The following is an 84,191-nucleotide window of genomic DNA, read 5'->3' as shown; positions in this document are numbered from 1 at the left end:
TTTATGGAAGCGGAAGTTTTTTCGGCTCCGCAGGAAGGAAACGGCGAAGCCGCGCGGGCGCTCCCTGAAAAAGGGCCGGAGAAGCCGGAACGGCCTGCGGCTTCTGTGGCGGAAAATATGGAAATATTAGGCAGGAAGCATCGGAAGGAGACTGAAAAACGTCGGGAAAATTGATTTGAAGTATGGTTTTCGACAAAATTTGTCTTTAAATCTGAAGAACCATTTTACAAGAAATGCTTTCTACTTATAAAACTAGTCGAAACGCATGGCTTTTACAGGAGAAATCTTTGTTACTATATAGGAAGGAATCAAAAGAACCGCCAAACAAATAACAAGAGTTCCTATATTTAATAGAAGAATATAAAGCCAGTCCAAATATGCAGGCGCTACGTTTACATAATAACTGTCTGGATTCAACTTTACAATACCGAATTGCTGCTGGATAACAATTAAACCAATTCCGATAACATTACCCCAAAGCAGGCCGCGGATTATTAAATAGAAGGCATTATACAAAAATATTTTACGGACTGTCCAATTGCTCGCACCAATTGCTTTAAGGATTCCGATCATCTGTGTCCTTTCCAGAATCAAGACCAGCAACGCAACAACCATATTAATTGTTGCTACGATAACCATAATTACAAGAATGACTATTATATTGAAATCGAACAGCTGCAGCCATTCAAATATATTATAGTATTTTTCAGAAATCGTTTGGGTATCGAGAGTCTTCGAAGCATCTTCCTTATTTTGGGTATTGTCATACACTTCTTGTCCTTTCTGCTCGATCTTATCAAAATCATCAATAAAGACTTCAAAAGCGCCAACTTGATCTGGTTTCCATTTATTGATTCGTTGCAGGTGGCGAATGTCTCCTATTATATAGGTAGCATCAAATTCTTGAAATCCGGAATTATAAATTCCTGCCACGACAAAAACTCTAAGGTTAGGCAACTGGTTGCTATTTTCTTTCATGAAGAAAGTATTGAACTTGTCTCCAACTTTTAGGTCAAGTCTATCCGCAAGGTATTTTGAAATCAAAACATCAGGATTGAGCTTTTTTGAAACATCGGGAAGTTTTCCTTGGATTAGGTATTCTTCCAGATTCTTCCATTGGTAATCTTTCCCTACTCCTTTATATATGATTCCTTCGAAAGAAGTTTCTGTCCTGATGATTCCTGCCTTTGTAGCTACAGCTTGGATATGGCTGATTCCTTCAACGTTTTTAAATTTAGGGTAGAAATCTTGATTGGTAGAAATCGGATTGATGCTTACTTCAGATTGGTTGTCATCATAATTGGTTATAATAATATGTCCATTAAAAGCCGCAACCTTTTCTCGTATCTTTTGCTGAAGTCCAATTCCTGTGGCTACAGATACAATCATCATAATCATTCCTATTGCAATAGCGGCAATGGCAATTTTTATAATTGGCGCAGATATACTACTTTTATGATTTTTAGCAGCAATCAGTCTTTTGGCTATGAAATATTCTAAATTCAAATTTTTATGATATCAAATTCGGTTTTCAAAAATACAGTTTTATTCTTGGTTTTGTCAATTCTTTCCTGTGGAAATTCATTTGATGCAAAAGGAAAAAGGGAAAAACCGAAAGCTCATGATACGGCTAACAAGCCTGGACAAACTACAATTGCGGAAATAAAAACTGGAGCAGACAATTATGAAAAATACCTTCCTATACTAAAGGACAAAAAAGTAGGCGTAGTCACCAACCAAACCGGAATTTTATCGAACAAGACACATCTTGTCGATTTCTTACTAGAAAAGAAAATCAACCTCCAAAAAATCTATGCTCCTGAGCATGGTTTCCGAGGCACTGCCGATGCAGGTGAATTGGTCAAAGATGGAAAAGATACCAAAACTGGAATTGCAATCATTTCTCTTTATGGAGACAACAAAAAACCAAAACCGGAACAATTAGCCGGTATTGATATCCTAATTTTTGACTTGCAGGATGTGGGCGCTCGATTCTACACTTACATCTCTTCGCTACATTATGTAATGGAAGCTTGTGCCGAAAATAAAATTCCGCTCTTGATTTTAGACCGACCGAATCCGAATGGAAATACCATTGACGGGCCAATCTTAGAAAAAGAAAATGCAAGCTTTATAGGAATGCATCCTATTCCTGTCTTGCATGGACTAACAATCGGCGAATATGGAAAAATGATCAACGGAGAAAAGTGGCTGAAAAATGGCGTCCAATGTGACTTGACCGTAATTCCGTGCTTGAATTACAACAAAGAGATGAATTACCCTCTTCCTGTAAAGCCTTCTCCTAATCTTCCGAACGATCAAGCGATAAATCTTTACGCCAGCTTGTGCTTTTTTGAAGGCACAAATGTCAGCTTGGGAAGAGGAACGGAGCAACAATTCCAAATCTATGGTTCTCCTTTCTTGCCAAAAACTAATTTCAGCTTTACGCCAAAACCTAATTTTGGGTCGAAAGATCCATTGCACAACGGAAAGGTTTGTTATGGAGAAGATCTTTCTAAGGCTCCAAGAGTAAAAGGTATCGAATTGAAATGGCTTTTAAAAGCGTATGCGACAACATCGGATAAAACCAAATTCTTTATTCCTTTCTTTACAAAACTGGCTGGAACAAAGAAACTGCAAGAACAGATTGAAACCGGAATGACGGAAACTGAGATTAAAAAAAGCTGGGAAAAAGGATTAGAGGATTTCAGAAAAATAAGAAAAAAATATGAAATTTATTAATGGAGATATTCCTAAAAATGTGTATTTTTAGATGTGGCTATTTAACATGCCGACGCTAAACCTATAAAATTTACCACCATGAATACATCGCAATTACTTTTAGATTATATGGACAAGCTGCAGGAATTTTTCGAAATGATTGATTATTACGTAGACAAAGCCATCGAATTATTCCACAAAGCAAAAGAATGGGTCGAGAAAATATTGGAATACATAAAACAAGGAATTGATTATGTAGTTGATGCAATCGGCGGCCGATTTAGCGAAACGATAGAACTTCCCGAAGATTATATTTTTGTATAAAAGAAGAGACCTTATTTAGTAAGGTCTTTTTTTTGCTTCTTTGTTATCTTGCTGGCGCCAGATTTGGTTATAAATAGCAAAAAGTAAATCACAACAAAAATGATAAAAAACAATCCGACCATTATCGTGACTTCCATTATCTTATCGAAAAGACTTGTTACGACTATTCCTTGGTTGACAAAAACTAGCAAAATTGAAATTGCTACTGAGGCAAAAAAGATATAAAACAGGTTTCTTTTGTGTTTCATAAAGTGATATTTTATAGTGGCATTCTTTTTTTCATTTCTTCAACAATGTTATAGGCCGCAGGACAGATGGCAACATTTTGCAATGTCAGGTTTGAAATCTGCTGAAACTTCTTTCTGTCGGTATGCGGAAATTCCCGGCAAGCTTTTGGACGTACATCATAAATCATGCAATAATTTTCCGAATCTAAAAAAGTACACGGAACACTTTGCAGCACATAATCATTATCTTCATCGATTCGCAAATACTGGTCAATGAACTGTTGTGGCTTTTGGCGAAAATGTTTTGAAATTCTTTCTATATCGGCAATCGTAAAAAGTGGCCCTGTTGTCTTGCAGCAATTAGCACATTTTAGGCAATCCGTTTTCTTGAATTCCCTATCGTGCAATTCCTGCATTACATAATCGATATTCTTGGGCGCCTTCTTTTTAAGCTTATCGAAATACTTCTTGTTTTCGTTATGCTTATCTTTGGCCTGCTTAGGAAGATTTTTGATTATTTGTTCCAACGTAATTTATTTGCGGACAAAGTTACACTTTCTGCTTTATCTTTAAACATAAACCTTAAATCGATGAAAGACCTTTTTGGAAAAGCCATATTAGATTACCAGACCAATAATGCTCCGGAAAATCTGATTACTGAAACTTCTATATCTGAAGCCGACGAAATGAGCGTTGCTTATTTGTTTCGGGACTTTTCAGCCATGCCAAAAATTGAAAAGCAAGCTATGAAGATGGCCAAAGGAAAGGTACTGGATGTGGGATGTGGCGCTGGAAGCCATAGCCTGTATCTTCGAAATGACAAAAAACTTGAAGTTCTTCCTATTGATATTTCTGCAAATGCGATTGAAGCGTGTCGTTTGAGAGGATTGGAAAATGCAACGATTCAAGATGTAATGAAGATGGATTCGAACGATCCTGGCAACAAATTTGACACTATTTTGCTTTTGATGAATGGCACAGGAATATGTGGGAAATTGCAAAATATTTCTGACTTCTTGCGTCAGCTGAAATCATTGCTTTCTCCAAACGGACAAATACTCATTGATTCATCGGATATCATCTATATGTTTGACGAGGATGAGGACGGCGGCAAATGGATTCCGACCGACAGAGACTATTATGGGGAAATTACATTTACTGTATTCTACAAAAACGAAAAAGAAGAACCTTTCGATTGGCTCTATGTCGACTACAACACTTTGCAGAACGCCGCTTTCGCTAATGGCTTACAATGTGAATTAGCCTTGGAAGGCGACCATTATGATTACTTGGCAAGGCTAACTCTTTAGTTTTTAAATCTGGATTAAGTCAGTTGTAGCAATAATTTCTTTTAAAGCGTCATAAAGCCTATCCAAATCTTCTTGGGAATTGTAAGCATTTATAGAATATCGGATATAAAAATTGCCATTGAGAGGCATGACAGGTATTTCAATCTTATATTTCTCAAAAAGCAACTCTTTTAGTTGTAAAGGTTCCTTCGTTTTGACGGGAATGCTTGCCATCTGTCCTAAAAATTCTTTTGAAACTGGACACAAAGGCTGGGTATGTAGCAGATCGCAGAAACGTTGGTAATTCTCTAGAACCGTATTTTTACATTTTTCGGACACTTCTTTCCAATTATTGTCTTCAAGAAAATCAATTACTTTAGGCGTACACAAAAAGGCAGAAATATCTCTTGTCCCTTGATACTCGTGGTAATCTAAAAATTGAGTATCATTAATCATTTCATTATCATAACCCCAACTTACAACTAATGGATCGATATCGTCTTGAAATTCTTTCTTTACATATAAAAACGAGCTCCCTTTTGGAGCAAGCATCCATTTGTGTAATGTCCCAGTATAAAAGTCAGGATCCATTTCTTGTATGTTCAAATTGATATGTCCAGGAACATGAGCTCCATCAACAATTGTTATCAGTCCGAGTTCTTGTGCTTTTTTGCAGATTTCCTTGACAGGGAATACTAAGGCTGTTGCACTAGAGATTTCATTGATAAAAACCACTTTTGTATTTGCGTTATAGCCTTTCCAAAAGTCTTCTAAGATTTGCTCTTTTGAAATGATCGGCAAAGAGATTTCTTGTCGGACGTATTTGGCTCCTGATTTTCGACAGAAAAAAGTCCATGTTCTGTCCATAGCGCCGTATTCATGGTTTGTTGAAAGAATTTCATCACCAGGCTGCAGGTTCAGGCTTCTCATTATTGTATTTATTCCAATTGTCGGATTAGGCGTAAAAAAGAAATCTTCTGGCTGGCATCCGACGTATTTGGACAGTTTTTCTTTTGCTTTTTTCAAATAGCCGCCTGCTTTTTTTTGTATAAACTGGACGGGCTCGTTTTCTAGCTCTGATTGAAATCTTTGATATTCTTCAAATATGGGTTTTGGGCAAGCTCCGAAAGAACCGTGATTTAGAAAAGTTATAGAGGAATCTAATAAAAAATGCTGTTTCATAATTTTTAGGGTATAAAAAAACCCAAATTTACGATTTGGGTTTTGATTTTTTAAAGAAGAAATTATTACTGCATGTATTTCATCATGATAGCTTGCAATTCTACACCCCATGCCTGAGCTGCTTCCATTGTTTTTTCTGTCAAGACTCCAGCTTTTGCCGTAATTTTTTTACCTACTGGAGACTCATAGAATTTTATCATCTCTTTGACGTCTGCATGTGTGTATTCTTTCATGTAGGCGTCTGCAATCTTATCAAAATAAGCTGGCATCGTTGCTTCAAAGTCTTTTAGGAATGCTGCTTGTTTTGCTTCAGGAATCATTCCGAGAATTTGCTTTTTTGCTACATCAATTTGAGCTGTAGCGCCAGTCATCTCGATTACTTTTTTTACATCGCTTTTAAAAGCCGCATCTTGTGCAAATCCAATTTGAGTTGCTAAAACAAAAGCAAATGTTACTACTAATTTTTTCATGGTTTATTGTTTTTATGTTGGTTTGATTTATTGACGGGATGTAAATACGATCGGAATTTTCATTTCAACGCTAACTGCCTTGCCATTCTTCATTGCTGGTTTCCATTTTGGCGACATTTTCATAACCCTTATGATTTCTACGGCAGTTTCAGCATCTGAAAACTGTAAAAGTTTAATTTTTTTTATGCTTCCATCTGGCTCTACATTAAATGATACTAGGTTTTTACTTTCTGTTTTTGAATTCTGAGCTTTAAATTCGGTATTGAAAAAATCAAAGAACTCTTTCATTCCTCCCGGAAACTCAGGATATGCTGAAATCTCGGCTCCATATACATCTTCTGTATCCATTAATAATTCTTGAGACTGAGCATCATCAAATGATAAAAATACCAAAATTAAAAGAATACATGCCTTTTTTATGATATTGCTCATGGCTTAAGGAATATTTAAATATTTATGAGTCTGCAACGAAACTCTCCATTTCGGATTGTTCATCACATAATCCACAATCAGCGGCGTCATCGCTTCTTTTTTGCTCCATTCTGGCTGCAGGAAAAGAATCGCATTTTTATTTACTTTTTCTGCTTGTTCTTCAGCAAAAATAAAGTCATGCTTATTGTAGATAATTACTTTAAGCTCACTTGCATTGTCATAGACAGTCTGAGTAGGAAGCTTGTTTTTCTTTGGAGAAAGCGTAATCCAGTCCCAGTCTCCGGATAGCGGATAAGCACCGGAAGTCTCTATATGGATCCTAAGATTTTTCTCTTTAAGTTTTTGCGTCAGCGGCCCCATATCCCATGTCAATGGCTCTCCTCCTGTCACAACGACGGTATCGGCATATTTCTTTGCATTCTCTACAATTGCATCTATTGCTGTTGGCGGATGTACTTCGGCATTCCAGCTTTCTTTGACATCGCACCAATGACATCCAACATCACAGCCTCCAATACGGACAAAGTAAGCGGCAGTTCCTGTATGATATCCTTCGCCTTGAATAGTATAAAATTCTTCCATCAAGGGAAGCATTTCTCCTTTTTCAACGGCGGTCTGTAATTCTTTCTTCAACATCATCTTTAAAATAGTCTGCAAAGATAGGGATTTGATTTTGGATTGCCGATTTTTGAAACAAGGGTTTAGGCAAAGTTTAAGATTCAGCTACCTTAAGCCAAAAGAAGGCATAAAAAAAACCGGCAGATTAATCTGCCGGTTTTATAAAATCATTCTATTATTTTTTCAAGACATCAAGAGATTCTTTGATGTATTGGCTGTTTGGATCTAAAACCAAAGCTTTTTCAAAATATTCTTTTGCTTTTGCTTTGTCAGAGATAGCATAGTGAGAACCGATGTAAGAGTAAGCTCCGATCAATCCTGCTTTTACGCTTTCTTTAGCTAATTCAGCTTCACCTTTTGCATGCACAACTTCAATGTATTTTTGGTAGTGAGCAACGGCGCTATCTTTCGCTTCTTGTCCAACAATGAATCTGTTGATTTTAGCTCTGTTCAAGTGAGCATCTTGTGTTGTTGGAGAACCAGCTACTACATTTCCGTAGGCTGTGTCTGCTTTTTTAAGCAATTCTTGTACTTCAGGTTTGTTTCTTTCTGCATCTGTTTTCAAGTCATTTGCAACATAGAACAATACTGCATTTCCAAGGTAGAAATTATCAAGAAGTGCATTTTTAGAATTTGGTGCTTTTGTAGCAGGCTCAAATACTTTAACAGATTCTAGATATAATTTTTGCTTGTATAATGATACCCCTAAGTCACTGAATTCAGCTCCAATCGCAGGATCAATTTCTGTAGCTTTAGCCAAATCTATCATTGCGCTATCGAATTGTGCTTTGTCAGCTATAGTTCCTTCGGCAGTAATTGCTTTTCCTAATTTAGCTTTTGCCAAGAAAAGATAATCTCTACCGCTTACTCTTTTCGGATCCGCCTTTGCAATGAAATCGTTTAAAGCTTTGATACTTTCATCATAGTTTTTGTTTTCGTATGCAGCATATCCTAAATATCTGTAGATTCTAGGATTTACTTTATCCAATTGTTGCATCGCTTGTGCTTCTTTTTGCAATGCTTGATAATCTTTTGCCAAAATCAAGAAATCTGCATGACGCATTCTTGAGTCAAGAGAATAATCAGTCAAGCTCATGTATTTTTCATAATACTCTAATGCTTTTTTGATGTATTCTTCACGCTTAGATGTATCACTAGTACTCCAGAAATAATACGTCTCAGCTAATTCACGATACACAGGGCCGTAATTTGCATTTAATTTTATTACTTCATTAAAAGCAGTAATCGCCTCTGGGAATGCTTTTGCATTTTTAGTAATAACACCCAATTGCATTTTTGCACGTACTAATGAATTGTCTAAATCATAAGCAGTTCTGTAAGAGCTGTAAGCACTGTTTACGTCAGCATCACCAAACTGAGCATCTCCTAAACTCAAGAAAGCTTGAGCATATTTTGAATCCACAGCAATCGCTTTTTTCAATGAAGTTATTGCTTTTTTATAATCGTGATTTTCAGAGTTGATATAGGCTTTACCAATATATAAAAACTCTTCAGCATCTTTCTTTTTTAGGTTTGCAGTCGCTTTATTGAAATTGGCATCAGCTTCAGCAGCATTGCCTTTATCAAGACTGATTTCTCCAAGTCCTATATAGTTAAAATTGCCATTATCTTTAGCAACAATACCCTTGTCAAAATAAATTTTCGCAGAGTCAGCATTATCTAACGCAAGATATACTTCTCCTAAATGAAAATAATTCTTTCCTTTATCAGGGCTAGAAGCGATTAATGATTTCAGGATTGTTTTGGCTTTTTGATATTGTTCAGCATCAATTGCTTTTTTGGCTTGGTCTAAATCCTGAGCAAAAGCTGCAGTTCCAAAAAAGAATAGCGACAAACTGATAAACTTAATTTTTTTCATTTCTCTGTTCTTTATAATTTTTATTTATTTTCCACATCTTTTCTAACTTTAACTTCTCGTAAAGCTAGTCTAACCGGAGCTAGTCCAGATTTCAAAACTATCCTCTGTCCCACGTCTCCTGCAACAAAAGTTGCAAAACCCATACCCAAACCTACGGCACCTTCATAATTTAACATATAAATCTTGCGTGATAAGGGATATAATCCCTCTGCCAGATTGGACTGACTAGGCTTATAATACTCCGAAGAGTTGGGCTCACTTTTAACATTTTTGACTGCCAAAACCTTGACGTTGGTTGTAGAATTCAACATATCTGGCATGGGCTGTGTTATCCAATTGACCCCAATCACGCCAATATATCCGTCATTCTCGCTTATGTATTTGATAACGTCATTGTTTGATTTTAAAGCAAAAATATTTTTGTTGTCTACTTTTGCTACGGATGCTTTTTTGCTCAAGACATCAATAGTACTAGAATTTGCATTGTCAAATACCAATCCTTTGATGGAAGCGACGGGCTTGCCATTCATAAAATCGATTACGTCTTGTAAATCAATTACTGAGTCTTTTGCTTTTTTGTTTGCAATCAGGGCAATGCCATCAATTGCAATTTGTGTTATTCTAGGTGTTATGCCTTTATCAGCAAAAATTCTTTCTTCGCCTTTTGTCAATGTTCTAGACATGACCACCAATTGTGTAGAGTCTTTCTTCAAAAGATCTAAAATAGCTCCTTCTGTAGTCGATACCAAGTTTACCTTTTCGGGTCTTTGGCTATGAAAAACTGAAACTTGGTCTTCCATTATTGGCATGACAGTTTCATCGACATAGAAAGTTACTGTATCGTTTCCTTTTGCTTTCTTATCTGCACAAGAATCAATAAAAAAAATCGCGATTATAAATGCGAAAGAAAAGAATAGGAATCTTAGATATTTTGGCATATCAGAATTAATTAGAAATTCATTTTTATTATTGGTTCTTCCTGAAGAAGCGTACGAATCTAAAAAAAGAGTATACGATCAGCAGCAGTCCGAAGGCTACTCTATAAGATTGAGGCATATCAATAGGCATGTTTTGCCAAAAAATAATGGCGATGCCTAAAACGAAATACATCAAAAAAAACAGGATTCCTAAAATGAGAAGAAATCGCTCAATGAGCGATTTCTGATCTTTATTGGCCATATTCCTACTGACGTTCATTAGTTAGATTTAATCACTAACTTAATCGGAAGGTTATAGGAAACACGTACTGCTTTACCATTTTGGATACCAGGCTTCCATTTTGGAGCTGATTTCAACATTCTGATTGCTTCTTTACCTGTTCCGTAGCCTAAGTCTCTTACAACTTTAATATCGGTAAGACTTCCATCTTTTTCAACAACGAAGTTTACGATTACGTTACCGCTAACATCGTCATCTACTTCAGGAACTCTATAGTTCTTTTTTACGTAAGCATAGAAACCTGCGATACCTCCAGGAAACTCTGGCAAAACTTGTACAGATGTATAAATTTTGTTTGGATCTTCCTCAATAACTTCAGCGTCTACTTTGATTTCGCTTGCTGTACCATCAAGAACTACTTCTCCACCTTCTTTTGCTTTAACTGTTTCTGAACCTGTTTTTTTAAGTTCATCAACAACAGCAACTTCTTCTTTTACGACCTGCTTGTCTACAACAACTGGCGGTACATATTTTTGAATATCTACGTTACTTTGAGTCTGTTTTTGAACAACCGGCTCAACAATAATCTCTTCTTTTTTTACAGGCTCTTGAATATTTACTAAAACTACTTGTTCGTCTAAAACTTCGTCTTTTTTAGCAATATTGTCAGAGATAAATTTAGAAATAATTGGAATGCATACCAAAAACAAGAAGATAAGACCTCCAATAAGCAATGCTTTTAAGGTTCTCTTTCCGCTATTTGTACGTAACTCATACGCTCCATAGCTTTTATTTCTGCCTTCAAAGACATTCTCAATCCAGCTTTGTTCGAATAAGTCTAATTTTGAATTTGACATATTTTAATTTTTTAATAGATTAATGAATCAGACTAATAAATTTTATTGTCTTCCAAAAACTTAATGTCTGCATCTGTTATGTCAACAATCGCATATTTTTTCACCTTAGTGATTGCCATCTCGTCAAGAATATCAACCAAATTTTTATAATTTGATTTTTTACTTGGTTTTATGATAATGGTAATACCACTTTTTTCAAGATCTGCGCCATCTGCTTTATTTTTTGCATCAACGCCAGCTTTTTTGTTCAAGATCAAATCTCTAACACCTGTTTTTCCGTATCCAGATACAACAGGTCCGTCAAGAGGTGGTCCGTCTGTTCTTCCACTATACCAAACCAATTTATCTCCAGATCCTAACACCAAAGTTAAAGTTCTCCAAGCTGGAGTTTCTGGTGGAACTGGATCATCAATTTTAGGTTCATCCGGCATAGCCAAATTCATCGATTGAGGCTTTGACAACGTAGTCGTTAATATAAAGAAGGTAATCAATAAGAATGCCAAATCCACCATGGCCGTTAAGTCAACCGAAGGATTTGATTTTTTACTTCTTACTTTGCCACCGCCTTTTTTACCACCGCCGTCGCCCGTATTTAATTCTGCCATTTCTTACGAATATATTATTTTATTAAAAATCATCACTTCTTAGACCAGTAACCAAGAAAAAGTTATTCTTATTTTGTTTTTGCAAAATGTCTAAAACTTTTTTTACCGTCGGATATTCTTCCTTAGCATCACCTTTAATAGCGATATCTAAATCTTTACCATCTAAATCTTTAGTTACTTCTCTTGAAATCTTTACCCAGTCAGCTAGCTGATTGTTGATAGAATCATAAGGCACTCCTGGTTGAGTTCCTTCTCTCATCCTATCCTCATTTTTCATATCAATCAACTGCTTCATTTGTCTGATATCAACTCCAAAACCATCAAGAAGTGCAAATTTCTTTTTGTCTGCTTCTGAGAATTTAACACCGTATTTCTCTCCCATTCTTCCTAGAGTCTCCGATCTCACTTCTCTTCCTGTCACACCAAAGAAAACTTTCTCTTTACCGATAGTCAAGGTAGCAAGGTTTTCTTCTGGCAATTTAGTCTGAACCGTTGAGGCTGGAGTATCTACTGGCAAAGCTTCTGGGACTTTTGCTGTAGCTGTCATAATGAAAAAGGACAGAAGAAGGAATGCCATGTCACACATCGCAGTCATGTCAATTCTTGAACTTTTCTTTGACAATTTTATTTTAGCCATTGTTTATTTATTTTTTAATCAAAGCCAAGAAGGAGAAACTTCCTTCTCGTGCTTTAATATATTATGAAACTTATTTTAATTAGTCACGGTTTGTAGCTCTTCTGTAAGCTTGAGTGATTGTAAAACCAGCCTCATCGATAAAGTAAGTCAATGTATCAATTTTAGAGGTAAAGTAGTTGTAAACAACAACTGCAAGAGCTGAAGTCGTAATACCTGTCAATGTATTGATAAGTGCTTCAGAGATACCATTTGCCAATTCAGCTTGGTCTGGAGTTCCAGAGGTTGCCAATCCAGCGAACGCTTTAATCATCCCCGATACAGTTCCCATCAATCCTAATAATGTACCCAAAGATACCAATGTAGAAAGGATAGTCAAGTTTTTCTCAAGCATTGGCATTTCTAATGAAGTAGCCTGCTCTATTTCTTTTTGGATTACTTCTGATGCTTTTTCAGTATCAAAGTTCTCTCTTTTTACTTCTTGATATTTAATCAAACCTGCTTTTACAACGTTTGCAACAGAACCTTGTTGTTTGTCACAAGCATCTAATGCACCTTGGATATCTCCAGCTGCGATTTGACCTTGAACGCTTTTTACGAATTTTTCAACATCTCCTTTTCCAGCCGCTTTAGTGATAACAAAAAATCTTTCGAATGAGAATACGATTGTCATCAATAGTAATCCCATCAATACAGGAACGATAAAACCTCCTTTGTATACCATCCCTAGGTAGTTACCTTGTAAAGGCTGTCCATCTGGGTTACTATTTTGGAAGTTTGAAGGAGAACCCATTACAAATTCCCATACCAAATATCCGATAAGAATACAAATTACGATAGTCAATCCTGCAAATACGTTAGAGCTTTTGCTGCCTGCGTTGTTTTGAACCTTTGCGTTTGATGCCTGTGCCATTTTTTTTAATTTTAGTTTTTTAATTTTTAGAATTTAATTTTGGTAATAGATAAAATTATTTACCTGATTATTTTATAAGAACGACAAATTTATATTTTTAGTGGATAAAAAAAAATAAAATGCAGTTTTTTATTCCGTCTTAACTATATATTATTACAATCTTAACGAATAAATAATAAGAAATTTAAAATAATTTGTTTGAAAAATAAGGATAGAGCACTGGTTTAAAACTACTTATCTGCTTTTATCACCAAAAACGCCTAAGTTTTATACTTAACAAACCTAGATTTATTGCGCTGAATTATAACTCAATAATGATAATTTTATTACACTCAATGATATTAAAGCTATATCCTAATTATTTAAGGCTTAATTTGTGGCAATAATTAAAAACAATCCTAAATTTGTAACATTCGTTCATTTTTACTCACCATAAACATTTTTTTGCTCATGGCTTCAAAAGAAGATTTCATCAGTCATATTAACACAGGATATGCTACAAAAGGCGAAAGCATTATACTCGGAGGCGCAATGCTCAATGGAGAAGCGCTGCCAGATGCCCATATAAAAATCCCTTTAAAAACCTTAAACCGCCACGGCTTGATTGCCGGTGCTACAGGAACCGGAAAGACAAAAACCATTCAGGTACTTTCAGAACAACTGTCGCTTCTAGGCATACCGGTATTGATGATGGACATCAAAGGTGATTTCAGCGGTATCTCTAAACCAGGTATCGAGCAGTCTTTTATAACAGAACGCCACGCTAAAATAAACATACCTTACCAAGTTTCTGGATTTCCAGTAGAATTGTTGACATTATCCAAACAGAATGGCGTCCGCCTTCGCGCTACGGTTTCTGAATTCGGTCCTGTGCTTTTCTCTAGGATTTTAGACTTGAACGATACCCAGGCAGGTGTCGTAGCCGTGATTTTTAAATATTGCGACGATAACCAGATGCCCTTGCTTGACTTGAAAGACATCAAAAAGGTCATCAATTATATTACTGAAGAAGGAAAAGCCGAAATCGAAGAACACTACGGAAAAATTTCTACCTCAACCACAGGAACCATACTCAGAAAAATTATCGAATTAGAACAGCAAGGCGCCGATCTTTTCTTTGGCGAAATGTCGTTCGACATCAATGACTTGATGCGGATTGATGAAAACGGAAAAGGCTACGTGAACATCATCCGCTTGACGGACATACAGGATAAGCCGAAGCTTTTCTCCACCTTTATGCTGAGTCTTTTGGCTGAAATATACAATACTATGCCTGAACAAGGCGACTCTGGACAGCCTGAATTGGTTATTTTTATTGATGAAGCTCACTTGATTTTTAATCAAGCCAGCAAAGCACTTTTAGATCAGATCGAAAGCATTGTGAAATTAATCCGTTCTAAAGGAATCGGACTTTATTTCGTGACCCAGAATCCTATGGATGTGCCAAGTTCTGTCTTAGCACAATTAGGACTAAAAATCCAGCATGCGCTAAGAGCTTTTACTGCTAATGACAGAAAAGCCATCAAGATGACTTCGGAAAACTATCCAATTTCAGAATACTACAAAACTGACGAGGTACTAACATCGCTCGGAACTGGGGAAGCTTTGGTTACGGCCCTGAACGAAAAGGGAATACCAACACCTCTTGCCGCAACCATGATGCGAGCACCCATGAGCCGCATGGACGTGTTGACAGACAACGAAATCAGCGAAATCAACAACAGCTCTAAACTGGTAAGAAAATATAACGAAGTGATCGACCGTGAGAGCGCTTATGAAATGCTGAACAAAAAAGTTCAAGACATCCAGAAAGAAGCTGCCGAAGCCGAAGAAAAAGTGCAAGAACAGAAACAAGAAAAAAAGGAAGCGAGCGAGCCGATGAGCCAGACTACAAAAAGCATCATCAAGGTGTTTACGAGCGCGACTTTTATTCGAGGCGTATTTGGAGTACTGACGAAAATATTCAAAAAATAAGATGAAAGCCTTTATTACGATCGGACTGCTCATTTTATCAAATGTCTTTATGACGCTGGCATGGTATGGACATCTAAAGTTCAAGGAACTCAAATGGTTCGAAAATGCAGGGCTGATAACAATTGTGTTGATAAGCTGGGGACTGGCTCTTTTTGAATACTGTTTCCAAGTTCCGGCCAACAAGATCGGATTTAACGGAAACGGCGGTCCGTTCTCGCTCATGCAGCTCAAAGTCATCCAAGAAGTCATCACGCTTATTATTTTTGTAATCTTCTCCCTGCTCTTTTTCAAAAACGAAACTTTCAGATGGAATCATGCTATCGGTTTTATGTTTCTGATACTGGCTGTCTATTTTATATTTAAAAAATAATGAAAAAATATACCCTACAAAAAGCACCTTTTATCGTTCCGACAGACGATGGAAAATTAATCGAAGAACATTTTGGAAACGCCACCAATGGAAACTCCGAAGTATCCATCGCGCACATGGTAGCACCGCCAAAATGGAGCGAGCCTTTCCAAGTTCCAGAATTTGACGAATACACCTATATTATAAAAGGCAAAAAGCAATTTATCATTGAAGGCGAAACGGTAATCTTAGAAGCTGGACAATCGATTAAAATAGAAAAGAACGCAAGAGTGCAATATTCAAATCCTTTTGATGAGCCTTGCGAATACCTGTCTGTTTGCCTGCCCGCTTTTTCTTTAGAAAAAGTTAATAGAGAAGCGTAAGCCCTTATTATTTGGTAACTTTACGTGCAAATGAAACCCGTATGGAAACCAAAAAAAGAATCATAATCGTAGGTGCTGGATTTGCAGGACTGACCCTTGCCGAAGACCTTGAAAATACCGACTACGAAGTATACCTTATCGATAGAAATAACTACCATCAATTCCAGCCACTCATGTATCAAGTGGCTACGGCAAGACTAGAACCCGCAAGTATTTCCTTTCCGCTTCGGAAAGTTTTCCAGCGTTCCAAAAATGTAAAAATCCGAATCGCAGACGTCTTGAGCGTCGAGACTGAAAACAAGTGCCTGAAAACCTCCATCGGGGATTTTTCATATGACTACCTTGTCTTGGCTTATGGCTGCAAGACCAATTATTTCGGAAATAAGAATCTCGAAAATTGTGCCTTCCCAATGAAGTCTGTACCTGAGGCCATACAGTTGCGAAACCGCATACTCCAGACTTTTGAAGATGCCGTTGTTACAAAAAATCCGGAAGAGCTTCAGTATATTCTCAACTTCGTGATTGTCGGCGGCGGCCCTACCGGAGTAGAATTGGCCGGGGCTTTGTCTGAAATGAAAAAGAACATACTTCCGAAAGATTATCCAGACAAGGATTTCTCTAAACTCACCGTCTATCTTCTAGAAGGCTCTCCTAATGTCTTGAATGCGATGAGCGATGATTCAAAAAAAGCTTCTCGAAAATACCTTGAAGATCTTGGCGTTATCGTAAAAACAAGTACCGTTGTCGAAAATTACAACGGAAGAACCGTCAGTCTAAAAAACGGCGAGAGCATTGAGGCGAAAAACGTTATCTGGGCGGCCGGAGTTACCGGAAACCAGATTGAAGGCATTCCGGAAGCATCTATTACGAGAGGAAACCGACTCATCGTCAACCGATTTAACGAAGTAGAGCATTTAAAGGATGTCTTTGCGATTGGAGACATTGCTTACATGACTACTCCTAAATATGTAAACGGGCATCCTCAGCTGGCTGCAGTTGCCAACGAACAGGCAAAGGTTTTGGCGAAGAACTTTAAGCTTCAGACCAAAAATAAACCACGAAAGGAATACGAATATCACGATAAAGGCTCTATGGCAACTATAGGAAAACGAAAAGCGGTAGTCGATCTGCCCAATTTCAGCTTCCAGGGGCGATTTGCTTGGTTCACTTGGATGTTTGTGCATCTGATGCTGATCTTGAGCGTCAAGAACAAGCTGACCATTTTCGTAAACTGGGCTTTCAGTTATTTCAGCAACGATTCTACGCTTCGTGTCTTGATAAAGCCTGTGACCAAAAAAGTAGAAAACTAGTCGAAATAGGATATAAAAAAATTGGGATTAAAGGTTATCATAACTTTTAATCCCAATTCTATTTTATAGCGATATTTATTTCTTTTCCAGCAATTCTAGTATCTTTTCTTCTACTTCGATGCTGTTCCATTTCTCTTCGATATGGTCCATTTTCAGGACTTCTTCCATCAAACGGTTCTGGAAATCTCCTACTTCTAACGCTTGTGAATAGGGATCTAAGCTAAAGGTCACGCGGCTGTACATCGGCAGCCATTTATCGGGATGCTTTTCTGAAAACCATTTTTCTATTTTTTTCTGCAATAGGAATTTTTCATCAGCGGTCTTGGAACTCATTTCCATAAAATTCCTGTAAGACAGTTCGGCTATGGCATCGGTATTAGGCTTTCTGCTTTTTTCATATTCTTTAAAGATTCGCTCCCAATCGTTGCCGAATTCTTCCATGAATTCATACAATACGGTAATATCTTCAAAGCCAGCATTCATGCCTTGTCCGTAAAACGGAACGATAGCATGGCAAGCGTCGCCGATTAAAGCTACTTTATCACTATACGTCCACGGAAAGCATTTCATGGTCACTAAAGTACTGGTCGGGTTCTTAAAGAAATCTTCGGCCAGGTTTGGAATTACGTCTATAGTATCCGGAAGGTTTTTTTCAAAAAAGTCTTCCACTTGTTTTCTGTCTTTGAGCGATGCAAACGAATTTTCGCCTTCAAAAGGCATAAACAGCGTGCATGTAAAACTTCCGTCAAGATTAGGAAGCGCAATAAGCATATAGTCGCCTTTTGGCCAAATGTGGAAGGAATTTTTATCAAGCCTGTGCGTTCCGTCTGGATTTGACGGAATATTAAGTTCTTTATATCCTGTCTGAAGAAATTCTTGCGAATAGTCAAACATGCTCTGGCGCTGCATTCTGTGGCGAACCCTAGAAAAAGCTCCGTCGGAACCAAAAACCATATCATATTTTACGGACTCCCACTCTCCTCTTTCTGTCTCTCCAATATGCAAAGTGGCATCTGCCAACGTGACGTCCCAAATTTTCTTTTCGAAGAAAAATACGGCACCCGCTTCTTCGGCCAAGTCAATCATTTTTCGATTCAGGGTTCCTCTAGAAATAGAATAGATGCTCTCGCCTTCTTTGCCGTAGGGCTGAAAATTCAGCTTATCCTTTAAATGGATTGCTCTTTTGTCCATAGGGATTGAAATGGCCCGGACCGCATCCCCAACCCCGACACCGTCTAATGCTTTCCAGCCTCGATGCGACATTGCAAGATTTATGGAACGTCCGGAAAATTGGATTTTTCTGATATCAGGACTTCTATCATATACATGAACGGAATGGCCTGCTTTTTTAAGGTATATTGCCAACAGCGAACCCACCAGACCGGAGCCTACAATTGCAATATTTAAAGGATTTTGCATTAAGAGTAGAATGTAATTATAAGATATCAAATTTAGGGAAATATGATAACAATTGTTATAAAAATAATTTTTTATTTAATCTTTAGACATCTTTATTGAAAACAATACCACTAAATAACAAATAAACAGAATTTAATTCATGTAATTTGTTAATTTTAAATTAATTACATTATCTTTATCGTAATTTCTTAAAATAAATATTTAGTTGCAGAAGAGCCACAATTCTGTATAATATAAAATCACCCCAATTAGAGAACTATCACGGTATGAGTTTTATTATTAATTTTAAATATTCTATTTATGAAAACAAAACTACCTTTATTGTTTTTATTATTCTGCGGTATTGCAAATGCGCAGACGTACACGTTTAACACGGTAACGCCGATTCCGGATGGAACAGGAACTAGCTGCGGCTCAGGAAATTCCGCAGGAAGCGTCTCAGTCTCTCTTAATGTTCCTATTACGGCAACAATTACAGATCCTACAAAGGTTACAATTAATCTCGATCTAGTTCATACGTGGCTAGGTGATGTGGTGGCCGAGCTCGGAACTCCCGCCGGAGGATCGTGTGCCTTAATCAAAAGACTTGGAGCCGCTACCGATACCAGCTGTGGTGACAGTTCTGATTTTGCTACAGGAAACGTATTGAGCTTTAACGCCGCCAATACGACAGCCATCAATGTGGTTACGCCTGGCGCAGCACAAAGTATTCCAGCCGGCGCTTATGCTCCTACCGGAGGGACTTCAACGTATCCAACAGATATTCCGCTGTGCAACCTGACTACCTTTTTGAATGGCGTGGCTGTCAATGGCGACTGGACGATGACCTTGTATGATAATGGTGAAGAAGATACCGGAAGCCTTAATGCTTGGCAGATTATTTTCACTACAGGATTTGACCTGAATACTCAAGATTTTCTTTTTACAAAGAGAATTTCGGTCTTAGGAAATCCCTTCAATGAGGCATTGACTTTAAAGCTAAACGAAGCCGGAAATACGAGCACCGTATTGCGCATCTTTTCTATAGACGGAAGAGAAGTCTTCAACAAAAGCTATGCTTCAAATGATGCCGGACAAACGATCAGCATCGAAACTGGGGCATGGCAGCAAGGTATCTACATGCTGGTTCCTGAAATTGACGGAAGAAGGCTAAATGCTATCAAACTGGCAAAAAAATAAGCAATCTGATCTCCCAAACTTAAAAGCCTGCAGCACAAGTGCTGCAGGCTTTTTATTTTTTAACTTCTATTTGTTCGGATTCGGTTTCTTCTTCTTTCGAATCTATCATTTCTATTTTTATATCATAACGTTCTTCTTTCCTGCCTTGCCTCGGAAGCGGAGCTCCGCCGATACCTGCCGCCATAGAAGCCAAAAGAATCAGCATGGCATAGGCCAGAAGCCGCAGCTTTTTTTTGAAACTTTTCATAATTTACGCGTGTCTTTGAGCAATTGCAATAGCAGCAACAGCTTTGTCAATTAAAAAATTTAAAGAGGATTGGACCTAGAGAGGTCTAGCGAATTATGAAATAGGAGTATCTTCTCCTGAATTTCTAGAAATGGCTTGCGGACTAAAGAATTGCATCTTTGATTTGAAAGAACAATAGTGTCTGTGTTTTTCGACCCATTTTTACTTTAGCTGCTGTATTGTGAGCGATAATGAAATGGAACGAATAAAGGGGCTTGCTTACCTTGAGATCGAAAGTACCGAGCTCAAGAGCTCTTTTATAAGAAATGGCTTTTTGCTTAGTACTGTTGCTTTTTAAAAAAGAGGTTTTGGAATGAAACGGTTGCTTTTCGAGATTTACAGAACCGGAACCATAGGAAACGCCAAGCAACAGGGTTAGTGCCAGTAGTGTTTTTAGCAGCAGGCTTTTGTAATATGCTGATTGTGATTTATTCATCCCGCCAAAGGTATGTTTTTATGGCAACGTATTATCTAAAAACAACGGGCTTTTTTGATTTTGGAATCTTGACGATATGAAAAGGCTGTGTCATTACCGATGTTCCTCCGCCCGTATTTAGATTCTGTAGGGTTACAACAATCGTGGCTTCATTTTCTGTAACTTGTGTAATGTCTATGGTATGCCCTCCGTTGCCTTTAATTTCATCAAAGACAGCGATGATTTGGAAAGCGTTAAAATCGATATTGGTTTCTGAAAAACTATTCGAGACAGGATTTCGAGCATCCATCTTTTGCATCAGAAGGTTCCAATCGGTTTGGTTGTAGATGACCACATTCTGTCTTGGGATATTTTCATCGCCATTGCCATAGAGATTGCCTTTTCCAATCAGCATCGCATCAATAACGCGCGACTCTTGGTTGCCATCGCTGCTGCAGCCTTGAAGCAGAACGGTTAGTAGTAGTGCAAACATTTTCATAGTCCTGATTTTTAAAATGATAGGTATAAATTTAATAAAAAAACCCGTGCTGGGCACGGGTTTTAAAATTCTTTATTTCTTAATCAGTTTCTTAGTATCGACTATCTTGCCATTGCATACCAAGGCTACCGTATACAGGCCGCTTGGGTAATTCGTGACATCGATATTAATTTCTGAATTTTTCACATCTAGGATGTAGTTGTTCGAGGCTCTGTTAGCACCATAGCTTCCAATAATGGTCAAGTAGGCTGAGCCGGCATCATTAAGCTTATAGGATACCGTAACATTATTTTTAGCAGGGTTAGGTGCGATACCTCCTAAAGAGCTTGGATTCATCGTTACCTGAACTTCGGCATAATCTTTAAGCCCGTCTGCCAATGCTACAACTTCTAGCTTGTATTTTTTAGCCATCTCAACAGATACTGTAAAGTCTTTTCCTTGGTAGATCATGTTGCCTTCGGTATCGTACCAGTTATAGACTACGGCTTCGTTCAGCTGTGCTGCGCTTAATGTAATGACTTCGTCTCTATCCGCTTTTTTATCGTTACCAGCATCGGCAACAAGTCTTCTGCCGCGGGTTTCGCCTTTGTTGACTAGATAGGTTTCGCCTCCTACAACATCGCCTGTTTCGGCATCTCGCTGCACAATATTGTAGACAAACTGCTGCGGAGTCATATCATCATTTAAGAAAGCAAACGTCAGGTTGAGCGTTCCTAATTCGTTAGGCTCAAAGACGATATTGTTCAGGGTAGCATTGTTTGCCCTGACAATTCTTGACATCCTGTCTCTTCCTTCCACTAATCCTCGACCTACAGCTCCTCCTCGTTCCCAGGCTCGGTACAGTCGTTCGTCCATTTTGACTGTTATTTGGGCTTGTTCAAAAATCGGCCTTACGTCTGGGATGTCTTCGGCTACAAATTCTAGGAAGTATTTCTTAGCAACTTTCACAGGGTTTCCTACTCCAACAACGCCTCCGACGCTTCCGTTAGCAAGTACATCGACAACCGTAACGTTTTTCCACGCAATATTGTTGTTGTTCTTGACATTGAGATTAAGGTCTGCTGTTTCTGGGAATGTCATCGAATCGCTGGCGGCTTCAATTCGGGTCAGCAGACAGAAATGCCACGGCTCTGGATTGATGGGCGCGTAATCGGCAGGATTTGGAACGTTCCATGCAAACGTCAGGATAACTTCTTGTCCCGGCTGGAGTACCGGAATCGTAATTCCTGCTAATGCTCCTATTTGTTTGCCCATGAGCACGCCGCCTACATAGTAGGTTCCGTTCCAGCTCATCGGCCAATTCAATGAAGTACCGGCTTTAGCCCAATAAAGTTTCAGCTTTTCGTTTCCTAAAGAAGCAACGCAGCTTTTGTTTCTTACGCGTACGCGTACGTAGTTAGGATTCGTAGGGCTGTAATCTGGATTTTGGTGCACCAGACCACTGTCATTATAGTTTCGTACCCAGATGTCTTCACTGGCCCACATGTATGGCGAAATAGTATTCGGCTCGATTCCTAGATCTGCAGGAGTGTCTTTCACATAGAGGTCTACGGTTGGCGAGTACATTTGTTGTGCACGCAATACAGCGGCATAAGCATCTATAAGTCCATAACCTGCTTGGTTGTTCCATGTTCCGTTGGTTCTTCCGGCTGTGGTAGAATAGCTAAAGCCTGGAATTTTTTGAGAAGTGCCTTCAATGATATCTCGTACTTGTTGCCCAGTAAGACATGGATTCACAGAAAGAATCAAGGCTACCAGTCCCGTTACGTGCGGACTTGCCATAGACGTACCGTTCATAGATCCTGTACTGTTGGTTGGGATGGTAGAAAGAATATTGCTTCCAGGCGCTACTACGTCAAGCTTGGTTCCGTAGCCCGAAAAGCTAGAACGCGCTCCTGTAGAGGTAATCGATCCTACGGTCAAGATATTATCTGTAAAAGTACCTGGGTAGTCCATTACCGGACCGCCGCTTCCAAAGTTTCCTGCGGCAAAAACAACTACAGTTCCTTTGCCTCCTCTTCCGTTTGCCAGCGCATTAAGGATCGCACTTTCTAGAGCCGCACTATACAGCTGTGCATAATAAGCTCCTCCTTGGTCGCCCCAAGAGTTATTGATAACATCAGCTCCGTTGGCTACAGCCCAGTTGATTCCAGAAGCAAGCTGTGCAGAGACATTAGGAACCAATCCTAACGAGTGGCTCACTGACATCAATTTCGATTGTGGCGCTACTCCAACTACCTGAAGATTGTTGTCTTTTACGGCTCCAACGGTTCCTGCTACGTGAGTACCGTGATTGTTGCCTGAGATAAAAACACTAGGGCTGGTACCACTCTGCGCATCAAAGCTCAAAGGCGAGATATTGGCAGCCAAGTCGTTGTGGGTCTTGTAGATTCCTTGGTCGAGGATGGCTACATTCACGCCGCTTCCTTGTGTAATCGTCCAAGCCTGGCAGGCATTGATATCGATGTTAGGATTGGCGCTGTTGCTAAGCCCCCAAAGGCTTCCAAAGTTGGTGTCATTGGTACAAACCGACCTGAAATTAAACATAAAGGCAGGATCGATGTCGGCAAACTGTCCGGTTTCATAAAACAGGTTGGACATTTGCAGCGAAGTGCTTTGGTTGTCTGGTTCTACTGCCAAGATATACCATAAAGGCATTCCTTGAATCTGCTCTACGATCTTCACTTTGTTTTCGGAAGCAGTCTTTTTGAGCAGTTCAAAACCTCTATCGTCTTTTAGCTTGACATAGAAAAGGCTGGATGTTCCGATAGACGCTGCCTGAGGTCTTTTAAAAAAGAGGGAAACGCTTTTGATGCCTTTGATCTTTCTTAGGTCGCTTATGGCCTTGTCAAAGTCGGCGCTTGATGGTTCCGACTGGAATTCCAGCTTTCCAAACTTTTGGCGCTCTCCGGTAGAACTGTCGTCTTGCAGCGTAACGTCTTTAAATTTTAATCCGTCGAGGGAGGATTTCTGAAAATCTTCTGAAGTATTTATGTTCAGGAATTTTCGGTCTAGATTGAGGGCAATTTTTTGGTCTTTATAATAATAAAAATAGCCGTTTTGGGCATTCATTCCAACAGCGCCCAAGAAAAATGCGAGTAGTAGTATGTAAATTTTATTATTCATGATTTCATAGTTTAGATTAATAATTGTTTAGGCATGCTAAATCGGGCCATAGTTCATGGCGGATGAATAGACTTTAAATTCATCTGTAGAAAAGTGGGTATGTTTAATAAGTGTGCCATACTGTTATGTGGAGGTGGTAGCTCCGTATATAACCGTTTAAAACATGCAACTATTTAAACTTCAATAGGTTTACCGAATTTACAATAGCTAAAAACCGTATCCTTACGATTTTCCCCATCGTGCTGTTTTTTTCTAAAAATAAGGGCTATTGGTGTTCTTTTTTTAGGCTTTAAAAGCAAAAAAAGACCGGCAGCAACGCCCGTCTTTCTTTAGATTTTTATCTTTTCTGCTGGTTCTTTTCTTGGGACTAAATTTTTTTTATTTTTTTTCGCAACGGTTCCAAAAAAAGGAGTGAATTACGTTTTTCCTCAAAGAAAAATACACACAACCCATTACTTTACAATAGGTTATAATACAAAAATAACACAACCAATTGCTGCTTTTTTAGTTTTAAAATAACGACGATGCTGCCCCAAGTGTAGTTTGCAACTGTTTTCGAAACCCTCCTATTAAAATCAAACAGGGACTTTCTACAAAAACAGCGACGAAATCCCAATAAGGCTTGCTGTTTATAAAAAAGCATCCCTAAAGCAGAGAACAAGAAAGCAAAATCAGGAAATTGGGAACGCTGAAAAGTTAAAGAGGGATACCAATAAGAACTTAAGATGTAGTAATAAGAACTTGAGCAGTGCCAATAAGAAGATAAGATGTGCCAATAAGAACTTGAGCAATGCCAATAAGAACATAAGATGTGCCAATAAGAACTTGAGCAGTGCCAATAAGAACTTAAGATGTGCCAATAAGAACTTGAGCAGTGCCAATAAGAACTTAAGATGTAGCAATAAGAACTTGAGCAGTGCCAATAAGAACTTAAGATGTGCCAATAAGAACTTGAGCAGCGCCAATAAGAAGATAAGATGTGCCAATAAGAACTTGAGCAGCGCCAATAAGAAGATAAGATGTGCCAATAAGAACTTAAGGGATATAATTATTGCACGCAGATGACACCGATTTTATTAAAACCAGCTTTATTTCGTCTCAATATTCACAATCGTTTCTCCTGATGTGCCAAGATAGTGTTTTACCAAAGCTTCGTATAAGCTGCCTCCTATATCGGAGTTCGTAAAAATCAGCAGGCCTTGTTTTGTTTTCGGCAAGATAAATACAATGGCCCTGACGCCTAGATCGGCTCCTCCATGCGCAAGAGCATAGTCGCCTTGGCCCAGATCGTAGATTTCGAATCCTAGGCCAAAGTGCTTGCCTTTTTCGCTTGCGATCTGCGAAATAACCATTTCTTTAAAAGTATTTTCAGGCAACAACGTTCCGTCCATTATAGCAGTAAGCAATTGGCCATATTCCTCGATAGTCGTCAACAGGTTATCGGCCGCGTTGGGTGTTGTATTCTTTTCTATCTCATACGGCTTTAGCTCTTTGTCATAGCCGGTGGCGTATCGTGACGCGTCGGTATTTTTAGTCCAAACGTAGCTGGTTTCGCTTATTTTTAGGGGCTGAAAAATCAATTCGGATGCTAATTGCTGCAAGGTTTTATGAAACTTGTTTTCTAAGGCTTTGCGCAGGTATTCGTATCCTTCCCCTGAATATTGGTATTGGGTTCCGGGGTCGGACAGAAAACTTAATTTTTTGTCGGCATTGGCCAAGCGCCAATTCGGGAAGCCGGCTTGATGGCTCAAGAGGAGTCGGGTGGTGATTTGTTTGTGTCTTGGGTCTTTGGCAATATCAGGATCAGTCCAGTAGTGGTAGACTGGCTTGTCTAAGTCCCATTTCCCTAGGCTGGCCAATCTCAATGCGACCATGGCCGTTACGGGCTTGGTTACAGAAGCCACATTAAAAATCGTATTGTAGGGTGCGGCAACGCCTGCCTTGATTTCGCCAAAGGCTTTTACCTGCTTGAGCTTTCCGTTTTCGATTATTCCTAGGCCAAGAGCGGGTACCTTATTTTCCTTGAGCCACTTTTCGATGGCGGCATCGTTGTCGAAGGCAGGTACTTCTGAGGTCTGCAATTGTTTGTTGACATGTTCGTAGCTGTAGGATCTGGACAGCTTCCATTCGCCGCTTTCTAAAAGCCAGAGGTGGCTGAATTTTGCCGAACTGCCAAACTTTTCGGGCTGTGAGGGTTGTTTTTCAAAAAACTGATGCACGCCTATCTGGAGCGCTCCGTATATCTTGCCTTGATTCTCTCTGTCATAAAGGGCATAGATTTCTGTGCTTTGGGGCAACAGTTCTCTTCGGGCCTGAAAGTTTTTGGGATCGGTGCATAGTCCGGACTCAAAGTCTTTTAGGAATTTCTTTTTGTCAGACCTGCCGCCTACGTCATGATAGAATTCTAAGTTTTCGCTCATCAAGTTTTCAAACTGGGAGATGTCGCAGGTATTGAAGCCAACGTTAAACAGCAGGCTGTCTTTTGATATAATCGTCTTATAGAGCTCGCTTGTTTTTTCGACCTGTGCATGGCTCTTTTGCGGCAAAGCGAATAGGAAAAGGAATAAAAAATAAAAGAATCGTATCATTGCTAAAGTTTTTGGCAAAGATTGGTTTTTACTGCTATAGGCGCCTAAAAATCAACCCGTCAAAAACCCGACAAAGACCCGAAAGGCTTACAACATATTGAATTTCAACTTAAAATAGAGTTTTTGGTGCCTGTCGATTTCGGCCGCATTACGCAGGATGATAAACAGGTTTGACAGTACGATGCAGATTATCAGCCCTAAAGTAAACTTGCCTCCGAGTTTTAGAAAGATACCGAGCATAAAAACAATAGGCGCTAAAATCGTCCAAAGAATCTGGACGGAAACGATCTGTTTTACCAGTGGGTTTTTCTGCTTTAGGATACTGGCCAAAAGAAGCGGCACCAAAATATTTAAGGGCGGCAACACAACAAACAGCAGAGAGGAAAGATTGACCAGCTTGATTTTTGAATAGTCGATTGCAACCGATTCTTGTTTGGCTTCTGCTTTTTCGCCGCCAATTGTTTCTGTTTTTGTGTTTTTATCCAGCAATTCGCTTTCTTGGATTTCTAGAACTTTTGCTAAGGTTTTGAGCGTATAGCCTTTGGGTAATGTTCCGGCTTCGATTCGCTGTATCGTCCTAACAGAAATTCCGGATTTTTCGGAAAGTTCTTCTTGGGTTAGGTTTTGCTGTTCTCTTATACGTTTTAGTGTTGGCATGTGTTATGTAATTGCGCCACTAAATATAATTAACTTTAGGTAAATGAGCATAAAATTTGTGAGGGCAGATTTTGGATTTGGGAAAGATGCAAATAAAAACCCTTTGTTGAGGAAAGGGTTTTGTTATTGTTTGTGGTTTGGTTTTTTATTTTTCTGCCAGCCTTTCGTTAATAAAGTTAGGCAATGTCTTTACTGCTATTGCTAGCTTATCATTGTTTTCTTTTTTTACTGTTTCGTCTTTTATGTGGTGGTTATAGTTACGGAATAGAAAATAAAACAATAGTCTGTTATAAGTATCTAATTCATTATCAGAAATTATCGACAACATAGATTGTTCAATTTCATTTCTGTTTTTGATTTCTGATAATGCACGTCCCACTCGTCCAATGCTTCCAAAATAATGATTATCCACAGGGTTTTCAATGCGATAGGAAATGCCCAATATAAGGTCTGAAACATTTATGTTTAGTTCTTCAAGTTCTTTGATATAGGTATTTCTTTCTCCCCAAGCATAGCTACCGTCAGACACTCTATCAAAGCGGTCATTCATTATGTCTAAATGTGCTTTTAGAAAAACTTCCCAATTATAGGTCTCAGCAGATAGCAAGGCAATATGTATAGCGTGTTCTCTTGGCCTGCTGTCCATACTGCAGCCTCCAACTACTCTTGTACCTCTCATCTCGTCAAGAAGCTTTGCTTTTTCTTTTCCTGACAATGAAGTCCAATTTTCGGGCAGCTCAACCCAGCCATCTTTTAAATTGTCTTTAAACTTTCTCGTTTTTGTGTCTATTAAACAATCGGAATATCCTATCATTTGGGAATATTTTTGAGGAATAGGATCTGAACTAAAGTTTTTAGGGAAATAAAAGGCGGATAAGGATTCGTCAGAATAGCTCGTTTTCTTTTCGTATTCAAATAACCATTTATTGGTAAAGTCTTTTTGGTAAAGCGAAGTATCATCAGATTCAATGCTAAATCCATAGTCGTTTTTTACATCAAAATGTTCAAACTCTACTCTATCATGATTTCTGTAGTCTTTGTATTTTCTTTTTATGACTAACACATTTCTTTCAACAGTCGCTTTTGGATATTTTTTAAGAAAGTCGTCTAAGGAAATTTGCTTTTCCATATCTTTCTTTGCTTCCTTAAGGTTGCCTCCATCAACTTTTACGAGATGTCCGATAGTCTGGCTTTTGGAATAAAAAACCGTATTGAAATTGCAGGTCTTGTATTTCAAGTTTAACGAGTCCACAATATGGCTCAACTTGGTCATTGTTTGTTGGTTATAAATTAAGCCGTTAGGGTAAACTTGAAATTCTCCGTCTTGGCAGTAGGTTGAAATGGTACAGAGCAGTCCAACTATTAGTGTAGTGATATTTTTCATTGCCATATCTTATAAATAATTTATACATAACGTGTTTATTTATGTATTTATGATAAAACTATACAAAGTTTTTAAAATGGTGAGTTTGTACACTTTGTGGACATGGAATGGGAATCTGCGCAATCTGAAAAAGAGATTTCACAATATATCATAATGATTCCAACTAATACTACGCTATAAAAAAATCTCCTATAACAACTTAGCGCCATAGGAGATCGTATTTTTTATTTTAAAGTCTATTAGTCTAAAGGCGCTTTTCCAAACATCAATACCAACTTGTTATCTTGATAAAAGTTCAACGTCTGGTCTGCTACATCATACGTAAACGTATTGTCCGTTAGCATCTTTAACAGAGTGCCTTCGAGCTTGTTTTTGTTCTCGTCTGCACAGGCCATCAACGTACTTGCAATTCCTTTAAACTTTATGGTGTTTTCTTTGAGTTCATAGCCACCGAAAATCCTGTTGCAGCCTCCAAAGCCGTTCATCGTTTTCATATCAGCCGGAAAAGTAACATAGGCTGAAGTGTCTGTCGGTTCTGCGCCGTTGATCTGAATGACTTTCCATTTGTGTTTGGTGATAAAGGTCCACGCATCTGCTCCTTTTTCGCCAATCTGTTTTTTTTCTACGACTCTTTTAAGCTTGTAGGTATAGCTGCTGGCATCGGCAGGAACATTTTTTCTTTTGGTTTGGATGATATCTATCACATACCTGTAACCTGGCGTATAATCGAATCCTTCAATCTGGCTGTAGAACAGTTCCCAGTCTTTGCTTTTTTTATATTTGACCTGAAAGCAGCTTTGCGGGGCTACTCCTGTGCAGCTGGCCAATTCTTCTTTGATTGTCATTCGGATGGTTTTTGCGTTCGCATGGGTTGCAAAAAAAACAAGCCCGATTAGCAAAACGGCTGTTTTTAGGTTGAAGATTGTTTTCATCTTTTCTGTGCTTTTAAAAGTATTCATATAGCTGTTATTTTACTGCCTTGCATGAAATCACAAGGTCGGCAAGGGGTTTGCAAACTCTGTGCCATTGATTCTTATCATAAAGATACGGAAAGTATTTTTTGTTTTGAACGTCTGCCGCTACCTATTTAAGATTCTGAATTCCAAACAGCTATATCTTTTTAAGCACGAGTACTTTCGACGGCTCTTTTTGCCTGCTGGATGTGCCTTTCGTTGTGGTAAATGAGGAATCTAAAGGTATCTCCTAATTTTAGTCGGATGAGTTTTGTAATGCTGATGCTGGTTTTTGTCTTGTTCAGGCTTATACTCCCCGACTTCTCCAACAATCGTAAAAGCTGTTGCTGCTGCTTGATAAAAGTGTCTAAAACCGACTTATCGAGCTTGCTATAAATAGGATCCATTTTGGCAAAAGTCTTCATTTTATTGAGCCTTGCTTTCGGACGCATGCTCTCTGCAAAATAATTGCCCAGCCATCCGCTCTTGAATTCGGGCTCGGGTTTTGATTGCGATTGATGGATTCGCCTTTCGATTTCGGGCAGGTAGAAATTGCCATAACGATTGAGATGTTCGATGCATTCTAGGGCGCTCCAGCTATGGGGCGCTATCCTATTGTTGAGTGCTTCATCTGTTTGTGCGAGGAGCGACGTTGCATACGCCAGATGGTCTTGTACTTGGGTCGTAAGTTCTTGCAAGAGCTGCTGTGTTTTTATTTTCATCTTTTTTCTGCAAAGTTCCGCAGCCTTGGTTTAGAAATTCTTGATCGAACTCAAGATTTTTTAAGCCTCGACAATGTCTCTGGCGTCATGCGAAGGTAGTTTGCAATGTGCTTGTTGGGTATTTCTTGAAAGAGCTGCGGACTGCGTTTCAGTACTCTTTCATAGCGTTCTTTTGGCGAATGCGTCAGCAGGTCTTTTTCTCTTTCGATCTGCTGCAGGACAAGGTCTTCAAGGATTTCGGCCCAAAGCTTAAGATTTTCAGGTTCTTTGCTGATGAAGTCCATGAATGTTTTTTTAGAGATGATCTTTAAGGTTGTCTTTTTGATGGCTTGTATATAGAAATCCGAAGGTTTTTCGGTGAGAAAAGAATCGAGCGCAACGATGATGTTGTTTTGGTAGCCGAAACGGATAACGCGTTCCTCCTCTCCGTCTGTGACAAAAATTCGAAGGCTGCCGTCTTGAACAAAATAGATGTTAGTATCGGTACTGTCGCCTGTCTTCACCAATTGGTTTCTTTCGACCGTTATCGTTTTTTCAAACAGGCTTCCGATTGCTAACTTATTCACTATTGCCACCGACTTGATGGCATCTTCTTGATTTTCCATGACTTGTATTTTCTATTGCCAAAAAGTTTTTTGAATTGTTGGTATAAGTTCCTACATTTACCACATCAAAATCTCTTTATAAAATAATAAATCGTTTCTGCAAAAGCCATAGGCTGCTGCTTGTCTTGTTTGTCTGTATCAGATATATCAGGACTAAGATACTATTTTCAATAATTTTATAAAGAACAAAATGAAACACAATATAAAAATTGCCGTGATCGGCGGCACCGGAAAATCTGGCAAATACCTCGTCAGTACATTACTCCATCAAGGCATTCCGTTTAAGCTTCTCGTAAGAAACCCTGCCCATTTTAAGACTGGCAATCCTCTTGTAGAAATTATCGAGGGAGACGTAACAAACTATAATGCTGTCTGCCAGCTGTTAGAAGGATGTGAAGCGGTACTAAGCACATTAGGACTCGGAATTCCGCCAAGCGAACCGACGCTTTTCAGCAAAGCTACAGATACCATCATTCGAGCCATGAAGGAAAAAGGCGCCCATCGTTATATCGTAACGACGGGACTGAACGTGAATACTCCTTTGGATAAAAAAGGAGAAAAGACGACTTTTGCAACCGACTGGATGTACCAAAACTTTCCGGTCTCGACAGCAAACAAGCAGCTGGAGTATGAAATGTTGGCGGCCAGCGAAATTGATTGGACCTTGGTACGGCTACCGCAAATTGATCAGACCGAGGAAAGGAGTCTGATAAACGTAAGCTTAGAAGATTGTCCGGGTGACAAGATCAGCGCTACCAATCTGGCCCATTTTCTTATAGACCAGCTATCGGATAGCACTTTTATCAGGAAAGCACCTTTTATTGCTAATGCTTATTAAACAGCAATGGGCCCTTTGAGGCCCATTGTTTTTTTATTTTAGGAAGATTATTACTGCCTATTGAATTTGATTTTTTGCCCAACGTTCAAGCCGTTGTTCTTGGCTAAAACACCACACATGTGGAAAAGCATGCGTGCGCCTACGTTTCCGTCCCAATCATCATCGCCTGGCGCTACTTCTACCAAATCGAAACCTATGATTTCTTTACCGCTTTCACCTAGCTTGCTCAAAAGATAAGCGGCTTGTTCAAAAGAGAATCCGCCCGGTACAGGAGTACCCGTATTGGGACAGTACCAAGGATACATTCCGTCGATATCAAAGCTGATGGCTACTTTTTGTGGCAGCGTGGCAATGATAGCGTCGCATTGCTGTTCCCATGTCTTTCCAGTATAGGCTTCGGCTTTCAAATCCATATCAGTATGTACCAAGACTCTATTTCCTTGCTCGAAAGCCGTTTCTACTTCCTGCTGGCAGAAATCGCGGATACCAACTTGTACGATTTTGGTAATCTGCGGCAACTGCAAAGCATTATACATGATGGAAGCGTGAGAATATTTAAATCCTTCGTAGGCAATCCGTAAATCCATATGAGCATCAAGGTGCAACAGTCCAAATTCATGGTGTTGTGTAGCCAAAGCTTCATAATAGCCTAATGGTGTAGAGTGGTCGCCCCCCAAAAGTGCTACTTTTTTGCCTTTTTTTGTCCAATAAAGCACGCGTTCTTTTACTTCGTCCTTAAGGTCTTTGCAGACTTTGTTTATCTTGTCTAAATCCGACTGCAGTGCCGGCAGGCTTTCGATAACTTCTCCGTTTTCTAAAGCTTCGATAATCGGCTGTGCCAATCCTTTGTATTTGGCGCTATCTGCGACCCATTTCTCTGTCTGTTCATTCTGGTCAAGATAGATGCCGAGCTTCCATAATTCCGGAAATTCTTGATGGTGCAAATCTACTTGGAAAGAGGCATCAAGAATCGCTTCTGGACCTTCTGATGCGCCTGCTCCATAACTTACGGTTACTTCCCAAGGCACCGGAATGATAATGATTTCGCTGTCTTCTGCCGAAAAAGGAAGGCCGAAAATACTTGCGTCTGCCAAGCCTGGCTGGCTCGGGTCAAAGTTTTTAATTATTTGTTCTTTTGTCATGATGTATATTTTGGGCGTGCAATTGGCGAAGTAGCACTAACTGCAACGAATTTTCGATCTATTACTTGTGTGACTGGATTCCTTCTTTTAAAATCTGTCCGAATTCATACATATCTTCAAAAGAACAGTATAATGGTACAGGCGCCAATCGGATTACATTCGGCTCTCTCCAGTCAGTTATGACCCCATTTTTCATAAGGTAGTCAAATAACGAGCGTCCTTCTCCGTGCAGGAATACGGATAGCTGCGAGGCTCTCTCTGCAGGGTTTTCAGGCGTGATGATCTCAAAAGTGCTGCTGACTTCTTTGTCTATTTCTTTCAGGATAAATTCGAGATACGAGGTAATCTTGTCTCTTTTTTCAATCAGGGCATCCATTCCGATTTCGGCAAACATTTCTACTGATGCGAGATACGGTGCCAATGTCAATACCGGAAGATTGCTGATCTGCCAGCCATTCGCTCCTGCTTCTGGCGAGAATTTCGGTTCCATCAAAAAGCGTCTTTCTTTGTTGTGGCCCCACCATCCTGCAAAACGATTCAGCTCATAATTGTCGTGGTGGTCTTCGTGTATAAAACATCCTGACGCGTTTCCAGGTCCGGAGTTCATGTACTTATAACTGCACCAAGCTGCAAAATCTACATCCCAGTCGTGCAATTCAAGTTTTATGTTTCCGGCAGCATGCGCCAAATCCCAGCCTACATAAGCGCCGACTTTGTGTCCTGCTTCGGTGATGGTCTTGATGTCAAAAACTTGTCCGGTATAATAATTTACGCCTCCGATCAATACCAAGGCCAATTCGTCTCCGATCTCTTCGATCTTGGCTAAGACATCTTCTAATCGGATGTTGTGTTCTCCTTCTCTTCTATGCAATTCTACGATGGTATCTTCTGGATCTAATCCGTGAAAGCGCACTTGGCTCTGAAACATGTATTGGTCGCTCGGAAAGGCTTTTGATTCGCAGAGTATCTTATATTTTTTCTCTGTAGGCCTGTAGAACGAAACCATTAAAAGATGAAGGTTTACAGTCAAGGTGTTCATTACGGTGACTTCGGAAGGAAGCGCCCCTACTAATTTGCTTAAAGGTGCCGCAAATCTTTCGTGGTAATCCCACCAAGGTTTTTCAGCATAAAAATGGCCTTCGACAGCCAGCTTTGCCCAATCATCCATCACTTCGTCTACATACGCTTTTGTTCGTTTTGGTTGCAGTCCTAGGGAGTTTCCTGTGAAGTAAATCACTTTTCTACCATTTACTTGTGGGAAAAGAAATTCGTTTCTGTAGTGGTGCAGTTTGTCTTGCGAATCTAGTTCTTGTGCGAATTCACGGGTATTTTGAAAGGTCATTGGTTGTTTTTTAATGGTCGTAAAAATAGGAAAAAAGATTGAGTGTGGAAAAATTTTGGGAAGGGTGCAGTTTGGAACTGATATTGTGAATTTTTCGCCAGACAAAACAATTCTGTAAAACAAAAAATCTCGCCATTGCTGACGAGATCTTGATTTGTATAAGGAAGTACTGATTATAGGATCAGCATCGCATCACCATACGAATAGAATTTGTATCCTTCTTTGATCGCTTCTTCGTACGCTTTCTTCATCAGGTCATGTCCAGTAAACGCTGAAATCATCATCAAAAGTGTTGATTTTGGCGTATGGAAATTGGTAATCATGCAGTCTGCAATACTAAAATCGTGTGGAGGGAAAATAAATTTGTTTGTCCAACCATCATATGGATTCAATGTTTTTGCAGAGGAAACCGAGCTTTCGATAGCACGCATCGATGTGGTTCCTACGGCACATATCTTTTTCTTTTTCGCTTTGGCTTCGTTAACGATATCGCAAGCTTCTTGAGTGATTTTCAACTCTTCAGAATCCATCTTGTGTTTTGACAAATCTTCTACCTCAACTGGGTTGAAGGTTCCCAATCCTACGTGAAGTGTTACTTCTGCAAAGTCAATTCCTTTGATTTCTAATCTCTTCAAAAGGTGTTTTGAGAAATGCAGTCCCGCTGTAGGTGCTGCCACGGCTCCTTCTTCTTTTGCGTAGATAGTTTGGTAACGCTCCGCATCTTCTGGAGTTACTTCGCGGTTGATGTATTTAGGGATTGGAGTTTCTCCAAGCTCTGTCAGTTTGTTTCTGAATTCTTCATAAGAACCGTCATAAAGGAAACGCAATGTTCTTCCTCTTGATGTCGTATTATCAATTACCTCAGCTACTAATGAATCGTCATCTCCGAAATATAATTTATTTCCGATTCTGATTTTACGTGCTGGGTCAACCAAAACGTCCCATAATCTTTGTTCTGCATTTAGTTCTCTCAACAAGAAAACTTCAATTCTGGCTCCTGTTTTTTCTTTATTTCCGTACAATCTGGCAGGAAAAACTTTAGTATTGTTCAATACCATCACGTCACCTTCCTCGAAATAATCGATTACGTCTTTGAACATCTTGTGCTCGATGGTTTTAGTTTTTCTGTTTACGACCATCAGGCGAGACTCGTCTCTATTTTCTGCTGGGTATTCTGCTAAAAGCTCTTTTGGCAAATTGAAATTGAAGTGTGATAATTTCATAATAGAATTTAGATTTGAGGTATGAAAACTTAGGTTCTTACTGAAGGCTAAATTTCAGACCGGGTGCAAATATACGATTGCGCGATAGGCCTTGTCAAGTGTTTTGGCTTTTATTTAATCAGAAAGTTGCAAAGCGCCCAACTTGCAAAGTGCTGAGGCCTATAAACATTGGGATTGTTATAACTCTTTTATTTGAAAACCAATACTTTTTAGGTCATCCCAAAAGTCTGGGTACGATTTTGATACGACTTCTGCTTCTTTTATAATTATAGGGATTTTTAGCGATAAAGGCGCAAAGGCCATTGCCATTCTATGATCGTTATACGTTGCTATTGAAACATTTGGATTTATTTCGGTTGAAGCTTCTAATTGCAAGGAATCGTCTGTTACTTTTATCTTGGCTCCGAGCTTTTCTAATTCTGATTTTAATGCTTCCAGTCGGTCGGTTTCCTTGATCTTAAGGGTATGCAGTCCTGTCAAATAGCACGGCATTCCTAGTCCGAAGCAGGTTACAGCAACCGTTTGTGCAATATCGGGAGAATCGTTCAGGTTTAATTCCAGTGTATTTGTGTTATGGCTTTCAATCTTTTGAAGAGTAACCGAGTTCGTTCCAAAACTAGTCTTTACTCCGAAATTTTTATAAATTTCTGCCAGAGCCGAATCGCCTTGAAGACTGTTTTTCTTATAGCTGGAAAGTTTTATTTCTGTGCCAATTGCGGCGAGAGCCACTATCGAATAGTAATACGATGCCGAGCTCCAATCGGATTCTACTGTCAAGGTATGTGGTTCGCCATTTGGTGACTTTGGCAGTATTGTAATTGTGTTTTCTTGGAATTTAGTTTTGACTCCGATTTCTTCTAACAGAGCCAGCGTCATCTTGATGTAAGGCACCGATGTTATTTTTCCTTCCAATAGAAGTTCCAGTCCATTTTCAAGTTTTGGTGCGATTAACAGCAGTGCAGAAATATATTGGCTGCTGATATCTGCGGGAAGTGAGACTCTGCTTTTGGAGAGTTTTCTTCCTTTGATTCGAATCGGCGGAAAGCCTTCTTTTTCTTCATACGAAATCGAAGCTCCTAATTGTCGCAACGCTTCCGCCAGAATTTTGATCGGACGTTCTTTCATTCTCGAAGAACCTGTAAGGACCACTTCGCGGTTTTCTTGGGTTGCAAAATAAGCTGTCAGGAAACGCATAGCGGTACCTGCATGATGTATGTCGATGACTGAATCTTTTGTGTTAAGCGCTTCCGCCATTACATCGGAATCATCAGAATTTGACGTATTCTCTAGAACAATATTTGGAAATAACGCCTGCAAAAGCAACAGCCTATTGGTTTCTGACTTTGATCCTGTTATGGAAATTTCAGATTTCGGATTGCAGATGGCAGGGTTTAAAACTAGATTCATTTGTTACTATGCTACTTGAGCTTTTCGTTGTTTTGTGAGTCTTATACTTTTTTAAGCACTACTTTTTCGTTCTGCTTTTCTATCATTTTTTTGTAGAAATCTCTTATCGTGCCATAAAATTCGGGCGAGACATTTGAATAATTAATTTCAAACACGGTTGTTAACTGAATCTGCCGTCCTGCTTGCGAAATATTGTATTTGAAAGACCCTATGTTTTCTTCCATCGAAAGAGCAATAGGTGCAGGAAGCGATTCTATTTCATAACCATCAGGTATACTGATCGTAAAGAAATGTTTGTCATGATGAGGATAATTAAAATCGATAGGAAATTCACGCTCTTCATCCTTAAATGGGTTTTCAGTCCTTGCATAATAAAGCATGGGTGAGAAATAGGCTTTGCTGCCTATGTTCTCAACAATATTATTATGTGTAAAGTTATAATTTTCTATTAATGGTTTGGACAAATCAATGTCATTAGCAGTCGAATATTCTTCAATTTCTATTCCTTTGTACATTTTTTCGATTTCTTCAAGATATTTATCTTTCGGCAGGGTTAAAAAATGCTCTCGAAAAACATACCCATTATAATCATAATATTGCTGTCTCGTTTTCCCAATTATTTTTCCATCTGTCTCAATAGAAGCCATGACGTTAGTAATCTCCTTGGAACTCATCTTAGGCATAAGATCGACTTCAATAGACGTTCCATCTTTCCGTATCATTCTTCCTTTCCAATTGAGCGCTTCGACAGGCAAGATATTTGGCACTGCACTTTTTGTGGTCGCATCTAGCAAAAGTAATTGATCATTAACAAGTTCAACGGCAGCAATAACATAATTATACGCTGACGGATTTGGAAACAAAGCAATGCCGTTAGATCGCGTACTGACTAGAACAGGATTCGTTTCTATCCCAGCATATCGTAGCATTGCTATCAACATCAGGTTGATTTCTGCTACATTCCCAACTTTTTCAGCATAAGCTTTGCTAACGCCAACATGACTAAAATAGCCATTTGTCCTGTCCCAATTCATTTTGGCCTGAACGTAATTAAAAATCATGTTTACTTTCATGTCATTTGAAGTGACATTTTGTAATAATAAATCAAGATCTTTTTGAAAATAAGATGTGGATTTTATTTCTCCTCCAAAACTTTCAGCATCATATATATTCTTGGCAACGGAAGCCCAATCAGTAGAATAGGACTTAACCACTCCTTCTGATATATTTGCCGAAGCCAGCACCATTTGTAACGTCGGAATATAATTTTCAATATTATTCACATACGCTTCTGCCTTAAACGCCTTTACATTATCTACAGAATACAAGCGCCTCTTTTCACTAAAACTTTTTCCTTTTCTTGCTGGAATGTCTGGAATAGTCTTATCAATGTTTAAATTTCCTTTTATATAGGTATTATAAGAAAAAAAATCGGGCATCGCCACTAAATATTCAACATGATTGGCAGGAATTGGATATTGAAAATACCAATCATCAAAAGTGATAAAATTAGGCGTTTTGATCGTATACTTATATTCAATTATGCTGCCCTCTTTTACTTTTGGTAATGTAATTTTTTTATTGCTATAGCTTCCATTGACTTCTTCAGTGAACTTTCCGTCTTTTTTCAATTTGGTTTTTTCAATCTTGTCGCCAACCAGATTATAGGTCGCTACATTATCATAATCAACCTCGACTTGGTTTCCTCCACTATAGTATTGTATCTGCTGATCAGCAAAAACATAGCCTTCTTTTTTGTAAATTTTAATTTTCAGCTCAACTTCGGTAGTAATAGTCCAATTTAAAAAGTCAAGATCAAAATAGGTTTTCCCTTTTTTAAATAGGATAGCTGCTACTGCTGTTGTATCATTAGGATGTGCTTTTTCTTTGAGCTCATCAATTGTAACGTTCCCTAATTCGTATTTTTTTTGACCTAATGCACATACGGCAAACAAGAAGATACTGATTATCAGAAAGCTCTTTTTCATTCTGTTGCGTCCTATTGATGGTTAACTATACTATTTTGTCTTATGATTTAGTATTGTTACTTAAGTTTCTCGTTGTTCTTGTGTCGGTCTTTGTCTCTATTTGATTTCAAGTCCATTTTTTTATCAAAAGCTTCTTGGAGATTGATTCCTGTCTGGTTGGCAAGGCAAAGCACAACAAAAACGACATCGGCAAGTTCTTCTCCTAAGTCTTTATTTTTATCGGATTCTTTTTCAGACTGCTCACCGTATCGGCGTGCTATGATACGGGCCACTTCACCGACTTCTTCGGTGAGCTGCGCCATATTGGTAAGTTCATTAAAATAACGGACTCCATGCTCTTTAATCCAATTATCAACTTCGAGCTGTGCATTTTTTATGTCCATAATTATACTTTTTTAAGCACTACTTTTTCGTTTTGTTTTTCTAGCATCTTTTTGTAGAAATCTCTTAGCGTAACATAAAAATCTGCTGGGATATTCGCATAGTTAATTTCTATTGCAGCCGATACTTGAATCTGTCTTCCGGCTTGCGAAATATTGTATTTGAAAGAACCAATATTTTCTTCCATTGCAATAGCAAGAGGCGTAGGAAGCGATTCAATTTCATAGCCTTCTGGAATGGTAATAGCGAAAGAATATTTGTCTTGAGAAGGGTAAACAAAATCTATAGGAAATTCTCTTGTTTCATCTTTAAACGGGTTTTCAGTTTGTGTATAATGAAGCATTGGCGAGAAATAGGCTTTGTTTCCGATATGTTCGACAACATTTGAATGTGCAAAGCTGTAACTTTCCATCATTGGTTTTGATAAATCTTTATCATTTGCCGTCGAATAATCTTCGACTTCTATTCCGTTATAGCGTTTTTCCATCTGCTCAAGATATTTATCTTTTGGCATGGTCAAGTAGTGCTCTCTAAAGCTATAGGCATTGTAATCGAAATACTGTTCTCTTACTTTTCCCGTAACTTTTCCATCAGTATCGATAGAAGCTATAACATTAATAACTTCCTTAGATTTCATTTTAGGCATAAGCCCAATTTCTACAGAAGTCTTGTCTCTTCTTATCATTCTTCCTGTCCAATTCAATGCTCTAACAGGCAAAATATCTGGCAAGGCATTTTTTGTAGTCGCATCCAGCAATAATACTTCTTTGTTTTCAAGCTCAATAGCCGCAACCACGTAGTTGTATGCTCCTCTATTTGGAAACAAGGCAATTCCATTAGAACGTGTGCTTACCAAAACAGGATTTGCTTTAATTTCAGCATAGCGTAGCATAGCGACAAGCATCAGATTGATTTCTGCTACATTTCCTACCTTTTCGGCGTATGCTTTTTTGACTCCAACATTGCAATAATAACCAAATCGCTCGTTCCAGTTCATCCTAGATTTCACATAATTAAAGATGGCATTAACCCTATCTTCTCTTGAAGGAATGTCCTTTAATACAGCATCCAAATCTTTCTCAAAATAGGAAGTAGCTTTCAGCTCATCTCCAAAATCTTTATACTCATAGATTTTTTTGGCTACAGTTTCCCAATCGGTAGCATACGATTCAGATCCTCTTTGAGGATAATAAGTCGAAGCAAGCTCCATCTGGATCATGGAAGTATAATTGTCCATGTTATTCACATAAGGTTCTTGTTTGATCGCTTTTACATCATCTATGGAATATGAAGTGATTACCTCATCAAAACCTAATTGGTTGTTCCTAGATTTGATTGGAGCTGTGCTATTAACAGGTAAATAGCCTTTCATGAAAACATTGTAAAAAAAGTATTCTGGTATTGTCGTTTTGTATTGGACATGGTTTGCTGGAATAGGATATTGAAAATACCAATCATTCATCAAAGCAAAATACGGCGTTTTAAGTGTGTATTTGTACTCGATGATACTGCCTTCTTTTACATTAGGCAATGCTATTTTTTTATAGCTGTAATCTTCGGTAACCTTCTCAGTAAATTCTCCGTCGCTTTTCAGTTTGGTTTTTTCAATTTTGTCGCCAACCAGATTGTAAGTTACTGCATCATCAAAAAACAGCCTGACTTGCTTTCCGCCTGTATAATAACCTACTTGTTGATTTGCTAACGAATAGCCGTCTTTTTTATAAATCTTAATTCTTGTTTCTACTTCCGTAACCAGAATCCAGTTTCTTTCGGAATCTACATCAAAATAGGTTTTACCATTCTTAAACAGAATTGCAGCAACGGCAGCCGTATCTTTTGGATGTTTCTTTTCTTTTAGTTCTTCGATGGTAACTTTCCCTAGTTCATATTTTGCTTGGCCAAACGCACACAACGCAAATAAGAATAGACAGATTGTTAGGAGGTTTTTTTTCATGGTTGTTAAGTTCTATTGGTTTTTAACTAGTACTATTTTTGCATTATCGTTTTTGGCAATCTGTTCGCGGAATTTCCTGAAGTTTTCATATTCCTTTTTGTCAAACAGTCCTGAATTAGTTTGGCATGTCCTCTTATAAAGTAACTGATTTTCATTTAAGACAACATATTCTGTTTTATAATACCCAAAACTATCTTTTATTTCTGTATCTTGTGGTCTAGCCTCGATAGTAAAGCCTTGGGGCAAGTCTATTGTGACTTCGTCATAATCATAAAATGCTCTTGAAATTTCAAATGGGTTATTCCGATTTCTATAACGTTGAGGAACCACTGAAGACGGATTATAAGCATTTAAAGCAAAAATTAATCTATTACCTGATTTATTTGCATATTCAGTAGCTTCCAAAGAGATATTCTCTGTAAATTCGATATTATCTTTATCATTAGCAATAGTTATTTTTGTGACTTTTAAATTATTAATATGATTAAAATAATCCTTATAAATCTTCTTTAAATCATCTATCGACTTCCCATCAAAATATAATTTATTGTCATATTGAATTCCTTTGGATTTAATTTCTACTTTGCCAGAAATTGCTCCATCATTGGAAAGGCTATAATTCCCTTTAGTAATCTGGGTATTGTCTTTCGCCTCATATATTTTTGTTCTAACAATTTCTCCTCCTTCAGGCTTAAGAACAAGGGCGTTTCTATCATCAGTAAAATCGCCTTGAAATCCAAAAGGCAAGGTTTGGCTAGTACATTCTAACCAAATATATTTTTCTCCATCAGGAATTGCCAAAATAACATGATTACTTTGCATTGATACGAAATCAGGGATAACACTTTTTTTACCTCGATCACCGTATAATCTCACATAATACGATTGTACTCCTACAACATCTAAAAGTGATTTTGTATAATTCGTTAGAGCTTTACAATCTCCGTATCCTAAACGATCAACATCTTTTGCTAGCATTGGTCTCCAACCGCCAATCCCTTCTTGAATGCTAATATATCTTACTTTTTCTTGAACGTACTTATAAATTATTTTGGCTTTTTTTAATGGATCCTTTTCGTCACCGATTAAAGTTTTAATTTTAATTTTAGTTTCTTCTGGCAATTCAGATGTACCTGCTAAAATCTTATCTGAAAACCATTTCCCCATATCGGCCCAACTTTTTGCACTACCGTCAACTCCTTCGAGATTGAATACATCTAGTCCCATCATCACGTTAGGCGCATAAGAATTAAAGGCTGGCGAATAGTCTTCATATTTATAAGCAACAAGATTATTGGCTATAAAAGACAAACCACTTTCTTTTTCTTGTTTTGAAATATTCGGAACATTGAGCATATTAAATTCTTTATACTTAAACCCTAAATCTGGGGCAACTTGAATATTTAGTACCGCTTTTTCTACACCAACAGAAAAACCTTCAACAGGATACCATGATGGAATAAAAGCTGTATTTGAAGTTTCTTTCTCACTTTGAAAAACAACTGTGAAAGGATATTCTGTAGGCGTATATTCGCCATAAAGTATTTTATTATCCGATATAATTGAGCCTTCAGAAACTGAATTTTCTTTAAAATCTTTTCTTTTGATTTTTTTGATTTCCTTACCAGAAGAATTATAAATCTGTGCTTCAATAGATTTAATACGTTCCCTTCCGAAAAAAGACTCTGAAAGGTCCACATGTTGCAATCCGTTTTCATTAAGTACCGTTACAATGCTTTTTGTAGTTATTACCATCGACTTTCTTGAAGCAATGACAATGTCTTTTTGATTCAAGCGCACCACGGCATTTGCGTTTTCTTTAAGTTCTACAGGAATGTTTGCGACAGTATATTCAATATCCTGTGCGATAGTCACTTCGGCAAATAATAGGAAGATAACCAGGGGGAGTAACAATTTTTTCATTAAATGTTAAATTTTTCCAAAAATAAAATAATAAAACTAATCTACAAGTCTTATTCTTTGTTTTTTGTGTCAAAAATTATGGTCACCGGACCGTCATTTAGCAAAGCGACTTTCATGTCGGCTCCAAATTCTCCGGTCTGGATTTTTTTGCCTAAATCAGCCTCCATTTGTCTCACAAAACTCTCATATAAAGGAATTGCGATATCTGGTTTTGAAGCTTTTATATAAGATGGGCGGTTTCCTTTTTTGGTAGAAGCATGAAGCGTAAATTGACTGACGACAATAATGTCTCCTGCGACATCTTTTACGGATAAATTCATGACGCCTTCTGCATCACCAAAAATCCGAAGATTGGCAATCTTGCCAGAAAGCCATTCGATATCTTCTTTTGCATCAGCATCTTCAATGCCGAGCAAAACGAGCAATCCATTTTGGATTTCACTTACTTTTTTTCCTTCAATAGTAACTGAGGCATGGGAAACTCTCTGAATGACGGCTTTCATTTTATAGTCTTAAAGTCGAAAGTCATAAAGTCAAAAATCAATCATATCAGTCTTTACGACTTTCTGACTTTTGGCTTTACAACTTTTGCCTATTTCTGATTTCTATTTTCATCGCTTTCGGCTCTTTCATCAGCATAATCATCGGTGCGATAATGTTCGTCATCGCCCTCTAAAATTTGAAGATAGCTTCTATAGCGCGACCAAGCGATCTCATCTTTTTCTAAAGCTTCCTTAACGGCGCAATGCGGTTCTTCTTTATGTAGGCAATTGTTGAACTTGCATTGGTCTTGTAAGGCAAAAAATTCTGGGAAATAACCGCTGATTTCTGATTTCTCCATATCAACAATCCCAAAGCCTTTGATTCCTGGCGTGTCGATAATCCTAGCACCAAAAGACAAATCGTACATTTCGGCAAAAGTCGTCGTGTGCTGGCCTTGCTTGCTTTGTTCGGAAATAACAGTAGTCTTTAAATGCAATGTCGGTTCGAGCGCATTGGCTAATGTTGATTTTCCGACACCTGAATGTCCGGAAAACATCGATACTTTGCCAATCATCATTTCTTTTAGCTTGTCGATTCCTTTTCCTTCTGTTGACGAAACGCGGAGGCATTGGTAGCCTATATTGGAGTAAACATATTGAAGGTACAATTGCTCGTCTAGCATTGCATCGTCATAGGTATCTATTTTATTGAAAACCAAAACGGCTTCAATTCCATAAGCTTCTGCCGTCACCAAAAATCGATCGATAAAGCTAGTCGTTGTCGGTGGATTGTTAATCGTGATGAGAAGGAAAACCTGGTCTATGTTAGAAGCAATGATATGAACCTGTTTTGACAAATTCACAGATTTGCGAACGATATAGTTTTTTCGATCATGAATCTTGTGAATCGTGCCTGTGACTTTGTCTGACGTTTTGTCGAGTTCATAATCCACGATGTCGCCTACTGCAATCGGATTTGTGCTTTTGATTCCTTTCATGCGGAATTTGCCCTTAATCCTGCATTCCATAAAGTTTCCGTCTTCGGATTTCACGGTATACCAGCTTCCGGTAGATTTATAAACAGTTCCAGTCATTCATTTCAGATTTCAGATTTCAGATTTCAGATTTTTCCGAAACAAGAAAGCGTATTGTTAAATTTAAACGACAAAATTACTGTTTTACAATCGAACAATATAATTTCGTCATTTAAATTTAAGGTTGCTGTTTATCCGTTAATGATTTTTTCTTGGTGGCTGATGCTTTCTTGGTGTATTGCTTTAAAAATTCTTAAGATGAATTCTTCGCTCAGGCCTTTTTCTTCTCCCTCTAAAATCATCTTGCCTAAGATCTCATTCCACCTTTTGTTTTGCAGCACCGCTACATTTTTTTCTTTTTTTAGTGCTCCGATTTTATCGGCGACAACCATCCTTTTTCCTAAAATCTCAATAATCTTGGCGTCATATTCATCAATATCTACACGAAGGCGGTTTAATTTTTGGTTGTAATCGGAAGCTTCTTCGGTTTCTTTCCTGACTCTTAAATCTTCGAAAATTTGTTTTAGTCGGGTAGGCGTGACTTGCTGTGCGGCATCACTCCAAGCATTATCAGGATCTGTGTGCGTTTCGATAATCAATCCGTCATAGTTCAAATCCAAGGCTTGTTGGGAAACTTCTTGAATCATCTCGCGTTTTCCTGTAATGTGCGAAGGATCGCAAATCAAGGGCAAATCTGGGAAACGATTCTGCAATTCGATAGCCAATTGCCATTCGGGTATATTTCTGTATTTTGTTTTTTCGTAAGTCGAAAATCCTCTGTGGATGACTCCTAGTTTTTTGATTCCTGCATTGTATAAACGTTCAACACCTCCCAGCCATAAGGCTAAATCTGGGTTTACAGGATTTTTTACTAATACAATTTTGTCAGTATTTTTTAAAGCATCGGCAATTTCTTGAACGGCAAAAGGATTTACTGTTGTCCTCGCTCCAATCCACAAAACATCAATGTCATGTTCTAAAGCCAGTTGCACATGAGCTGCATTTGCTACTTCGGTAGCCATGAGCAGTCCCGTTTCAGCTTTTGCTTTCTGCAACCATTTCAAACCGATGGCCCCAACACCTTCAAAACCGCCCGGACGTGTTCTTGGTTTCCAGATTCCTGCTCTGTAAATACTGACGTCTGAGTCTTTTAATTCATGGGCAATTTTCAATACTTGTTCTTCTGTTTCGGCACTGCAAGGTCCGGCGATTACTAATGGATGCGCTAAATTGAAATCGTCCAACCACCTTCTCAATTCTTTTGAATTTTTCATTTTTATTTTGGTATTTCTTCGGCCTAGGCCAAAGTTAGTTATTTTTTAAATCTATTGTTTAAAGCCTATCGATCGCTTCTTGAATTTTTTCTTCTTTGATACACAATGAAAATCGGATATAGCCTTCGCCATTGCTTCCGAAAATAGTTCCTGGCGTAATAAAGATGTTTTTCTCGATTAAAATTGTATCAATAAATTCTTCTGAAGATGTTATAGCTAATGGCAGCTTTGCCCAGACGAACATTCCTGTTGCTTTTTTATCAAATGTACAGCCCAGTTTTTCGGCCAATTGAAAGATCAGCGCTCTTCTTTTCTTATAAATCGTGTTTTGGACATCGAACCATTCTTTTCCACATTTCAACGCTTCGATGGCTCCTTTTTGAATTCCATAGAACATGCCGCTGTCCATATTGCTTCTCACTTGTAAGATAGCATCGATGAATTCTGATTTCCCAGATACCATTCCGATACGCCAGCCTGCCATATTAAAGGTTTTGCTAAGCGAATTTAATTCCAAAGCAATATCCTTAGTACCTTCAACTTGAAAAATAGAAATTGGATTGTCATTCAGCACAAAACTGTACGGATTATCATTGACCAGAACAATCTGATGCTTTTTTGCAAAACTGACCAATTTTTCAAACATCGATAAGCTACCGCTGGCTCCTGTCGGCATGTGCGGATAATTAATCCACATCAGTTTGACTTTAGACAGGTCTTGCTTTTCTAATAAGTCTAAATCAGGTTCCCAATTGTTTTTTTGTTTTAGATCATAGAAAATTGGACTTGCTCCTACTAAATTAGTTACTGAGGCATAGGTTGGATAGCCCGGATTTGGAATCAGGACCTCATCACCTTCATTCAAAAACGCTAAAGAAACATGCATGATGCCTTCTTTTGAACCCATCAAGGGCAAAATTTCGGAATTGACATCGAGTGAAACGCCAAACTGGGCATTATAGAAATCCGCAATTCCTTTTCTCAATTCCGGCAATCCCTGATAGCTTTGATATTCATGTGCTTTTTCATCATCTATTGCTTTTTTGATAGCCTCGATAGCACTTTTGGGTGGCGCTAGATCAGGACTTCCAATTCCCATATTGATTACCGGCCTTCCTTCCGAAATCATCTGGCGTACTTCCCGCAATTTTCTTGAAAAGTAATACTCTTCAACCGTATTTAATCGATTGGCGAATCCTTTGCTTCCTATTACAATATCATTTTCCATGTTTCTTTTTTTTAGCTTCTATTTCCTCTTTTGTATTCTCCTAAAACCTTGAAATGTGTCGTCATTAATTCTAGAATTGATTTTGCTTTTTCATAATGTTTGTATTTTTCAAAAGTCACATCCACAAAAAAAGAATACTGGAAAGGCGTTTCTATAATCGGCATCGACTGGATTTTCGTCAGGTTCAGCTTGCAATTGTTCATCACGTTTAAAATTGTCGCTAGGCTTCCAGGCGTATCATCCAATTCAAATTTTATAGAAGCTTTGTTGATTTCTTCTTTAGGCAGGACTTTGTTTTGCGTTTTCAAGATTACAAACCGCGTCTTGTTGCTTTTTATCGTATGGATCCCGGAAGCCAAAATATCTAGCCCGAACATTTCTGCCGCAATAGGGCTTGCTACTGCAGCAATTTCCTTCAGTTGTTTTTCTTGAATTCTTTGGGCTGTTTCTGCCGTATCGCCGCTTTCTACTAATTTTATATGCGGATATTTTTTAAAAAACTCGCCACACTGCAATAAGGCAATTGGATGCGAATGAACTTCTTTGATGTCTTCTATTTTTTGGCCTTTCAGCACCATCAGGTTCATGTGAATGTCCAGATAATGTTCTCCAATAATGTGAAGATTGTTCCTGTCAATCAAGGCATAGTTAGGTATAATCGAGCCTGCTATCGAATTTTCTAGAGCCATAATCGCTTTCTGGGTTTTGTTTCCTACCAAGCTTGTCACCAAAGCATCGAACGACATGCATTCGTCCAATTCCAATGCTTCATTGAAATATTCTTTAGCGACTTGGTGATGGAACGAGCCTCTGATTCCTTGAATTGCAATTTTTGTTTCCATAAGTTTAGGCAAAAAAAAAATCCCGGTTTGCATCGGGATTTCTATATTGATTTTTAAATATAATTCTATTTACATAACAACACGACAATCCCGTTTCTGTTTCCAGAAATAAAAAGAATTGCTAAAATAAAAACGGTTGTTTTGCATTTTTTGTTTTGTTATTCGGCTAAAGTAGAAAAATTTGTTTTAAGCTTTACATAAAACAGTCGTTTTTTAGGAATATTTTTAACTACAACGTTTGAATCGTCGATTAATTTACTTGCTATGCAATTCGGATAACATATATACGTTTTAATTATTCATTTTATTACTTTTGTTCAAAATCAAGAATCATGTCAATCGAAGTTACTTCCATCTCAAAAAATTACGGTAACCAAAAAGCCTTGGATAATATTTCCTTTTCTATCCAAAAAGGCGAAATTGTCGGTTTTTTAGGCCCGAATGGTGCTGGAAAATCTACGCTGATGAAAATCCTGACCACTTTTATCACTGCTGATGAAGGAAAGGCTTCGGTAAACGGAAATGATGTTTCAAGTGCTCAGAAAGAAGTACAAAAATCGGTTGGCTATTTGCCAGAACACAATCCGTTATATCTTGATTTATATGTACGTGAATATTTAGCTTTTAATGCAGATGTTTATAAAGTGGCAAAATCCAGAATTGAAGAAGTAATTGCAATGACCGGACTGACTCCTGAAAGCCACAAAAAAATAGGGCAATTGTCTAAAGGATACCGCCAGCGTGTGGGCTTAGCAACTGCCTTGCTTCACAATCCGGATGTGTTGATTTTGGACGAACCGACGACAGGTCTTGATCCGAATCAGCTGGTAGAAATCCGAGAATTGATCAAAAATATAGGGAAAGACAAAACGGTTTTTCTATCTACACATATCATGCAGGAAGTGGAAGCGATTTGCGACCGTGTTATCATTATCAACCACGGAAAGATCGTCACCGATAAAAAATTAAACAACCTGAAAGATGAAAAAGAACAGGTTATCGAGGTTGAATTTGATCACAAAGTAGAAGAACAGTTGTTGAGAACAATTCCAAATCTAATTGCTCTGACCAACACAAATGATAAGATTTGGGAACTGACTTTCTCCACATCTAAAGACATGCGTCCTGCTATCTTTGATTTTGCTCATGATAATGGATTAAAAACATTACAGCTGAATCTGAAGAACAAAAATCTAGAAGCTATTTTTAGAGACGTCACCAAAGAATAGGTCAAGGATAAACCAAATGACCTTGGTATAATTGCGTAACTTCGATAATTGGAGGCACATTTTTCAAGACAACATTTCCTGTACTGTAAATGGTTCCTGAAATTTTATTTATCGGATTTATGATCATATTATTTGAGCTTCTATGAAAAAAAGAAACTTCTTTAGCTCTTAAGTCTGAACCGTCAAATCTTGCATCGCCATCATAAAAGGCTACATTCAAAGCATCAGTGAATCCTGAAATAGCAAAATAGGACGATTTATTGTCTTCTATATTTAGGTTGACACAGTTGACCTCAAGTTCAAAGGTTCCCGAAGCTGTGTTTCCAAACATTCCAGATTGTAATGACAGGTTCGGAAAACTTAATACGCCATCTGATTTTACTCCAAATTGGGAAGAAGAATATACATTTATCAATGTGGGAGTCGTGACATACACTTTTGTCGTATTGTAATCTCTGACCCAATTGCATCCGTTTGAATTTCGGAGAAAAAGTTCATTATTCGAAACTTCGGCCGTAATGCCACTTATTAGGTTTTCACCTGTTCTTACAACTACTTTCGTTTCCGTTCCTTGTTTTATGATCAATTCGATTCCTTCAGAAATATTAATTTTCTTAAAATCTTCAACGCTAAATTCTTTTTCAATCGGTGAGCCAGATGTCTGGAAACAGTCGCTTGCGTTCTCTGAATCGCATGATAAAAATGCTATTATAAATAGGAAGAATATTGTTTTAAGCATTTTTGTTTTCATTGCGATATAATTTTATAAACGGACTCCTATTCCAAATTCAAGAGCTTCCGCTTTTGCTGCATGAGTCTTTAAGGCAACTCCCATAAAAATCTCGTCCATAAGATAATACTTAAGTCCCAATCTTTGATAAATTGGAGGCAGATAATCCAGCGGAGCATAAGCATAATAGCCAAATTGTGTTTCTAAAGATAGTTTATTGACAAACAATTCATGTCCTACAAAAATTCCTGCTTTTCGATAATCTGTATCTGGACTCACAGAAAGAGTTGGATCTGCTGCAATCCTCTTTACTGTTTCTTTTAAATATTTCATCACAAAAAAATCAACTCCAATATGGATGGCGCTTTTTCGATTCAGCCTTTTATCTGCATAGGCAGAAAATACATAAAACGGATATTGTCCGCTTCCTACCAAATCGCTTTCATTAAATCCTGTTCTAAAAGCAAGATTATATCGTATCGGTTCTGTAAACTTGATAGAATCTTTATTCAGTATATAATTTAAGGATTCTTTGCTATCAAAATTATAAACAGCTCCAATATTTAGAGCTACTGTATTTGTCCCTTTATTAGGAGATCTCAAATTGGCATTCGAATGATGAAAGAATGTAACTCCCGCTTGAAGTCCTAATCCATTCCAAATTCTTTCTTTCTTATAGTTCAGCATAAAATAAGTCGCCGGCATCCAATGCGTTCCATAGGCCAAGTTTTCCGGATTGGTATTTACATCGTATGGATTGGTATTGTACGCAACTCCTTGTGCAATTCTCAGCATCAAATTCCTTTTGAAAAAATAAAAATTATAATGCCCGTACAATCCATAAAAGTAACCTAACTCCTCATTTTTCATATTTTGATATTCGAACGAAAGGCCATAATCTGGGTAATTATAACGAGACTGCCATGCTTTTTCGCCATATGTTTTTCTATTGATGCTAATAAGAAATCCTTCTGGACTATGGTCTGTAAATTGCGATATTTCTTCGGTATGATTTAAAATTTTTCCGTAGAAATTATTAATATCAAAAGTATATCTGCTGTTGTTTTCCTGTGAAAAGCTCAACATTGGCAAAAGACAAATCAGAAAAAGAAATTTGTTCATTCTGTTATAATTTATTTATAATCTTACACCAACACCAAATTCTACTGCTTCGGCCTTTGCAGCATGTGTTTTTAATGTCATTGATGTGAAAATGGTATTGCTAATATAATATTTCAAGCCAATTCTCTGGTAAAATGGCCCTAAGTAATCAAATGGGGAATAAACGTAATAGCCAACCTGAGCTTCAACGGATAAATCATTTATAAAAAGTTCGTGCCCGATGTAAAGTCCTATTCTTCTATAATCTGTATTGGAATCTACGTGTTCGTTTGGATACGCGACTGATTTAAATTTGATATATTCTTCCAGATATTTCATTATGAAAAAATCGGCTCCGAATTGGATAGCGCTTTTTCTCGAAAGACGCTTGTCTGCATAAGCAGATAGCACATAAAAAGGGAATGTCCCGCTTCCGATAATATCACTTTCATTAAATCCGGTTCGGAAGGCAATATTGAATTTGATTGGCTGTCTATAATTTATAATCGTATCATAAACTCTTGTATATCGCTGATTTTGTTCGCTTTTTTCAAAAGAATAATTAACTCCCAGATTCATAGCCAAAGTATTCGTACTTGTATTTGGTGATGCTAGGTTTGCATTTGAATGATGAAAAAAGCTAATACCGGCTTGAATACCAATATTCTTGAATAGATTTTCTTTTTTATAATTCAGCAATAAATAGGTTGAAGGCATCCAATTTGAACCGTATGCTAGATTGCGGAAGTTGGTATCTCTGTCATAAGGATTTGTGTTATAAGCAACTCCCTGCCCTATTCGGAACATCAGATTTCGGTTAAAAAAATAGAAGCTATAATGACCATAGAGTCCGTATAAGTCTCCCAAAGTTTCATTTTTGGTATTCTCATAGTGAAAGGAAGCTCCGTAATCTGGGAAGTTATATGCCGACTGCCATTCTTTTTCTCCAAACGTTTTTTTGTTGAAACTGATTAAGATTCCCTCGGGATGTTCTGTAATCAAATGCCTGATCGTATTGTTGTGAGGCAAAATATTACCGTAGAAATAATTAGCATCAATCGTAAATTTTCCGTTCTGCTCTTGCGAGAAAGAGAGGGTTGAAATGAGGAGAATTAGAAAATTAAGTTTTTTTGGCAACACTATTTGTTTCGGATTAGCATTGCCAAAAATAACTAATAAAAGTAAGCTTACAAGTTTATGTTAAAAAACCTCTCTTGCGATCGCCTTGATATTTTCCGCTTTTCCCATAGAATAATAATGGAGAACAGGAATTCCTTCTTTGATTAGCTCCTTGCTTTGGTTGATGCACCATTCGATTCCTATTTGTTTTACAGCTTCTGAATCGCTGGCACGAACGATAGACATGATCAGTTCATCAGGAATATCAACCTTAAAACGGTGCGGTACCAAGTTCAATTGCTTTTTTGTAGAAATTGGCTTTAGTCCCGGAATAATTGGAACCGTAATGCCTTCTTTTCTGCATTTCGCGACAAAATCGAAAAACTTTTTATTGTCAAAAAACATCTGCGTAATAATATAGGAAGCTCCATTCTTTATTTTTTGTTTCAAGAAATAAATATCGCTGTCCAAACTGGGTGCTTCCATGTGTTTTTCTGGATAGCCAGCCACTCCGATGCAGAAGTTGGTTGCAGAAGAATTCTGCAATTCGTCATCTAAATAAATTCCATTATTCAGATTTGAAATCTGTGTTACCAATTCTGTAGCATAATGGTTTCCTTCTTTTTCTGGCTTGAAATAGGTCTCATTTTTAACGGCGTCGCCGCGCAAAGCCACTACGTTTTGGATGCCGAGAAAATCCAAATCAATCAAGAAGTTTTCGGTGTCTTCTTTCGTAAAACCACCACAAAGAATATGCGGAATCGCATCAACTTGGTATTTGTTTTGAATTGCCGAACAAATACCGACCGTTCCAGGGCGTTTTTTGACAATCTTTTTCTCTAACAAACCGCTAGGCAGTTCTTTGTATTCGTATTCTTCACGATGGTAGGTCACATCAATAAACGGCGGATTGAATTCCATCAAAGGATCAATACTGTCAAAAATGGATTGGATATTTTGGCCTTTTAATGGAGGCAATATTTCAAAGGAAAATAAAGATTTTCCGTTCGCTTTTTCTATATGTTCGGTTACTTTCATCAATTTATAATTTAGAATTTAGGATTTTTGATTTAGGTGAGCTAAAATCAAAAATCCTAAATCAGACATCCAAATTTTCTCTAATCTGCAATATTTGGGTTAAGCCATTTTTCGGCATATTCATACAAAACGTTTCGGCGTCTGGCATAATCTTCGACTTGGTCTTTCTTGATTTTTCCAAGACCGAAATACTTGCTCTCCGGATTTCCGAAATAATATCCAGAAACCGAAGAAGCAGGCCACATGGCCATACTTTCGGTCAAGGTCACGCCTATCTCTTCTTCTACATTTAGTAATTTCCAAATCGTAGGTTTTTCTAAATGGTCAGGGCAAGCCGGATATCCGGGCGCAGGACGTATTCCTTTGTAGCTTTCTTTGATTAATTCTTCATTGCTTAAAACCTCATCCGAAGCGTAGCCCCATATTTCTTTTCTGATTTTCTCGTGCAAATATTCCGCAAAAGCCTCAGCAAAACGATCTCCTAAAGCTTTAACCATGATCGAATTATAATCATCGAGATTTTTCTCAAATTCAGCTGCTTTTTCATCTACCCCGAAACCTGTCGTTACGCAAAAAGCGCCCATATAATCAGTCTTTCCAGAATCTTTTGGTACAATAAAATCGGCTAATGCAATGTTTGGAGCTCCTTTTGTTTTTGCCGATTGCTGTCGTAGGGTCAAGAAAGTTTGCAAATGTTTTCCGTTTTCATCAAATAATTCGATATCGTCGTCATTAATTTGGTTTGCTGGAAAAATCCCATAGATTCCTTTCGCTTCGAGCCAGCTTTCTGACAACATCTGCTTCAACATTTTTTGAGCATCAGAAAATAAAATAGTAGCTTGTTCCCCGACTATCTCATCGGTCAAAATATTTGGATATTTCCCATGCAAATCCCATGTCCTAAAAAAAGGCGTCCAGTCGATATAATCAACTAATTCGTCCAGCTTTATTTCGATGGTTTTTGCCCCAATAAAATTAGGTTTAGTTGGAGAGAAATTATCCCAATCTAGTTTTAATTTATTTTTTCTGGCTTCTTCAATATCTAGGAAATTTTTGTCGCGGCTTCTGTTCAGGTATCCTTCACGCAATTCGTCATATTCTGAACGAAGGCTTTTGAAATATTCTTGGTTGGTATTTTTATTGATTAGATTCCCAGCAACTGTAACCGCTCGAGATGCATCGTTTACATGGACAACGGTTTCTCTGTATTCAGGAGCAATTTTCACGGCCGTATGCGCGCGCGAAGTTGTCGCTCCGCCGATCATGATTGGAATATTGATATTTAATTTGTCCATCTGTTTTGCCAAATAGACCATTTCATCCAAGGAAGGCGTAATCAAGCCGCTTAGACCAATAATATCTACTTTTTCTTCAATGGCAGTCTGGATGATTTTTTCTGGCGGCACCATGACACCAAGGTCGATAATTTCATAATTATTACATCCCAGAACAACCGCTACGATATTTTTTCCAATATCATGGACGTCGCCCTTAACTGTTGCCATCAGTACTTTTCCAGCAGAACTTGAAGTCCCATCTTTTTCAGCTTCTATATAAGGTAGCAGATACGCAACTGCTTTTTTCATAACCCTTGCCGATTTGACTACTTGGGGCAGGAACATTTTTCCGCTTCCGAATAAATCTCCAACGACATTCATTCCGGCCATCAAATTGATTTCAATGACCTCTATCGGTTTTGTCGCAAGCTGTCTTGCTTCTTCGATATCGGCTTCAATAAATTCATCAATCCCTCTCACTAAAGCATGGGTAAGCCTCTCCTGAATTGGAAGCGAGCGCCATTCTTGGGCTTGTTTTTCTGTTACTTCTTTGGTATCGCCTTTTATGTTTTCGGCAAAAGATAAAAGCCTTTCCGTTGCATCATCTCTTCTGTCAAGCAAGACATCTTCGACATGCTCTAATAAATCTTTTGGTATCTGGTCGTAAATTTCCAGCATTTCTGGGTTTACGATTCCCATAGTCATTCCGTTATTTACGGCATGGTATAAAAAGGCAGAATGCATGGCTTCGCGAACACGGTCATTTCCTCGGAAAGAAAAAGAAACATTACTCACACCTCCACTGACACTTGCATACGGAAGATTTTCTTTGATCCATTTTGTAGCTCGGAAAAAATCCACAGCGTTTTGGCGGTGTTCTTCCATGCCTGTCGCCACTGGAAAAATATTAGGATCGAAAATGATATCTTCTGCTGGAAAACCGACTTGGTCTACTAAAACATCGTAAGAACGCTTGCAGATTTCAATCCTTCTCTGGTAAGTATCGGCTTGACCGACTTCATCAAAAGCCATTATGATTACCGCCGCGCCATATTTTTTTATCAATTTTGCCTGACGGATAAAATTGTCTTCGCCTTCTTTTAGACTGATCGAATTGACGACGCTTTTTCCTTGTGCGACTTTCAAGCCTGCTTCGATGATTTCCCATTTGGAACTATCAATCATCACAGGAACTCGAGAAATATCGGGTTCTGCAGCAATCAGGTTCAGGAAAGTCGTCATGGCATGAACACCATCAAGCATTCCTTCATCCATATTGATATCGATGATTTGGGCACCGCCTTCTACTTGGGCTCTGGCAATATCTAAAGCTTCTTCGTACTTTTCTTCTTTTATGAGACGCAAGAATTTTCGAGAACCGGTAACGTTTGTCCGTTCGCCGACGTTCACGAAAATACTTTCGGGAGTTATGATTAAAGGCTCAAGGCCTGATAATTTTAGGTGTTTCTTACAATCAACATCTGCCATTTTCTGTTTTTCTTTAGCTGTAGCTTTTTAAACTGGTTCTACAATTCTTGGTGCATATTCTTTTGCGGCTTCTGCAATCAGGCGGATGTGCTCTGGGTTGGTGCCGCAGCATCCTCCTATTATATTGATGAGATTATCTTGGAGATATTCCCGAATCAAAGCTTGCATTTCTTCTGGAGTCTGGTCGTATTGTCCGAAAGCATTCGGCAATCCTGCATTGGGATGGGCTGAAATATTAAACGACGTATTGTGCGACAATCTCTGCAAGTAAGGCTTCAATTGATCCGCACCCAAAGCACAATTAAATCCGACGCTTAATAAAGGAATATGTGAGATTGAAATCAGAAAAGCTTCGACTGTTTGGCCTGAAAGTGTCCTTCCAGAAGCATCTGTAATTGTTCCAGAAACCATAATCGGAATATCAAGATTTCTTTCTTCTTTGACTTCTTCGATAGCAAATAAGGCCGCTTTGGCATTCAGGGTATCGAAGATCGTTTCTACCAACAAGATGTCTGAGCCTCCGTCGATCAATGCTTCGACTTGTTGTTTGTAGGCGATTCTCAAATCGTCGAAAGTAACGGCTCTATACCCTGGGTCGTTTACATCGGGTGACATACTGGCTGTCCTGTTGGTCGGACCAATAGAGCCTGCAACAAAACGAGGCTTGCTTGCGTCTTTTTTAGTAAACTCATCGGCTACTTCGCGAGCTAGTTTTGCCGATTCGTAGTTTAATTCATAGACGAGATCTTCGAGATGATAATCGGCCATGCCAATTGTAGTTCCTGAAAACGTATTGGTTTCGACAATATCCGCGCCTGCTTCAAAATACTGACGGTGTACATCGCGAATGGCTTGGGGCTGGGTCAATGACAGTAAATCATTGTTGCCTTTCAGGGGATGTGGAAAATCTTTAAATCTTTCGCCACGGAAATCTTCTTCAGAGAAATTGTAGCGCTGAAGCATGGTTCCCATTGCTCCGTCGAGAACGAGAATTCTTTCTTTAATAGCTTTGTGTATGTCTGACATTTTTTCGATACTAATGGTTATGCAACGACTCTGTTGAATCCAAAAGTTCATTATTTTTCAGAAAGCAGGAAATGGAGTGTTGAAAAAACCAAAGCCATTTGCTTCTTAAAAATTAAATATCGATATGTTGTCAGGAAAAGGGAGAGAAAACCGAGGTTTTTCTGTGTGTTATCTATCCACTTTCGTGGTAGAATGTAGCACCTTCTTTAAAGCTTAAAGGGTTGCTAAGGCTTCACCGGGTCTAATCCCTCTGCCTTTCGTGATAACTGTCAATATTTGTATGAACACTGCAAAGTAATGCAATATGTTTGGTTTTTGCAATAGCCGAAAGGAAATTATACTGCTAACTTCAAATCTTGTTTTTCTGCAATTTGGATGATTTTCTTAAGTAGCGTTTCAGAAACAGCTTCTTTTTTTATTGGATTTATGAAGAAAAATTCTTTTCCGAATTTCTTCAGGCTAGCATTTATAGATGCATTAAAATCCGCAGGAAGCTTTTCTATGACTGGATTCGTACTGATAACATCGAAGTCGTTTTGCAATAATTCGAAATATTCAGGAAGCAAATCGTCGGTTTCAGTAGTATCGACAGCGATAAGATTTTCAAGTTCATTTTCTTGAACAAAACTGATGATATCTTCTACCTTAAACGGAATTGCAAACTGAATAAAATTGGCTTCCCAAGAATTTTTTACAGTTGGTTTTTCAAAAAAAGCTACTGTAGAATTGGTTATTATCGGCAATCTTAATTCAAATTTTCTGTTTTCCAAAGGTGCTTTTTGGCTGGCAAGTATTTGGTTTATCAAAGAACTTCCGACGGTTTCTATTCCGAAAAGAATAATATTTATTTTTTTAACTGACATGATTTTGAGGCTTTAGGTTTAAAAAGAGCTGCTTTTGACTGGCAATCAAAAGCAGCCTTTTCAACAAACAAACAAATAAAACAAACTAAACAATTTTGTGATTTATGCTTTATGCGGCATAATTATATTCTTTGTACAAAATCAATTCGACCGGAGTTGTATTGACCAAGTTGTCATAAACCGGACTTTTTTGCTGTACTAATTTTAACCATTTTTGGAGCACTTGCAGCGAAGCATCAGTCGTTGGTTTCAGTACAATTTCAATTTTGCTGAAACCGACTCTTTCTTCTTGGCTTATGGTTCCCGTGATTTCTACCTGTAGCGATTTTAGGTTTATGCCCAATTCTTCGGCTACTTTTTGGCTAACCGCATTGACGCATCCTGCAAAACCGGCAAGGATATATTCAAACGGACTAGGCCCTTCGAGTTCTGGAAATTTTTTATTGTTGCTGATTCTTACATCAGAATTCTGTGTCTTTACAACGAATTGTTCGTTATTTCTGGAGTATCCTAAAACATTTATTGCTTTCATAATTTTTTTATTGAGATTGATAATTATTTGATAAAAAACAAAAAGTCCTTTTGGCTGGCTTACCAAAAGGACTTTACACTTGAATATAAACAGAGATTAAGTCGTTCGCTTTTGGCAATGGAGTTTGAGGTGGCAATAAATCCACATATGTCTTTTACAGCAAATCATCATTGTCGTGTTCATCTTTTTTATTTTTTGTTCCTCCTCAAAAATTCGAGGAGGAGGATTGAAATTTATTTGAGTTAGTTAATAAGAATTTCAATCGTATCTTTTATAAATTTTGTTTTGTTCCAAAAAAAAACCTCTGCGAAATGCAGAGGTTTTTTTGCTTTATATTTTAAGAAACTTAAAATTTGGCAATAGTACGCTCTGCGGAATTTTTCCACATCTTACAGTACATATGACAAATAATAGTTTTCATTTTTATTTCTTTTTAATGATGCAAACTTGAGAACTATTTTTCAATTAGCAATACAAAGAAACAAACTTTAACATTTATTTTATTTTTCTACATAAAAAAACCCGCTGTTCACAAAGCGGGTTTTACAAATATAAACTACTAGTAATTAGTTTTTTACGATTTTTGTTGTTCCTGATCCAGAATCAGTTTGAACATTTAAGAAATACAATCCTGTAGTCAAATCAGAAATGTTGATTTGAGTTTCAGAAACACCATTTGTATTGATATTTCTAACTACACGTCCGTTCAAATCTGTAATTTGAATAGCATTGATTGCCATATTATTTTTGCTAGCCAAGTTTACCAAGCCGTTTGATGGATTTGGATAAACAGCAAAATTAGAAGCAAAGAAATCAGAAGTACCTAATGAAGTAGCTGTAACAGTTACGTCATCAATTGACAAAAAGTCTTGATCTGTACAGTCATGATGTCTGAAAGCAATATAAATATTCTGTCCAGCAAAGCTTGAAAGGTTTAATGTTTTTGTTAAAGAAGCTCCAGTAGTTCCTCCAGGATAGATTTCAGTAAACTTTATAGGTGAAGCAAGAAATCCAGCTGTAGTATTTGTAGTTGCTGCATAAACAGTATAACGCTCTAAACTCCAACTAGCTGCTGCTGCCTGAACTTTCCATGTAAGCGTTATCGTAGAAGATCCAGATACATAAGATGACAAATTAATCATCGGGCTAATTACCCAGTTGTTTGGCGTTAGCGGATCACCTTGCCAAGATCTTGAAATCAATGAAACAGGTGTAACTGGAACGTTATCTTCATCATTAACAGTAAACAAGTCTCCCCAATTAAAACCGTCGCCATCTGCGTCAATAGTTGTCCAATCGCTGATATCTTCATCATCAAAATTATCACTCCAAACAACAGTTTGAGCATTTGTAGTAAATAATGAGCCTAATAGTAATCCAGAAATAAGTAAAGTTTTTTTCATAATAAATTAAAAAGTTAATACGCCGGCAAATATAAATGCTTTTTAATTTGTTTTGTAATAAAATACTTCATTTAACAATTTTTCAAATAAAAAATACCTATATACAGGTAGATTTAACGTTAAATCACAAACGGAACAAACCACTTATTCAAACCACCACTTGGTTGGATTTTTATAACATCCAAAAAACAACTGATTAAGCTTACTTTTTATAAAAATAACCTGAAAACGATTCACTACACGAAGCAAGAGTGTTTCATAATAGCTCACAATTTACAAAGGCATGCGGAAGTTCTGTATGGAAAAGTTTTTTCTGCATGGAATCACTAGAGTTACGTATAGATTTTTATAAATTCAAACGAAAAAAAATTTCTATACGGCATCTAATAGAATCCATCAGCAATTGTAAAATTCTTAAGAAGCTTTAAACCTTGTGCCAATCGAGATACATACGGTCATATTAAAGGGTGATAAAATCGAGAGATTTCAACAATAGCTCTTGCTTCAACTAAAAAACCCATTCCTAAAAGAAGTGGGTTTGATTTTTTATAAAACTGCTATAATTTAGCTTCTTATAATTTTTGTAGTCCCTGAACCCGAATCGGTTTGGACATTTAAAAAGTACATTCCGGCAGTCAGGTCTGATATATTGATTTGAGTTTCTGAAACGCCGTTAGTATTGATATTTCTCACAACACGTCCGTTTAAATCTGTGATTTGGATCGTATTGATTGCCGTATTGTTTTTGCTAGCCAAGTTTACCAAACCAGTTGACGGATTTGGATATACAGAAAAAATAGTAGCAAAGAAATCATTTGTAGACAATGTAGCAGCCGTCACTTTATAATCATCAATCAACAAAGCAAATTGATCGTTAGAGATACAATTGAGAGAGATGTATACATTTTGTCCTGCATATGCATCTAAATTATAGGTGTATTGTGTCCATGCAGCAGTTGTCTGAATATATGCGCCGGTTGAAATCACTGTGAAATTAGCTACTGCTGTACCAGTTGTAGAAATTCCGATCTTAAAACGCTCATTTGGATAGGCTGATGCTGCAGATTTTGCCCAGAATGTCAATGAATTTCCAGTCGCTCCTAATTGAATTCTAGGAGATATTAACCAATCATTGTTTGGAGCTATAGGAGGCATCGAGTTAAAGCACGCAATCACTTTATCTCCAGTATGGGCAGCCCAAGCTGTACCGACTAGAGGGTCAGTTACCAGACTATTAAAAACTATAAATGCGCCTGTATATCCAGAATTTTCAAATTCTACCGGGATTGGATCTTCCTCGTCACCGACATCAATACCCCAAGTTTCGCCTCCATCAACATCGGTAAGCGTCCATGAGCCAATATTTTCGATAACAAAATTAGGGTAGGTTTCAAAGCCATCTTCAAAAAGTGTAATTTGGGCGCTCAGACCCATTGAAGATAAAAACAAAAAACAAAGTAACGTTTTTTTCATAAAATTAAAGTATTAACAAGTTAGTAATAAAGTACGTTTTGATAAATTCGAAGCATAAAAAAACCCACTTGGAAAAAGCAGGTTTTCACAAGTAAAAAATTCACATTTTCTTCGCTTCCAATAAGCCCATCCTCATTACTATTTAGTTAATACTCGACCAATATATAAAAAATAACAAATTCCGCAAAAAAAGAGATATTTATTAAACAAAAGAAGCCGACTAGTCAAAGTCGGCTTCTTTTTATAAAGTTTTATAACAATCTAGTTTTTCACAATCTTTGAAGTACCTGAACCTAAATCAGTTTGAATATTTAAGAAGTACAGCCCGGTAGTCAAATCAGAAATATTGATTTGAGTTTCTGAAACGCTGTTTGCATTAATATTTCTAACAACGCGTCCGTTCAAATCTGTAATTTGTATAGTATTAATGGCAACATTATTTTTGCTAGCCAAATTTACCAAACCAGTTGACGGATTTGGATACATTGAGAAATTGTTCGAAAAGAAATCATCTGTACTCAAAGCTCTATCAATAGATAAAGCATCGACTCCAATGATATTTGAATTTGCACCATCAGGACCACCATTTGTTACAAAATATCTAAACGCCAATTTACATGGCACAACTCCTGTTAAGCCTGATACGGTATAAGAATATTGTGTCCAAGTGAAAGGGTAACCTGTCGGCGTCAGAGTAGGGTTAATTGTTAACGCCAAGGTAGTAAAGTCGCCAAGACCTGCAGATCCGCCTGTTGGATTTACTGTAGCTGCACCATTTGTACTAAGTCTTAATTCCAAACGGTCAGCGTAAACTGTACCAACGCCTGTTCCGCCTGCTCTACTGTAAAATGTCACTACATCACCATTCTGCAAGCTAACCACAGGAGTTATCAACCAGTTACTAATTGTACCTGTACCACCAGTTGTACTATTAAAGTTACATAAAGTGAAGGAAGTTGCAGCACCATTGTATGCGCCAGTAGCGAAGGCAGTTCCGCCTCCTTGAGCCCAGGTTGAGGCTCCAGCAGGTGTACTCTGATTTGTAGAAGTCCATCCAGCTGTCGCCAAATTGGCGTAGGTATCAAAATTTTCAGTAAACAAGTTTTGAGCTTGGCTTAGTGTTGAAGCCAATAAAAACAAAGAAAGTAAAGTTTTTTTCATAATTTTTTAATTAAAACGTTATACATAATTTAAATTCAATCATCATAACTCAAATATAATCAATTTCATTAACACATTTTAAAAATTAATAAAAAAAATCTGTCTTCTCACTTTCTTCCTTTCTGACATAACTCCTTTGTCAATTAAATATGCTTTCATACATTTGCAGTCAAAATCGAGAAGAGGAAAAATTTGTACTGATTGCAACCTCTGATACTAAACAAATAGAGTATCATAAAAATGCTAAAGCAGAAAACTCTCCTTTAGCCTTCTCTGCAATTTTTCCGATTCCTAAAAATTTAAAAATATGGCTTATTTATTTACGTCAGAGTCTGTGAGTGAAGGACATCCAGATAAAATTGCGGATCAAATTTCAGATGCACTAATTGATAACTTTTTGGCTTTTGACGCCGATTCAAAAGTTGCTTGTGAAACTTTGGTTACAACTGGACAGGTAATTCTGGCGGGAGAAGTTAAATCAAAAACATATCTAGACGTTCAGCAAATTGCACGCGATGTCATCAAAAAAATTGGCTATACCAAAAGCGAATATATGTTCGAGGCTAATTCGTGTGGTGTCTTATCTGCTATCCACGAACAATCACAGGATATCAACCAAGGTGTAGACAGAGCCAGTAAAGAAGATCAAGGTGCTGGTGACCAAGGAATGATGTTCGGTTATGCAACTAATGAAACTGAAGATTTTATGCCTTTGGCGTTGAATCTTTCTCATAAATTATTGCAAGAATTAGCGGTTTTGCGTCGTGAGAACAAAGAGATCAAATACCTTCGCCCAGATGCAAAATCACAAGTAACATTAGAATACGACGATAACAACAAGCCTGTAAGGATTGATGCTATCGTAATTTCTACACAGCATGATGATTTTGATGAGGAAGCGAAAATGCTTGCAAAAATCAAAAAAGATTTGGTTGAAATCTTGATTCCAAGAATTATCAAAAATAATCCGCAGTATGCGCATTTGTTCAACAATAAAATCCAATACCATATCAATCCTACTGGAAAATTCGTAATTGGAGGCCCACATGGCGATACAGGATTAACTGGAAGGAAAATTATTGTTGATACATATGGTGGAAAAGGAGCTCACGGTGGTGGTGCTTTTTCTGGAAAAGACCCAAGCAAGGTAGACCGAAGTGCAGCTTATGCTACTCGTCACATTGCCAAAAATCTAGTTGCAGCTGGTGTTGCTGAAGAAATTTTGGTTCAGGTTTCGTATGCGATTGGTGTTGCAAAACCAATGGGAATCTATATCAATACGTACGGTACTTCTAAAGTAAATCTTACGGATGGAGAGATTGCTAAAAAAGTAGAAGAGCTTTTCGATATGAGACCTTATTTTATCGAGCAAAGATTAAAACTGAGAAATCCAATTTATAGTGAAACTGCGGCTTACGGCCACATGGGAAGAAAACCTGAAACTGTAACCAAAACTTTCAAAACGCCAAATGGTGAAGAGAAAACAGTTACTGTTGAATTGTTTACTTGGGAGAAATTAGATTTCGTTGATAAAGTAAAAACCGCTTTCGGATTATAAATCCTGCTGTTTTAGACATAAAAAAACCATCCGTTATTGGATGGTTTTTTTATTTTTAGTAAGTTCCGTTTTTCATTTTCTCTAAGACGGATTCTAAATCTGCTTTAGTCTCATCTCCCATATCTTGAGAGAATTTCAAGGCTTGTTCTTGTGTAGCGATTGCTTTTTGCTTTTCGCCATTTTTGTAATAAAGCTGCGCTAAAGTGTCTAGATAATACGGATTGTTTTTTTCAATTCTCAAGCTAGATTCCGACCATTGGATTGCTTTTTTGATCGACTCTGGGTTTTTAGCCTTTTGAACCACAAACCACGCAGCTTCATTGGAGGCATTTGAGAAAGAGTTTTTAAAACTGCTCCAGTCGTTATAGGTTTGGTATCCTTTTCCTGGAGTGCTGTACATTTCATCTAAAATTTCGATTTCGTTTTGGCGTCCTTTAAAGGTCTTTTTATAGAAGGCATCATATTCTTCTATAAACTGACTCTCTTTATTCGTAGATTCTGCAAAACCCTGAAGTACTCTTAGGTACTCGATAGTTGCATTATAATCATCTGATTTTTTTTCTACTGTTTTTTTATAAACAGCCATCATCCTATTTTGATATTCATCGGTCGTTTTCTCCGAAAGTTGCGAGATACCATTAGAAATAGCTGTTGGAAGCTGCGTTTCTATTGTTGGAGCATAGTCGCCATAATAATCAACCATTTCTCCTTGGCCAGAAGCTGTTTTTTGTTCTTGCAGGATAGCATCATAATGTTTCAAAAGATAATCAATCGCCTTGAAATTAGTCTCATCAAAGGGTCTTCCTTCATTAAATAGGCTATAATAAAATCCGCTATTTTGAATTTCTGCTAAGGCAACTTTTACAAAATCCATGTCCGGTGCTGCATCTTTTGAATGGCTGTCGACTATCCTGCTCCAAGCAGCAAGCAGTTTCTTTTTGTCAAAATCTACTTTTGTATAAACGGCTTCGTTTTGGTCATAATAGGCTGGATAAGCGGCAACGGTATCGACTGCAACTTCTGCGACTTCAACCGGAACTTCTTCTTCAACTACTTTTTCAGCAGGAACGGCTACAGCTGTTGTTACCATTGGCGGACTAATAGCCCATCCTGAATTACTTTCTGAAAGCGGCACCATTTTTTTTACGATTTCGGAATCTTTGGTCTTCTTTGAATTCAAAGCCTTATTTAGGTCGATCTTAGCTTTGACTAATTTCAGCTGGTCGCCGATCGAGCTGTAATACACACTAAAAAGGGACTCGTTTTTAGAAAGACTTCCTTTTATCTGCCCTAAGATAGTTCCGTCGGCATCCATAATAATTGTCGATGGATTATCGGTAATCTTATTTTTAGACGCCCAAGATTTGTCTTTTGCAGTAGCTAGGTAATAATTGTATTTGTCGTAATCGGCATTGTATTCATAGGAATAGCCTCCTATAGCATATTGCTGGTTCTGGATAAACGCGTCGAATGCCGTTTTCGCGTTTTTATCATCAGGTTCATAAGAGACTACCAAAAATTTTTGAGGAGTTTTCTTAGTAGCTTCTAGTGCTTTTTGCAGATTGTCTTGCACTACCAATTTAAAATCTGATGCTACCATTGCTGTAGTGTCAGCAGCAAGACCATATAAGTCAGCTTTCCCTGGATAGGTCCAGCTGGTTTCTTTTTTAGTCTCCAAAGGCTTTACTTGCGATTCTACAGCTTTTGGCTTCCTGCTTTCTGGAACAAAAGTTATCGGGCTCTTTTTGTTTTTTTCGGAAACAACCAATTCGTTTTTTTCATTAAGATAGCCTTGAAGTTTTATTTGTCCTAAGTAGTTAGCATTGTATTCAATTTCTATTTTATTTGTACCTCTTGGCAAGGCATATTTATACAATGTGGTTTCGCCATTATAATCTTCTTTAGCCAAATAAAAATAGTCTGATTTGTTAATTTCGAAATTCAGTTCGGTTTCGTCAAAATTCATCTCACCCCCCAAATCCGAAATGCTTTTGTATGTAGGCTCAGAATTACCTGTCTGGGTTCCAATATGTAGTCCTGAATAATAAGAAGCAACACCTTTAAGATTTACTTTTACTTTTCCTAAGCTCGGATTGGAATCAGACGAAAATGCGACTGAAAAATCAGATCCTTCAGAATGATTGTTATTTAGGTGTAGTGTATCGTTCTTAATTTCATAATTTCCATAAAAAACAACAAGCTCGTACTGATTGTTTTCATGCAGGTTCAGCTTGATATCCTGTCCATAGGAATTTGAAATGTAGGTCGTCTTTTCAATCTTATTTTGAGCATAGGAAATTGCAGAAAGAAACAGCAGCAATCCAACAGAATACTTCTTCATATTGTGGCTTTTTAGGTTATTTATCTGACAAATGTAACTTATTTTTCAGCAAATAATTCAAAAAACAAAAGCCGTCTTGAATAGTATTCAGCCAAGCTATAGGCAGGATTAAGGAGCAACTAACCAAAAACGCCTTAACCGTTGAGCAAATAGCTTGGCTGAAAATCTCAAATTTTCCTTCTCTATAAATTATACTTCAATGACAGCATCAAATATCTCGGCTGTATCCTGTATTGCGAAGTTGTAGTTCGATATTGATTAAAACTGTCGTCATTCAAAGTTTTGGTGTCTAACAGGTTTGTCGCGCTTATTTTATACTCAAACTTGCTGTCTTTCTTTTGGTAAATTAGGCTTGCGTCTAGAAAATCATATTCATTTTCTACAGTCTTGCTGCTGTTGTAATAATGATAGAACTCGTACTCGGCTACAAAAGAAAAGCTATCTAGGAAATAATAATCCAATTTAGCAAAAGGCTTGTCGGTATAGAATTTTGAGCCGGCATAGTCGTTCACCATAAAATTATAGCCTATTTCCAGATTTGGGAGCGACTTGTAATTGGTTGCAGCTTTCAGAGTATAATTCTGCATAAAACTTTCTTGTGTTCTTACGCTTCCGTTTTGGATGTTGTTGAATTTCGACCAGTTTAGGCCCACTCCGGCAGAGGCTTTATAATCTCTAAGAAACGAACGTCCATAAGCTCCATTAGCATTAATTGTCTCGTCAGCCAAGTTAGAGTTATAAGGTGTCAATGTTTGGTTTACATTTTCAAAAACAATCCTGCTTTTTACGGCATCGGTTGCTTTGCTATAGGAAATGTTGGCAAATATATTTTCAAAGTTATACATGTTATACTTGAAATATCTCAAGGAATGTACCTGTGAAGTTGAATTTTCAAGAAATCGGTTTCCGTTGTATAAGCTGCTATATCCAGAAAGTACATTCCCCATTGCTAGATTGTTGATATCTGTAAAAGTATTGGTCAAAGCAAAATTATAGGTAAGTGTTTCCGACTTTTTAATTTGGTACAAGGCGTAAAAATCTGGCAATAATTTAAAGAAATCTTGCTTGTAGCTTGTTCCTAATTGTTCGTTATTCATTTGGTAAGAATGCATGCTAAATCCAGGCGTAAAGGTAAATTTGCCCGTCAGGAACTTATAATGCAATCCGATAAAAGCATCGTTAAAATCATACCTTACTTTATTATTGTTTTCTGGAGCTTCAAGGTCATTTCTCGTCCCATTGTCTAAAATCTGGAAAATGCTCGAGTTAAAATTCTGGTGCGAATTTGTATTTCCTAACGTAACATTAATGTTGCTTTTTGGCGTAAGCATATAGTAATAATCTAACTTGGCATCGAGCTTATTTGTTTTTACGAATCGGCTTTGGCTTAAATCATTCCTATTTTGGTTTTCTACATATCCTGACAAGGCGAAAGGCTGGTTGAGCAGATTTGCATTATAGAAAGGGTCTTCGTCTTGATATAAATGCTGCGCTTCAAAAGCAAAAACATTTTTGTCATCCAACGTATAATAGAGGCTTGCATTTTGGTTTATCGATGTCGGATTTTGCTTTTTAGTCGTATAAATATCTTCAGCAGTCGTAATATCGTTAACGGTATATTCTCGAAGCAAATTGTTATTCTCATCTTGTTTCGACTGTTTCATCAAAACATCGTAATCAAACTGCAGCTTTGTATTTGGCTTGTAGCTCGAGCTGAACTTAAACAATCCGAGATTGCTTTTTTGGTGGGCGATTTCTTCGTTTTGCTGTCTTACTCCTGTCTCTAGAATTGTGCTTCTCGATTTCGTTTCCAAGTCCGTTTCCGATGAAGAAAGGATTGCAAAACCGCTCAAGCTCCATTCTTTAGTAACATTGTAAGAGAAGTTCGTGGCTCCAAACTGTGTCTCGATTTCCTTCGCACGATTATTTCTGAGCATCGCAATTCCTAAGTCGTTCGACGAAACATTGAAAGAGCTTCCTCCTTTTTGCATCATGCCTCTAAAGCCTCCTGTGAACTTAAAATAATCCTGTATGGTCAAAGGCAGTTCTCCGATATTATTAAAATTAGCAATCACGTTGATGCTGTATTTCGGATTATAGTAGAACAATTTCGGATTTACGACATACCGACTATCTTCATGCCCGACTCCAATTCCGGCGTTCATGTCGCCAAACCAAAAGTTCTTTTTGCCGTCTTTCAGCTTGATATTCATCGCGACGTTTTCTTCGTTGTTTTCGAGACCTTTCAGAGCACCAACTTCATTGTAATTTCTCAACACCTGAACTTTATCGACAGCATCGGCTGGAATATTTTTTACTCCTAATTTAGTATCGCCATCAAAAAAGTCTTTTCCTTCTACCATTAATTTTTGGACTTTTTTTCCTTCAACTTCTATCTCACCATCTGCATTTACCTCAACACCTGGAAGCTTTTTTAATACATCTTCTAATTTTCTTTCTGTTCCGGTCTTAAAGGAATCGGCATTATAAACAATCGTATCTCCTTTGATTGAAACGGGCATTTCGTGTACGATCTCAACTTGATCCAAATCTACTCCTTCTTGCAAAACTATGGTCTGGATCATATTTTCTGATTGCGTCACAAGATCAATTTCCTTAGCTTGATAGCCAATATAACTGACCTTTATTTTGTAGGTAGCATTTGGCTTCAGCGACAATAGGAATTTTCCTTTGTCATTCGTAATCGCATAAGAATCCATTGCTTTTGTACCTTGGTTTACAGCCATGACGTTTGCCATTTCCAAACCAACAGCATTTGAATCGGTTATAAGGCCTTCAAATCGTATATTTTGGGAATAACTATAAAGGGACAAGAAAAAAAATGCGAGAAAAAGTATCTTTTTCATTTGAGATAAGTTGTTGGGTGTAAAACTAGTAATTAATTGCCGATCCTGATCTGAATATTTCCTTTGGAATCCTTCATCTGTTCCATCTGTTTTTCGATTAGTATATCATATTCCTTCTTCGTTACTTTTTTCCCGCTTTTTGGCACTTTGATCGTTATTTTATCCTTTGGATTCAATACGATTTTGGAACATAATACTACTGTTGTTGCATCGTTTACTTCCATGATCAACCCAGGAAGTCCCCAATATTCGCCAGGTCCTTGGCTGATTGGAATTTCTGGCGTATACCAAACGGTTATTGTTCTTTCCTTCGGCTCACTTACAGTAAATAGTTGCGTTGCGCCCTCGCTTTTTTTCTTTTTCATTTTTTCATATTCTTCCATATCTTCCTTGGTAACAGGAATTACGGATACGGCTTTGTAGCAGGTATAATTGCCTATTTTTTTTGTCTCGTTCATCAGTTGCCAATTCCAGTTCGGCAACGAATCGGTGATTAGGAATTCTTTTCCGAAGAAATCTTCTTCAGAAAGCATCATCTTACTCTTTATATTTTTATAGATTTTTCCATCGCTTGCCGAAGCAGTTTTGATAACCACTCCTCCTGAAGACGCATCTGGAGCTTCTAGCTTTTGAGGTTCTTCGTAAATAGATTCGGTCTTATTAAAATTCAGCACATAGGTTTTTTCGAAAGCTTTTTTCATTTTTTCTGCAAACATGGCTTTCATATCTGGAGTCATGTTCGGGCCATCAATTTTTATATCGTCTTTGATTATTGTTTTTGACTCATAAGTCGCCTGTCCTTGGAAATCTTGGGCTTTCATTAAACTTGCCGAAAACACCGTTACCATAAACGCTAATGTAACTGTTGACTTTATCATTTTATTTGTTTTTTATGTTAGTAATGGTACAAATTAAACGACAAGAAATCTCTTTTTCAGTTAACCAACGTTAACGATTGTTAACGGTATTTTTTCAATGGAATTTGTTTATACTTTTGAAAAATGAAATCAAAGAATTACAAATACATTTTATTTTTTATTTCGATAACGATCCTTGCCACAATTGGTTTGCAGATTTATTGGAATATAAAAAACTATGCTGAAAACAAACGACGGCTGATTAATGATGTGCAGATTGCGTTTGACAACAGCGTCGAGCATTATTATGCCGAAGATGTAAAAAGTGATTATATGACTTTTATTGGCAACGCTACCTTTAAAGATCCGCATTTTGTGGATAATGTTATTTCTGATTCTGTGTTTATCAATAGTTTTAAGGAGAAGAAAAAAGCAACCCCGACAAAAGAAAGAATAGCAGTCGGAACATTTACTGAAGACAAATCGCCTAAAACGACTACGTTTATTACGATCAAGAATCCGTCTGAAAAGACGAACAAACGAATCTTAAAAGGTTTTCCAGATAGTATGTCTAGTGAGAAAACACTATCTTCAAAGAAAAAAGGAACTCAATTTCAAATAAATACTGACGTTAGCCTGCCTCATAAAACTGAAATAAAAGTCTTGAGCGGAAAACGGGCCATGGATAGTGTTTCAAAAATCCAGAATTTCACCAACAAGATCCTTGTTTCTTTGACGCGCGACTCGATACAGTTCGACAAAGTGGGCAATGCTTTAGATAAGGAATTGGCACGAAAAGGCATTCCTATTCGATATGGAATTCAGCATTTGAAAGCAGATACTGTATTTCAGAATTATAAGATTGATAAAAACAGTGATCTTGCTTTGAGTACGATTTCTAATTCTACATTTCTTCCGCAACATCAGAAATTAAAGTTATTATTCTCGAATCCGGTGCTATTGATCGTGAAGCGAAGTATGGTTGAAATTATTCTTTCGTTGCTGCTTTCGCTTTCAATTATCGGCTGTCTTTTGTATTTGCTCAGAACCATCAACAAACAAAAAAAGGTAGATGAGATCAAAAACGACCTGATCAGCAATATTACACATGAATTCAAGACACCGATTACGACAGTCGCTACTGCTATTGAAGGCATTCGGAATTTTAATGACGTAAATGATCCCGAAAAGACGAAGCGTTATCTTGATATTTCAAACCAGCAATTAAAAAAATTAGAAGTGATGGTCGAGAAACTTTTGGAAACGGCTTCGCTGGATACGGACAAGCTTTTGCTTCATAAAGAATCTGTAAATATTGTTTCTGCCATCAAGACACTTATCGAAAAGCATAAAATGATCAGCCCAGAAAAGACGATTTCTTTCGACACCAACATGGAGCAGCTGATTATAAATATCGATCCTTTCCATTTTGAAAATGCTCTTTCGAATCTCATCGATAATGCTGTCAAATATGGCGGTGCTACTATAAATCTTCACTTGAACTATGTTCAAAACAATCTGGAAATTACGGTCGAAGACAACGGCTCTGGAATAGACAAAAGCCAAAAAGAGAAGATTTTCGACAAGTTTTACAGGATTCCTAAAGGAAACACTCATGACGTGAAAGGTTTCGGTATCGGGCTCTATTATTCCAAAAAGATTGTTGAGAAACATGGAGGAACATTGGAATTGCTTCCTAATCCAGAACTGACCGTATTCAAAATAAAACTATCCGATGTCTAGCAAAACTAAAATAATTCTAGCAGAAGATGAGCCTGCATTGGCCCAGATCATCAAAGAAAGTCTCGAGACCCGAAACTTTGAAGTTGTCTTGTGCAAAAACGGCGAAGAAGCTTTTGATGCCTATACTAAAGAAAAACCAGAACTTTTGGTCTTGGATGTCATGATGCCAAAAAAAGACGGATTTACGCTAGCGAAAGAAATTCGTAAGCTGGACAAAAAAACGCCGATTGTTTTTCTTACCGCAAAATCGCAAACGCAGGATGTTGTGGACGGATTTCAACTTGGGGGTAATGATTACTTAAAAAAGCCTTTCAGCATGGAAGAATTGATTGTCAGGATTCATTCGCTTTTGGGCAGGATCCAGCCTGAAAAGAATGAGGAAGACATTGTTATCGGCAGCTATCTCTTTAATCTGACAAAGCAGACACTGAACCATTCTGGAAACATGCTCTTTCTTACGCATCGTGAAGCTTCGCTACTTCATCTTTTGGTTGAGAACAAAAATGATATCTTAGACCGTTCCCTTGTTTTGAAAAAAATCTGGGGCGATGATGATTTCTTCAACGGTCGAAGCATGGATGTTTTTATTACAAAATTGAGAAAAAAATTAAGCCTCGACCCTAACATTCAAATTATAAATGTTCGGAGTCAAGGCTATAAATTGATTTTATAATTCTTGGAAGTTTCGCAGGCTAATTTCCGATTCTCATTGTTGGTCTTCCACCTCCTTTTTGAAACTGTTCGCGCATTTCCTCCATTTTTTTTATGACAATTTCATCGTATTCTTTTTGGGTAACCACCTTGCCTTTTGACGGCGCCTTGATTTCTGCTTTTTCTTTAGAATTGAGTACGATTTTTGAACAAAGAATTACGGTCTTATCATCGCTTACTTCTAAAATTAATCCTGGAAGTCCCCAATAACCTTCTGGGCCTTGGTTGACAGGAATTTCTGGAGCATACCAAGCGGTAATGTTGATTTCTTTCGGAATTTCGAAATCATCCATGAAGTTAGTTTTCTTTTCCTTTTCCGCTGGTTTCTCTTTTTTAGCTTCTTCTTTCTTAGGCCTAAAATTCCTAAAATCCGATTGACTCACGGGTTTTAACGCCGTTGCCTTATAGCAGGTATAGCCTCCGATTTGTTTGGTCTCGCCTTCCAATTTCCACTCTAGTTTTGGCAATGAATCTTTTACTAAAAATTCCTTTCCCATAAATTCTTTATCAACAGCAAATGTTTTCTCTTTTACATTTTTATAATAAGTGCCACCACCGCCCATCATGGAAGACATCATTCTGAATCCTCCATTATTTTGTCCAGGTGCTTCCAGTTTTTCTTCTTCTTTATAAATAGATGCAGTCTTGTCGAAATTGAGAATAAATGTCTTTTCCAACATTTTTTTCATCCTTTCTTCTATAGACTTCTGCATTTCTGGCGTGATCTCTTTATTACCCGACAGCCTTGACTTCATATCAGCTGTACTTGTTTTAGATTCATAAACCGCCATGCCTTGAAATTGCTGGGTCTGTGAACCTGTCGATGAAGTTCCTTGAAGTTTTTGAGCTTGCAAACTGGAAATTGAAACTAAAAAAACTACAGATAAGAGGTATCTTTTCATAAATCAAGAATTTAATATACAAATATGACGGATTTGGACAATATTTGCTACAAAGCTTTTGTTAAATAATATTTAGCATCAAATAAGACAACATTTAAATATTTTAATTTAGACACGCATCTGAAAGGATATTCGTAAATTGGCACCTATATGAAGAAACTCATTTTTATACTCTTGGCCTTGATTCCCATGCTGGGCTTTTCACAGCAGCCAAGTATTATTCCCTTTTTTTCTAATGCAGAAAAATGGGAAAAAGGGTACTATATCGGCAAGGATAATTTTGGCAATTTCTATTCTATTAATGAAAACGAATTTAAAAAGACGAGTCCTACCCAAGTTTTCTTTTATAAAAATGTCTCTTTAGGAAAAATCCATCAAGTCGACCTGCAAAATCCGCTTCAGTTAGTCTTGTTTTACAAACAGTTTACTACGGCAGTATTATTGGACAATCAGCTGAATGAAACTGTAAAAATCAATTTTTCGGAACTTCCGCAGCCTTTAAATCCAGAAGCTGTGAGCTTGGCTTCTCAAAACAGACTTTGGGTTTATGATATTCTTTCACAAAAACTAGGATTGTTTGATGTCCAGAAAAGTACTTTTCAATCCATAACGCCACCGTTTAAAGAAAACTTGAAATTTTACCAATCGGATTACAATTATTTTTATTGGATCGACACCAAGCAGAATTTATATGTGTCGAATCTCTTTGGAAAGGTCAATTTTCTTGGGCAAGTTCCAGAATACAGCCAAGCGCAGGTCGTATCCCCAAAGCAGATTTTACTCAAAAACGATAACGGATTGTTTCTCTATAATTTAGAAGACCAGTCCTTATTGCCGATAACTTTAAATGAAAAAAGCTTTATCCGTTTTTCATTTAAAGACCAAATTTTATCTATTTTTACCGAAAACGAAATCAGTCAATATAAAATTACATTACCATAATGCACATAGCAGTAGCAGGGAATATCGGGGCAGGAAAAACAACGCTGACGAGATTGTTAGCAAAACATTTTAAATGGGAACCGCATTTTGAAGACGTCGTAGACAATCCATATCTGGATGATTTTTACCATCAGATGGAACGTTGGTCGTTTAACCTTCAGATTTATTTCTTGAATAGCCGTTTCAGGCAGGTGCTCCAAATACGCGAAAGCGGCAAGAACATCATCCAAGACCGAACGATTTATGAAGACGCGCATATTTTTGCGCCCAACCTTCACGCTATGGGGTTGATGACAAATCGCGATTTCAATAATTATAAATCGCTTTTTGAATTGATGGAATCTTTGGTTGAAGGTCCGGATTTGCTGATTTACTTGAGAAGTTCCATTCCGAATTTGGTGAATCAAATCCATAAGAGAGGAAGGGAATATGAAAATTCAATTTCTATCGATTACCTCAGCCGTCTGAATGAAAGATACGAGGCTTGGATCCAAAGCTACACGAATGGAAAGCTTTTGATTATTGATGTAGACAATATCAATTTCGTGGACAACCCAGAGGATTTAGGTGCCATCATTAACAGAATCAATGCCGAGATCAACGGATTGTTTTAAGCTTACTAAACAATACAAAAAAAGCCTTCCAAATTGGAAGGCTTTTTTTGTATCCTGAACACTTTATTTCTTTTTAAAAGCTTCGAGTTTCGCATTGACTTCAGCTTCAGTTCCTTCAAAAACTTCAACCGATTCAGCAGAATCTGTAACAGTCGTAACAGTAGCTTTTACTTTTCCGTCTGCGCTTTTTACTGATTCTATTCTGATTTCTTTAGTCGATTGTTTTACTTCAGGCGCTGGCGCTTCAACAACAACTTCAACCGCTTCTACTTCTTGAACTACCGCTTTTGCATCATGCCCTCCTAAAATTGGAGCGATTACCAAACCGATAAGGCAAGTCAATTTAATCAAGATGTTCATAGACGGCCCAGAAGTATCTTTAAATGGATCGCCGACCGTATCACCCGTTACAGCTGCTTTGTGGGCATCAGAGCCTTTGTATGTCATTTCTCCATTGATCATAACACCTGCCTCAAAAGATTTTTTAGCATTGTCCCAAGCACCTCCAGCATTGTTTTGGAAAACAGCCCAAAGTACGCCTGAAACAGTAACTCCTGCCATATAACCTCCAAGCATTTCTGCAATCAGCTGATTGTTTTCTGGATAGACTAGTTTTCCTAAAAGAACGATAGCAATTGGGAATCCAATCGTCAATATTCCAGGAAGCATCATTTCTCTCAAGGCTGCTTTTGTAGAAATGTCTACGCATTTTGCATATTCTGGTTTTCCTGTACCTTCCATAATGCCAGGAATTTCACGGAACTGTCTTCTTACTTCGTATACCATGTCCATAGCTGCCTTCCCGACAGAATTCATAGCCAAAGCCGAGAATACTACAGGAATCATACCTCCTATAAAAAGCATCGCTAATACAGGAGCTTTGAAAATATTGATTCCATCAATGCCTGTAAAAGTCACATAAGCTGCAAACAAGGCTAATGAAGTCAAGGCTGCAGAAGCAATAGCAAAACCTTTTCCGGTTGCTGCTGTCGTATTTCCTACAGAATCCAAAATATCGGTACGCTGACGCACTTCTTTAGGCAATTCGCTCATTTCGGCAATACCTCCGGCATTATCTGAAATCGGACCAAAAGCATCGATTGCTAACTGCATTGCTGTTGTAGCCATCATCGCAGAAGCTGCCAAAGCCACTCCGTAGAAACCTGCGAAAGCATAAGAAGCCCAAATTGCAGAAGCGAACAACAATACGGTCGGGAAGGTTGAAATCATACCTGTTGCCAAACCAGCAATGATATTTGTTCCAGCTCCGGTACTTGATTTTTGAACGATTGCCAAGATTGGTTTTTTACCTAATCCGGTATAATATTCCGTAACAGAAGAAATTACAGCTCCTACAAATAATCCGACCAATGTCGCATAAAAAACTCTCATCGAAGAGATGTCCATATAGCCTTCCCCGTAAAATTTCATTTTCATTGTTGCAGGCAACATCCAGGTCACCAAAACATAACATGCAACTGCTGTCAAACCGATAGAAACCCAGTTTCCAACGTTTAGCGCTCCTTGAACTTGGGCTTCTTTTGCATCATTACTGCTGATCTTAACCAGCATAGTTCCGATGATTGAGATGATAATCCCTACACCAGCAATTGCCATCGGCAAAAGAATCGGACCGATTCCCCCAAAAGCATCAGCAATACTTCCGCCCATATCTTTAATCACATAATTTCCTAAAACCATTGCCGCCAAGACAGTTGCTACATACGACCCGAACAAATCGGCTCCCATACCTGCAACGTCTCCAACGTTATCTCCAACGTTATCTGCAATTGTAGCAGGATTACGTGGATCATCTTCTGGAATACCAGCTTCTACTTTTCCAACTAAATCGGCTCCAACGTCGGCTGCTTTTGTATAAATTCCGCCACCCACACGTGCAAACAAAGCAATCGATTCAGCTCCAAGAGAGAATCCTGCCAATGTTTCCAAAAGGATGGTCATTAATTCGTTAGCTGTTCTTGTTTCTCCATTGTAAAGTCCTTCAACCCACTGTCCGTTCATGAAGAAATGGAAAAAGAAGATAAAAAATGCGGTCAGTCCTAAAACGGCAAGACCTGCAACGCCAAGACCCATTACTGTTCCGCCTCCAAATGAAACTTTCAGTGCTTGCGGCAGGCTTGTACGCGCTGCTTGGGTTGTTCTGACGTTTGTTTTTGTAGCAATCTTCATCCCCATGTTTCCTGCCAATGCAGAAAATACGGCTCCGAAGACAAAAGCAATCACGATAGATAAGTGTGTGGTTGCTCCAGGTAAAAATGTAATTGCTGCTAATGCGATACTAGCACCAATAACGAATAAGGTTAATAATTTGTATTCTGCTTTAAGAAAGGCCAAAGCTCCCTCGTAGATGTATTCTGAAATTTCTTTCATCTTTCCATCTCCCGGATCTTGTTTTAAAACCCAAGATCTTTTAATTACCATAAAAAGAAGTCCGACTACTGCAAGTATTGCCGGTACGTAAATCATTATTGACTCCATAAAAAGTTTGTTGGTTTTGGTTAATAAGTTGTAAATGTAACGAAACCAACATAAATAAAAAAGCAATATTCTGTATTGAATATTGCTTTTTTAATAATTTTTTAGGATTTTGATTATCTAATGCTAAATAACTCTTCTGGCCTATTTTCTAAAGATTCGAAACGATCTACACATTGCTCGATAATTTCTTTTGCTTCGTTTACATCACCCCATCCTTCTACATCAACTTTTTTCTGCTCTAAATCTTTGTATACTTGGAAGAAATGCTCAATTTCTTTTAGCAAGTGAGGATTCATATCGGTCAAATCATTCAACTTGTTCCAAATCGGGTCAGAAACTGGTACACAGATAATTTTCTCGTCTGGTCCTTTTTCATCTGCCATGTGGAAAACGCCGATCGGCTTCACTTCCATCACGCAACCTGGGAAAGTAGGCTCGGTTACCAAAACCAATACATCTAGCGGATCGCCGTCTAATGCTAAAGTTTCTGGAATGAATCCGTAATCTGCAGGATACATCATAGAAGAGAAAAGCATTCTGTCGTAGCGTATTTTTCTCAGTTTGAAATCGTATTCGTATTTATTTCTGCTTCCTTTTGGTATCTCAATCAATACGTCAAAAGATTTTTGCTTAGCTGCACTCATATTCTAATTTGTTTCTATATACTAATTTAGCGGGTGCAAAAGTAAGCATTAAGAAACATTGAAACAATAAAAACTCGCACAAACAATCTAAAAATAAAGATTTCTTAAAAATAGAAACCGAAAGATGCTTTTACGGCAAATTTATTGGCATCAGGGAGGTTCAAGTAGCTTCCTCTCCAAGCAAAATCAATTCGCAAGACTTTGAATATATTGCCTACTCCTGCATGGTATTCCCAATATAAATCATCAGGTGCTGTGTAAGGAATTGCTGTTTGGGCATTTATGGCTCTATTTTCGTCAGAGATTGTTCCATAGACTCCTTTTATACCGATAATTTCCCTCCAGTTTAGCTTGCGAAGGAAAGGAACTCTGGCAAACAATCTTCCGTTGAAATTATGCTCAAAATGAAGCGAGACATATTCGTCGGCCATAAATTCGTAGTAATTCATTAGATTGTAGGTATTATCGATTATGAAAAAAGACTGGTTACCTGGCACAACGCCCATCAAACCAAGAGGTACAGCTCCGAAGATTTTACCGGCTTCAAACGTGGTAAAAAGCCTTCCGAAACCGCCTACCAAAACAGGCTGTCTGTAATAGAATTGTACTTTTTCGTAATCGAAATCACTTCCGAAAAGTCCTTTGACTCCTTGACTAAAGCTAAGGAAGAGTCTTGCATAATTTGAATCGACATTCGTACGTTCTACTCCAAAACCGATAGGTCTTCTTCCAGGCATGTAATCGATCGAAGCATTAAATTCATACTGTTTCACTTCGCTTTCAATAACTCCTTGCGGATTTTCCAAGGTCGGCAAAACTTTATAATAATCTAGACTAAATGTATTTGGAGAAGCAGATTTTAAAGTCCTATAAGACACTCCTGCTTGGAACACCAGATTTTTCAGAGGCTCTATTTCTGCCGAAAAGTTAGTCAAATTGACCGAAGTCAGCTTACTGTTATCTCCGCTGGCAAAAAGTGAAGAGGAAGCAAAGCTTCTTCCCAGAAGATCATTCGATGTTGTAAGGCTGACCCCTATTTGTTCTATATCACGCCTATTTCCTCCGGATATGATAAATCGGTTTTTCTTGTTCAAAAGCACTTTTCCAGAAATACCGTATTTGAATTGGTTGTCGTCGAATCCATAAGCAGTATAGGCTTGTATACGCCACGGATCATTAGGCCCGAAATAAGTCCTTCCTCCTGTCCTAATTCGGATTCCTTCTACGTCGTTATATCCGAAGGTCGAAAATATGGGCCCATAGTCAAAATTATCCATTTCGATATAGCCACTGCCCAGTATGGAGACGAGATTATAAAGCCGCTTAAACTTCTTGACCGTCTTTAGCGTATCCAGCATTTTATAGACTCCCTTTTCGTCCTTGTTTAAACTTTCAAAGCGATTCTCGTTCCAAAATTCGTCTGATTTAGCATAAATTTCAGGGTCATAGGAATTGACATCCTGCTTATAGAATTTGTCGTCTTTTTTGATATCAAATTTGTGATTCTTGAAGAGCGTGGTTCTTTTTCCGTAGACACCTCTGGATTTATCTTTTTTAGAGAAAGCGAAATCAGACATCATATGATCTCTAGTCAGTAAAAAGACAGAATCATTTAGTACTTCGAATTCTTGCTCGATATAAATCTCCTTGACCCAGTTGATATTAGCACCACGGCTTGCCGTAAGGTTTATTTTCTTAATCGCGAAGGTCGTATCGTTTACCCAAAAATCTCCTTTGAAGGTAAGCTCGTTTTTCCTTCTTGGGTAAAACACGATATTATAGCACCATTTGTTATCTATGTAAGTACTATCATGCAGTACATAATTATAAACATTGATTCCCGTTCTGGAAAGCGGACTCACAAAATCTTTGTCGAAAAATTTAAGGTAATTATCGTAAATATCGTAGTCAGCATAAAGGTCCTTTATAAAAGCAATTAACTGCTGATTATTGCTGAATCCTGAGTTTTTATTCGCTTTGGCGACTTCCTTTATCCTACCTGTTGTGTTATCCCCATATACTTGGCTTAACGCTTCGTTTATAAAAATCGGCAAATACGATTTTCCCGTTACGTCAGAAGTATCGACTTGTTCAAAAACAAATTCCATTCCTCTGAAAAGCTTGCTTTTCATCAAGGCGCTATCAATCGTGTTTAGGTCAAATTCAACTTTTTCATACTTATCGTACTCGTATTGCTTGAACTGGCGCAATCCGTTTTTCTTCTTGCGTTCCCATATTTTTCGTAGGATATCTATCGCAGGATTGTTCTTTTTTGAAGTTTTTCCGGTATAGATTACAACTTCGTTCAGCATTTTACCAGCGCCCAGATTAACTTCCATATTATAGGTAACCGGCTTTTCCAAACGAATTTCTTTTGGTTCCATCCCCACAAACGACACCACGATAGCATTCTGGGTTGTTTTGGATTCTAAATAAAACTTGCCTTCTTCATTGGTAATGATACCTTCGGTGGTTCCTTTAAAAACGACATTCGCATAAGGAAGTGGCTGCTTGAATTCATCATAAACGATACCGCTTACTTTGGTCTGGGCAGCAAGAAAGTTTATAAATAAAAAGAAAAAGCTTAGGCTTACAAAAATTTTCTTGTTCATATTTTATTGCAAAAAAAAACTTCATCAAAATTATTCTGATGAAGTTTCAAATATAGTTAATTTGAGTGTTTGATTTCTTGATATTTAGATTTTTTGATTATTCGAAAAATCTGACATCTAAAAGAGCTCAAAAACTTATTTATACATTACTTTTTTTACAGCTTTGATAACATCGGCAGCATTTGGCAACCACTCTTTTAAAAGTGTTGGTGAGTAAGGCGCTGGAGTATCAGCTGTCGTGATTCTTTGGATAGGTGCATCTAGATAATCAAAAGCTCTTTCTTGAACGATATAGGTGATTTCTGAAGCAACGCTGGCAAACGGCCAAGCTTCTTCTAAAACAACTAATCTGTTGGTTTTTTTCACAGATTTCAAGATAGTTTCATGATCCATCGGACGAACGGTTCTCAAGTCGACAATTTCACAAGAGATTCCTTCTTTTTGTAATTCTTCTGCCGCAGCATATGCCTCTTTGATGATTTTACCAAAAGAAACGATAGTCACATCAGTACCTTCTCTTTTGATATCGGCTACGCCAAGCGGAATTGTATATTCTCCTTCAGGAACTTCACCTTTATCTCCGTACATCTGCTCTGATTCCATGAAGATAACCGGATCGTTGTCACGAATAGCCGATTTCAACAATCCTTTTGCATCGTATACGCTAGATGGAACTACCACTTTTAATCCAGGTGTATTGGCAAACCAGTTTTCAAAAGCTTGCGAGTGCGTTGCTCCCAATTGTCCTGCAGAAGCCGTCGGCCCTCTAAAAACCATTGGCATTGGGAACTGTCCTGCAGACATCTGGCGCATCTTTGCCGCATTGTTAATGATCTGATCGATACCAACCAATGAAAAGTTGAAGGTCATGAATTCTACAATCGGACGGTTGCCGTTCATAGCAGAACCTACTGCAATACCTGCAAAACCAAGCTCAGCAATCGGAGTATCGATTACTCTTTTTGGTCCAAATTCGTCCAACATTCCTTTTGAGGCTTTGTAAGCACCGTTATACTCGGCTACTTCTTCACCCATTAAATATATAGATTCATCACGACGCATCTCTTCGCTCATCGCCTCGCAGATTGCTTCTCTAAATTGGATTGTTCTCATATTATGTTTTATTATCTTCTAAAAATTGAAAGGCAAAAATAATTATTTTAAACAACTAAATCGAATAAATTATAATTAATAAGTTCTTAATTATTGTTTTTGAACGGGCAGATTTCAACGAAAACGATATAGCCCCAGCCTTCCCGAAGAAACGAAGTGATTGCTAGCTTAGTTTAAACACACAACAACTAGACAACCATAACTTCAATAAGAAAACACTTAAAACAATAAATACACAATAAAACATCCCTAAAAATAAAATATGTTAAAAAATAACACTAAATAATTATCAATATAAAAAAATTCTATATTTGGTTAACCAATTTATCTAGAAATCGACTTTTAGATAAAAAGAAAACACAAAATTTTAACCAAAAACCGCAACCACTATGCATGTCAAATACTTTTTTACAACCCTCTGCGCACTCCTATTGAACACCGTCCTACATTCACAAACCTATGTCACTACCGACACCAGCCTGCAAACGCAAGTTAATGCCGCTGCGCCAGGAACTACATTTATAATTCCAAACGGAACTTATGCTGACTTTTATTGCAGCTTTACCAAAATTGCAACTGCAGAAAATCCAATTACTATCAAAGCGGCAACGGTAGGTGGCGTTACTTTTACTAGCGATTCTCATTTTGTTTTTAAGAAATCAGCCCATATTACACTGGAAGGATTTGTCTTCAATTGCCAAAGCAATAACACTTTAGTCAAGCTTGAAGCCTCAAACAATATCAGAATTACACGGAATGTCTTCGAACTCACGACAACAAATTCTATAAAATGGCTTGTCGTTGCAGGCTATTACAACGATTATACTTTCCAATTTCTAAGCCACCACAACAGGATCGACCACAATATCTTTAAAAACAAGACTACCGCAGGCAATTACATTACTATTGACGGCACTTATAATCAAGATCAGACCGTGAATCAGCAGTCGCAATACGACCGAATTGACCACAATTACTTCTACAACAATGGTCCTAGACTTGAAAATGAAAAAGAAGCTATTCGAATCGGAAACAGCCAATTATGTAATTCGAGCGGTTTTACTACCGTAGAATTTAACCTGTTTGAGGAATGCGATGGAGATCCCGAAATTGTTTCGGTCAAATCATGCGACAACATTGTACGACACAATACATTCAACAGAAATTACGGTTCATTGACCTTGCGTCAAGGCAACCGGAATATTGCTGAAGGGAATTATTTTTTTGGCGGAGGCAAACCTAACGGCATGTTTGGAACAACACCAATATACACTGGAGGAATTCGAGCTTATGGTGCCGACCATGTGATCAAAAACAACTATTTGGAAGGACTTCAAGGAACGCTTTTCGACGCACCGATTGCACTCACGCAAGGCGATGCAAGAACCGGAATCGACACTGACTTTAGCTTGCACTTTAGAGGAGAACGAATAACAGTCGCTTATAATACGCTAGTCAACAACGCCTACGGAATTCAGATTGGCTACGCAAAATCAAACGGCTCTTATAATATCAAACTTGAAGACATTACCATAGCAAACAATCTGGTAACAGGCTCGCAAAACAGTCTAGTCAAAATATTTAACGACCAGCTCGGAGAAGTAACTTGGCTCAATAACATTTTATATCCAACCGGAAGCGCACAATTAATCGAAGGAGGGCCAGCTTTTACGACGAGCCAAGCTGTAGTCCAAAATCCGAATCTTGCTATTAACGGAGGAATATGGAAATCTACCAGCTCGTCTCCTACTATTGGCAATGCCGTCCCAACGCTAAATATCAACGAAGACATCGACGGCCAGGCAAGACCTTCGACAAGCAATGCCGGAGCAGATCATTATAGTACTGCAGCAGCGGTTTATCTTCCTGTGACTATTAATGACGTCGGTCCGAATGCTTATGAAGAAGCACTTTCAGTAGACAAACAAGAAACCCTGAAAGCAATCATCTATCCTAATCCAACAAAAAGAAATTTTGAAATCAGCCTTGATTCACAAGAAGAAACTACTGTAGCGATATACGACGTACATTCTCGATTAATTTCTGAAGAAACTTATATTCCTATTTCTGGAACGATTAAAATAAGCTTAGAAAAGCAGCCAGCAGGATTGTACTTTGCCAAAATAAAAACA

General features: G+C 37.8%; 73 protein-coding genes and 1 riboswitch (1 of these 74 only partly in view). Of the genes, 16 read left to right on the top strand and 57 right to left on the bottom strand.

What is annotated here, in order from left to right; all coding sequences use genetic code 11:
* Window positions 1-252: 252 nt before the first annotated feature.
* Window positions 253-1,506, bottom strand: a complete 1,254-nt coding sequence (locus tag GGR22_RS09930) for an ABC transporter permease (RefSeq protein WP_182493482.1) — start codon at window positions 1,504-1,506, stop codon at window positions 253-255.
* Window positions 1,507-1,512: 6 nt separating this feature from the next.
* Between GGR22_RS09930 and GGR22_RS09925 the strand changes: the two genes are divergently transcribed.
* Together GGR22_RS09925 and GGR22_RS09920 are read left to right on the top strand one after the other, a co-directional pair.
* Window positions 1,513-2,742: an exo-beta-N-acetylmuramidase NamZ family protein gene (locus GGR22_RS09925; RefSeq protein ID WP_182493481.1), complete on the top strand. Its 1,230-nt coding sequence runs from the start codon at window positions 1,513-1,515 to the stop codon at window positions 2,740-2,742.
* Between the two features lie 78 nt (window positions 2,743-2,820).
* Entirely contained in the window at window positions 2,821-3,045 is a 225-nt protein-coding gene (locus GGR22_RS09920) for a hypothetical protein (protein WP_182493480.1), read from the top strand.
* A gap of 11 nt (window positions 3,046-3,056) precedes the next feature.
* Here the strand turns inward: GGR22_RS09920 and GGR22_RS09915 are convergent, their stop codons facing one another.
* Window positions 3,057-3,293 (bottom strand): hypothetical protein, encoded by a 237-nt coding sequence (locus GGR22_RS09915; RefSeq protein ID WP_182493479.1) that lies wholly within the window; start codon window positions 3,291-3,293, stop codon window positions 3,057-3,059.
* Window positions 3,294-3,304: 11 nt separating this feature from the next.
* Window positions 3,305-3,799: a YkgJ family cysteine cluster protein gene (locus GGR22_RS09910; RefSeq protein ID WP_121376166.1), complete on the bottom strand. Its 495-nt coding sequence runs from the start codon at window positions 3,797-3,799 to the stop codon at window positions 3,305-3,307.
* Window positions 3,800-3,862: 63 nt separating this feature from the next.
* Between GGR22_RS09910 and GGR22_RS09905 the strand changes: the two genes are divergently transcribed.
* Window positions 3,863-4,582 carry a class I SAM-dependent methyltransferase gene (locus GGR22_RS09905; protein WP_182493478.1) on the top strand — a complete coding sequence of 240 codons (720 nt, stop codon included), beginning with the start codon at window positions 3,863-3,865 and terminating at the stop codon, window positions 4,580-4,582.
* Between the two features lie 3 nt (window positions 4,583-4,585).
* Here GGR22_RS09905 and GGR22_RS09900 read toward each other — a convergent pair whose 3' ends face one another.
* The 10 genes from GGR22_RS09900 to GGR22_RS09855 form a co-directional block, all read right to left on the bottom strand.
* On the bottom strand, window positions 4,586-5,743 hold the full coding sequence (locus GGR22_RS09900; RefSeq protein ID WP_182493477.1) for an aminotransferase class V-fold PLP-dependent enzyme: 1,158 nt from the start codon (window positions 5,741-5,743) through the stop codon (window positions 4,586-4,588).
* Window positions 5,744-5,808: 65 nt separating this feature from the next.
* Window positions 5,809-6,213, bottom strand: a complete 405-nt coding sequence (locus GGR22_RS09895) for a DUF2059 domain-containing protein (protein WP_121376163.1) — start codon at window positions 6,211-6,213, stop codon at window positions 5,809-5,811.
* Window positions 6,214-6,240: 27 nt separating this feature from the next.
* Entirely contained in the window at window positions 6,241-6,645 is a 405-nt protein-coding gene (locus tag GGR22_RS09890) for an energy transducer TonB (protein ID WP_182493476.1), read from the bottom strand.
* A 3-nt stretch (window positions 6,646-6,648) separates the two neighbouring features.
* Window positions 6,649-7,281 (bottom strand): 7-carboxy-7-deazaguanine synthase QueE, encoded by a 633-nt coding sequence (locus tag GGR22_RS09885; protein ID WP_121376161.1) that lies wholly within the window; start codon window positions 7,279-7,281, stop codon window positions 6,649-6,651.
* A 157-nt stretch (window positions 7,282-7,438) separates the two neighbouring features.
* Window positions 7,439-9,142: a tetratricopeptide repeat protein gene (locus tag GGR22_RS09880; RefSeq protein ID WP_182493475.1), complete on the bottom strand. Its 1,704-nt coding sequence runs from the start codon at window positions 9,140-9,142 to the stop codon at window positions 7,439-7,441.
* Window positions 9,143-9,162: 20 nt separating this feature from the next.
* A complete protein-coding gene (locus tag GGR22_RS09875; RefSeq protein ID WP_182493474.1) occupies window positions 9,163-10,080 on the bottom strand; it encodes a PstS family phosphate ABC transporter substrate-binding protein in 918 nt (305 codons plus the stop codon).
* A gap of 258 nt (window positions 10,081-10,338) precedes the next feature.
* Window positions 10,339-11,157, bottom strand: a complete 819-nt coding sequence (locus tag GGR22_RS09870; RefSeq protein WP_121376157.1) for an energy transducer TonB — start codon at window positions 11,155-11,157, stop codon at window positions 10,339-10,341.
* 32 nt (window positions 11,158-11,189) lie between these two features.
* On the bottom strand, window positions 11,190-11,762 hold the full coding sequence (locus GGR22_RS09865) for an ExbD/TolR family protein (RefSeq protein WP_121376156.1): 573 nt from the start codon (window positions 11,760-11,762) through the stop codon (window positions 11,190-11,192).
* 22 nt (window positions 11,763-11,784) lie between these two features.
* Window positions 11,785-12,399 (bottom strand): ExbD/TolR family protein, encoded by a 615-nt coding sequence (locus tag GGR22_RS09860; protein ID WP_121376155.1) that lies wholly within the window; start codon window positions 12,397-12,399, stop codon window positions 11,785-11,787.
* Window positions 12,400-12,478: 79 nt separating this feature from the next.
* Window positions 12,479-13,309, bottom strand: coding sequence for a MotA/TolQ/ExbB proton channel family protein (locus tag GGR22_RS09855; protein WP_121376154.1), 831 nt, complete (start codon window positions 13,307-13,309; stop codon window positions 12,479-12,481).
* A 450-nt stretch (window positions 13,310-13,759) separates the two neighbouring features.
* Here GGR22_RS09855 and GGR22_RS09850 point away from each other — a divergent pair, with 450 nt between their 5' ends.
* The 4 genes from GGR22_RS09850 to GGR22_RS09835 are packed head-to-tail and all read left to right on the top strand — an operon-like array spanning window position 13,760 to window position 17,325.
* Entirely contained in the window at window positions 13,760-15,283 is a 1,524-nt protein-coding gene (locus GGR22_RS09850) for a helicase HerA-like domain-containing protein (RefSeq protein ID WP_182493473.1), read from the top strand.
* Window position 15,284: 1 nt separating this feature from the next.
* Window positions 15,285-15,653 carry a DMT family protein gene (locus tag GGR22_RS09845; protein ID WP_121376152.1) on the top strand — a complete coding sequence of 123 codons (369 nt, stop codon included), beginning with the start codon at window positions 15,285-15,287 and terminating at the stop codon, window positions 15,651-15,653.
* Entirely contained in the window at window positions 15,653-16,015 is a 363-nt protein-coding gene (locus tag GGR22_RS09840; protein ID WP_182493472.1) for a cupin domain-containing protein, read from the top strand. Before GGR22_RS09845 ends, GGR22_RS09840 begins: the two co-directional genes overlap by 1 nt.
* Before the next feature lie 41 nt (window positions 16,016-16,056).
* Window positions 16,057-17,325, top strand: coding sequence for an NAD(P)/FAD-dependent oxidoreductase (locus GGR22_RS09835; RefSeq protein ID WP_182493471.1), 1,269 nt, complete (start codon window positions 16,057-16,059; stop codon window positions 17,323-17,325).
* Between the two features lie 75 nt (window positions 17,326-17,400).
* Here the strand turns inward: GGR22_RS09835 and GGR22_RS09830 are convergent, their stop codons facing one another.
* The gene (locus tag GGR22_RS09830) at window positions 17,401-18,744 is read right to left on the bottom strand and encodes an FAD-dependent oxidoreductase (protein WP_121376149.1); all 1,344 of its coding nucleotides are present in this window, start codon (window positions 18,742-18,744) and stop codon (window positions 17,401-17,403) included.
* Window positions 18,745-19,044: 300 nt separating this feature from the next.
* On the opposite strand from GGR22_RS09830, the gene GGR22_RS09825 reads away from it, so the two are divergent.
* On the top strand, window positions 19,045-19,923 hold the full coding sequence (locus tag GGR22_RS09825) for a T9SS type A sorting domain-containing protein (RefSeq protein ID WP_182493470.1): 879 nt from the start codon (window positions 19,045-19,047) through the stop codon (window positions 19,921-19,923).
* Between the two features lie 52 nt (window positions 19,924-19,975).
* Here GGR22_RS09825 and GGR22_RS09820 read toward each other — a convergent pair whose 3' ends face one another.
* From GGR22_RS09820 to GGR22_RS09770, 11 genes are all read right to left on the bottom strand, one after another.
* Complete coding sequence (locus GGR22_RS09820; protein ID WP_182493469.1) at window positions 19,976-20,170, bottom strand: hypothetical protein; 195 nt, start codon at window positions 20,168-20,170, stop codon at window positions 19,976-19,978.
* A gap of 142 nt (window positions 20,171-20,312) precedes the next feature.
* Window positions 20,313-20,645, bottom strand: coding sequence for a hypothetical protein (locus GGR22_RS09815; protein ID WP_182493468.1), 333 nt, complete (start codon window positions 20,643-20,645; stop codon window positions 20,313-20,315).
* Between the two features lie 31 nt (window positions 20,646-20,676).
* Complete coding sequence (locus GGR22_RS09810; RefSeq protein ID WP_182493467.1) at window positions 20,677-21,123, bottom strand: protease complex subunit PrcB family protein; 447 nt, start codon at window positions 21,121-21,123, stop codon at window positions 20,677-20,679.
* Window positions 21,124-21,195: 72 nt separating this feature from the next.
* Window positions 21,196-24,249: a S8 family serine peptidase gene (locus GGR22_RS09805; protein WP_182493466.1), complete on the bottom strand. Its 3,054-nt coding sequence runs from the start codon at window positions 24,247-24,249 to the stop codon at window positions 21,196-21,198.
* Between the two features lie 671 nt (window positions 24,250-24,920).
* Window positions 24,921-25,277, bottom strand: coding sequence for a hypothetical protein (locus GGR22_RS09800; protein ID WP_182493465.1), 357 nt, complete (start codon window positions 25,275-25,277; stop codon window positions 24,921-24,923).
* 60 nt (window positions 25,278-25,337) lie between these two features.
* Entirely contained in the window at window positions 25,338-26,837 is a 1,500-nt protein-coding gene (locus GGR22_RS09795; RefSeq protein WP_182493464.1) for a serine hydrolase, read from the bottom strand.
* Window positions 26,838-26,924: 87 nt separating this feature from the next.
* The gene (locus GGR22_RS09790; protein ID WP_182493463.1) at window positions 26,925-27,494 is read right to left on the bottom strand and encodes a helix-turn-helix domain-containing protein; all 570 of its coding nucleotides are present in this window, start codon (window positions 27,492-27,494) and stop codon (window positions 26,925-26,927) included.
* Window positions 27,495-27,639: 145 nt separating this feature from the next.
* Window positions 27,640-28,878, bottom strand: coding sequence for a hypothetical protein (locus GGR22_RS09785; protein ID WP_182493462.1), 1,239 nt, complete (start codon window positions 28,876-28,878; stop codon window positions 27,640-27,642).
* A gap of 239 nt (window positions 28,879-29,117) precedes the next feature.
* Window positions 29,118-29,837 (bottom strand): DUF4377 domain-containing protein, encoded by a 720-nt coding sequence (locus GGR22_RS09780; protein ID WP_182493461.1) that lies wholly within the window; start codon window positions 29,835-29,837, stop codon window positions 29,118-29,120.
* A 161-nt stretch (window positions 29,838-29,998) separates the two neighbouring features.
* Window positions 29,999-30,553, bottom strand: coding sequence for a DinB family protein (locus tag GGR22_RS09775; RefSeq protein WP_182493460.1), 555 nt, complete (start codon window positions 30,551-30,553; stop codon window positions 29,999-30,001).
* Window positions 30,554-30,603: 50 nt separating this feature from the next.
* Complete coding sequence (locus GGR22_RS09770) at window positions 30,604-31,158, bottom strand: Crp/Fnr family transcriptional regulator (protein ID WP_182493459.1); 555 nt, start codon at window positions 31,156-31,158, stop codon at window positions 30,604-30,606.
* 190 nt (window positions 31,159-31,348) lie between these two features.
* On the opposite strand from GGR22_RS09770, the gene GGR22_RS09765 reads away from it, so the two are divergent.
* Window positions 31,349-31,996: an NAD(P)-dependent oxidoreductase gene (locus GGR22_RS09765; RefSeq protein WP_182493458.1), complete on the top strand. Its 648-nt coding sequence runs from the start codon at window positions 31,349-31,351 to the stop codon at window positions 31,994-31,996.
* A gap of 50 nt (window positions 31,997-32,046) precedes the next feature.
* Here the strand turns inward: GGR22_RS09765 and GGR22_RS09760 are convergent, their stop codons facing one another.
* The 13 genes from GGR22_RS09760 to GGR22_RS09700 form a co-directional block, all read right to left on the bottom strand.
* On the bottom strand, window positions 32,047-33,138 hold the full coding sequence (locus GGR22_RS09760) for an agmatinase family protein (protein WP_182493457.1): 1,092 nt from the start codon (window positions 33,136-33,138) through the stop codon (window positions 32,047-32,049).
* Window positions 33,139-33,199: 61 nt separating this feature from the next.
* On the bottom strand, window positions 33,200-34,480 hold the full coding sequence (kynU, locus tag GGR22_RS09755) for a kynureninase (RefSeq protein WP_121376135.1): 1,281 nt from the start codon (window positions 34,478-34,480) through the stop codon (window positions 33,200-33,202).
* A gap of 173 nt (window positions 34,481-34,653) precedes the next feature.
* On the bottom strand, window positions 34,654-35,703 hold the full coding sequence (gene queA, locus GGR22_RS09750; protein WP_121376134.1) for a tRNA preQ1(34) S-adenosylmethionine ribosyltransferase-isomerase QueA: 1,050 nt from the start codon (window positions 35,701-35,703) through the stop codon (window positions 34,654-34,656).
* Window positions 35,704-35,880: 177 nt separating this feature from the next.
* Window positions 35,881-37,110, bottom strand: coding sequence for a 3-phosphoshikimate 1-carboxyvinyltransferase (aroA, locus tag GGR22_RS09745; RefSeq protein WP_182493456.1), 1,230 nt, complete (start codon window positions 37,108-37,110; stop codon window positions 35,881-35,883).
* A 41-nt stretch (window positions 37,111-37,151) separates the two neighbouring features.
* Window positions 37,152-39,098, bottom strand: a complete 1,947-nt coding sequence (locus tag GGR22_RS09740; protein ID WP_182493455.1) for a transglutaminase domain-containing protein — start codon at window positions 39,096-39,098, stop codon at window positions 37,152-37,154.
* A gap of 56 nt (window positions 39,099-39,154) precedes the next feature.
* On the bottom strand, window positions 39,155-39,481 hold the full coding sequence (locus GGR22_RS09735; RefSeq protein ID WP_121376131.1) for a nucleotide pyrophosphohydrolase: 327 nt from the start codon (window positions 39,479-39,481) through the stop codon (window positions 39,155-39,157).
* A 2-nt stretch (window positions 39,482-39,483) separates the two neighbouring features.
* Window positions 39,484-41,433, bottom strand: a complete 1,950-nt coding sequence (locus GGR22_RS09730; RefSeq protein ID WP_182493454.1) for a DUF3857 domain-containing protein — start codon at window positions 41,431-41,433, stop codon at window positions 39,484-39,486.
* A 12-nt stretch (window positions 41,434-41,445) separates the two neighbouring features.
* Entirely contained in the window at window positions 41,446-43,356 is a 1,911-nt protein-coding gene (locus GGR22_RS09725) for a DUF3857 domain-containing protein (RefSeq protein ID WP_182493453.1), read from the bottom strand.
* A 50-nt stretch (window positions 43,357-43,406) separates the two neighbouring features.
* Window positions 43,407-43,859: a D-aminoacyl-tRNA deacylase gene (gene dtd / locus GGR22_RS09720; protein ID WP_182493452.1), complete on the bottom strand. Its 453-nt coding sequence runs from the start codon at window positions 43,857-43,859 to the stop codon at window positions 43,407-43,409.
* Between the two features lie 89 nt (window positions 43,860-43,948).
* Window positions 43,949-44,932, bottom strand: a complete 984-nt coding sequence (gene rsgA / locus GGR22_RS09715) for a ribosome small subunit-dependent GTPase A (protein WP_182493451.1) — start codon at window positions 44,930-44,932, stop codon at window positions 43,949-43,951.
* A gap of 131 nt (window positions 44,933-45,063) precedes the next feature.
* Window positions 45,064-46,146, bottom strand: coding sequence for a bifunctional 3-deoxy-7-phosphoheptulonate synthase/chorismate mutase type II (locus GGR22_RS09710; protein WP_121376126.1), 1,083 nt, complete (start codon window positions 46,144-46,146; stop codon window positions 45,064-45,066).
* Window positions 46,147-46,204: 58 nt separating this feature from the next.
* Window positions 46,205-47,374 (bottom strand): pyridoxal phosphate-dependent aminotransferase, encoded by a 1,170-nt coding sequence (locus GGR22_RS09705; protein WP_182493450.1) that lies wholly within the window; start codon window positions 47,372-47,374, stop codon window positions 46,205-46,207.
* 11 nt (window positions 47,375-47,385) lie between these two features.
* Window positions 47,386-48,216 carry a prephenate dehydratase gene (locus GGR22_RS09700; protein WP_182493449.1) on the bottom strand — a complete coding sequence of 277 codons (831 nt, stop codon included), beginning with the start codon at window positions 48,214-48,216 and terminating at the stop codon, window positions 47,386-47,388.
* Window positions 48,217-48,548: 332 nt separating this feature from the next.
* Between GGR22_RS09700 and gldA the strand changes: the two genes are divergently transcribed.
* Window positions 48,549-49,445 carry a gliding motility-associated ABC transporter ATP-binding subunit GldA gene (gldA, locus tag GGR22_RS09695; protein WP_182493448.1) on the top strand — a complete coding sequence of 299 codons (897 nt, stop codon included), beginning with the start codon at window positions 48,549-48,551 and terminating at the stop codon, window positions 49,443-49,445.
* A 1-nt stretch (window position 49,446) separates the two neighbouring features.
* Here gldA and GGR22_RS09690 read toward each other — a convergent pair whose 3' ends face one another.
* From GGR22_RS09690 to GGR22_RS09640, 11 genes are all read right to left on the bottom strand, one after another.
* Window positions 49,447-50,196, bottom strand: coding sequence for a head GIN domain-containing protein (locus GGR22_RS09690; RefSeq protein ID WP_182493447.1), 750 nt, complete (start codon window positions 50,194-50,196; stop codon window positions 49,447-49,449).
* A gap of 12 nt (window positions 50,197-50,208) precedes the next feature.
* The gene (locus GGR22_RS09685) at window positions 50,209-51,297 is read right to left on the bottom strand and encodes an acyloxyacyl hydrolase (RefSeq protein ID WP_182493446.1); all 1,089 of its coding nucleotides are present in this window, start codon (window positions 51,295-51,297) and stop codon (window positions 50,209-50,211) included.
* A gap of 15 nt (window positions 51,298-51,312) precedes the next feature.
* Window positions 51,313-52,416 (bottom strand): acyloxyacyl hydrolase, encoded by a 1,104-nt coding sequence (locus GGR22_RS09680; RefSeq protein ID WP_317169780.1) that lies wholly within the window; start codon window positions 52,414-52,416, stop codon window positions 51,313-51,315.
* A gap of 60 nt (window positions 52,417-52,476) precedes the next feature.
* The gene (gene metF / locus GGR22_RS09675; protein WP_121376120.1) at window positions 52,477-53,433 is read right to left on the bottom strand and encodes a methylenetetrahydrofolate reductase [NAD(P)H]; all 957 of its coding nucleotides are present in this window, start codon (window positions 53,431-53,433) and stop codon (window positions 52,477-52,479) included.
* A gap of 80 nt (window positions 53,434-53,513) precedes the next feature.
* Window positions 53,514-56,198 carry a methionine synthase gene (gene metH / locus GGR22_RS09670; protein WP_182493444.1) on the bottom strand — a complete coding sequence of 895 codons (2,685 nt, stop codon included), beginning with the start codon at window positions 56,196-56,198 and terminating at the stop codon, window positions 53,514-53,516.
* 27 nt (window positions 56,199-56,225) lie between these two features.
* The gene (locus tag GGR22_RS09665; protein ID WP_182493443.1) at window positions 56,226-57,224 is read right to left on the bottom strand and encodes a homocysteine S-methyltransferase family protein; all 999 of its coding nucleotides are present in this window, start codon (window positions 57,222-57,224) and stop codon (window positions 56,226-56,228) included.
* 165 nt (window positions 57,225-57,389) lie between these two features.
* Window positions 57,390-57,493, bottom strand: a riboswitch (SAM riboswitch).
* 66 nt (window positions 57,494-57,559) lie between these two features.
* On the bottom strand, window positions 57,560-58,087 hold the full coding sequence (locus GGR22_RS09660; protein ID WP_182493442.1) for a hypothetical protein: 528 nt from the start codon (window positions 58,085-58,087) through the stop codon (window positions 57,560-57,562).
* 109 nt (window positions 58,088-58,196) lie between these two features.
* Window positions 58,197-58,619, bottom strand: a complete 423-nt coding sequence (locus GGR22_RS09655) for an OsmC family protein (protein ID WP_147406610.1) — start codon at window positions 58,617-58,619, stop codon at window positions 58,197-58,199.
* Between the two features lie 566 nt (window positions 58,620-59,185).
* Complete coding sequence (locus GGR22_RS09650; RefSeq protein ID WP_182493441.1) at window positions 59,186-60,022, bottom strand: T9SS-dependent choice-of-anchor J family protein; 837 nt, start codon at window positions 60,020-60,022, stop codon at window positions 59,186-59,188.
* 564 nt (window positions 60,023-60,586) lie between these two features.
* Window positions 60,587-61,495: a T9SS-dependent choice-of-anchor J family protein gene (locus GGR22_RS09645; protein WP_182493440.1), complete on the bottom strand. Its 909-nt coding sequence runs from the start codon at window positions 61,493-61,495 to the stop codon at window positions 60,587-60,589.
* A gap of 261 nt (window positions 61,496-61,756) precedes the next feature.
* The gene (locus GGR22_RS09640; RefSeq protein WP_182493439.1) at window positions 61,757-62,656 is read right to left on the bottom strand and encodes a T9SS-dependent choice-of-anchor J family protein; all 900 of its coding nucleotides are present in this window, start codon (window positions 62,654-62,656) and stop codon (window positions 61,757-61,759) included.
* A 307-nt stretch (window positions 62,657-62,963) separates the two neighbouring features.
* Here GGR22_RS09640 and metK point away from each other — a divergent pair, with 307 nt between their 5' ends.
* Window positions 62,964-64,214, top strand: a complete 1,251-nt coding sequence (gene metK, locus GGR22_RS09635) for a methionine adenosyltransferase (RefSeq protein ID WP_182493438.1) — start codon at window positions 62,964-62,966, stop codon at window positions 64,212-64,214.
* 55 nt (window positions 64,215-64,269) lie between these two features.
* On the opposite strand, the gene GGR22_RS09630 is transcribed toward metK, so the two are convergent.
* The 3 genes from GGR22_RS09630 to GGR22_RS09620 form a co-directional block, all read right to left on the bottom strand.
* The gene (locus GGR22_RS09630; protein WP_182493437.1) at window positions 64,270-66,555 is read right to left on the bottom strand and encodes a tetratricopeptide repeat protein; all 2,286 of its coding nucleotides are present in this window, start codon (window positions 66,553-66,555) and stop codon (window positions 64,270-64,272) included.
* 182 nt (window positions 66,556-66,737) lie between these two features.
* Window positions 66,738-69,422, bottom strand: a complete 2,685-nt coding sequence (locus GGR22_RS09625) for a carboxypeptidase-like regulatory domain-containing protein (protein ID WP_182493436.1) — start codon at window positions 69,420-69,422, stop codon at window positions 66,738-66,740.
* A 32-nt stretch (window positions 69,423-69,454) separates the two neighbouring features.
* Complete coding sequence (locus tag GGR22_RS09620) at window positions 69,455-70,300, bottom strand: GLPGLI family protein (RefSeq protein WP_246336934.1); 846 nt, start codon at window positions 70,298-70,300, stop codon at window positions 69,455-69,457.
* A gap of 123 nt (window positions 70,301-70,423) precedes the next feature.
* Here GGR22_RS09620 and GGR22_RS09615 point away from each other — a divergent pair, with 123 nt between their 5' ends.
* Together GGR22_RS09615 and GGR22_RS09610 are read left to right on the top strand one after the other, a co-directional pair.
* Window positions 70,424-72,022 carry a sensor histidine kinase gene (locus tag GGR22_RS09615; protein ID WP_182493435.1) on the top strand — a complete coding sequence of 533 codons (1,599 nt, stop codon included), beginning with the start codon at window positions 70,424-70,426 and terminating at the stop codon, window positions 72,020-72,022.
* Window positions 72,015-72,695 (top strand): response regulator transcription factor, encoded by a 681-nt coding sequence (locus GGR22_RS09610; protein WP_121376109.1) that lies wholly within the window; start codon window positions 72,015-72,017, stop codon window positions 72,693-72,695. Before GGR22_RS09615 ends, GGR22_RS09610 begins: the two co-directional genes overlap by 8 nt.
* Before the next feature lie 19 nt (window positions 72,696-72,714).
* Here GGR22_RS09610 and GGR22_RS09605 read toward each other — a convergent pair whose 3' ends face one another.
* Window positions 72,715-73,635, bottom strand: a complete 921-nt coding sequence (locus tag GGR22_RS09605) for a GLPGLI family protein (RefSeq protein WP_182493434.1) — start codon at window positions 73,633-73,635, stop codon at window positions 72,715-72,717.
* A gap of 150 nt (window positions 73,636-73,785) precedes the next feature.
* Between GGR22_RS09605 and GGR22_RS09600 the strand changes: the two genes are divergently transcribed.
* Window positions 73,786-74,577 carry a hypothetical protein gene (locus tag GGR22_RS09600; protein ID WP_182493433.1) on the top strand — a complete coding sequence of 264 codons (792 nt, stop codon included), beginning with the start codon at window positions 73,786-73,788 and terminating at the stop codon, window positions 74,575-74,577.
* Complete coding sequence (locus GGR22_RS09595; protein ID WP_121376106.1) at window positions 74,577-75,191, top strand: deoxynucleoside kinase; 615 nt, start codon at window positions 74,577-74,579, stop codon at window positions 75,189-75,191. The genes GGR22_RS09600 and GGR22_RS09595 overlap by 1 nt, the downstream gene beginning before the upstream one ends.
* A 63-nt stretch (window positions 75,192-75,254) precedes the next feature.
* On the opposite strand, the gene GGR22_RS09590 is transcribed toward GGR22_RS09595, so the two are convergent.
* The 4 genes from GGR22_RS09590 to GGR22_RS09575 all read right to left on the bottom strand — a co-directional run bounded on the left by GGR22_RS09590 (window position 75,255) and on the right by GGR22_RS09575 (window position 82,059).
* Window positions 75,255-77,690: a sodium-translocating pyrophosphatase gene (locus GGR22_RS09590; protein WP_182493432.1), complete on the bottom strand. Its 2,436-nt coding sequence runs from the start codon at window positions 77,688-77,690 to the stop codon at window positions 75,255-75,257.
* Between the two features lie 113 nt (window positions 77,691-77,803).
* Window positions 77,804-78,334 carry an inorganic diphosphatase gene (locus GGR22_RS09585; protein ID WP_121376104.1) on the bottom strand — a complete coding sequence of 177 codons (531 nt, stop codon included), beginning with the start codon at window positions 78,332-78,334 and terminating at the stop codon, window positions 77,804-77,806.
* A 104-nt stretch (window positions 78,335-78,438) separates the two neighbouring features.
* Window positions 78,439-80,946, bottom strand: coding sequence for a DUF5686 and carboxypeptidase-like regulatory domain-containing protein (locus GGR22_RS09580; protein ID WP_182493431.1), 2,508 nt, complete (start codon window positions 80,944-80,946; stop codon window positions 78,439-78,441).
* Window positions 80,947-81,081: 135 nt separating this feature from the next.
* The gene (locus GGR22_RS09575; protein ID WP_121376102.1) at window positions 81,082-82,059 is read right to left on the bottom strand and encodes a pyruvate dehydrogenase complex E1 component subunit beta; all 978 of its coding nucleotides are present in this window, start codon (window positions 82,057-82,059) and stop codon (window positions 81,082-81,084) included.
* Window positions 82,060-82,448: 389 nt separating this feature from the next.
* Between GGR22_RS09575 and GGR22_RS09570 the strand changes: the two genes are divergently transcribed.
* On the top strand, window positions 82,449-84,191 hold the 5' portion of the coding sequence (locus GGR22_RS09570) for a chondroitinase-B domain-containing protein (protein ID WP_182493430.1). 39 nt of this gene lie beyond the right edge of the window; 1,743 of the gene's 1,782 nt are visible here — the first part of the coding sequence; it begins with the start codon at window positions 82,449-82,451; its stop codon lies beyond the right edge, outside the window.

It is taken from the genome of Flavobacterium gossypii (genome assembly GCF_014138495.1).
GTDB classification, from domain to species: Bacteria; Bacteroidota; Bacteroidia; order Flavobacteriales; family Flavobacteriaceae; genus Flavobacterium; species Flavobacterium endophyticum.
The sequence above is the reverse complement of the archived record's forward strand: the minus strand, read 5'-3'. Positions and strand labels throughout refer to the sequence as shown.

Excerpts from the sequence above, each read along its gene's own strand:
- GGR22_RS09795 (WP_182493464.1), bottom strand. The coding sequence starts at position 26,837 with ATGATACGATTCTTTTATTTTTTATTCCTTTTCCTATTCGCTTTGCCG.
- GGR22_RS09630 (WP_182493437.1), bottom strand. The coding sequence starts at position 66,555 with ATGAAGAAGTATTCTGTTGGATTGCTGCTGTTTCTTTCTGCAATTTCC.
- GGR22_RS09900 (WP_182493477.1), bottom strand. The coding sequence starts at position 5,743 with ATGAAACAGCATTTTTTATTAGATTCCTCTATAACTTTTCTAAATCAC.
- GGR22_RS09685 (WP_182493446.1), bottom strand. The coding sequence starts at position 51,297 with ATGAACAAATTTCTTTTTCTGATTTGTCTTTTGCCAATGTTGAGCTTT.
- GGR22_RS09825 (WP_182493470.1), top strand. The coding sequence starts at position 19,045 with ATGAAAACAAAACTACCTTTATTGTTTTTATTATTCTGCGGTATTGCA.
- GGR22_RS09625 (WP_182493436.1), bottom strand. The coding sequence starts at position 69,422 with ATGAAAAAGATACTTTTTCTCGCATTTTTTTTCTTGTCCCTTTATAGT.
- GGR22_RS09845 (WP_121376152.1), top strand. The coding sequence starts at position 15,285 with ATGAAAGCCTTTATTACGATCGGACTGCTCATTTTATCAAATGTCTTT.
- GGR22_RS09610 (WP_121376109.1), top strand. The coding sequence starts at position 72,015 with ATGTCTAGCAAAACTAAAATAATTCTAGCAGAAGATGAGCCTGCATTG.
- GGR22_RS09590 (WP_182493432.1), bottom strand. The coding sequence starts at position 77,690 with ATGGAGTCAATAATGATTTACGTACCGGCAATACTTGCAGTAGTCGGA.
- GGR22_RS09710 (WP_121376126.1), bottom strand. The coding sequence starts at position 46,146 with ATGAAAAATTCAAAAGAATTGAGAAGGTGGTTGGACGATTTCAATTTA.
- GGR22_RS09585 (WP_121376104.1), bottom strand. The coding sequence starts at position 78,334 with ATGAGTGCAGCTAAGCAAAAATCTTTTGACGTATTGATTGAGATACCA.
- GGR22_RS09760 (WP_182493457.1), bottom strand. The coding sequence starts at position 33,138 with ATGACAAAAGAACAAATAATTAAAAACTTTGACCCGAGCCAGCCAGGC.
- GGR22_RS09650 (WP_182493441.1), bottom strand. The coding sequence starts at position 60,022 with ATGAAAAAAACTTTACTTATTTCTGGATTACTATTAGGCTCATTATTT.
- GGR22_RS09655 (WP_147406610.1), bottom strand. The coding sequence starts at position 58,619 with ATGAAAGCAATAAATGTTTTAGGATACTCCAGAAATAACGAACAATTC.
- GGR22_RS09840 (WP_182493472.1), top strand. The coding sequence starts at position 15,653 with ATGAAAAAATATACCCTACAAAAAGCACCTTTTATCGTTCCGACAGAC.
- GGR22_RS09730 (WP_182493454.1), bottom strand. The coding sequence starts at position 41,433 with ATGAAAAAAAACCTCCTAACAATCTGTCTATTCTTATTTGCGTTGTGT.
- queA (WP_121376134.1), bottom strand. The coding sequence starts at position 35,703 with ATGAAATTATCACACTTCAATTTCAATTTGCCAAAAGAGCTTTTAGCA.
- metF (WP_121376120.1), bottom strand. The coding sequence starts at position 53,433 with ATGAAAGTAACCGAACATATAGAAAAAGCGAACGGAAAATCTTTATTT.
- kynU (WP_121376135.1), bottom strand. The coding sequence starts at position 34,480 with ATGACCTTTCAAAATACCCGTGAATTCGCACAAGAACTAGATTCGCAA.
- GGR22_RS09615 (WP_182493435.1), top strand. The coding sequence starts at position 70,424 with ATGAAATCAAAGAATTACAAATACATTTTATTTTTTATTTCGATAACG.
- GGR22_RS09855 (WP_121376154.1), bottom strand. The coding sequence starts at position 13,309 with ATGGCACAGGCATCAAACGCAAAGGTTCAAAACAACGCAGGCAGCAAA.
- GGR22_RS09600 (WP_182493433.1), top strand. The coding sequence starts at position 73,786 with ATGAAGAAACTCATTTTTATACTCTTGGCCTTGATTCCCATGCTGGGC.
- GGR22_RS09665 (WP_182493443.1), bottom strand. The coding sequence starts at position 57,224 with ATGTCAGACATACACAAAGCTATTAAAGAAAGAATTCTCGTTCTCGAC.
- GGR22_RS09740 (WP_182493455.1), bottom strand. The coding sequence starts at position 39,098 with ATGAAAAAGAGCTTTCTGATAATCAGTATCTTCTTGTTTGCCGTATGT.
- GGR22_RS09640 (WP_182493439.1), bottom strand. The coding sequence starts at position 62,656 with ATGAAAAAAACTTTACTTTCTTTGTTTTTATTGGCTTCAACACTAAGC.
- GGR22_RS09770 (WP_182493459.1), bottom strand. The coding sequence starts at position 31,158 with ATGGAAAATCAAGAAGATGCCATCAAGTCGGTGGCAATAGTGAATAAG.
- GGR22_RS09690 (WP_182493447.1), bottom strand. The coding sequence starts at position 50,196 with ATGAAAACAAAAATGCTTAAAACAATATTCTTCCTATTTATAATAGCA.
- metK (WP_182493438.1), top strand. The coding sequence starts at position 62,964 with ATGGCTTATTTATTTACGTCAGAGTCTGTGAGTGAAGGACATCCAGAT.
- GGR22_RS09875 (WP_182493474.1), bottom strand. The coding sequence starts at position 10,080 with ATGCCAAAATATCTAAGATTCCTATTCTTTTCTTTCGCATTTATAATC.
- GGR22_RS09780 (WP_182493461.1), bottom strand. The coding sequence starts at position 29,837 with ATGAATACTTTTAAAAGCACAGAAAAGATGAAAACAATCTTCAACCTA.
- GGR22_RS09765 (WP_182493458.1), top strand. The coding sequence starts at position 31,349 with ATGAAACACAATATAAAAATTGCCGTGATCGGCGGCACCGGAAAATCT.
- GGR22_RS09580 (WP_182493431.1), bottom strand. The coding sequence starts at position 80,946 with ATGAACAAGAAAATTTTTGTAAGCCTAAGCTTTTTCTTTTTATTTATA.
- GGR22_RS09645 (WP_182493440.1), bottom strand. The coding sequence starts at position 61,495 with ATGAAAAAAACGTTACTTTGTTTTTTGTTTTTATCTTCAATGGGTCTG.
- GGR22_RS09660 (WP_182493442.1), bottom strand. The coding sequence starts at position 58,087 with ATGTCAGTTAAAAAAATAAATATTATTCTTTTCGGAATAGAAACCGTC.
- GGR22_RS09885 (WP_121376161.1), bottom strand. The coding sequence starts at position 7,281 with ATGTTGAAGAAAGAATTACAGACCGCCGTTGAAAAAGGAGAAATGCTT.
- GGR22_RS09775 (WP_182493460.1), bottom strand. The coding sequence starts at position 30,553 with ATGAAAATAAAAACACAGCAGCTCTTGCAAGAACTTACGACCCAAGTA.
- GGR22_RS09890 (WP_182493476.1), bottom strand. The coding sequence starts at position 6,645 with ATGAGCAATATCATAAAAAAGGCATGTATTCTTTTAATTTTGGTATTT.
- metH (WP_182493444.1), bottom strand. The coding sequence starts at position 56,198 with ATGGCAGATGTTGATTGTAAGAAACACCTAAAATTATCAGGCCTTGAG.
- GGR22_RS09820 (WP_182493469.1), bottom strand. The coding sequence starts at position 20,170 with ATGAAAAGTTTCAAAAAAAAGCTGCGGCTTCTGGCCTATGCCATGCTG.
- GGR22_RS09895 (WP_121376163.1), bottom strand. The coding sequence starts at position 6,213 with ATGAAAAAATTAGTAGTAACATTTGCTTTTGTTTTAGCAACTCAAATT.
- aroA (WP_182493456.1), bottom strand. The coding sequence starts at position 37,110 with ATGAATCTAGTTTTAAACCCTGCCATCTGCAATCCGAAATCTGAAATT.
- GGR22_RS09835 (WP_182493471.1), top strand. The coding sequence starts at position 16,057 with ATGGAAACCAAAAAAAGAATCATAATCGTAGGTGCTGGATTTGCAGGA.
- GGR22_RS09870 (WP_121376157.1), bottom strand. The coding sequence starts at position 11,157 with ATGTCAAATTCAAAATTAGACTTATTCGAACAAAGCTGGATTGAGAAT.
- GGR22_RS09605 (WP_182493434.1), bottom strand. The coding sequence starts at position 73,635 with ATGAAAAGATACCTCTTATCTGTAGTTTTTTTAGTTTCAATTTCCAGT.
- GGR22_RS09705 (WP_182493450.1), bottom strand. The coding sequence starts at position 47,374 with ATGGAAAATGATATTGTAATAGGAAGCAAAGGATTCGCCAATCGATTA.
- rsgA (WP_182493451.1), bottom strand. The coding sequence starts at position 44,932 with ATGACTGGAACTGTTTATAAATCTACCGGAAGCTGGTATACCGTGAAA.
- GGR22_RS09575 (WP_121376102.1), bottom strand. The coding sequence starts at position 82,059 with ATGAGAACAATCCAATTTAGAGAAGCAATCTGCGAGGCGATGAGCGAA.
- GGR22_RS09915 (WP_182493479.1), bottom strand. The coding sequence starts at position 3,293 with ATGAAACACAAAAGAAACCTGTTTTATATCTTTTTTGCCTCAGTAGCA.
- GGR22_RS09860 (WP_121376155.1), bottom strand. The coding sequence starts at position 12,399 with ATGGCTAAAATAAAATTGTCAAAGAAAAGTTCAAGAATTGACATGACT.
- GGR22_RS09850 (WP_182493473.1), top strand. The coding sequence starts at position 13,760 with ATGGCTTCAAAAGAAGATTTCATCAGTCATATTAACACAGGATATGCT.
- GGR22_RS09790 (WP_182493463.1), bottom strand. The coding sequence starts at position 27,494 with ATGCCAACACTAAAACGTATAAGAGAACAGCAAAACCTAACCCAAGAA.
- GGR22_RS09620 (WP_246336934.1), bottom strand. The coding sequence starts at position 70,300 with ATGATAAAGTCAACAGTTACATTAGCGTTTATGGTAACGGTGTTTTCG.
- gldA (WP_182493448.1), top strand. The coding sequence starts at position 48,549 with ATGTCAATCGAAGTTACTTCCATCTCAAAAAATTACGGTAACCAAAAA.
- dtd (WP_182493452.1), bottom strand. The coding sequence starts at position 43,859 with ATGAAAGCCGTCATTCAGAGAGTTTCCCATGCCTCAGTTACTATTGAA.
- GGR22_RS09925 (WP_182493481.1), top strand. The coding sequence starts at position 1,513 with ATGATATCAAATTCGGTTTTCAAAAATACAGTTTTATTCTTGGTTTTG.
- GGR22_RS09905 (WP_182493478.1), top strand. The coding sequence starts at position 3,863 with ATGAAAGACCTTTTTGGAAAAGCCATATTAGATTACCAGACCAATAAT.
- GGR22_RS09815 (WP_182493468.1), bottom strand. The coding sequence starts at position 20,645 with ATGAATAAATCACAATCAGCATATTACAAAAGCCTGCTGCTAAAAACA.
- GGR22_RS09785 (WP_182493462.1), bottom strand. The coding sequence starts at position 28,878 with ATGAAAAATATCACTACACTAATAGTTGGACTGCTCTGTACCATTTCA.
- GGR22_RS09595 (WP_121376106.1), top strand. The coding sequence starts at position 74,577 with ATGCACATAGCAGTAGCAGGGAATATCGGGGCAGGAAAAACAACGCTG.
- GGR22_RS09880 (WP_182493475.1), bottom strand. The coding sequence starts at position 9,142 with ATGAAAAAAATTAAGTTTATCAGTTTGTCGCTATTCTTTTTTGGAACT.
- GGR22_RS09725 (WP_182493453.1), bottom strand. The coding sequence starts at position 43,356 with ATGAAAAAATTGTTACTCCCCCTGGTTATCTTCCTATTATTTGCCGAA.
- GGR22_RS09830 (WP_121376149.1), bottom strand. The coding sequence starts at position 18,744 with ATGCAAAATCCTTTAAATATTGCAATTGTAGGCTCCGGTCTGGTGGGT.
- GGR22_RS09805 (WP_182493466.1), bottom strand. The coding sequence starts at position 24,249 with ATGAATAATAAAATTTACATACTACTACTCGCATTTTTCTTGGGCGCT.
- GGR22_RS09865 (WP_121376156.1), bottom strand. The coding sequence starts at position 11,762 with ATGGCAGAATTAAATACGGGCGACGGCGGTGGTAAAAAAGGCGGTGGC.
- GGR22_RS09735 (WP_121376131.1), bottom strand. The coding sequence starts at position 39,481 with ATGGACATAAAAAATGCACAGCTCGAAGTTGATAATTGGATTAAAGAG.
- GGR22_RS09810 (WP_182493467.1), bottom strand. The coding sequence starts at position 21,123 with ATGAAAATGTTTGCACTACTACTAACCGTTCTGCTTCAAGGCTGCAGC.
- GGR22_RS09700 (WP_182493449.1), bottom strand. The coding sequence starts at position 48,216 with ATGGAAACAAAAATTGCAATTCAAGGAATCAGAGGCTCGTTCCATCAC.
- GGR22_RS09920 (WP_182493480.1), top strand. The coding sequence starts at position 2,821 with ATGAATACATCGCAATTACTTTTAGATTATATGGACAAGCTGCAGGAA.